The 99,039-nt window shown below is 44.7% G+C and carries 81 protein-coding genes, 1 other RNA gene and 2 pseudogenes; 43 read left to right on the top strand and 41 right to left on the bottom strand.

The genetic code is table 11. The features are described 5' to 3' along the window. Nucleotides 1–146: 146 nt before the first annotated feature. The gene (locus tag NDI42_RS10445; protein WP_190457077.1) at nt 147–1,328 is read right to left on the bottom strand and encodes an aldo/keto reductase; all 1,182 of its coding nucleotides are present in this window, start codon (nt 1,326–1,328) and stop codon (nt 147–149) included. 122 nt (nt 1,329–1,450) lie between these two features. Here NDI42_RS10445 and NDI42_RS10440 point away from each other — a divergent pair, with 122 nt between their 5' ends. After that, the gene (locus NDI42_RS10440; RefSeq protein WP_190457065.1) at nt 1,451–1,984 is read left to right on the top strand and encodes a DUF3421 domain-containing protein; all 534 of its coding nucleotides are present in this window, start codon (nt 1,451–1,453) and stop codon (nt 1,982–1,984) included. Here NDI42_RS10440 and rpiA read toward each other — a convergent pair. Continuing rightward, nucleotides 1,981–2,691 carry a ribose-5-phosphate isomerase RpiA gene (gene rpiA / locus NDI42_RS10435; RefSeq protein WP_190438793.1) on the bottom strand — a complete coding sequence of 237 codons (711 nt, stop codon included), beginning with the start codon at nt 2,689–2,691 and terminating at the stop codon, nt 1,981–1,983. The genes NDI42_RS10440 and rpiA overlap by 4 nt on opposite strands. A gap of 297 nt (nt 2,692–2,988) precedes the next feature. On the opposite strand from rpiA, the gene NDI42_RS10430 reads away from it, so the two are divergent. Beyond that, complete coding sequence (locus NDI42_RS10430; protein WP_190457063.1) at nt 2,989–4,092, top strand: EAL domain-containing protein; 1,104 nt, start codon at nt 2,989–2,991, stop codon at nt 4,090–4,092. 37 nt (nt 4,093–4,129) lie between these two features. Continuing rightward, nucleotides 4,130–4,522 carry a hypothetical protein gene (locus NDI42_RS10425; protein ID WP_190457075.1) on the top strand — a complete coding sequence of 131 codons (393 nt, stop codon included), beginning with the start codon at nt 4,130–4,132 and terminating at the stop codon, nt 4,520–4,522. 93 nt (nt 4,523–4,615) lie between these two features. Here NDI42_RS10425 and NDI42_RS10420 read toward each other — a convergent pair whose 3' ends face one another. Both NDI42_RS10420 and NDI42_RS10415 read right to left on the bottom strand, forming a co-directional pair. Next, entirely contained in the window at nt 4,616–5,158 is a 543-nt protein-coding gene (locus NDI42_RS10420) for an RNA recognition motif domain-containing protein (protein ID WP_190457061.1), read from the bottom strand. Nucleotides 5,159–5,184: 26 nt separating this feature from the next. Next, nucleotides 5,185–6,429 (bottom strand): helix-turn-helix domain-containing protein, encoded by a 1,245-nt coding sequence (locus NDI42_RS10415; protein ID WP_190457059.1) that lies wholly within the window; start codon nt 6,427–6,429, stop codon nt 5,185–5,187. Nucleotides 6,430–6,792: 363 nt separating this feature from the next. Here NDI42_RS10415 and NDI42_RS10410 point away from each other — a divergent pair, with 363 nt between their 5' ends. Both NDI42_RS10410 and NDI42_RS10405 read left to right on the top strand, forming a co-directional pair. Next, nucleotides 6,793–7,284, top strand: a complete 492-nt coding sequence (locus tag NDI42_RS10410; RefSeq protein WP_190457057.1) for an acyl-CoA thioesterase — start codon at nt 6,793–6,795, stop codon at nt 7,282–7,284. Between the two features lie 237 nt (nt 7,285–7,521). Continuing rightward, the gene (locus NDI42_RS10405; protein ID WP_190457056.1) at nt 7,522–8,247 is read left to right on the top strand and encodes a 2-phosphosulfolactate phosphatase family protein; all 726 of its coding nucleotides are present in this window, start codon (nt 7,522–7,524) and stop codon (nt 8,245–8,247) included. Between the two features lie 196 nt (nt 8,248–8,443). Here the strand turns inward: NDI42_RS10405 and NDI42_RS10400 are convergent, their stop codons facing one another. Together NDI42_RS10400 and NDI42_RS10395 are read right to left on the bottom strand one after the other, a co-directional pair. After that, complete coding sequence (locus NDI42_RS10400; protein ID WP_190457053.1) at nt 8,444–8,851, bottom strand: response regulator; 408 nt, start codon at nt 8,849–8,851, stop codon at nt 8,444–8,446. 223 nt (nt 8,852–9,074) lie between these two features. Continuing rightward, nucleotides 9,075–10,364: a lipid-A-disaccharide synthase-related protein gene (locus NDI42_RS10395; RefSeq protein ID WP_190457051.1), complete on the bottom strand. Its 1,290-nt coding sequence runs from the start codon at nt 10,362–10,364 to the stop codon at nt 9,075–9,077. A gap of 285 nt (nt 10,365–10,649) precedes the next feature. Between NDI42_RS10395 and NDI42_RS10390 the strand changes: the two genes are divergently transcribed. The 4 genes from NDI42_RS10390 (at nt 10,650) to NDI42_RS10375 (ending at nt 16,248) form a co-directional block, all read left to right on the top strand. Then, nucleotides 10,650–12,875 (top strand): BamA/TamA family outer membrane protein, encoded by a 2,226-nt coding sequence (locus NDI42_RS10390; RefSeq protein WP_190457049.1) that lies wholly within the window; start codon nt 10,650–10,652, stop codon nt 12,873–12,875. 119 nt (nt 12,876–12,994) lie between these two features. Beyond that, entirely contained in the window at nt 12,995–14,725 is a 1,731-nt protein-coding gene (locus NDI42_RS10385; protein WP_190457047.1) for a serine/threonine protein kinase, read from the top strand. Between the two features lie 117 nt (nt 14,726–14,842). Continuing rightward, nucleotides 14,843–15,235: a transfer-messenger RNA gene (ssrA, locus tag NDI42_RS10380) on the top strand. Between the two features lie 467 nt (nt 15,236–15,702). Then, entirely contained in the window at nt 15,703–16,248 is a 546-nt protein-coding gene (locus NDI42_RS10375) for a hypothetical protein (protein ID WP_190457046.1), read from the top strand. A 103-nt stretch (nt 16,249–16,351) separates the two neighbouring features. On the opposite strand, the gene NDI42_RS10370 is transcribed toward NDI42_RS10375, so the two are convergent. From NDI42_RS10370 to NDI42_RS10340, 7 genes are all read right to left on the bottom strand, one after another. Then, on the bottom strand, nt 16,352–18,169 hold the full coding sequence (locus NDI42_RS10370; protein ID WP_190457044.1) for a serine/threonine protein kinase: 1,818 nt from the start codon (nt 18,167–18,169) through the stop codon (nt 16,352–16,354). 89 nt (nt 18,170–18,258) lie between these two features. Continuing rightward, on the bottom strand, nt 18,259–19,452 hold the full coding sequence (gene cofH / locus NDI42_RS10365) for a 7,8-didemethyl-8-hydroxy-5-deazariboflavin synthase subunit CofH (RefSeq protein ID WP_190457042.1): 1,194 nt from the start codon (nt 19,450–19,452) through the stop codon (nt 18,259–18,261). Between the two features lie 117 nt (nt 19,453–19,569). Continuing rightward, complete coding sequence (locus NDI42_RS10360; protein ID WP_190457039.1) at nt 19,570–21,753, bottom strand: Tex family protein; 2,184 nt, start codon at nt 21,751–21,753, stop codon at nt 19,570–19,572. Nucleotides 21,754–21,798: 45 nt separating this feature from the next. Then, the gene (locus NDI42_RS10355) at nt 21,799–22,242 is read right to left on the bottom strand and encodes a DUF4079 family protein (RefSeq protein ID WP_190457038.1); all 444 of its coding nucleotides are present in this window, start codon (nt 22,240–22,242) and stop codon (nt 21,799–21,801) included. Between the two features lie 208 nt (nt 22,243–22,450). Next, nucleotides 22,451–22,774 carry a hypothetical protein gene (locus NDI42_RS10350; RefSeq protein WP_190457036.1) on the bottom strand — a complete coding sequence of 108 codons (324 nt, stop codon included), beginning with the start codon at nt 22,772–22,774 and terminating at the stop codon, nt 22,451–22,453. Nucleotides 22,775–22,963: 189 nt separating this feature from the next. Next, nucleotides 22,964–23,569: a hypothetical protein gene (locus NDI42_RS10345; protein ID WP_190422109.1), complete on the bottom strand. Its 606-nt coding sequence runs from the start codon at nt 23,567–23,569 to the stop codon at nt 22,964–22,966. 358 nt (nt 23,570–23,927) lie between these two features. After that, complete coding sequence (locus NDI42_RS10340; RefSeq protein ID WP_190457034.1) at nt 23,928–24,896, bottom strand: hypothetical protein; 969 nt, start codon at nt 24,894–24,896, stop codon at nt 23,928–23,930. A 286-nt stretch (nt 24,897–25,182) separates the two neighbouring features. On the opposite strand from NDI42_RS10340, the gene NDI42_RS10335 reads away from it, so the two are divergent. Beyond that, nucleotides 25,183–26,214: a hypothetical protein gene (locus tag NDI42_RS10335; RefSeq protein ID WP_190457032.1), complete on the top strand. Its 1,032-nt coding sequence runs from the start codon at nt 25,183–25,185 to the stop codon at nt 26,212–26,214. Nucleotides 26,215–26,942: 728 nt separating this feature from the next. Here NDI42_RS10335 and NDI42_RS10330 read toward each other — a convergent pair. Then, nucleotides 26,943–27,149 (bottom strand): hypothetical protein, encoded by a 207-nt coding sequence (locus NDI42_RS10330; protein WP_190457031.1) that lies wholly within the window; start codon nt 27,147–27,149, stop codon nt 26,943–26,945. 264 nt (nt 27,150–27,413) lie between these two features. Here NDI42_RS10330 and NDI42_RS10325 point away from each other — a divergent pair, with 264 nt between their 5' ends. Beyond that, nucleotides 27,414–28,673, top strand: coding sequence for a DICT sensory domain-containing protein (locus NDI42_RS10325; RefSeq protein ID WP_190457029.1), 1,260 nt, complete (start codon nt 27,414–27,416; stop codon nt 28,671–28,673). Nucleotides 28,674–28,835: 162 nt separating this feature from the next. On the opposite strand, the gene msrA is transcribed toward NDI42_RS10325, so the two are convergent. Beyond that, nucleotides 28,836–29,486 carry a peptide-methionine (S)-S-oxide reductase MsrA gene (gene msrA / locus NDI42_RS10320; RefSeq protein ID WP_190457027.1) on the bottom strand — a complete coding sequence of 217 codons (651 nt, stop codon included), beginning with the start codon at nt 29,484–29,486 and terminating at the stop codon, nt 28,836–28,838. A gap of 433 nt (nt 29,487–29,919) precedes the next feature. On the opposite strand from msrA, the gene NDI42_RS10315 reads away from it, so the two are divergent. The 6 genes and pseudogenes from NDI42_RS10315 (at nt 29,920) to NDI42_RS10290 (ending at nt 34,712) form a co-directional block, all read left to right on the top strand. Next, nucleotides 29,920–30,969: an aldo/keto reductase gene (locus NDI42_RS10315; RefSeq protein ID WP_190457025.1), complete on the top strand. Its 1,050-nt coding sequence runs from the start codon at nt 29,920–29,922 to the stop codon at nt 30,967–30,969. A gap of 224 nt (nt 30,970–31,193) precedes the next feature. Then, the gene (locus NDI42_RS10310; protein WP_190457023.1) at nt 31,194–31,832 is read left to right on the top strand and encodes an antibiotic biosynthesis monooxygenase family protein; all 639 of its coding nucleotides are present in this window, start codon (nt 31,194–31,196) and stop codon (nt 31,830–31,832) included. Nucleotides 31,833–31,851: 19 nt separating this feature from the next. Further along, entirely contained in the window at nt 31,852–32,598 is a 747-nt protein-coding gene (locus NDI42_RS10305) for an SDR family NAD(P)-dependent oxidoreductase (protein WP_190457021.1), read from the top strand. A gap of 165 nt (nt 32,599–32,763) precedes the next feature. Next, a pseudogene (locus NDI42_RS10300) lies at nt 32,764–32,940 on the top strand (SDR family oxidoreductase); the annotation flags it as partial. A gap of 129 nt (nt 32,941–33,069) precedes the next feature. Further along, nucleotides 33,070–34,263, top strand: a complete 1,194-nt coding sequence (locus tag NDI42_RS10295; RefSeq protein ID WP_190457017.1) for an MFS transporter — start codon at nt 33,070–33,072, stop codon at nt 34,261–34,263. A gap of 56 nt (nt 34,264–34,319) precedes the next feature. Further along, nucleotides 34,320–34,712 carry a VOC family protein gene (locus tag NDI42_RS10290; protein WP_190422130.1) on the top strand — a complete coding sequence of 131 codons (393 nt, stop codon included), beginning with the start codon at nt 34,320–34,322 and terminating at the stop codon, nt 34,710–34,712. A 163-nt stretch (nt 34,713–34,875) separates the two neighbouring features. Here the strand turns inward: NDI42_RS10290 and NDI42_RS10285 are convergent, their stop codons facing one another. Together NDI42_RS10285 and NDI42_RS10280 are read right to left on the bottom strand one after the other, a co-directional pair. Further along, complete coding sequence (locus tag NDI42_RS10285; protein ID WP_190457015.1) at nt 34,876–35,616, bottom strand: 4'-phosphopantetheinyl transferase family protein; 741 nt, start codon at nt 35,614–35,616, stop codon at nt 34,876–34,878. Between the two features lie 260 nt (nt 35,617–35,876). Next, entirely contained in the window at nt 35,877–36,272 is a 396-nt protein-coding gene (locus tag NDI42_RS10280; RefSeq protein WP_190422134.1) for an AbrB family transcriptional regulator, read from the bottom strand. Nucleotides 36,273–36,662: 390 nt separating this feature from the next. Here NDI42_RS10280 and NDI42_RS10275 point away from each other — a divergent pair, with 390 nt between their 5' ends. Beyond that, on the top strand, nt 36,663–37,637 hold the full coding sequence (locus NDI42_RS10275) for an alpha/beta hydrolase (protein WP_190457013.1): 975 nt from the start codon (nt 36,663–36,665) through the stop codon (nt 37,635–37,637). A 170-nt stretch (nt 37,638–37,807) separates the two neighbouring features. Then, nucleotides 37,808–38,692 carry a hypothetical protein gene (locus NDI42_RS10270; RefSeq protein WP_199311257.1) on the top strand — a complete coding sequence of 295 codons (885 nt, stop codon included), beginning with the start codon at nt 37,808–37,810 and terminating at the stop codon, nt 38,690–38,692. Between the two features lie 74 nt (nt 38,693–38,766). Here the strand turns inward: NDI42_RS10270 and NDI42_RS10265 are convergent, their stop codons facing one another. Next, nucleotides 38,767–40,323 (bottom strand): metallophosphoesterase family protein, encoded by a 1,557-nt coding sequence (locus tag NDI42_RS10265; protein WP_190457012.1) that lies wholly within the window; start codon nt 40,321–40,323, stop codon nt 38,767–38,769. A 116-nt stretch (nt 40,324–40,439) separates the two neighbouring features. On the opposite strand from NDI42_RS10265, the gene NDI42_RS10260 reads away from it, so the two are divergent. From NDI42_RS10260 to NDI42_RS10250, 3 genes are all read left to right on the top strand, one after another. Beyond that, nucleotides 40,440–40,976, top strand: a complete 537-nt coding sequence (locus NDI42_RS10260) for a DUF1349 domain-containing protein (RefSeq protein ID WP_190457010.1) — start codon at nt 40,440–40,442, stop codon at nt 40,974–40,976. A 78-nt stretch (nt 40,977–41,054) separates the two neighbouring features. After that, nucleotides 41,055–41,519, top strand: coding sequence for a cupin domain-containing protein (locus NDI42_RS10255; protein ID WP_190457008.1), 465 nt, complete (start codon nt 41,055–41,057; stop codon nt 41,517–41,519). 368 nt (nt 41,520–41,887) lie between these two features. Further along, nucleotides 41,888–42,241: a hypothetical protein gene (locus NDI42_RS10250; RefSeq protein ID WP_190457006.1), complete on the top strand. Its 354-nt coding sequence runs from the start codon at nt 41,888–41,890 to the stop codon at nt 42,239–42,241. 158 nt (nt 42,242–42,399) lie between these two features. Here the strand turns inward: NDI42_RS10250 and NDI42_RS10245 are convergent, their stop codons facing one another. Next, nucleotides 42,400–42,930 (bottom strand): universal stress protein, encoded by a 531-nt coding sequence (locus NDI42_RS10245; RefSeq protein ID WP_190457004.1) that lies wholly within the window; start codon nt 42,928–42,930, stop codon nt 42,400–42,402. Nucleotides 42,931–43,207: 277 nt separating this feature from the next. Between NDI42_RS10245 and NDI42_RS10240 the strand changes: the two genes are divergently transcribed. Continuing rightward, on the top strand, nt 43,208–43,513 hold the full coding sequence (locus NDI42_RS10240) for a winged helix-turn-helix transcriptional regulator (protein ID WP_190457002.1): 306 nt from the start codon (nt 43,208–43,210) through the stop codon (nt 43,511–43,513). 97 nt (nt 43,514–43,610) lie between these two features. Beyond that, complete coding sequence (locus tag NDI42_RS10235) at nt 43,611–44,519, top strand: ion channel (RefSeq protein WP_190457000.1); 909 nt, start codon at nt 43,611–43,613, stop codon at nt 44,517–44,519. Between the two features lie 119 nt (nt 44,520–44,638). On the opposite strand, the gene NDI42_RS10230 is transcribed toward NDI42_RS10235, so the two are convergent. The 8 genes from NDI42_RS10230 to NDI42_RS10195 all read right to left on the bottom strand — a co-directional run bounded on the left by NDI42_RS10230 (nt 44,639) and on the right by NDI42_RS10195 (nt 54,664). Continuing rightward, nucleotides 44,639–46,549, bottom strand: a complete 1,911-nt coding sequence (locus NDI42_RS10230; protein ID WP_190456998.1) for a TolC family protein — start codon at nt 46,547–46,549, stop codon at nt 44,639–44,641. 136 nt (nt 46,550–46,685) lie between these two features. After that, on the bottom strand, nt 46,686–47,846 hold the full coding sequence (locus NDI42_RS10225; RefSeq protein WP_190457074.1) for an ABC transporter permease: 1,161 nt from the start codon (nt 47,844–47,846) through the stop codon (nt 46,686–46,688). Nucleotides 47,847–48,075: 229 nt separating this feature from the next. Further along, nucleotides 48,076–49,560 (bottom strand): efflux RND transporter periplasmic adaptor subunit, encoded by a 1,485-nt coding sequence (locus NDI42_RS10220; RefSeq protein WP_190456995.1) that lies wholly within the window; start codon nt 49,558–49,560, stop codon nt 48,076–48,078. A gap of 193 nt (nt 49,561–49,753) precedes the next feature. Continuing rightward, the gene (locus NDI42_RS10215) at nt 49,754–52,402 is read right to left on the bottom strand and encodes an MGH1-like glycoside hydrolase domain-containing protein (protein WP_190456993.1); all 2,649 of its coding nucleotides are present in this window, start codon (nt 52,400–52,402) and stop codon (nt 49,754–49,756) included. 108 nt (nt 52,403–52,510) lie between these two features. Next, nucleotides 52,511–53,071, bottom strand: coding sequence for a sugar O-acetyltransferase (locus tag NDI42_RS10210; protein ID WP_190421418.1), 561 nt, complete (start codon nt 53,069–53,071; stop codon nt 52,511–52,513). A gap of 122 nt (nt 53,072–53,193) precedes the next feature. Then, nucleotides 53,194–53,553 carry a response regulator gene (locus NDI42_RS10205; RefSeq protein ID WP_190456991.1) on the bottom strand — a complete coding sequence of 120 codons (360 nt, stop codon included), beginning with the start codon at nt 53,551–53,553 and terminating at the stop codon, nt 53,194–53,196. Between the two features lie 115 nt (nt 53,554–53,668). After that, complete coding sequence (locus NDI42_RS10200; protein WP_190456989.1) at nt 53,669–53,932, bottom strand: DUF7219 family protein; 264 nt, start codon at nt 53,930–53,932, stop codon at nt 53,669–53,671. 228 nt (nt 53,933–54,160) lie between these two features. Beyond that, nucleotides 54,161–54,664, bottom strand: coding sequence for a DM13 domain-containing protein (locus tag NDI42_RS10195; RefSeq protein WP_199311255.1), 504 nt, complete (start codon nt 54,662–54,664; stop codon nt 54,161–54,163). Between the two features lie 695 nt (nt 54,665–55,359). Here NDI42_RS10195 and NDI42_RS10190 point away from each other — a divergent pair. From NDI42_RS10190 to NDI42_RS10180, 3 genes and pseudogenes are all read left to right on the top strand, one after another. Further along, entirely contained in the window at nt 55,360–55,500 is a 141-nt protein-coding gene (locus NDI42_RS10190) for a hypothetical protein (RefSeq protein WP_190456987.1), read from the top strand. A 69-nt stretch (nt 55,501–55,569) separates the two neighbouring features. After that, a pseudogene (locus NDI42_RS10185) lies at nt 55,570–55,905 on the top strand (DUF4440 domain-containing protein). A 45-nt stretch (nt 55,906–55,950) separates the two neighbouring features. Continuing rightward, nucleotides 55,951–56,667, top strand: coding sequence for a DUF2259 domain-containing protein (locus tag NDI42_RS10180; protein ID WP_190456985.1), 717 nt, complete (start codon nt 55,951–55,953; stop codon nt 56,665–56,667). 164 nt (nt 56,668–56,831) lie between these two features. Here NDI42_RS10180 and NDI42_RS10175 read toward each other — a convergent pair whose 3' ends face one another. Both NDI42_RS10175 and NDI42_RS10170 read right to left on the bottom strand, forming a co-directional pair. Further along, nucleotides 56,832–57,506: a response regulator transcription factor gene (locus NDI42_RS10175; protein ID WP_190421408.1), complete on the bottom strand. Its 675-nt coding sequence runs from the start codon at nt 57,504–57,506 to the stop codon at nt 56,832–56,834. Nucleotides 57,507–57,564: 58 nt separating this feature from the next. Continuing rightward, the gene (locus NDI42_RS10170) at nt 57,565–59,016 is read right to left on the bottom strand and encodes a sensor histidine kinase (RefSeq protein ID WP_190456983.1); all 1,452 of its coding nucleotides are present in this window, start codon (nt 59,014–59,016) and stop codon (nt 57,565–57,567) included. 260 nt (nt 59,017–59,276) lie between these two features. Between NDI42_RS10170 and purT the strand changes: the two genes are divergently transcribed. The 3 genes from purT to NDI42_RS10155 all read left to right on the top strand — a co-directional run bounded on the left by purT (nt 59,277) and on the right by NDI42_RS10155 (nt 63,335). Next, entirely contained in the window at nt 59,277–60,467 is a 1,191-nt protein-coding gene (gene purT, locus NDI42_RS10165) for a formate-dependent phosphoribosylglycinamide formyltransferase (RefSeq protein ID WP_190456981.1), read from the top strand. A 193-nt stretch (nt 60,468–60,660) separates the two neighbouring features. After that, the gene (locus tag NDI42_RS10160; RefSeq protein ID WP_199311254.1) at nt 60,661–61,440 is read left to right on the top strand and encodes an S-layer homology domain-containing protein; all 780 of its coding nucleotides are present in this window, start codon (nt 60,661–60,663) and stop codon (nt 61,438–61,440) included. Then, the gene (locus NDI42_RS10155; RefSeq protein ID WP_190456977.1) at nt 61,440–63,335 is read left to right on the top strand and encodes a WG repeat-containing protein; all 1,896 of its coding nucleotides are present in this window, start codon (nt 61,440–61,442) and stop codon (nt 63,333–63,335) included. Before NDI42_RS10160 ends, NDI42_RS10155 begins: the two co-directional genes overlap by 1 nt. 457 nt (nt 63,336–63,792) lie before the next feature. On the opposite strand, the gene NDI42_RS10150 is transcribed toward NDI42_RS10155, so the two are convergent. Both NDI42_RS10150 and NDI42_RS10145 read right to left on the bottom strand, forming a co-directional pair. Then, a complete protein-coding gene (locus NDI42_RS10150) occupies nt 63,793–64,149 on the bottom strand; it encodes a DUF7980 family protein (protein WP_190421398.1) in 357 nt (118 codons plus the stop codon). Between the two features lie 175 nt (nt 64,150–64,324). After that, on the bottom strand, nt 64,325–65,182 hold the full coding sequence (locus NDI42_RS10145) for a M48 family metallopeptidase (protein ID WP_313931281.1): 858 nt from the start codon (nt 65,180–65,182) through the stop codon (nt 64,325–64,327). A gap of 345 nt (nt 65,183–65,527) precedes the next feature. Here NDI42_RS10145 and NDI42_RS10140 point away from each other — a divergent pair, with 345 nt between their 5' ends. Further along, a complete protein-coding gene (locus NDI42_RS10140) occupies nt 65,528–65,797 on the top strand; it encodes a GlsB/YeaQ/YmgE family stress response membrane protein (RefSeq protein WP_190421396.1) in 270 nt (89 codons plus the stop codon). A 556-nt stretch (nt 65,798–66,353) separates the two neighbouring features. Here NDI42_RS10140 and NDI42_RS10135 read toward each other — a convergent pair. Continuing rightward, nucleotides 66,354–66,701 carry a DUF4864 domain-containing protein gene (locus tag NDI42_RS10135; RefSeq protein WP_190456975.1) on the bottom strand — a complete coding sequence of 116 codons (348 nt, stop codon included), beginning with the start codon at nt 66,699–66,701 and terminating at the stop codon, nt 66,354–66,356. Nucleotides 66,702–66,902: 201 nt separating this feature from the next. Continuing rightward, entirely contained in the window at nt 66,903–67,871 is a 969-nt protein-coding gene (locus tag NDI42_RS10130; protein ID WP_190421392.1) for a polyphosphate kinase 2 family protein, read from the bottom strand. A 786-nt stretch (nt 67,872–68,657) separates the two neighbouring features. Here NDI42_RS10130 and NDI42_RS10125 point away from each other — a divergent pair. From NDI42_RS10125 to NDI42_RS10085, 9 genes are all read left to right on the top strand, one after another. Beyond that, nucleotides 68,658–69,488, top strand: a complete 831-nt coding sequence (locus NDI42_RS10125; RefSeq protein WP_190421391.1) for a sulfatase-like hydrolase/transferase — start codon at nt 68,658–68,660, stop codon at nt 69,486–69,488. Between the two features lie 595 nt (nt 69,489–70,083). Beyond that, nucleotides 70,084–76,272 (top strand): type I polyketide synthase, encoded by a 6,189-nt coding sequence (locus NDI42_RS10120; RefSeq protein WP_190456974.1) that lies wholly within the window; start codon nt 70,084–70,086, stop codon nt 76,270–76,272. A gap of 20 nt (nt 76,273–76,292) precedes the next feature. Further along, nucleotides 76,293–78,749, top strand: a complete 2,457-nt coding sequence (locus tag NDI42_RS10115) for an SDR family NAD(P)-dependent oxidoreductase (RefSeq protein WP_190456972.1) — start codon at nt 76,293–76,295, stop codon at nt 78,747–78,749. Continuing rightward, a complete protein-coding gene (locus NDI42_RS10110) occupies nt 78,746–82,105 on the top strand; it encodes a type I polyketide synthase (protein WP_190456970.1) in 3,360 nt (1,119 codons plus the stop codon). The genes NDI42_RS10115 and NDI42_RS10110 overlap by 4 nt, the downstream gene beginning before the upstream one ends. A 98-nt stretch (nt 82,106–82,203) precedes the next feature. Continuing rightward, on the top strand, nt 82,204–82,944 hold the full coding sequence (locus tag NDI42_RS10105; protein ID WP_190456968.1) for a 4'-phosphopantetheinyl transferase family protein: 741 nt from the start codon (nt 82,204–82,206) through the stop codon (nt 82,942–82,944). Nucleotides 82,945–83,088: 144 nt separating this feature from the next. Continuing rightward, nucleotides 83,089–83,370, top strand: coding sequence for an acyl carrier protein (locus NDI42_RS10100; protein WP_190456966.1), 282 nt, complete (start codon nt 83,089–83,091; stop codon nt 83,368–83,370). Nucleotides 83,371–83,375: 5 nt separating this feature from the next. After that, a complete protein-coding gene (locus tag NDI42_RS10095) occupies nt 83,376–84,980 on the top strand; it encodes an alkaline phosphatase family protein (protein ID WP_190456964.1) in 1,605 nt (534 codons plus the stop codon). Between the two features lie 3 nt (nt 84,981–84,983). After that, nucleotides 84,984–85,940: an alpha/beta fold hydrolase gene (locus NDI42_RS10090; RefSeq protein WP_190456961.1), complete on the top strand. Its 957-nt coding sequence runs from the start codon at nt 84,984–84,986 to the stop codon at nt 85,938–85,940. Further along, nucleotides 85,930–87,408 carry a hypothetical protein gene (locus NDI42_RS10085; RefSeq protein ID WP_199311252.1) on the top strand — a complete coding sequence of 493 codons (1,479 nt, stop codon included), beginning with the start codon at nt 85,930–85,932 and terminating at the stop codon, nt 87,406–87,408. Before NDI42_RS10090 ends, NDI42_RS10085 begins: the two co-directional genes overlap by 11 nt. 184 nt (nt 87,409–87,592) lie before the next feature. Here the strand turns inward: NDI42_RS10085 and NDI42_RS10080 are convergent, their stop codons facing one another. The 4 genes from NDI42_RS10080 to NDI42_RS10065 form a co-directional block, all read right to left on the bottom strand. After that, entirely contained in the window at nt 87,593–88,486 is an 894-nt protein-coding gene (locus NDI42_RS10080) for a TauD/TfdA family dioxygenase (protein ID WP_190456959.1), read from the bottom strand. Between the two features lie 50 nt (nt 88,487–88,536). Next, nucleotides 88,537–89,754, bottom strand: coding sequence for a hypothetical protein (locus tag NDI42_RS10075; RefSeq protein ID WP_190456957.1), 1,218 nt, complete (start codon nt 89,752–89,754; stop codon nt 88,537–88,539). Nucleotides 89,755–89,782: 28 nt separating this feature from the next. Continuing rightward, nucleotides 89,783–90,685, bottom strand: a complete 903-nt coding sequence (locus NDI42_RS10070) for a sulfotransferase family protein (protein ID WP_190456955.1) — start codon at nt 90,683–90,685, stop codon at nt 89,783–89,785. A 235-nt stretch (nt 90,686–90,920) separates the two neighbouring features. Continuing rightward, nucleotides 90,921–91,661 (bottom strand): hypothetical protein, encoded by a 741-nt coding sequence (locus tag NDI42_RS10065; RefSeq protein WP_190456953.1) that lies wholly within the window; start codon nt 91,659–91,661, stop codon nt 90,921–90,923. Nucleotides 91,662–91,749: 88 nt separating this feature from the next. Between NDI42_RS10065 and NDI42_RS10060 the strand changes: the two genes are divergently transcribed. Then, nucleotides 91,750–92,757: a sulfotransferase family protein gene (locus NDI42_RS10060; protein ID WP_199311251.1), complete on the top strand. Its 1,008-nt coding sequence runs from the start codon at nt 91,750–91,752 to the stop codon at nt 92,755–92,757. An 11-nt stretch (nt 92,758–92,768) separates the two neighbouring features. After that, nucleotides 92,769–95,336 carry a right-handed parallel beta-helix repeat-containing protein gene (locus NDI42_RS10055; RefSeq protein ID WP_190456951.1) on the top strand — a complete coding sequence of 856 codons (2,568 nt, stop codon included), beginning with the start codon at nt 92,769–92,771 and terminating at the stop codon, nt 95,334–95,336. Between the two features lie 59 nt (nt 95,337–95,395). Here the strand turns inward: NDI42_RS10055 and NDI42_RS10050 are convergent, their stop codons facing one another. The 3 genes from NDI42_RS10050 to NDI42_RS10040 form a co-directional block, all read right to left on the bottom strand. Further along, entirely contained in the window at nt 95,396–96,553 is a 1,158-nt protein-coding gene (locus tag NDI42_RS10050) for an alpha/beta hydrolase family protein (RefSeq protein ID WP_206755943.1), read from the bottom strand. Between the two features lie 267 nt (nt 96,554–96,820). After that, nucleotides 96,821–96,991 carry a hypothetical protein gene (locus tag NDI42_RS10045; protein WP_190456947.1) on the bottom strand — a complete coding sequence of 57 codons (171 nt, stop codon included), beginning with the start codon at nt 96,989–96,991 and terminating at the stop codon, nt 96,821–96,823. 164 nt (nt 96,992–97,155) lie between these two features. Further along, nucleotides 97,156–97,395: an MSMEG_0570 family nitrogen starvation response protein gene (locus NDI42_RS10040; RefSeq protein ID WP_190456945.1), complete on the bottom strand. Its 240-nt coding sequence runs from the start codon at nt 97,393–97,395 to the stop codon at nt 97,156–97,158. Nucleotides 97,396–97,902: 507 nt separating this feature from the next. Between NDI42_RS10040 and NDI42_RS10035 the strand changes: the two genes are divergently transcribed. Continuing rightward, nucleotides 97,903–98,613 carry a cytochrome b/b6 domain-containing protein gene (locus NDI42_RS10035; protein WP_190457066.1) on the top strand — a complete coding sequence of 237 codons (711 nt, stop codon included), beginning with the start codon at nt 97,903–97,905 and terminating at the stop codon, nt 98,611–98,613. Nucleotides 98,614–98,730: 117 nt separating this feature from the next. Here NDI42_RS10035 and NDI42_RS10030 read toward each other — a convergent pair whose 3' ends face one another. Then, a complete protein-coding gene (locus NDI42_RS10030) occupies nt 98,731–98,865 on the bottom strand; it encodes a hypothetical protein (protein WP_277876856.1) in 135 nt (44 codons plus the stop codon). Nucleotides 98,866–99,039 lie beyond the last annotated feature (174 nt).

Below are 99,039 nucleotides of genomic sequence, written 5' to 3'. Positions count from 1 at the left end.
TAGGTGTCAACAATTTTTTGCCGCAGGTCAAGGGAGTAGGGTTTCATCTCTAATCAAGAAAATACTCATGCTCTATGCTTTGAGCGTACCTCACTAGACAGGAAAAGGCTATATTGAGGAGTTATAATTCAAAACTCCTCACTCTTTTATTGTTGCGAAAGCCTTTTAACAGTTTGACCGCCGAGTAGCCGATGCGCGTCTTCAAGTAAGGCGGGAATCTGGTCAGCGTGGGGGCTGTGTGCCAGATATTGCTGCAAATCTAGTTCTCTGACTCGGTCTGCCTTTGCGCCTGGAAACCAGTGACCGCCGTTACCTAGCAAGTTGTAGCGCATTTTGGCGTAGTCAATCATATCGTAGGCGATCGCTAGATTTCTCAACCACAGAATCACCTGGATATTCAACCCGCCGGGAGTTTCTTCAGGTGTGGGTAAGCCAACGTGCCAGGTTTTCACCCAGTCTTCGCCGAAAGTAGCGATCGCTTGCTTCTCCAAACGCTCTAAAATCGGCAACAGAACTGACTCTGCCTTCTCCAACAGCGGCAAAGTCTTCAAATGTTCCTCGAAATCCTGCGGTTTTGATGCCCCAATACTGAGAGTATGCACCTGCGGATGACTCAAACAAAACAAATCATTAAACACGATTGGGCTGAGGGGATAGCACAAATCCACCAATTTTTGCGGCGGTTTAAATAGCATTCCCCCTTTCTCCGAAGGACTGATAATAAAAACGCCCATATCGTGCCGAGAAGCTGCCTCAACTGCTGCCCAATTAAACTGATTAATGTAGTACCAATGCAGGTTGACATAATCAAACTGATTGGTTTCAATTGTCTTGACAATAACATCGGTCGGCCCGTGAGTCGAGAAGCCGATAAACCTAACCTTCCCCTGATCTTGTAGCTGCCGTGCCACAGAAAGACAGCCACCCGGTTTAATACTATCGTGCAGCAATTCGAGGGTATTAATACCATGCAGCCCCAATAAATCAACGTAATCTAACTTCAGGTAAGAAAGTGACTTTTCAAACTCCCGCCGAAATTCCTTAGCGTCTGACTTAGGGCTGATTTTTGTCTGCACAATTAACTTTTCTCTGGGGAAAGTTGGCAGAATGCGCCCCAACTGCATCTCGGAGGTGCCATATCCACGAGCAGTTTCAATATGATTAATTCCAACTTCTAATGAGCGGCAAATCGTTGCCTCTAGATTCTTTTGATGTTCGCCCGGAATTTGCCACGCCGGGACATCTTGCCACTTAAACTGGTAGCGCATTCCCCCACAGGAAAACACTGGCATCTGTAAATTTGTCCGCCCAAAGCGACGATATTGCATCATAAATACGAGCTAATCAGGAAGCGGCATGAGTACGCTTGTAGTTTAACAAAACTAAGAGTTTTCACACGATTCAAAAGACTTGTGCTTATCAGTCAACAAAATCATTTTTAAGGGAAACAATGACTACAAAAAGTATCCGTGTCGCCGCGCTCTCTGTTTTACCAATTACTTTAATTCTGACATCTAATTCTACTATTCTGGCTCAGAATCTATCCCAACTTCAAATTTCCTTTGCTTGGGTTGCTGCATCTAACGGACAAGTGCCACCAAAAGCAGTGGTAGGTGGCAAGGAAAATGGCAGTTCCCTGTACATCTGTCGAACAAAATACAAAAATGGGGTGCATCCAGGCAAAGTTGTTAGCAATAATTGTAATTTTGGCTGGGGAGGACAGGAAGTTCTGCAACCTAACTATGAAGTTCTCACCGCACCCCGGAGCGTCCAAATTAATTGGATAGCTGCATCTAATGGACAAATTCCAGCAGGGTTTATAGTGGCTGGTTACGAAGGCGGTCAATCCCTCATCCTCTGTCGGGCAGCATACAAAGGTGGGGTTCATCCCGGAAAAATTGTAGCCAATAATTGTAATTTTGGTTGGGGGGGAAAAGAAATCCTCAGCCCCAACTATGAAGTAGCTGTGCTACGCGATCGCTAAAGTTCGCGAATTACGGGTTTACCATCTACTACTTCACCAACCAGCACTAAATCTGTAACCCCTACGAACAAGCCATTTTCCAAAACGCCAGGGATGTTATTTAGGGTTTTTTCTAATTCGCCTGGGTTGTCGATGCTGTCAAATTTCACATCAATAACCATGTTGCCTTGATCTGTGATCACTGGCCCCGCTTTTTTTACACCCATTCGCAGTTCTGGTTTACCACCTAATTTTTCGATGGCACGCATGACTGGGGTCATCGCTAGGGGTATCACTTCCACTGGGACAGGGAAGGTGGACCCCAGTCTGTCAACTATCTTAGAGCTATCTACGACGACGATAAACTGCTCTGCCAGGGCATCTACTATTTTTTCGCGGGTGTGAGCAGCACCCCCACCTTTAATTAGGTTGTGCTGCGGATCGACTTCATCGGCTCCGTCAATAGCAATATCAATGTGGTCAACTTCATCAAGGGTGGTTAAGGGTATCCCGTACTGTTTTGCCAGCACTGAGGCTTGAAATGAGGTGGGGATGCCTTTGATGTCTTTTAATTCGCCTTTTTTGATGCGATCGCCCAAAAACTCGATCGCATACGCCGTGGTCGAGCCTGTACCCAGCCCCACAATCGTACCAGACTGGACGCGGGCGGCGGCTGCCCTACCTACTTCCTGTTTCATTAACTTAACCGGATCTTGTTCTGCGCTCATTGTGAAAACTCCCTAGAATTTATGCCCCCGGTCAATACCCAGGCTGTGGCTGCTTGCAGTCAGTCTACTATCTAGGTGCGCTTTTTATTACTTTGATACTGAGAAATTTGCCATAAGAGGCAACGCTGTCTCTCATAAGCTACTGCAATCTAACGATTTGGGCTGCACTCTTCCCATTTTTTAAAAATCAACTTATAGTACCTTTGGTAATACCTTTTACACCCTCAGGTAGAAGATATTCTGAGGTTTCGTAATGTATTTTTTAGTTTTGTATATCTTGTTACATAAGTTAAATAAATGGTTGTATCTGCTATAGTGCCAAAAATTAACCCGCTTTATTTAATTATTCAACCAGATGACGGGGAAACAAGTCGTTGTCTTTGTAAAGCTGGTTTTCAGGAGCTTCCTGTCCTTCCTCAACTTTTCTATCGAAGTATAGATAGTCGGAATGAGGTAGCCAGTATTTTCTTAAATATCAGTCAGGTACTTTCTGAAATTAGCCAAGCTGGATCGCGCTTTTTTATTGCGCGATCGCTCTGCGATTTGCCAAGTTTACTGGTAGATTTTTTAAAAGCTCAACCGATAGTGACAATTACCAAAGCTGTTAAATACAGTTGGTTTTTTCATGTTTTATCAAAGCAGCGTATATTTTTCAAATATCAGCCAATTTTTGACCTGGCATCCGGCGAAGCGATCGCTTATGAATGTCTAGCACGCGCCAAAGACGATGGGGAAGCAGACTTCAACGGTTATCAATTGATTGAAGCAGCTATGTCAACTCAGTTGGCTTGTGAGTTTGATGAATTAGCTCGAACAATTTGTTTAGACTCAATTGCTGCTACTAAAAGCAATCAAAAATTTTTTATTAATATATTACCTAATGCGATTATTCGCGATGCTAATTCTCTAGATCAAAACTTAAAGCAAATTTTAGATTTGGGGCTACAACCAGAACAAATTGTATTTGAATTAACCGAAGTGGAAGCTCTGCTGAGGTGTCCAAGACTGTTGCAGAATATCAACCGCTTGCGCGAGTGGGGATTTGGCATTGCGGTAGATGATTTGTGCGCTTGCGCCTCTACTGAGAACTACTTTATGGAATTTTGTCCAGATGTAATTAAAATCGACAAGCGACTCGTGCATGGTTGCAGCCAGCATGCTCTCAAGCAGGTTATGCTCACAAGTTTGGTGGATTCTGCTCACAATTTTGGCATTAAAGTGGTGACAGAGGGGCTTGAGGATATTGAAGATATTGAATTCTGCCGGGAACTGGGTGCAGATTATGGACAGGGATTTGGTTTGGCTATGCCTGAGATAACTTTACAGCAGCAACGCTTGGATTTAGTTAATTTACCGCTAAGTCTTTTGTCTTACACCGACTCTTATAATTACAACCATTAGTTGTAAGATGCAAACGGTTACAACCGATATTGTGTGTATGCAGCTTGAATTTGTTCCTGTTGAAGAATTTTATTTTGCTCTGACCTTAGCAGTAAAAACTCTCTTAGATTTAGAGAAACCAGACCTAACAGAGCAAGTGCGATCGCGTCTTGCTCTAAAATGCGGTCAGCCTTCCACGGTTGCAGCCGCCAGCCAAAATACCTTTAACTACGTGTTTCGGGTTCAAGGGATAGACAATAGCCCTGCCAGTGCGCTAATTGTCTCAGTTTCTGACTGGCAGGGCAAATTGCGCTTAAGCAGCGATTACGGCTGGACTCTGGATAGCGATCGCAAGCCGGTTCGCACCGAACATTTTAACCAGCGACCAGAATTTGCATTGAAGTTACAACACCACCTGCAAGACTGGTTGCAAGTTCCTATTACTCAGTAGTCTGTTGGCGTTTGCAGGTTTAAAAATTGTAAGGTGGGCAATTTGTTAAAACCTAACAAATTGCCCACCTTACAAGTTTTCGGTGACTAATGACTAATTGCTTTGTGCAGCCAAAAGCTCCTTCAGCTTTGCCAATTCCCCAGCCCAGCGGGGATCTGGTTGAAAAGCGTCTGAATCAGCATTAACATTAACGGTAGCATTATCAGAGCGTCGAGACTTCTTGGTGCCGCCACGACGACCGCCGCCGCCGCCGCTTGGGCGATCGCTGCTGCGCTCAGTACGCTCGCCACCACCGCTACGCTCGCCACCACCGCTGGCTTTGTTGCTGTCTTTAATGGGAGCTGGAGCTGGGGGACGGGGAGCCTCCTCTTCCCCTTCACCCTTAGCTCTCGGCAATGCCTTTTCTATTTTCAAAGGGCTTTCTTTGAACATCTGACCGTTGAACTTTTCAATAATTTCATCAGCCAATTCATCCGTTTTCACGGTTACAAAAGCAAACCCTCGGCATTTACCAGTTTTACGGTCTTTAATCACTTTGGTGGAAACGGAATCACTCATTTCCCCAAACATCGTTTGTAACTCTTGACGGTCTACTTCTTCTTTGGGCAGATTGCCTACATATAGACGAATTGACATGGAAAGATACCTCCAGACTCTGATTTTTAAACAAAATTGCTTAGCGGACGACTTAACCCGATTTTCGGTGACGTATCCCCCTGCTGAACCTTACGGGTTATTTTGGGGTTTTTCGCTGCAACAAGGGCTGCATCCCAATTTTGCATACATACCCACAGGCTTTTTTGCCTTGATGCTCTCGCGTCTAAGCCTGCTGACCCAGGCTTACCTAAAGCCCGCAAAAGCAGGCTTGGACGCGAGAGCCGCGACTTTAAGATACTGTTAGCGTCAGACAACCCCATCCCCCAGTCCCCTCTGTATAAGAGGGGGAAGAATTTTTGTTCTCGGAAGGGGGAGCCTGCAACCCCCTCCCTGTTTCGGGGAAGGGTCTGCCCTTTCGGGAATTGACCAACAGTATCCTTTAGTCGTCGGGCATTTTTCCAAAACAGGGATACTCCCTCAACAGGAGCTTTTTTTTCTCTCCCGATCCGGCCTCCAGACAAGATGCCCACCGCTTTTTTTTCCACCTTCCTAACTGCGCTTTCATCTCGTTCGAGATCCAGTCCGCAATTAGGACAGAAATACCATCTGTTAGCCTGCGGCTTGAAAACCGCATCGCCGCCAAAATCTTTTTGATTTATGGCCCATAGGCAATTCTCCCCTCGCGCATTCAAGCATCCGAATGGTAAGTTGCTCTCCACCGCAGTTGCGATCGCCACGATAGATAAGAATTGCTCCTCTACCGCACCAGTAACAAATGTCAATTTGCTTGGGGCGAGTTTTTTGGTATTCAAGTCTTTATCAACAACCATCAATTGCTTCAACAGCCACTTAGCAGTTTGGGAGCGAAAATTTTGACGTTGGGAAGCCAGCTTTACAGGTGCCAATTCAAGTTGTTTGATTTTAACTTGATGCTTACTACCCTGATGGCGATACAACTGAAGCTGTAATCGCTCAATTTGCTTCTGGGCTTTCCGATTGTATCGAGGGATTGCCACCTGCTCAACGCAGTTTTGTAACCAATGAAAAAAAATGTTTTTATAGAATGGGAATAACTCGTTGGTTTTTTTAAAGTGGCGCTTTTGGATGTAGTAGTTTCGACTGTTTTTTAGCGGTGCGATCGCACAACTGCTTGTGTCATCGCCGCCAATTTTACAACGGTTTTGCTTCCACCACTTAAAGCCTTCAGCTAACCGATAATTGCACTGCCATCTGAGCGCTCCTATCCACTCCTTCATTGTAACTAACTGGTGTTGAGTTGGGCGCACTCGATACTGGCGGACGATTCTCATTATAGGATTGTATCCTAAATATCTATAATCTTTACACTCGGCTTTTAGAAGATGTCGAGTTTCTGCCAGGGGTTTTCTTTTCGTCCTGTTGTTACAGGACGCTCGCACCATTTTTAAAGGTATCACGGCCTTCGGTATGGGGCTAGTTCAAAAAGCAGATTTCCGTCTTTAGCTGGATATTGCTATTGTGGGTTGTCAAATATTCCACTTTTGCTAAGGCATCAAGCTTACACATTTCTCACCCTCTCCCACCCCTTAGTAAAAAAGCCAACGAATCATCCCCACTTGTACTGCCAATTCTGCAAGTAGGAACTTCCCGACGATGTTAAAATCCAGATCGTGTATTGAGTGAAGATTGGCAACGTGTCACAAGAACCGCAAACACCATCACTCCCGCCCACTGGGGCTATCGAAAACCTGTCTCTGACAGCAACGACCGAGAACTGGTTTGAATATCCAGTAAGGGCGCAACCTCACCACACTGATTATGGTGGCATTGTCTGGCATGGTTCCTATATTGCTTGGTTGGAAGAAGCGCGGGTGGAATGCTTGCGTTCAATTGGCATCAACTTTTCCGAACTGGTAGCCTTAGGATGCGATATGCCAGTTGTCGATCTTTCTTTGCGCTACCACCGACCGATTCAGATGGGAATGACGGCTGTGGTCAGGGCGCGGATGGCAGAAATCGAGGGTGTGCGAATTAATTGGGATTACAAAATTCAATCTACCGATGGACAAACTCTATTTGCTACGGCGCGGGTTACTTTGGTAGTGGTTGACCGGGACAAGGGTAAGATTATGCGCCAGTTGCCACCAGCAATGAAGGAAGCTTTGGCGAGACTTTCGGCTACCTAAATTGAGAAAACAAAATATTTAAAGCTAGCTCGGCAAAATTAACAGGAATAGGGTTTAAGAATAATATTAAATAACGCAAATAGCCTGAAAACCAAGCATAAAAACCGAGGCTCAATAAATAATAGCTAGATGTTGCCAAGGGATACGTGCAACGCCTTAGGATGAGCGTTGCTATTGAGTGACACTGATAAAGGTAAGATGTTACTCGGCAGCTTTCGTTGTAGGTGTAGTTAGCTTGTGAGATTATTTGTTTACCATACCCCTGAACTCACGCCCCCAGATAGTGTTCCCGACTGCGCGATCGCTATCGATGTGCTGCGTGCCACCACTACCATTGCTACAGCGCTAAACGCTGGTGCCGAGGCTGTCCAAGTCTTTAGCGATATGGAAAAATTGATGCTCTTCAGCGAAGAATGGGAGCCGGATCTGCGGCTGCGTGCTGGGGAACGAGGTGGCGCTAAGGTGACTGGCTGCGATTTGGGCAACTCTCCGCTTGATTGCACTCCAGAACGGGTACAGGGACGGCGGTTATTTATCAGTACCACGAATGGCACCCGCGCCCTGCAACGAGTGCAAGAATCTCCTGTTGTTCTGGCGGCTGCGTTGATCAATCGTCAAGCAGCAGTGCAGTATCTTTTGGATCGGCAACCAGAGAATGTATGGTTGTTGGGTTCTGGTTGGGAAGGCAGTTTTTCCCTAGAGGATACGGTGTGTGCTGGCGCGATCGCTTCTGCCCTTGCAGACAAAGCAAATGTAGACATGGGAAATGATGAAGTGTTTGGCGCGATCGCTCTTTATCGCCAGTGGCAGGACAATTTACTAGAGTTATTCCACCACGCCAGCCACGGTCAAAGGCTTCTACGTTTGGACTGTCTCGAAGACCTTAAATATTGCGCTCAAACTGATATTTTAGATGTTCTCCCGATCCAGCGAGAAGCTGGGGTATTGGTCAAGAACACCTAAGCAGCGCTTTCACGTCTTTAAATTGCAATATCAATTGCTCGTTTTTTTGTCCGTTGTCCGCGAAGAGTTGTCAAGTTAGAAAGTTGGAAAGTTGAAACGTTGACTAGAGGTAATCTAATAACTTTCCAACCTTCAAACCTTCAAACGCTAACGGACAACAAGAATTATTTAGCCTCTACCCAAGCGGGCGGGTGGCTCATCCTGCTAGAGGGTTATTTTCTTTTTCTTTAGAAGCAAGGAGGCGTTTGATTTCTTTTAAAATTGCATCTATTCCGGCATCCTTAGCGATAAAAGCATCGGCTTCCGGACAAATTTCTTGACCCACTTCTAAGTTAGTAGTGCTTATAAATCCTGTTACTAAAACTAACAAAGGAGGGGTAGGAGAAGTTTTTTTTATGTGCATGATTATTTCCGAGCCATCCATGCCTTTTTCATATTGGGCAGGAGGGATAGAAAAATCCACGATTACTAAATCATATTGATTTACTTCTTGTAAAAAAGTAAAAACCCTTTTATAGGTAAAAACTTCAAATTCTTTACTTAAAAAGCGCTCGATTATCAAACACCAGGTTTCATCATCATCCAATACACCAATTTTATACATGGATTTTGATACCTCAATAATCAACTGCTTAGTTGAACCAAAACAATCTGTTTATTGGCAAAAGTGGGCAATTAATTCTAAAATTACCTCTTAGGAGATAAGTCCTATGCCTGAGAGAGGTTTCAGAGGATTTCCCACGGTTTGAAAGCGAAAACAAGTTGCCTCTATAAAGATGGTAATACCTACAGCTACTCTCTAGCATAATAAAATACAAAATGCCCGCTCATCTTCTTCCCAAACGCTCTAGCAGACAGGAGGCAATGCGACACGCGGCACCTGATTCTCCCATACGGCGAAGACCATTTTCAGCAATTAGTTGCAGTCGGTCGGGGTCGCGTAGTACCTGCTGTACGACATGGGCAACTTTAGCTGGCTGGTCAACTAGAATTAACGATGGCCCTAAAAGACGAGATTGAGCTTCGGCAAAGGCTGGGGTAAATTGTGGGCCATTACCGGGAAGGGCGATCGCAGGTTTCCCCAAACCGACAAACTGTTCTGTAGCTGTACCAGCCATAGTGATCGCTAAATCTCCCTGATGCAAGCAATCGTTATAAGCATCTTGGGTAAGAATTACAGTGCCATTTTCTTTTTTAAATACCACTTCCGAGGGATGAACAGTAAACGATGAAGTATCTAATTTACCGCCTTCATCATTTTGCTCGTGCCAGCCTTGTAATTCCAGACTTTGACGCAGCGGTTCTAAATTTAATCCTGGTGATATCGCGCCTAAAAACATCACCGGACGAGGTGAAAACGCCTTCATTAAGCTAAGGCAAGACTGAAGAATTTGCTGCCAATTCGCGTAAGCTTCTGGTGGTCTAGAACCTGGGAGAAGAGTAATAATAAGCGATCGCTTAGTTTCTTGCAGTTCAATATCTGAGGCATAAAATACCGATGGTCGTCTAGAAGGTTCCAAACCGTCCATCATCGGGTTCCCCAAATCCAAAGCAGGGATAGAGAACTTTTGTAAAGTCTCAGTTGTCAGTCCATCTCTGGGAAAAACCGCCTTGCAACGCCGACGACTCATTAGCCAACGCTCCCAAGGCAAGTATACAGAACCCGACCAACCTTCCCAACGCTCTTGCCGCGACCGACGCGGCAATATTCCAGCTTCATCTCGCAAATAGTATTCTGACTTAGCGGTGCCGACAAAAGCGTAAGGAACGCCACTCAACCAGGCAAAGAGCAGCGGTACAATATCCCCCACTGCCAAGATTGCTCCGCCGCGTTTGCAATATTGGCGGATCGATTGGTACTGGGCGAGAGTAAGTTGCAGCAAACCGCCTTTGACATCTCGCGCCAATTGCCGCCCATCCATGTATATAAAGCCACCGGAGGGCATCGTTTGCACCTTGCCAATGATCGGGATATCCAACTGGGCGTAAGCGCGTCCATCGCCCACTAATGGTAAAGCAGCTAATTCTAGAGAATCAGACTGTTGCTGGAGTTGTTGCAAAATCGCACAAGCGATCGCATCCTCTCCATGACCATTACTCAGGCATAATATCCTCATCAAATACCTCCTCCACGGATGTTATATTTTAAACTTTTGATATTTTTTAGCCCCCTCTCTCGATTGCGGGGAGGAAGTTGGGGAGCCAGCGACGGGCGTGGCGGGGTTCTAAAAACCTAGTGCAAGTCCCAAATCCCAAATCAGCACCTTGGAACCTGAGAGCAAAAGCAAGGGTCTTTCTTCAACAAAGCTACTTAAGCGATAAACCATTATCCTGTCTTAGCAGAAAATATTCCTTCTCAGGTATTTTCGGCAATGCCTCTACAAAATTCAATTTTTTAGAATATGCGCGTACCATCCCTTGCCATTTATACCTTAGCTGTCCTGGCTGCCGCAGATTTAGGTTCCCACGCTTTAGCCAGCACCACCCCATCACCAACTCAAACACCAGAAGCGGAAGCTACTAACCTTGTTGTCCCGGTTAATAGTGCCACACCAGTAGCAACAACTTCAACTCAAAAACTGGCAAATGCCAACCCAGTTGTCCCGGCTAATACTGCCACACCAGAACTAGCAGATGCCAAGGTAGTTGTCCCGGTTAATACTGCCACGCCAGTAGCAACAACTTCAACCCAAAAACTGGCAGATGCCAAGGTAGTTGTCCCGGTTAATACTGCCACGCCAGTAGCAACAACTTCAACTCCAAAACCAGCAGATGGTAACAGAGTGGTTGTCCCAGTTAATAGTGCCACGACACCACCAGTTAGGGCAATTGCGGCACCAGAAACTATAAACACGCCTCAGTTTACACCAACAGCTCAGACTCCAAGAGCTACCCCAACTCGCGCTGTCAATTCCTCAGATTTGGTAGTCACAGCAACTGATGTTCAAGTGGTGGGAGTCACGGGGGAATTGCAGCAAGTTGCCCAAAATGCGATTAGCACCCGTCCCGGCGGAGATACCAGTCAAAGTCAGCTGCAAAAAGATGTTGCAGCGATTTTGGAAACTGGACTATTTGCGGATGCTAATGTGACTACTTATGCTGAGAAAAATGGCTTGAGAGCAGTCTTCCAAGTTTCACCAGTGGTAGTGCGAAGCGTTCAACTTTCCGGGGCGCAAGTCCTCACGCCAGCAGTTGCCAACGACATCTTCAAATCCCAGATAGGGACACAAATCAGCCCAGCGGCAATAACCCAAGGTGTCCAACAAATCAAACAATGGTATGAGAAAAATGGTTACACACTAGCGCAGGTAATAGCTGTGCAACCGGGCCGCGATGGAGTGCTAGCAATTCAAGTTGCCGAGGGTATCGTTGGCGATGTCAAAATCCGCTTTGTAGACAAAGAAGGTAAGCCAACTCAAGGACGTACTAAAGAAGATTTCCTGCTGCGCGAGATCAAGCTAAAGTCAGGTCAACCGTTCCGCGTGGATGTGGCAAGAGGCGACTTGCAACAACTGTATCAGCTGGGACTATTTGAGAACGCCGATGTTTCTCTCAACGGCGACCCTCGAAAAGTGGATGTCACTTACGAACTAACCGAGGGTAAATCCCGTTCTGTCAACGTTGGCGGCGGCTACAGCGACAATAGCGGTCTTTACGGTACGCTTAGCTACAATGATCGCAATTTGGGCGGCACCAACCAACAACTAGGCGGGAATCTCCAGGTAAGCCCCAGAGACGTACAGTTTGACGGTAAGTTTAGCAGTCCCTATCGCGCCAGCAACCCCGACCGGCTGGGATATTCCGTCGATGCTTTTCGACAGCGGGAGCTTTCCGCCACCTTTAATGAAGATGTAAAGCTGCCAAACGGAGATCAAGTTAGGGAAGGACGCTTTGGCGGCGGCGTGACAGTGACGCGACCAGTGGGTGATTTTCAGGGTTCGGTGGGATTGAACTACACCCGCACCAGCATACGCGATCGCGATGGCAATCTCTCCCCAGTCGATGAATTAGGCAATCGTCTTTCCTACAGCGGAAATGGCATTGATGACAAAGTTGCGCTGAGTGCTGGAGTCGTTCAAGACCGCCGAGACAACCCAGTTAACCCCTCTAAAGGTTCGCTACTCAGTCTCAGTACGGAACAGTCAATTCCAGTCGGTAACGGCAATATTTTGATGAACCGTCTCCAAGCAAACTACAGCCAGTACGTCCCAGTCAATCTCATCGGCGACAAAAACGCAGAAGTGCTTGCCTTTAACGTACAGGGAGGCACAACAATTGGCAACCTGCCGCCTTACGAAGCATTTAATCTTGGCGGTATTAATTCTGTACGCGGTTACGGCAGTGGTGATGTCGCCAGCGGTCGCAGTTTTGTCTTAGCCTCTGCGGAGTATCGCTTCCCAATTTATCAGCCAGTCGGGGGAGTTTTATTCGCTGACTTTGGCTCAGACTTAGGTTCTGGCGATACAGTACCTGGAGAACCGGGAACTGTGCGCGATAAGCCAGGGGCTGGCTTTGGCTACGGAGCAGGTCTGCGTCTAAGTTCACCCATTGGCTTGATTCGGGCTGACTTCGGTATCAATAACCAAGGCGACAGTAGGCTGCAATTTGGTATCGGTCAACGATTCTAATCTAATTCTAGAGTTTTCTCCTTACCCAGCTTACGCCTGAGAACGCATTCCGTGAGGGCGTAAACTGGGTAACGAGCATTACCTTTAGAATTAATTAGTCCTTCATCCTTTGCGATCGCATGGATACGTTAGTAGGCAAAACTTTGCAGGGTGGCAAATACACGCTCTTAGAAGAACTGGGACGGGGTGGGTTTGGTGTCACCTTTAAAGCTACCCATCACTACTTGGGTCAGTTTGTGGTGATTAAAACCCTCAACGATTCTCTGCGTCAACATCCTGACTTTGCCCGGTTCCAGCGCCAGTTTCAGGATGAAGCAAGACGCTTGGCGTTGTGCGTCCATCCGAATATTGTTCGGGTGAATGATTTCTTCATGGATGGTGGGTTGCCTTACCTGGTGATGGACTACATCGCTGGTCAAACTCTGCAAGCTGTGGTGTTTTCAGACAATCCTCTACCAGAGACAACTGCTATCCACTTTATACGGCAGATTGCAGCAGCTGTTAAGGTGGTGCATCAAAATAATCTGCTCCATCGGGATATCAAGCCGCAAAACATCATTTTGCGTGGGGGAACTCAAGAGGTAGTGCTGATTGATTTTGGCATTGCGCGAGAGTTTACGCCTGACTTGACTCAGGCTCATACAAATATTGTTTCTGAAGGCTATGCTCCAATTGAGCAATACTTACCGCAAGCAAAGCGAACTCCAGCCACAGATGTTTATGGGTTAGCGGCGACGCTTTACGCTTTGTTAACGGCACGAGTCCCAACGCCGGCAACAATCCGAAACAGACAACCGATGCCAGCACCCCGCGATTTGCGATCGCATCTGAGTCCGGCTGTCAATCAGGCGGTGATGCGCGGGATGGCTGTTGATGTTCAATACCGACCTGGAAGTGTGGATGAGTGGCTGTCTCTATTGCCATCTCAATTTGAGAGTCCCAGCAGTATGTCAATTACGGCGATGCCAACAAACACAGCCCCTACAGTTGCTTTTGTGCCTCAGCTTGCACCAGAGGCAAAGAAAAATCAACCTCTCCCTAATCCTCCCCGCAAGGAGGAGGGAATTAATCAACCTCTCCTTAACCCTCCCCACAACCGGGAGGGAATTAAATTTTCCTCATTACTGAAATGGCGCGGTTTTTTGATTGCTTCAGGAATTGCGATCGCTTCGGGAATTGCGATCGCTTTTAGTTCTAACTGGTTCGCGCCTCCACAAACCAAATCGCCAAACGTTGAACAACCATCAATTGAAGAACCACCAACTCAGGATGCTAGCAACACTGCTGAACCTGTAGAAAAAGTTAATACCACTGCTACTCAACAGCAACCAGTCCAAAATCAAAGATCGTCCCGCAGAAGAAGATCCCAGCAACAGCGCGATCGCTCTGGCGTACAAACGCCGCCACCTGAAGTTACAATTCCCGCTACGGGTAATCCTGTGCCGAATACTTCCACTGCTGGAAGTGACTCGAATCAGGAAGCAACTTCAAAACAGGATGATAACGACTCGCGGATTGAGAAACTAAAAGAAGACATCCGCAAGCAAAGAGAACAGTATCGCCAACAGCAGGATGGCACGGCAAACTCACCTAACGTTCCTGATGTTAGCGTCGAAGTTGTTCCTGCTCCCGCACCTGTACCGCCGCCATTTTCTCGTAGCGATCGCAAGCCATCGGATTCTGCACCCGCTTCCTCATCTGGGGATAATACTGCACAACCACCTTCGATCACCGTCCCGGTTATCAAACCAGAACCTCCACCCGCACCCATAGCCGACAAGAAGCAAAAATTTGAGCGAGAAAAGCTAGAGAAGCCAGAGAAGCCAGAGAAGGATAAGGATAAAGAGTAGGCGATCGCATTCTCACCGATCTATGTAGTTCGGATATTACACCCTAAAAATTTATCTGGAAACCTCCCCAAACTCTCCCCACCCCTTCAACAAATATATATAATGGGAGTAAGACATGGGGCCTTAATGGTTTCGACAGGTTGGCGAACGCTGCCCCGTGATTCAGGTCGAGAGTGAGTCTTCTCTCGGAAATACCGGGCTCAAAAAAAAAGTAAATGCGAACAACATCGTTCCTATTGCTCGTCGTCAGGCAGTTGCTATTGCCTAATTTCCTCTAACGAGGCATCGAGCGTCTGTAGTCCGACTCCGTTAAAGACCGCAGACACCAACCCCAACGGATGCTCTAGTAAGCCTTCACTGGTAGACTTGCTAGCTAAGATAAACCAGTGCATCCTGTCATCCGGGATAATGGATGGTTCCCGCCTTGAGGGTCAGATAGGCTAAACCTGTGAATGAGCGGTAGGTTAATACCCAATTTGGACACGGGTTCGATCCCCGTAGGCTCCACTTAAATTAAAACTTTAAAAATCACCTTATCAACCATAAGGTGATTTTTATTTTGGCTGAGTTTTACAAGCAAAAAAATGCTCCCTCAACATATGTTGAGGGAGCATGGTCTTTACTGATGGGTGTGAGAAGCTTTTAGTTCACCTATGCTTCTAAACAAAAGTCTAACGAGCGAATGTGACGTGAATGTGACATTCAGATAGCGATGCTGTGACTATTTTTATGCGCTTTAAGTGAGATGCGAAAAGATGTAAAATCGCGGGTTGGCAAAAAACCGGGTTCTTAAATAAAACAAGTTTATAGTTGTTGGAACTATTTTAAAAATATTAAGTCAAAAACGGCGTGAAGCTTTCTTTAAAAGCGATCGCTTCTACCGAATCCCATCCTTATTAAAAAAATACTGCTAAATTAGGCGCTGGCAATTCGGTATCATTAGTAAGGATTTTTACCTCTTAACTTGGCCTTTCTCTATGCAAAAAACCAAGTTGATCCATCAAGTCATCGTTGGTTCAATGTTTTCTTTTGCCCTAGCGACTCTGGGAACCCAGATGGTACAGGCACGGCGGATTATTTCCCTACCGGAAACTAGATGTGTAAGTAGCGGCCCTGGCCGCTGGCGACCGGATAAGTCTGAGGTGGCTATAGGCAGAGCAGTCTATAAAAATGTTTTGCACATGGGGCCTGGTAATACCTATGTGGCAATGACCTGTAAAATCATGCCGGATGGCTATGAAACTTACTTTCAGACACTAAATCTGGAGTATGGAATGCAGGACAATGACAGAGGTAGCCCTGGTAACACGATCAATATTTACTTAGATGGACAGCGGAAAGATTCTCGCACTGTTACGCCCGGACAGAAAGAGTCGGTGTCACTTGATGTTACCAATGTCAAGAATGTGGCGATAGAAACCATCTGTTCCGACCAACCGAAGCGAGGGCAATATTGCGGTCGAGTTTATTTCTTTAAAGCTGCACTGGTGCCTTATCCGCCACCTCCAGAACCGAAAAAATAGCAAAAGTGCGCTCACCCTAAAACGTGGCGCAACGCAAACTAAGCCTGCCTCCGCAGGCTTTATACTATAAAGTCCGCGCACCAGGGACTTTAGTCGTGGGGCATCACAAAGATGGTTCAGTTGCTGGGCTTTGTGTAGGGCTAGGACTCTCGGTAGGACTGGGACTTTCAGTGGGAATTGGAGTGGGACTAGGACTCTCGGTGGGGCTGGGACTTTCGGTGGGGGGCGGTTGTTCGTTCAGCTTTTGTTTGGCTGCGGCAACTACTTCCTGTAACTTGTCTTGCCAGTAGCGAATTTGGGGGAAATTAGGGTCTTGGGCGATCGCGATCGCATCTTCCCATCTACCCTCATTAAACGCTTTTTGCACCTCATTAAATTTAGCTTGGGCAGTTGCCCAATTATTCGGCCACTCTTGCAGCACCTCCTTAACTTGCGAGTAAGCAGCACTGCTGGCGGGAATGGATCTTACCAATGCGATCGCGCCCGCCAAATCCCCTGACTGGAATTTTTCCGTTGCTTGTGCTATAGTATCGCCTCCTTTATCCACAGGTGGCGGCGTTTCTGGAGGTTTTGTCGGAGTTGGCTTGGGAGTAGGTGTTGAACCTGCCGAGGCAGTAGAAGCACAGTTTATATATTCACTAAACACCCACCCTTTTATCGGTGAACTAATCTCCACCCAGCCGTTCTGCTTGCTGCCAGTCACAGATAAACTTGTACCTTGTCGAACACTGTCTAGAATCCTACCCTTAGGGTTAGTGCGGACATTTAATGCTGGAATTGTAACTTTGCAAGTTTCTTGTGATTTCTCTACCCCGCGATTATCAGAATTATTCGCAGTTTCACCCCCACCCTGTCTTGATTGTTGAGAATAAGCCAAAAACATACCTCCCAACATCAAAGCCGTCACCCCAGCCCCGATAATCAGGGGAAACTTATTAGAAGAGGGAGCAACCGCGGGACGACTTGACTGTTGACTAATCGGTGGTGGCGATGGTTGAGGTCGTTGGGGCGGAACAGCCGCAACCGTGTACTGTTCAGATAACGACGGTGGGGGTTGTGAGATAGGTTTCTGCGGCGTTATTCTTACGGGTAATTGCTGTCCGCTTAGAAGATACTGCAAGTCTTGTAGCCCTTCCGTTGCCGACTCGTAGCGGTCTTTGAAGTGGTAGCGGGTCATCTTAGTGAGGACAGCCGCCAACCCTGGACTGACTGATACCAAATGCAGCCAGATAATTTCGCCCGTTTGGGGATCTTCGTGCAATTGCAGGGGCATTAACCCAGTCAACGCCTGGATAGCAATGATGCCCAGCGCATAAATATCGCTGTTGAAACGGGGTCTACCTTGCGCTTGTTCGGTGGGCATATAGCCGGGAGTGCCGATGGCAACAGTAGCGCTTGCTTGTGCTGGATTTAATGCCTGAGTTCGGAGTTGCTTAACTGCGCCAAAGTCAACCAAGACTAACTTATTATCTGACGAGCGGCGGATTATGTTGTCTGGCTTGATGTCGCGATGAATTACACCGTAGTTGTGGACAAATGCCAGAATACTCAAGAGTTCTTGCAGCATCTGAATTACTTGACTTTCTTGCCAGCAATAACCGGGAGAAAGTTCCGCACTCAAGGGATGTCCATCGATGAACTCTTGCACCAAGTAAAATTCTTGGTTTTCTTCAAAGTAAGCTAACAGCCTGGGAATTTGGTCGTGATTTCCCAGTTGTTCGAGAGTTTCGGCTTCGCTGGTAAATAATCGTCTAGCCGTTTCTAAGAAGTAGGCGTCGCTACTAGCGGGTTTGAGGTGCTTGACAACGCAAGTTGGCGCACCGGGACGACGAGTGTCTTTAGCAATATATGTTTTTCCGAATCCCCCGGCACCCAAGGCTTGGACAACTTGGTAACGCCCGTCTAGTAACTTGCCCAACATGGTTTTTTGCTCAATTATTCTTAAGCATTAGAATCTGTTTAATGCCTTTTTTAGCTTGACATACGCCTGGTTTGTTTGTGTAGAGGCAACTATAGCTCTCTTGTTTCCTTCCCAGCCAGGGCCTGGGAACGAGGGAAGCGATCGCTCATTGGCAAATATCGATAAAGTGTATCCCGTTGTTGATACGGACGACCCAAGTCGCTGATAGTTTCCTGCAAGGTTTCTACGGACATACAAGTACCGCCTTGTGCGCCTGCCATACTGGTAATATGCTCCTCCATTAACGTGCCACCGATGTCATTACAGCCCCATCTGAGAGCTTCTTTGGCACCCGCCAGACCAAGCTTAACCCAACTGGGTTGATGATTAGAAATCCAATTTCCTAAGAAAATTCGCGCTACAGCGGTGAGTAGCAGTGCATCTTCTAAAATTGGTTGGTCGCGTCCTACACGACGGCGCAAAGGTTTGGGGGCTTCTTGACCGACGAAGGGCAGCAGGATAAACTCTGTGATCCGGGCGGGATATCCTTTTTCTAAGGCGGTTTGTTGGAGACTTCGCAACTTATCTAAATGGTCTATTTGCTGTTCTGGTGTCTCTATGTGACCGGAAAGCATGGTGCTAGTGGTAGGCATTCCCAACTTATGCGCCGTTCCCACAATTTCCAGCCAAGTTGCCGTATCCAGCTTTTCTGGACAAAGGACGCGCCGCACCTCATCATCCAAAACTTCCGCCGCCGTTCCAGGCATCGAGTCAACGCCAGCATCCAAGAACGCCGCAATTACATCAGCATAACTAAGCTTGTCTTCCCTAGCAATAAATTGCACTTCTTGAGGCGAAAAGGCGTGCATATGTAGTTGAGGAAATTCCTGTTTAATTGTCTTTACCACTCGCAGATAATAAGGCAAAGACGCACCGTTGAGTTTTGCCTGAAGATTGAGTCCCCCCTGCATACAAATTTCCGTCGCATTCCGCCGGACTGCATCTGTGGCTTTTTCCAGAATTTGAGCGCTATCTAACCAAAATGCGCCGTCTTCCCCATCATCGCGGCGAAACGCGCAGAAACTACAGTGCTGTTCGCAGATATTGGTAAAGTTAATATTGCGATTTATAACGTAGGTGACGATATCGCCAGCTTGGTTTAGTCGCAGTTGGTCAGATGTTTCCTGAATCGCCGTCTTAATCGCTGGGTCAGTTTGCTTTAATAGTACAACCCCCTCTTCTTTCGACAAATCACAACCCGCGAAAGCCCGGTTAAGAATGGCATCAACAGTTTTAGTAGTCACAGCAATTCCGATAAAAGTAGGAACACCTTTTAATTTTGGCAGGAAATCTTATTAACGTGAAGCTCCTGCCTTACTAATAGCATTCCCAGGCTGAGCCTGGGAACAAGAAATAAACGGCTATCTCCCACCACGTCCGCTATTTGCGGAACCTGCTGATTTCATTGACAGGCTAATTCGCTTCAATTTCTCATTGACTTCTAGCACTCGCACTTTCACAACTTGTCCAACTTTGACAATTTTCTTAGGATCGTCAACAAATCGATCTGCTAATTGTGAAATATGCACTAAACCGTCTTGATGAACGCCAATATCAACAAAGGCACCGAAATTAGCTACATTCGTCACAATTCCTTCTAATTCCATACCTACAGTGAGATCCTTGATTTCTTTGACACCTTCTTTGAAAGTTGCATACTTAAATTGTTCTCTCGGATCTCTTCCGGGCTTTTCCAATTCGCTAATAATATCGCGTAGAGTTGGTTCGCCAACTGTTTCTGTGACGTATTTTTTCAGGTTCATCGACTTAAGCTTTGCTGCAATCTGCGTTATCTGATCTAAAGGAGTATTTAAATCTTTAGCGATCGCTTCCACCAGTTTATAGCTTTCCGGATGCACTGCTGTATTGTCTAACGGGTTGTCGCCAGCACGAATTCGCAAAAACCCAGCCGCTTGTTCAAATGCTTTTGGCCCCAATTTTGGCACTTTCAAAAGTTGTCGCCGATTTTTAAATGCACCATTTTCGTTGCGATAGTTGACGATATTTTTCGCCACTACTGGTGTCATCCCAGAAACAAAAGTTAGAAGTTCCTTCGAGGCAGTATTCAAATCTACGCCGACGTAGTTAACGCAACTTTCCACCGTTTCATCTAACTTTTTCTTCAGCAATTTTTGGTCTACATCGTGCTGATACTGTCCCACACCAATCGATTTAGGATCAATTTTAACAAGTTCAGCTAAAGGATCTTGCAAGCGACGACCGATACTGATGGCACCGCGCACGGTAAGATCAAGTTCGGGAAACTCTGCGATCGCTACCTCAGAAGCCGAGTAAATCGACGCTCCCGACTCATTCACCATCACTTTAACTGGTTTGCTATCCATCGTTTTGAGAACTTCCGAAACAAACTCGTCTGTCTCCCTTCCAGCTGTACCGTTGCCAATAGCTATCAACTGAATATTGTGCTTTTCAATCATTCTTTTGATAGCTTGTGCAGCTTGAGTGCGCTGTGCGGCGGCTTGGTGTGGAAAAATAGTTTGATACTCCAAAAATTTTCCCGTTTCTGAAAGTACAGAAACTTTACACCCAGTCCGAAAGCCTGGATCTATGGCTAATGTCGGTTTCATTCCTGCTGGAGGAGATAGCAGCAACTCGCGCAGATTACTTTCAAATGTTGTGATAGATTCAACATCAGCGTAAGCTTTAATTTCCGAACGCACTTCGCTAATTAGGGAAGTTTTCATCAAGCGATTGAACGCATCTTTGAGCATGGCTCGGTAAAAGTCTCGAATTGCAGGAATTTTCGTTTTAATTTCCTGCGATTCCAGATAGGACATGACAACGGTTTCATCGAAGGAAAGTTCTAAATTTAAAACTCCTTCAGTTTCTCCGCGTAGCAGTGCCAACATATTATGTGGCGCGATATTTGTCACCCGAATTTGATAGTTTCGGTACATCTCAAATTTGGTCGAACCTTCGGGATGTTCATCTTTGATGCGCGAGACAAAAACGCCTTCCTCCAGCAAATATTCTCGCAGATGCGATCGCAAGTTTGCCCGTTCTGACACTTCTTCTGCCAAAATGTCAGCAGCACCCTTAAGAGCATCTTCAGGAGTTTTAACTCCTTTTTCTTCAGAAACATACTCTGCCGCCGCTTCCACCAGCGAGACAGGCTTTGCATTGGGAAGGTTCAACGACTTGATAAACTCGGAAAATGGCTCTAAACCCTTTTCCCTAGCAATCGTGGCGCGTGTTCGTCGCTTCGCTCGGTAAGGTAGGTAAAGGTCTTCAAGTTCGGTTTTCTGCAAACAAGATTCGATTTGAGCTTTCAGCTCATCGGTAAGTTTACCTTGGGATGCGATCGCTTCCAAAATTGCTGCTTTCCGTTCCTCCAGTTCAGTCAAATAAGCATATCTATCAAATAAATCGCGCAGCTGAACTTCATTCATCTCGCCAGTGCGCTCTTTACGGTAACGTGCAATAAAAGGAATTGTTGACCCCTCACCCAAGAGTTCCAGAGCGTTTTGCACCTGAGAAGGCTTGAGGGAAAGTTCTTGAGCCAGTAGTTGAGGAATATTCAGCATTGGGGTGTCAGCGGTTACGAATCAAACACTTTTGTAGCGATCATTCTACGGTAACAACTGATTTACCAGTCCTAATCCAGATAGCAGTTGCACCGTTAGCAACAATAGCACTAAACCATTCAGAGTTAAATGCACAGAGCTAGCCCAAGAAGTGCGGCGAAACCGCAATATTACCGTTGCGCTAGTAATTACTAAAATAACAACTGCCAATCCAACCAAATTGTGAGGGGAACCAGTAAGCAAGTCATCAAGTGTGAATTCCGCAGTCGTCACCCAACCCAAAAGCCACACACCTATACTGATCGCCAAAAACCCAATCCCTACTTTTTTGTGAATTTTTTGGAGATTGAACGTTTCCATCACATCTAAACCGCTTTTACCCAGCCGTGCATTGCGGTAACGCCAACCATAAGTTGCAGCAGTAGCCGCTAGCGCGATCGCAGCCACTCCGCCTACAGGATGCACCAAGGAAAGCCAATTGAAAGTCACTATATTTGATACAAACGTTTACACTTCCAATTCCACTATAAGCCCTGGTTACGGAAGCCATTCTCCTCACCTCAGCTCAACTAGCGAATAAAATACTATAGCGGTTCTTATACGAGTGAGGTACACCAAAATCCAGTATTATCAAGCTTTCCAGTCTTGAGACTGTACCTCACACAACCGAAAACCGCTATATCGAAGGCAAAGGCTTTTAAACAATTTCCCCAAGAGACGATCTCTTTTGTGAAGTTCGCGCTCTTTCACCAGCAACCATGACTACAAAAATCTTAGACAAATCAACCCCACAGCCAGAACATTGAGCGATAAAGTAATGCTCACTCTCCGGCTCAATGACAATGAACCGGTTGTAGCGGTCTTTAATCAATTCAGTCCGGAGCCGCTTAAAGATTGGACGACAACGCTGGCAAAACGCTTTGATATCGGCTTCTTTTTTGGTTCTTTCTTCTGGAGATATAGTGAGTGCTGGGAATATTCTGCCGCGTCGTGTTTGGCGCTTCGATTGTTGTTGTGTCATATATTCAAAGTTATTTGATAATGACAACAGGAAAACTTATATTGAAAAATATATAAAAGCGATCGCTTCTTTTTTCTAGAAAGCGATCGCTACTAATTCAATTTTGTTCTAACAACAAAACTTTGTACTAGTTCAAACACAATAATGCCACGGATTTGTTCCTAAACGTCCCTTTCATAGAAGTTTGCTTTATCCAGCATTACCTTCACTTTCGACTGGCACTAAAATGTATTTTATCTGCTTATCAGATCCCTTAACAATCTGACTACTAGATGGTGTGACATCCTCAGATGAACCCTTCAATGCTTCTCCCGTGGTTCTTACATTCTCGTTAACATTCTCAGCTGCATCTTTAAGTACATCCACTGTACCTTTTACAGTTTCGTTAACATTCTCTGCGGTACCCTTAACTGTGTTAAGCGTATCTTTTACAGTGTAATTAACATCCTGGGTTACACCCTTAACTTTGTCCCCTACATCTATTACTGTGTCATTAACGTTGACAGCTACGTTCTTTACCCCGTCACCTACGCTTCTTACAGTTTGGTTAACACCTTCAGCGGCATTTTTGACTGCGTTTCCTGCACTTTTTACAGTCTGATTAACCCTATCAACAGAACCCTTATTAGCCAAAGCGCCAGCTATTGCACCCACCGTAGCACCAATGAATGCTCCAATCGCTATTTTAGTGAACGCATTATTCATGCCTGTGCCTGCTGAAGGAGCATCATATTCATGCGGAATTTGCTCAACAAATATTTCATCTTCATCCAAAAATTCGTTGCTCTCAATCATAAAAATCGTCTCCTTCCTACTAAATAAAACTGATGAATAGCCGTTTGCTTATACCGTTCAACTTTTTTGCCACTACACTAATCGCTTTTGTTAGCCCACCTTTAAAAGGGGGTTAGGGGTATCAAATGTGTAGCCTTCCAAAAGTAAATTGGTATTAGATAAGCAAAAAGCAATATCTAGTTACCAAACAAATCCAAAAGAATAGTTAGGGAACGGTTAGGCTCAACCCAAGAAATTGCGGTTTTTCGGCTTTACATGGGTAAGAGTAAATAGAGAAAAGTTAGGAGTTATGAATTTATGAGTTATTAACTCCTAACTCCTAATCCCATTATCCATTCCCAGTCATCAAAAATTGCTTCTAAATGTCAGCAGTATCTTCATAAGGCTGTATTGCCGGAACTTCTCCTTCTTGGAGATAGGTTGCAACATCTTCCTCCTGGGGGCCGGAAATGTATGCCGTTTGCATATCAATTTCCCTTTCCATGCCGATGTTACCAGTCATCGCAACCTGCGATGTATTTGCAACCGGGCGTTCTATCGCTACCTTAAGGTTCTGATCGTAAGATGGCTTGATATCCTCAGCTGTATCCTGAACTGAGTCCAATGCACCTATTACAGATTGCTTGGCATCCTCAGTTGTATCCTTTACCTGATCCGCTGCACCTGCTACAGCTTGCTTGGCATCTGAAGATGCACCTTTTACTGCATCCAATGCACCTACGACAGCGTGGTTAACACCTTCAGCAGTATCTTGTAATGTGCCTACTACAGCGTAGTTAACACCCTCAGCTACACTCTTGACTGCCTCGCCAACACCTTTGGCTGTCTGACCAACACCGCCAGCTACAGTCTTTGCTGCATCGCCAACACCGCCAGCTACAGTCTTTGCTGTCTGACCAACACCATCAGCTACAGTCTTTGCTGCGTAGCCTACACCTTTGGCTGTCTGACCAACACCATCAGCTACAGTCTTTGTCGCGTCGCCTACACCTTTAGCAGCGTGTTTAACACCTTCAGATGTTCTCCTACCAGCCAAAAGACCAGCTAATGTGCCTAATGTAGCACCGATGAGTCCTCCCATCAGCGCTCTAGATAAGCCTGGATTCATACTGCTGGATTGTTGCCCAACATTCATACTGCTGGATTGTTGCCCAACATTCATGCTGCTGGATTGTTGCCGAGCAACGGGTTGAGGCGTAATGGTAGGACTATTGTCTTCTCTAGCTATCCCAGTACTTATGGTTGTCTCTTCTGTACGAACGTAGGGTTGAGCAGTGGCGCTAGCAACTTGGTCGTCACGTTTATCGAATTGTATGTTATTAGTCATTATTGTCTCCTTTGTTCCCAAGCAGCTAAATTTTGTTTTGGCGTAGCTTGTCATCACTTGCAACTTTAACGAGCCTCAATAAAGACTTAACTGAGCTAAAGGCAGACATATAGTACATCTGTAGTTGTAGATTTTTAGTCCCAATCATCGTATATGGGTATACCTGGGTAGATGTTTAGTAATGTCTCTCTTGAGGTCGGTGTAAGTGTATACGTGCGTCGCTAAATTGGCGATAGCGGCGACATTTAGATCGCTAAGCCGTTTTGGTAGGCAGGAGACGGGCATTATGACACAGAGCAACCAGCCTTTTGATCGGCATGACGAAAATACTGGACGGATTCCGGCACAGTCCAGCATTCCTCCAGCAGAAACTGGCATCGATGGCGCTGATACTACCTTAGATGGAGCGAACGAAGATACTGACGCGGCTCCCGAAGAGTCCGGCATTCAGCCAACAGGCACTCGTAGGCGTGTCGCCAATGCTGCTTTAGCTGGAGCAACCTTTGGTGCTGTTGTCAGCGCGGCAGCTGCGGCGTTTACTGGTAAAGGCGTAGGTGAGGGTCTTAAAGCAATTGTTGAAGGTGTAACGGATTTAGTAATAAAAGGTGCTACTGCGAGTGTTTCACCTACTATTGAAGGTGCAATGGACACACTTAAAGGTGCTGCTGTGGGTGTTCAACCTACTATTGAATATCCCTGGGATACGCTTCAAAGTGCTACGGGTGTTCAACCTGCTATTGAAGATGCCAGCAACACATTTAAAGGTGCTGCTGCGGGTGTTCAACCTACTATTGAAGATGCCAACAACACACTTAAAGCTGCTGCTGCGGGTGTTCAACCTACTATTGAAGATCCTTGGGATACGCTTAAAGGTTCTGCGGGTGTTCAACCTACTATTGAAGATGCCAGCAACACACTTAAAGCTGCTGCTGAGCCTGTTGTTAAACCCCCTGTATCTCCCGTTGATTCTATCCCCCAATCTTTAGATCCGCCCCCTGCGACTGGTGCAACTGGTAGTGTTACTAATGATGTAATGAACAGCTCTGCTTTAGTGCAACTGTTGCTGAGTCAGGTAGGTAGTGAACTGGCGATGAGTTTCTACGAGCAGCTACCAGCAGTTGTCCTTGCTGAAATTCAACGGTTAAGCACTAACCCCACCCCGGAAGAGCAGCAGCGAATAAGAAATAGCTGGACAAAAGCTCTAGAACCTATAGCTATTGCGATTATCCAATCGGGACAACTATTCAAGCCCAGCACTGTGTATCCAACAAACAACGGGCATCGTAAGCATACTGAAGTAACTGGAGGCAATAGTTAATACATTTTTAAAGCCAAGAATGGATACAATTATTGTAAGAATTCACGTCTAAAATTGAGGAACTAGAGACGAAGATAGATCGCTCTATCGACGTTTTGAGGGTTTCTTGCTTTGTGAATCTTTACTTACTTTGAGGCGCTCGATATGTTATCTGAGGCCATCGAGCATTTTGTGTAGCTGACACAGCGCCCCGGCTTGCTCCACGATCATGCTGACTGGTTCTTGTTTGGAAAACTGGCTAAGGCTTTTCGGGGCTGGTTGTTGCGCCTGGTCTTTGATCATAGCCAGTGCATCTGTTCAGTTAGGGCTATGGTGCTTGCTAAACTTACTGATGAAATGCTCACCTGGTGTACTTAAGCCTAAGTTTTTTGTCATGAAACCGCCTCACTGTTCGAGGTAGATTGCATTTCTATATCATAATATTTACACTTTAATTTAGATGCTCTTAGCTTGGTTTAAATAATGTTAATTAGCATACATTGATATGTATTTTTTATAAGAATAAATATTAATTTATCCAAAACTATACTAATTAGCTAAAAATGTTTTTATGTAAAAATTTGACTTTTTTATATAAGTCGTCGAGGAGATAGATAAACTGAAATCGCAAGCAGAAGCTGTCTGGAGCCTGCCAACAAGATTAAGACTGGTTTTGATTTATGGCTTTTATTTAATCCTAAAAAGCGATCGCTTCCACTTTTGTTGATTCAGGACACAGAACGCTAGTTTTAAACAGGTAATGATGCGCGTAGGCGATCGCTCAATTCTTGGAGTCTACAGTTGCGTAACGCAGCGATCGCGTTCTGTTGCCCTCCTGTCAGCTGCAAACTTTCAAGCAACCCTACCTTACCTGCCACTTCCGGCGCTTTTAGCGGGGGTAACGCCGAAGACATTTCCTCAAAAGTAGCAAGCACCTGAAAAACTGAATTTATCAAAATTCCATTTTACTATAAAATTAGCATTTTTTACTTAAAAATAATTTGGCATTCCTATATCAGTAATTATTAATAAACTATATAATAATAAAAATCCTCTCCTGTAATTGTGGTGCTAACGCATCATGGGAATGAGCCAAATCATGGCTTTTAAACTGCTGTTAACTTGTGAATCGTATTATAAATTACTTTTTTAAAGAAAGAAAAATCAGGAGAGCAAGCAAAAATTAGGGTGTTCTTACTACTGAACACAATGCCTGTGTAATGGATATTTCACTCTTCCGCTCGGTTGCTAGTCAGTATCAGCATATACGCCGTGTAAACACAGTCTCAATGATGAATGTCATAAGTCATCAGATAGAAGACCAAGTTATCCAGCATAAACTTTCAGTAGACTTTTACGCGGGCTTTCAAAAATTTTCTAATTTTCCAGATCAACTGCGTCGCTATAGTCGCTTAGGGGCAATATGTAGGCGAGTTTATGTGTTTGGTATTGCCGACTCGGAACCACCTTCTATTCCAGGGGTAGAGTTTATTGAAATTTCACCCAGCTCTGTTCTGTCTCGCGAGTGGTTTTTGTTGGTCAATACTTCGAGTTTTTGGACTACATTGGTTGCCCAAGAAGTAGATGGACGGGACATAACAACGGGCGGACGACGCTTTGATGGGTTGTGGTCTTTTGACGAGCAAGTAGTTGACCGAATCTCGCTCTTGATATCACAAGTTATGGAGTCATCTTACCAGCCGATTAGAAAGCGCAATTACGAACAGCAAAACATCCATATATCCGACATCAGCAGCCGCATGCTCAGTATGCTGGAACAAGTTGTACTAAATAATCAGCGTCGCCGAGTACACCTCCGCACCTTGCAACAATTTGCGGAAACCTCCTCAAACAATCCAGACAATCTTCTAGAAGATACAGCAGAGATTTTACACAGTATTTTTGGTGCTACGGGTGTTGTCATTGCTGGACTCAACCCGTCTAAGGAAGATTATTCAGTCTGTGCTGTAGCAGGTGATGCGAATGGCAAAGGTTGGAAAATGCCTGTGAGTGAGGGATTGATCGGACGAGCAATTCACCAGGCGCGATTGATCCAGGTGGCAAGTGTGCGCCAGAGACACGAGAGCGATCCGCTATTGCCCACTGCCAAAGCGTTGATTGCTGCGCCAATTATAGAAGGTCAGGTTTATGGTGCGATCGCTATTGGCAACACAGAGTCTAATCAATGGGATGAAGATGATGGTCAGACACTGATGGCGATCGCCAGGATGCTAGCAATCCATCTCCGACAGATAGATAATTCTGTGTCTGACCCAACAGAGCAACTATCCACCCATGAGCTGCAACAAGCCGTTGTTGAGCAGCAAGAGGCTGTAGTGCATCTTTTGACACTTCAGAAAAAACTCCGCAGCTTGGGCAACCTTACCCCCATTCAACTTGAAGTTTTACGTCACATGAATAAACACTTTGCTAAGTTAGTCGCGCAGATTAAGATAGCCAGAAACCTGATGCGGAAGTGACTTTTTAAGGGAGGGCTTCTTCCTCGTTCTCAGGCGGAGTCTGAGAACGAGAAATTTATATACACTAACTAAGCATTTCAGTCCGTTTCAACGGACTTGAGCTTTGAGCCTTGAACTAAAGTTCAGGGCTTGAGCGCAGGGCAAAAGTGAAGTGCTGCTATCTTAAGCCTGTACTCCTACAGGACAAGCAACTTTCGTCCCACCTAAACCACAATATCCACCAGGATTTTTGGCAAGATACTGCTGATGGTAGCTCTCTGCATAGTAGAACTCAGGAGCCTCGATAATCTCAGTAGTGATATCGCCATAGCCAGCCGCATTCAAAGCTTTCTGATAAGCGTCTCGTGATGCTTCAGCCAGATGCCTTTGACCTGAATAGAGGTAAATTCCTGAACGATACTGAGTGCCAGTGTCATTGCCTTGACGCATACCTTGGGTGGGATTATGGCTTTCCCAGAAGACTTTTAGAAGTGTTTCGTAACTAATAATTTTTGGGTCAAAAACGACCAGAACCACTTCATTATGCCCAGTCATGCCCGTGCAGACCTCTTCGTAGGTGGGGTTTGGTGTTGTGCCAGCTGCATAACCCACTGCGGTGCTGAAAACGCCCTCTTGCTGCCAAAATTTCCGTTCTGCACCCCAGAAACATCCCATGCCAAACATCGCCATTTCCATTCCAGCTGGAAAAGGGGGCTTGAGAGGATGACCGTTGACGTAGTGACCAGAGGGTACTGGCATTGACTCTGCCCGTCCTGGCAATGCTTGCTCAGGAGTAGGTATAGTTTGCTTTTTGCCAAATCCGAATAGCGCCATGAATTTTGATGTATGAATAGGTCGTTACGTTACTTAATACTATTTTAGCGCTTTGGCTTGTGACTCAGATCCAGCAATTTTTCTAGCAACAACATTTTTTCAGTAAGCTAAAACTCAGTAGGGTTCACTTAGAAGCTCAAAATCCAAAACCTGCGATTTGTTGGGTAACATTCGCGTAAGAGGATGTCCCAGAAGTGTCAAAACTTAGTTTGATCCCCCCCAGCCCCCCTTGAAAAAGGGGGGAGAATCAAGCCTTAGTCCCCCTTTTTAAGGGGGATGCAAGGGGGATCTCCACGCTCTAAGCGTCTCGATTATGACTTTTCAGACATCCTCTAAGGCTACGCTGAAAGCAAGCTACAACCATTCCCGACAACTATTCTTAAGTAAACGGTCTCGCGCTAAAACGACATTCGTTCAACAAGGGGAAAAAACAATGAGATACAAACTCTTGGGTAAAAGCGGATTGAGGGTTTCTGAACTTTGCTTGGGAACAATGACCTTCGGTGAAGATTGGGGTTGGGGTGCTTCCAAAGACGAAAGCCGTCAGGTTTTCGATGCTTTTGTGGAAGCAGGAGGCAACTTTATTGACACCGCCAACGGCTACACCGATGGCAGCAGCGAGAAAATCGTTGGTGAGTTAATTGCCGCAGAACGCGATCTCTTTGTCGTTGCAACCAAATACTCATTCCCCTTGCATATGAGCGACAAGGCAGGCAACCCCAATGGCAGCGGCAACCATCGCAAGAGCATGATGCAGTCGCTAGAAGGCAGCCTAAAACGCCTCAATACCGACTACATCGACGTATTCTGGCTGCACGCTTGGGACTTTATGACACCTATTGAAGAAGTGATGCGTGCCTTTGATGATCTGGTACGCTCTGGCAAGGTGTTATATATCGGCATTTCGGACGCGCCTGCTTGGATTGTTTCTCAAGCAAACACCTTGGCGCAATGTTACGGCTGGACTCCGTTCGTCGCTTTGCAAGTTGAGTACAGTTTGGTTGAAAGGACACCGGAACGCGACTTGTTACCGATGGCGAAGGCATTTGACTTAGCGGTTACGCCGTGGTCGCCTCTTGGCTCTGGTGTGCTGACGGGTAAATACAATAAAGGCAGTGGCAATAACGAACAAGGACGACTGGCAACTACTTCCGGGGGAAATATTTCCAAACGCCATCTAGCGATCGCAGAAGTTGTGAGTCAAGTTGCCGAAGAAATCGGACACACGCCTCCACAAGTTGCATTAGCTTGGTTGCTTGCTCAAAGTGGCGTTGTCATCCCAATTATCGGCTCTCGCAAAGTATCGCAGATTAAAGATAACTTAGCTTGTCTGGATGTGAAGCTATCACCAGAGCATTTGCAACGCCTCAATGAAGTTAGCAAAGTTGAGCTTGGCTTCCCCCATGACTTTTTAAGCAATGACATGATCCGCGATCGCCTTTTTGGTGGCACGTTCGACTTAATCGACAATCACCGCAGCTGAAATTAAATAAGAAAGCGATCGCATTTGGTAATACGTTTGGTAGGGGCATAATATTCTCATGCCCCTACCAAACGTCACAACGGCCATATATTCTACCGAACGGAGAAAAGCTATATTTTTACTGACTACCTAGAAAAATGGCTAGTAGCGTTCCTACAGCATTAGCGCTAGTATGCTGGCAATTTAAAGATTTTGGTTCACCAACAATCCCAGGAGAGATCAAAATGCCGACTATTGCAAAAAATAACAATGTAATTACGGTGATAATTATCTTCGAGGTAGAGCCGGAACGACAGCAGGAATTAATAGATACTATTGGGGGATTTCTCGAAACAGCGGTGAAACATCAACCAGGTTTCGTCTCATCCAGCCTCCACAAAAGTATAGACGGCGTAAGAGTGATGAACTATGCCCAGTGGGAAACCTTAGAAGATTACCAAGCTTTTGTCAACAACTCTGAAGTACAGGCAGTTGGTAAAAAGCTTTCCCAGTTTAAAATTCATGAGTCACACGTCTACGAAGTCGTAGTTTCTCTGCCAGATGACGCTGAACTCAAAATTACTAAAGGTGGTTTGATTCACCTTGCAGAATTTAGAGTAAAACCAGAAAATCAGATGCGCCTAGTGGAATTGGAGAGGGAATACCTACCACTCGGGTTGCAAAATCCCGGACTTTTATCTGGGAATTTTCATCGCTCTCTTGACGGTGTACATAATGTTAACTACGGACAGTGGCGCAGTTTTGAGTATTTTGAGGAACTGCTAAAAGATCCAAAATACAAACCTTTGAGTGAGTATTGGCAAGGGTTAGCTGAAAACGAGTTTCATTTGTACGAGGTTGTTTTCACCGAACCTGCTGATTAATTATAAAGAGATAGTCGAAATGGGCAGAAGTCTGAAAGGGAAAGTTGCTGTTGTTACAGGCGGATCGAAAGGGTTAGGACAAGCTTTTGCCAAAAGACTTGCTGAAGATGGGGCAGATATTGCGATCGCTGCCACATCTTTAGCACAAGAAACTGAAAAAATGGTCAAAAATGCTGGGCGTAAAGCTGAAATTAGCGTTTGTGACGTATGCTCACCAGAGGATGTCAGCAAATTTGCTGCTGTTGTGATGGAGAAATTTGGGCGTTGCGACATCCTGGTTAATAATGCAGGAATCTATCCCTATCAGTCTTTTGACCAAATGAGTTTTGACGACTGGCGCAAGATGATGGCGGTTAATTTAGACTCGCTATTTTTAATGTGCAAAGCTTTTTTACCAAGCATGAAGCAGAACGGCTACGGACGCATTATTAACTTGTCCTCAACTGTAAGCTGGCTAGTAATTCCCGACTATACTCACTACACAACGGCAAAGATGGGTGTTATTGGGTTTACACGAGCTTTGGCATCGGAAGTGGGAGAATTTGGAATTACAGTGAATGCGATCGCTCCCGGTTTGGTTCGCACTGGCACCACAGAAACAAATTCGCCACCAGAAGTTTTTGACATGGTGGCAGCAAGGCAAGCAATCAAACGCACGCCAACACCGGATGATGTTGTTGGTGCAGTGTCTTTTCTTGCCTCAGATGATGCTGCTTTTATAACTGGACAAACTTTAATTGTTGATGGCGGACTGGCGCGGGCATAAGTAAGTTCTGGGCAATTTGATTCAACTTAGTCAACCTCGGCTAAATCTTAACTAACTCTTAAGTAAAGGCAGATAACTGTAATGGTGTCTTTAAGTGGAAAGGTAGCAATTGTAACTGGCGGAAGCTCTGGTATCGGACGGGCGTGTGCGATCGCATTTACCTTTGAGCGTTTTGCCAAAGAAAACCCGCAAGGAATTGAACAAATTAATCAAATGCACCCCATTGGGCGTGTTGGCAAGGCGGAAGAAATTGCCAACGCTGCGATTTGGCTTTGTTCAGATAAAGCTTCGTTTGTCACGGGGCAATCGCTGGGAGTCGATGGAGGATATACAGCACACTAAGGCAAGCAAGAACAATGCGATCGCTCTCTTATATTGCCCAATTGAAGTAAGATTTTTTTGGGCTAATGGTAGGCGCTATCCACCGTTTTATTTCGTCCATATTTATCGACTCAAAAACCGAGTAACTTCATGCAATCAACAGAAGCCGATGGTCAGCAACACAACCCCAAAAACTTGCTTAAAGACAAAAATCTTCTGATTATTTTTGCGATTTCTCTAATCGCTGTTCTCGGTGTTTCCAGTGTAACTCCGGCTTTCCCGAATCTAGCTAAAGCCTTAAATGTAGCTCCGGAAAATATTGGATTATTGGTTACAGCCTTCACGCTTCCCACTCTGTTGCTAGGCCCTATTATTGGTGTTCTTGCCGATAGAATTGGCAGAAAGAAGATTATTGTTCCTTCACTGCTTTTATTTGGAATTGCTGGCACAGCCTGCGCCTTTGTGCGTGATTTTAACCTTTTACTGTTGTTCCGCTTATTGCAAGGAATTGGTGCAGCTTCTTTACTTTCTCTCAGCGTCACCTTAATCGGCGATTTGTATGCCGGAGAAAGACGCACTGCGGCAATGGGTTATAGTGCCAGCGTCAGCAGTATCGGCACCGCAAGTTATCCAACAATTGGCGGCGCACTAGCAACAATTGGCTGGTATTATCCTTTTATGTTACCCGTGGTAGCTATTCCTATCGCGTTAGTGGTATTGTTTGCCTTGAAAAATCCTGAACCGAAAGGCGAACGTAATCTACGGGAATATTTGATAAATGCTCGCGGAATTCTGAAAAATCGTCAGTTGGCGGGATTGTTTATTGCAAGTGCTGCTAACTTCGTGCTTCTTTATGGTGCTTATGTAACTTATTTGCCACAATTGATTAACGATACATTTAAAGCGCAGCCCTCTACAATTGGAGTGATACTCTCTAGTATTTCGGTAGCGATCGCATTCACTTCTTCACAGCTAGGTAGACTCGCCAGACGTTTTAGAGAAACAACTTTAATTAGAGCATCTTTTGTTTTCTACGCCATCGCTCTATTTATTGTTCCCTTCGTAACGAATATGTGGTTACTATTAATACCAACCACGATTTTTGGGATTGGGCTTGGCATTGGATTTCCCAGCATTCAAACTCTCTTAGCAGCTCTGGCACCCAGAGAATATCTAGCTACCGTCATAGCTGTAAACGGCACATTTTTTGGATTAGGGCAAACTTTAGGGCCGCTACTGATGGGAATTGCCTTTGGCATTGGTGGGATTCATAGCGTATTTTTTGCGGGTGTTGGGTTTGCAATTATTACCCTAATTGTGTTCAGATATTGCACCTGTATGTAACAATATAAGTTTACAAGCACCTTCTTGAAGTATCACTATCATCAGGTAAAGTAGTTATGATTGGTTTTGCCTATACAAGACTGCTGGTAAAGGACTTAAAAGCTTGTTTTGACTTTTACAAAGATGTCATGGAATTTGACGTTACCGTAGAAGATGAAAAAAGCGGATATGCTGAGTTTAAAGCTGGAGATATGAGACTTAGTTTATTCAGACGGCAAGAAATGGCGCAAATGATTGGCAATGCTGACAAGCCAGAAAATGCCGAATGTCAAGACAAGGTAGCGTTAGTTTTTACTGTGCATGATGTAGATCAGGTATATCATAAATTAAGGCATAAGGGAGTCAACTTTACAACAGAACCAATGAGCAATCCCTACTACGGAATTAAGACGGCTTATCTTCGCGACCCCGACGGAAATCTTATAGGTTTATATCAGTCTTTAGACTAATACGCTTTAATAAACGTAGGGGCATGGCACTGCAATGCCCCTACAAAACGTAAGTTTTACCAGTTATATAATCCATATTCCTAAAAATTAGATAAGACTTTTACCCAATTTTTAATTACGAGAAGCTATGTTTAATTACCCCTACCTGCTTAATAACTAATGACTATAGAAATTGCCAACTCCTGAGATGCCAACCTTGTCCAGCAACAACAAGAGCAGCCACATAGTTTGCAGTAGGTGCTAACTCTTGGAGAACCCAGTCTTGAGAAGCTAAACTGCTGGGGAGACGAAGTTCACTAGCTGGTTTTTCGGGAGCAAGCAAAATTTCAATTTGGTCTAACTGAGCCAGTCCGTCTCCAGTTGCTTTTAGATAAGCTTCCTTGCAAGTCCAGTAACGAAAGAATGTTTCCTGCTTCTGCGAGGGAGGAAGCGCACGAATTACAGCATATTCTTGAGCGGAAAAAAAGCGTTTGGCGAGTTGTTCGGCATCGGAGATAGGACGGATATATTCCAAGTCAATGCCAAGAGAGCGATCGCGTCCAACAGCATACAAAGCGAGTCCCTGAGAGTGAGACAAGTTAAAACAGAGCCTACTGTCACCGGATGTTTCAGCCAAAATTGGTTTACCACGCGGTTCATACCCAAATTGCACCTCAGACGGATCGATACCCAAATAGCGAGCCAAAATGGTTCTGAGAATACCGCGACCAGCAATGAAACGATTTCGATGTTGCTCAAAATAAAACCGCTCAGCCCGATTTCGTTCGTCGGCCGAGAGGGTTTTTGCCAACAATTGAAGATGCGATGTCGGTGGGTCAAGGTCAGCCCGCCAAACATGAATTTCATCCCTCGACAAGATTAAATCTGCCGATGGATTGAGCCATTCATTATCATAAATAGTCATTCGATTTTGGATTTCTGCTTTCTTACTCCTCAGCAGTCCTCCTGTCTCAACCCAGGATAACCCAACTGGGCCTTCGAGCAGTTAAAATACCCCAATCAAAATATCTTAATATCAACCAAGAAGCCTTAAGCTTTGTAGTTGCTCAAGGCTTCTTGGAAGTGGATGGCTCTCTAGATTTCTACCTTGGTTGTGGTTGGAGCGATCGCGCTACCAAGCCTGAAGAATCCTTCTAGCCTGCTATTGCGGACAAAGCCACATGTTTAAGCAGACGTTGGCAGTTCTTCTGCATCAACTTGTTGCAGCTTGATATGCTTGCGTCCTAGAGAGATTTCAAACTCATCCCCGGCTTGAAGTCCCATTTGCTTAGTATAAGCCGAGCCTATTAGCAAATTGCCGTTGGACTGCACCGATATCCGGTAGCTGGCGCTACGTCCGCCGCGTCCTGTACCTTCTTGTTTACCATCTAATTCAATTCCCTCAGCATCTATGAGAGCGTTTAGGAATTTCATCATGTTCACGCGCTCCACACCACCTTTTGTGACAGTGTAGTATCCGCAGGCTCTAGCCTTTTCTTCTTTGCTCAAAGAGCCTATTTCTTTGACTTTTTTGATCAGCGCCTCTCCTGTTAAAGGCTCTGGTTTTTTCTTTTTGTCCATATTAGCTCTAATGGTTTCCTTGTTAATTACAATAACATCTTGCACAAAAAACTTCTATAAACAAGTAAATTTATTCTTATGGTAAAAACGCGATCGCATGATTACCCCTCTGGCGATGACTAAGTATTCGGGCGGCAATTAATCAGGATCAACTCTAATTTTTGTCTTTGAATGCAACGCCACCTGCTACATCGGGGAAGGGTGAAGCTTTCCCCATCAAATTTGTAGTTCCCAGGGAAGATACTTACGGCAGACTAAAAGCCTGCCATACACTAATTGCAGGCTTCTAGTCTGCCCCACAAGAAGTATATTCGCAAAAACAGGATTAAGTAATATGACAATAAAGATGTGTAACAGCTTAGTTATCTCGTAGCGGGAAACAACCTCTATATGCCCAACTATTTCAGCCTAACATCAGCAATCATTCGAGAAACAAAAGCGCATGAAGATGCACTGCCCCTAATGGATGAAGGCTGTCGCTCTCGGTTTCTTCTTCACCAAAAACCTACCGAGAAGGTATGTCTCTTCTTTCATGGGTTTACTGCCTCCCCAGAGCAGTTTGTACCTATAGGAGAAGCTTTTTTTAAAGCTGGCTACAACGTTTTAATTCCTTTGTTGCCAGGGCATGGTATTGCCGGGGAATGGGATGCAGACAACCCCCCTCCGCTGCCAGAAAATCAACAAGTTTATCAAGAGTTTGGTCTTCGCTGGCTAGACATTGTACAACCTTTGGGGACGAAAGTGATTGTGGGGGGACTATCTGGGGGCAGCACATTGGCGGCTTGGCTAGCACTAGAACGTAATGCACAAATTAATCGGGCTTTGCTATTTGCGCCTTATTTGAGCGGCAGCAATAAAGTGGTAGATTTATTTGTGGAAATCTTTAATATCTACTTTAAGTGGCGAACTGAACCAGGATTAGCCAGTTTTGGCTATCCTGGCTTTCTGATGCCATGTTTGCGCGTTTTTTTAGACATGGGACAAGACATTCTGGCACGTGCTGAAGAAAGTTTGGCTGCGCCGATGTTTATTATATCGAGTGAAAGCGATCGCGCTGTCGGTAAAGAGGAGCATGAAGCTTTATTTGAAGCCGCACTCAAGTATCAACCCTTTACTTGGTATCACTCCTTTGACCGAGTTCTGGATGTTCCCCACAATATGATGACAAAAGCTGAGGGAAACGACCATCTAGACTTGCTCATTGCGATAGCGAAAGCCTATGTAGAAAGCGGTTTAACCTGGGCTGAAGTTCAAGAAATTAGTTCACGCATGAAGCAAGGCTACTCTTTTGACACCGTGGTTGATGAACTCCATCTGCGTCAGTTAGTTCCTCCCAATTTTGCCCCCATAATAGCAGGGCTCTAGGTGGTTTTTTAGCATAGAAAGGTGACTAATTTAAGCTAAAACGCCAATTTATTCCTATTAAAGGAGGATGCAATGCTCACCAGATTGAGCATTAAGTTAAATTGACTGCCCGGTAATTAACCTAAAATTTGGGGAAGTGCATCTACTAATTTCTTGGAGGTTCAACAGAAATGCCATCTACTCGCCTTAGCGATTTAAAAGATGAGTATCAGAAACTTTGGGATAGCTGTGAAATAAAACCGGAGTTTTTGAAGAGTGTTAAAGAGGTAGCGGAAAAAATCCGGGCTACACGCGATCGCTATGAAGCTGTGCAGCAACAAATTGGAGTGCCGTGGTATTTTGTTGCAGTCATCCACAATATGGAATGTTCCCTCAATTTTAAGGGACATTTGCATAACGGTGACTCTCTCCAAAAGCGCACCGTGAAAGTCCCCCCTGGTAGACCGATTAATCCGCCTAAATTAGGATGGAATGTTGGATACAGTTGGGAAGAAAGCGCTATTGATGCTCTAAAATTCAAGGAATTCGACCAAGCCAAAGATTGGAGTCTGGCAGCACAACTTTGGAGATTAGAATCATACAACGGTTTTGGCTATAGATTGTATCATCCAGAAGTTCTCACCCCTTACCTATGGTCAACAACTAATCACTACAAAAAAGGGAAGTACACCGCAGATGGGAAATGGGATAGCCGAGCCGTTTCTGCTCAGATAGGTGCCGCAGCTTTGTTGAAACTTTTAATATCAGAAAATCCGGAAATTGACGCTACAAAAGCTGATAAGAAGCCAGAAGAAAACAAGTCAGAGGAAAAGGGCGACAAATCCACTTTATTGATCGTCAATGAGCCGGGGGCTTTTCTAAAGCTGAAACCCGAAAAAGTAGTGGCCTTATCAGACGAGGAAAAGGTATGGCTAAAAGTAGGTAAGGAGCTACCAGTTTTAGTTTGGCTAAAAGAGAATGATCATTTCTTTATCAAACTTGATGGCGTGATGTTTAAAGAGCGTGAAAGCTGGTATGTCTTTTGCAATCATTGCCAGCTAAAACCTCGCGAATAGTTTTTCCATCGGCTGAAAAAGCAAAAGGCAAAAACTCCTTTTTGCCTTTTACCCGTACTACTGGCTTCAAAACTTCAAATCGCAAAAGGTTCCAAGCCGCTATTGTTCCACTGTCGCTTAAATCGCTCAGCGATAAACGGTCGGACGACAAACTTAGGTGGGCAACCGTCTAGGACATCGATCCGCAAAAATGAGTATGGTCGTCGCTTTTGCGAACCTTGACCATTGCGACCGACAAAAAGATGCGATCGCGCAACTTGGCGAGTCTCCCCAAAAGTCTCCATCAATTCCGGCCCCTCAATCCTCTGGCGGCGGAGACTGTAACCGCTACCACCACAGACAATCCAATTGCTGTTAGAGTCAGCGTGTCCCGTCTCGCCCGTGCGAAGATATTCCAAACAGTGAGCGTGACCATTCAAAACCAGATCCACAATCGGACGACCCTCCGCCTGCTTTCCCACTGCATCAAACACCCCATCAAGTACCAAGCGGATTCGATGGCGAATCGCCAAAGTTTGCGCTTGATACCACTTCGTCGCCTCCGTAACATAGGGGGGATGGTGGAAATAAATCACACGTCCGCGCACCTCGGCTGTATTCCAAGATTCAATCAATCTTTGCTTAAGCCAATCCAATTGTTCGGAGTCAGTAACCGTTGTTTGGTTGGATGCTAATTGTTTGTCAATGTCTATTTTTACCTCGTCAACTTGCTCCAACTTGGCGTGCAAGTCATCAAGCTGTTCGGCATCGTCCGGTTGCTCAGGGTTTAAATTAGCTACGGTATCGAGGATTTGCTGTTTTTCTTGTTCCAACTCATCCCGCCGCTTTTCCAACTGGCGGCGATACTCGTTCCCCTCTTTTGTCGCTGGAAGCGGCGCAGGATCGTTAAAAGTATTCGAGTCAAGGGCGAAGAAATCAATCCCGCCACTACGGAACGTGTAATAACGATTAGGTAAGCGGGTAAAACTTCCGGGTTGATAACGCAGACAGCGCCCCGTGTCAGTTTGGGCAGTGTAATGGCAATCCAAATGACGGCGCAACTCTTGCGGATTATTGAACGCTTTCAAGTAGTCAAGGAACGCCTGTGCATAGGCATTACCTTGATACGAACCGTGCCACCTAACGTCCAAATCCAATTTTGACTTCAGTAGCTGGCGCAGGGGTAGTGTCGTCTGTGCAATCAATCCATAGACAAGAGGCAGATCGTAGTAATCGTGGTTCCCAGGCACGGGCAAAAATGGCATATTAAAAACCATCTGGTCATAAGCAATCTTTTCTGGCTTCTCCCCGCCCACCAGAAAATCTCGGTAAGGCTCAATAAAGTTTTTCGGGTAAAATTCGCTTGAGCCAACCAGATAAATTACGTCGCCCGTATGCAATACGAAACGGCTCTCAGGGCAATGTTCCGCCATCAATTCTGCGATCTGTCGTTGGGGGTTATGACCCCGATGAGATCCAGAACCGCTATCACCCACGACCAAAAATGAGAACTCTGGAGAGTCCGCACCATCGTCTAAAACCATCCGGGTTTGATCGATTCCCCGCTCAACAATACTTGAATCTCGCCACCGCACCCTTTCCTTCATCTTGCGGATTTTGACGGCGATGGGCGGATCTGACACAAATTTCATAACTAATACTCGTAGATTCCTTTTTAAAATTGCCTATTCCCAAGACTAGCCAATTTTACCCGCCTACTCTCTATATTCAGCATCTGGCAAAATGAAACAAAACAAAGATTGAAACTATGAAATGGTACAACGAACCGCCATCATGGAATGAACAAGAAGGTATTGTCACCGTTACTTCAGGAGCCGAAACAGATTTTTGGCGCAAGACTCATTACGGCTTTATCCGCGACAATGGAAACTTTTATTACCAACAAGTCACGGGAGATTTCACCGCCCAAGTCAAAGTTACCGGACAGTATCAAGTCCTGTACGACCAAGCCGGGCTAATGGTTCGCTTGGATGAAACCACTTGGTTAAAATGTGGCGTTGAATTTGTGGACGGCTTACAGTACGTTAGTGCTGTTGTCACGCGAGATTTTTCCGACTGGTCTGTAGTACCTTTGCCCCATAACCCAGCCTCCATATGGCTGCGGTTGAAGCGAAAAGCTGGAACAGTAGAGGTGCAATATTCGCTTGATGGCGAGCAGTACACTATGCTCAGGATGGCGTACCTAACTGAAATAGAAACAGTGAGTGTGGGGCTGATGTGCGCGTCGCCGGAAAGCGAAGGTTTCACAACGACATTTGAGGGTTTTAAACTAGGCAAATTGTAGAATTTTAAGCAAATTAAATCTTAGTTTTTTACCCGATTATGCTGATGATAGCGACGATTCATGGATGAGGAAAATCAGATGTCTTTACCTATCAAAGAGGTTGTGCTAGGGGCCGGAGAAGGTAGTCACCTCACAATTGGCAACAGTCAAGTGACATTCAAAGCTGTTGGTACAAATACTGACGGACATTTGGGGCTGTTTGAACAGACACTACCACCTGGAGGAACGTCACCCGAACCACATCTTCATCGGCACATGGAGGAGATGTTTTATGTTTTAGAAGGCGAAGTAGAAATTCTGGTTGGGGAGCAGACAGTGCAAGGTCAGGCGGGGGCGTTTGTGCTAGTCCCTCGCGGTACGCCTCACGCCTTTGCCAATCGGGGAACGCAAGCTGCGAAGCTGCTGATTATGTTTTGTCCGGCGGGATCTCGCGAGAAATACTTCGAGGGTTTGGCGGAACTTCTCAAAGATGGACAGCCGCCAGATAAAAAAGCTCTTGTTGAGTTAATGCGGAGATTCGACCAAGAACCTGTGAATATCTAATACAGGTGGGCATATCGCTAGTCTGCAAGGTGTTAGCTTGAATTAGCATTAAATTAAGCTAAAAAACTTCGCTTCTTTACAATTTTTCGCTAGAAGAAGTTGATGCTTTGTAACAGTTTACATAACTTTTGTGAAGTTTTGGGATCTTTTTGATGATTGTGTCAAAACTGGAGGTTAAGGGAGTCGATGCCTATCCATTAGACGCAACATCAATAAAGGCAATTACGGTTTGTCTAGGATAAGCGATCGCACTTAAGCTTCTGCTAGGTAATCTAGCCAGAACACATCTTGCATGTTTGTTCTGGAAAATACCCGTTTTAATTTGCTTGAGAACAAAACCCGTTTATTCATTTGTAGGAGTTTAGAGAATGAGTAAAACCATTGCCAATCTAACCTTACCAGCGGTAGTTAAAGAAATTGAAAAAGTTTTAGGGACTTATACCGATCATCCCTATCAAAAAGCTTTCTCTATTCCTGAATTGCGTCAAAAATTAATTGTCTATGTTCTCAGCCGAACCTCTAATAACTACGCAGTCATTGAGGAGGGTGAATCAGCAATAGACCAAAAATTTGTCAACTGTTGCTTGGAGCAACACTCAGAAATAGAATGTTTGATTCACCAAGGTATTCACCATATCCTTGAACAAAATTCAGATACGGTTAGTCACCAGATTCCTGAAGAAGTTGATTCAAGATATTTACCTTCTCACTGGTTTGGCTAATGTTATTGAAAAGAGGTAATTTTGTAACGCCAAGGTAAGCGCCAAGCAACGCAAAGTCAAAATTATATTTTCTTGGCGATACGACAGCGCTTACCTTGGCGTTTCTTGACATTCATTTATAGTTGTGTGCCTGAAAAAGCAACTAGGTTTATCTACTTTCAAGAAACTGACAATTCTTGATTTTCCTGAGCAACTTCTGTGCAGGAATTAGCTTTTCCTTGCACCGTCAGGACTGAGCAGTGAGCGTGATGAGTAACGTAGTTACTGACGCTACCCAGGATTAATTCACTTAAGCCAGAGCGTCCTCGCCGTCCCATCACAATGAGGTCTGCATCCCAATTCTGTGCCAGTTCACAAATAGTGCGACCAGGACTACCTGGGGTTTGGGTGAATTCAGTTTTTACCCCCACGGAAGCCGCTTCATCTGTGCGCGATCGCAATAAATCTAAACCTCGGTTTTCAAAGGTTTCCCACTGCTTTTTGTAAATCTGGATGATGTCGTCGTTTACAGGTGTGTAGTAGTCTAAGCTGGAGAGTAATGGGCTTATTGGCGTACCCTCTTCTTCTTGGGAAAGAACGTGCAGTAGCATGAGTTCAGCCTCGGTAGCTTTCGCTAAAACCAAAGCTGACTCAAAGATAGTTTGGCTGCTGGCAGAATTATCCATTGCAACTAAAATTTTGGAAAACATATATAACTCTTTGGTAATTGAAAAAAGTTAAAAATGGAGTATTTAGAGTTCTTAATTCCCAACTCTAAACTCTTAACTCTATCTTACTTCTCCTCCTTTGAATAAACACTCAGTTACTGGAAGTACGTTATACTTACCAAAAGTAAAAATCGACCCTAATCAAGCTATTCAGCTCTTTATTAAGAAAAATCAAGAATAGTGTAGGACGGCTAACTCTAACATCCCTCTCTTATTGGAATTGCCGAAAACAAGTACACAGATATATTAGGATCCTCAGATGTTGGACATCAGCCAGTGCAAAGAGGGTAGTCCGATTCAGTTCACTCTTGACCTGATCGGCAGTAAATGGGCTATTGTGATTCTGCGAGAGTTGTTTGCAGTCCGCCGTAGCCGCCAGTTGCTAGAAGTGTCTGGAATTAGCACCAAAACGCTGTTGATGCGGCTAAGAGAACTAGAAGAGTTTGGCTTAGTCCAAGGCCGAGTTTACGCAGAAGTTCCTCCCCATGTAGAATATTCTCTAATCGAAAGAGGGCGCGAAAATCAATCTGTGATGACGGCTCTAAATCAGCTAGAATCTCGATGATTAGAGAGTAAAAGTTGTGCTTGTCCTCTCGATTAAAAAGTGGAAGTAAAACTGTAGTTTGGCGTACTTTATAATTAGCTTTCTTCTACAATAATGTATGGCAAAAAGGCAACGTCCATCTTCGTCTAAGCGCTTTTTAAGCACGAATAGACAGTTTAACGTCGTGGGGCGAGGTGACTCGCTATTTCGCTGGGGCGACCTGTATTATTTAATACTCACAATCTCCTGGCCTTGGTTTTTCGTGCTGTTGGCTTTGGGGTATGCGATCGCCAACTCCCTGTTTGCGATCGCATATCTCGCGGGAGGCGACGGCATAGAAAATGCACAGCCTGGTTCCTTTAAAGATGCCTTCTTTTTCAGCGTTCAAACAATGGCTTCCATCGGGTACGGTGCAATGTATCCGCGCACGCTATACGCAAATTTCTTAGTCACAATTGAATCACTGGTCGGACTTTTGGGCATTGCTATGGGTAGCGGTCTGATGTTCGCCCGGTTCTCCCGTCCGACAGCTAGAGTCCTTTTCAGTCGTGTAGCAGTTATTAGTCGCTATGATGGCGTACCAACTTTGATGTTTCGGGCTGCCAACCAGCGTCGTAACTTTATTGTAGAAGCCCAGATAAACGTGACTATGGTGCGGAACGAAATCAACCGCGAGGGCGAATTTATGCGCCGATTCTACGACTTGAAACTGGTTCGCAGCCACACGCCTATCTTCGCGCTGTCGTGGACGGTGATGCACCCGATTGATGAGACAAGTCCCCTCTATGGGGCTACGCTGGAAACTCTTGCCCAGACGGAAACTGACATTGTGATTACACTAATCGGGCTAGATGAAACAGTTTCGCAAAATATCCATACCCGCCACTCTTTTTCGGATAAAGAAATTTTGTGGAATATGCGTTTTGTGGATATCTTTACTTCGGATAGGAGACAGGATGGGCGACGCTTGATTGACTATACCCGTTTTCACGATGTGGTTCCAGAGGGGTTGGGGACTGGGGATTAGGGGCTGGGGACTGTGGGAATCCAGATATAGAGGCTATGCAATGCCTTTAGTGAAACCCAACAACTTAATATTAGCGTTGGGTTTCGTTACCTCAACCCAACCTACTTGCTTCTGGTTAATTACCTATTTGTTTCTATCGTCACATTCCATGTATCTAAAGTCGTACCAACAGTTTGATCCAAACCTGTCAAAGCATTGAGATAGGAAATAATTCCAGTAAGCTCTCTGTTTCTTGCTTCTACTAAGTTATTTTGAAAAGTCACCACTTGGAAAATTTCCCCTCTTCCCAATTTCAACCTTTCTTGTTCTATCTGTAATTGTCTTTCCGACAACTCCCTTGCTTGTTGGGCAAGTCTCACCTCCGAAAGTCTGAGATTCACATCTCTAACCCTGTCGGTTACTTGAATTTCTATACTTTGACGCAGATTTTCTAATGAATTCTTTGCTTGGAGGAAGTTTACCCGACTTCGCTGAAAATCTCGTTCTGCTGTGCGATCGCCAAAAGTATGAGAAAAGACTAAGCCAGCAGCCAATTGTGAGCTGCTACTTACAGAATTGTCGTATCTTGCATCAAAATCTAAGTTCAAGCGCCTGTTATTATCTGCTACCAACTGGTCTAATTTAGCTATTTCTAAGCGGAGTTGTGCTTGCAAATAATCAGGTCTATTTTGAAAAGCTACTGTTTTTAGTTTATTTAACTCTGGAGATATTGATGATAATATAATTCTTTCTACTGCTACAATATCCAGATTTTGTCCGATGTCTAAGATATCAAGTAAAGCTAACTTGGCAGAGGCAAGAGTATTTTGAGCAGCTAATAAGCTAAGTTCTCGATTAGCAACTTCTGTCTGACTTTGAACAATTTCAACTGGCGCTATTCTACCAGCATCAATTAAGGCTTGGTTAATCTGCAATATTTGGCGGGCGCTTTCCAAGGAAAGCCGCTCGATTTCAAGTTGTTCTTGCGCCTGGAGCAAATCCCGGTAGCCTAGAATTGCTGAGGTAATTGTATTGATTAGGGTAGATTTTAAAGCTTGAATATTGGCTCTTTCATCGAGCCGAGCAATGTCAATTGACGCTCTATTAACAGCAGTTCCAGCGCCTCTTAATAGGGGTTGGGTAAAACGGAGTTGGACATTTTGCCCAAGGATGTCGTTATTAATATTATCAATAAAATTATTTCTATTTGAGGTCTGAGTGTGAGTGTCCCAGCCAAAACTCAGCCTAGCTCCGGTAGGAATATTTACAGAAACACTTGCCCCAAGGCCGAGATCAGCACTGGTTGATGTAGTTGCGCCAGAACCGAAACGCTCAATGTTAAAAGATACATTAGGTGTAAGGTTAGGGATAAATTTATCTTCAGCTATTGCCAAGTTTTGTCTTTGGGCTATTCTTTCAAGATAGGCGTTTTTGATATCTGTGTTGTTCTGCACGGCTAAAACGACAACATCAGCGAGGGTTAATTGAATTCCTGGCTGAGGTGTTATTGGTTCCGGCTGGGTCGGTTTTTGTGTAGTTTGAGCGAATAAATTTGCTAGTTTTGTTGTTTTAGATGCAAGTAAATCTGAGGATTGGACGTTAATATTGGTTGCCGATGGGAAGTCAACAAATTGCCTCGAAAGAGCGGGAAGTGGGCTAGAGGGATGCTGTAACTGGATATCAAGAGACGTTAGGCTATTTTTGGTTGGGAGTTGGGGATCAGGAGGAGTAAGGAACAGCCTTTGGGATATACGCAAAGCGATCGCATCTGGCTTTCCTCTTTGCTGTGGTGATTGGGCGCCGCTATTGTGAGCTTTAGCCCCAATCCTTAGGGGCGCGCGCCTAAAGGCGATAGCAACGCTAGACGCACCCTTAACCTTAGCAGTATGTACTGTTGTCTGATCCGGCTTAAAAGCCGCAGCCAGCGTCATAGCCGTGCCAAAAATTGTCACCAGAAGCAGACAAGCACTACCGAGCCAGGAACTAACTGGGGGCAAAAAATTGTCGAGAGAATCTGGATGTTGAGAAATTTGGCGATCGCGCTTATACATAATAACTGATAGCTTTTAGCCAGTTGATTTTAGATTTTAGATGGAACAATTGGATGTTTAATTCAAAATCCTTTTATCCAGCTTGTAGCCCAAATAAATCTACTAGCAGGATCTAGGCGATAACGTGCGGTTCGCCCTACGAGTTACGCAACGCTTTAACTGGATCAAGCTTACTTGCTCTTAAAGCAGGCCCAAACCCAGCACCCACTCCCACCAGCAGAGCAGATCCTAAAGATAAAATTGCGATGCGTTTCTCAAATTGGTAAGGCAACTTAAAAGTCTCAGCGACAACAGTTGTCAACCCATGTACCGAGACAATGGCAGCAGTTCCCCCGAATAAACTCAAGATTGCTGCTTCTAAAATGAATTGCAGCATGATATCTCGTCTAGTTGCGCCAATTGCCCGCCTTAAACCAATTTCTGGGGTACGCTCCATTACAGCAGCGATCGTAATATTAGCAATCCCAACACCACCAATTAGCAGCGAAATTATCCCGACTGCTGTCAGTCCGCGTGAAGCAAGTTCCAGAGTTTGCTTTTGCTCAAGGATCTTCTCCACATTGTTATAAGCATAAAATCGTTTGTCCGGGAAGCGCTGCTCTAACAGCAGCTTTGCTTGCTGTTGCAAATCTTTCAATTTTTCCAGCTTATAAGGGCGCAGCTGGAGAGAGCCAAGATCGCGGCTACCAGAGAGCGCGTGGTAAAACGACATTGGAACCAGTAGCTGCCCTTCCGGTTCCTCATCGCGGGGATTAGTCGGTACCACCCCCACAACTACATAAGGTCTTCCTCCGACATAAATAGTCTCTCCCACCGCCTCTTGACCCTGAAAAAGTTTGTCTAGTAAAAATTGATCGATCACCACCACAGGGCGATAGTTTTCAAAGTCGGCAGGGGTGAAGAAGCGTCCCGCTAACAATTTCTTCCCAGAGGTGAGAAAAAAGTCTTCCGAAACAGGTGTCATGGAAGGTTGAGCTTCTTGATCCTGAAATATGGTTGGTGAAGGAGGATAGACCCAAGTCGAGGCACTGATTGCCCGCACGCCGACTAGACGCTGGCGCAAAAATTCCATGTCTTCCAACTTCAGCTCCCCTTCCACAAAGATTCTGACTTGAGGCGCGTCTCCCTCTGCTAGTTGCTCGGCAATTACAGCTCTACTGATATTGCCAACTTCAAGAGTGGCACTAACCGCCGCTACACCCATGAAAACGCCCAAGCTAGTGAGAACAGAACGTAAGGGGTTGCTGCGTAGGGAGTTAAGGGTGAGAGCGAGTAGGTCGAAGGGGGCGAGGCTCATGCCAATTGTGGATTTTAGATGCTCTTGATTGTGATTTTTTCCTTGTTCCAGAAACTGGGAACGAGGAAAGGGAGGCGATCGCCTCTTTACTTTATTCAGATAGTGAGGCACACTAGCGATCGCATCCAGTGATCGCTCTCACACCCAGCAGAGTCGTTCAGAGACGAGAAATGGGGCAAAGCCAAGAGCTTAGGCATTTCCAGCCTTTATTTATTAAGGAAATAATTTCTCAATCTCCCTCTTTTGATTCTTGTTCGGCAGTGATGGGCATTCCTGGTTCTAGCTCAGAATCAGGACTTGGAAGCACAATTTTGTCGCCTGGGCGCAAACCAGAAGTCACTTCCACCTTAGTTACATCCTCTAGCCCCAAAGTCAAGTTTCGTTTTTCCGCTTTGCCAAGGCGATCGCGTACCCAGACAAACGGTTTAGCTTTAGAACGCTGAATGGCTTCCGTATCTAACACCACCACGTTTTGCCGCTGATCCAAAATGATTTCGACACTGACCTGAGAGCCTGGAATCAACTTGCGAGTCGGCTGATCCAGCTTGACTATTGCAGGTACGGTGACTTGCCCCGATTGGCTTTCTTGCTGCTCATTGCTGTTAGCGTTAGAAGCGATCGCCTGCGGATACAAGCTCAACACTCGCCCTTTAAATATCTGCGAATCGGGGCCAATCACGCTAATTCGGGCAACTTGGTTTACCTTCACCTTGGCAGCATTCAGGGTGGAAAGATTCAGTTCCACCAGTTCTTGCGAAGGGTCGCCCAGAGTCAGCAAGTTATCGCCCAAGTTCACCCCATTCCCATTTTTGACCATGATGTTGAGAACTTTACCCGCAATTGGCGCACTCACAATGTTGTTTTGCAGTTGCTGCACCAGGCGTTCTAGATCCAGCTTCTGGCTCTGAATTTCGCTGGTAGCGGTGTTAACATCTGACTGAGCCTGACGCAGTTCTGATTGAGCAGCTGCAACCTTGTCTAAAAATTCCTGCTGGGAAGTTTGACCCTCCTGCTTCAGACGCTGAAGTTCCAAGGTACTCGTACTCAGCGCTAATTGAGCATCCCGCAGGGCTGATTCAGCGGCGCGGACTTGTTGTTTTTGATCCTGAAGTTCTTTTCCCGGAATAAAACCTTTTTCAGCCAAAGCTTGCAACTGCTGGAGTTCTCCAGCTGCTGCTGTTAGCTTTTCCTGTTCTTCAGCAATTTTTTCGCGGTTGCGGACTATTATCAGTTCCTGTGTCCGCATCTCTGCTTGCTTGTTGGGACGATTCTGGAGTTCCCGTTGGGCAGCATTTAGCTTTTCGGTCGCTTCCAGAACTTTCTGGCGGTTTCTCTCTAAGGCGAGTTCCTGTTTCTGAATCTCCAGTTGCTGGGCGGCGAGGCTAGTTTGTTGATCTCGGTTACGCAGAACAATCAGTTTTTGACCAGATTTCACGCGATCGCCAAGCTCTACTAACACCTGCTCCACAGCGCTTTCTGCTGGAGACTTCAGGGTTTGTTGACCGCCTAGTTTCACTGTGCCGCTCTCATTGATTTTATTCTCAACGTTGCCTCGCTTGACGGTAAGTAGGCGCACCTTTACCGGATCTGGTGAGCGATTCAGCAGCTTTGCATAGTCTACCCATCTTCCAGCGCTCAAGAGCGCCAAAACTCCAACACTTGACCAGACAAGCCATTGAACACCCTTCTTAAATTCTTTTTTACCTTGTTCCATGCTCAATCTTTTGCCTGGTCAGCTTGCAGATGTCTCACCCACAGAAATACAAAGCCGCATAACCCCTTCTCTAGTTAGGGAGAAGGGGTTAAGTAAGGGATAAGGAGTTTAAAAATTTGGATGCACCCGAATTTCAATGTCACTGATGATTTATCTACCGCTACTATATTTCACTGTAACAGCCTTGTAAAACTTACTTTTCGCCGCATTGCTGAATTAGTTTGGCAACTACACCAGTCCATCCAGTTTGATGACTTGCGCCGAGTCCTGCACCGTTATCGCCATGAAAATATTCATGGAAAAGAATTAAATCACGCCAATGCGGATCGGTTTGGAATATTTCCAAATCCCCATAAACAGGGCGCTGACCAGATTCATTTTTCAGAAAAATTTGGATCATCCTTTGGGATAATTCTGTGGCAACTTCCCAGAGGTTCATCATTTGCCCCGAACCAGTCGGACACTCGATTTTGAAGTCATCGCCAAGGTAATGATGGAATTTTTGCAGTGCTTCAATAAGCAGATAATTGATGGGAAACCAAATAGGGCCGCGCCAGTTGGAATTGCCCCCAAATAAGCCGCTGCTAGATTCTGCTGGTTCGTAATTCACACAGTAAGAATCTCCATTTACATTGAAAATGTAAGGATGTTCTGCATGAAATTTAGAAACCGAACGAATGCCATAGTCGCTAAAAAATTCTTTTTCATCAAGCATTTTTTCTAAGATGCAGCGGAGTTTATCACTATAAGCGATCGCAAGTAATCTTCGAGCACCAACTCCGGGCGTTTCCATGCAAGCCACATTTTTTTTCAGGTTGGGGCGATTGTGGATAAACCACTCCATTCGTTGTCTAAAACCAGGCAACTGCTTTAAAGTTTCTTCTTCTATGATTTCAACTGCCAAAAGTGGTATTAATCCCACCATCGAACGGACTTTCAAGGGTATATAACTGCCATTAGGACAATGCAGCATATCGTAGTAAAAACCATCAGTTTCATCCCACAGCGATTCCTCTCCTTCGCCCATCTGGTTCATCGCATCGGCAATATAGAGAAAATGTTCAAAAAACTTGCTGGCGATGTCTTCATACGAGGGATTTTCTATTGCTAATTCTAGCGCGATCGCTAACATATTTAGACAGTACATTCCCATCCAGCTAGTACCATCCGACTGCGATAGATATCCCCCCGTGGGCAGCTTCATATTTCTATCGAAGACACCAATATTGTCCATCCCTAGAAATCCGCCCTGAAAAACATTCTTTCCTTCAATATCCTTGCGGTTCACCCACCAGGTAAAATTAAGTAGTAACTTTTGAAAAACGCGCTCTAAAAACTTTTTATCAGCGCGACCATACATTTTTTTCTCAATATTATAAACCCGCAACGCCGCCCAAGCATGAACAGGTGGATTTCCATCGCTAAAATCCCATTCATAAGCTGGTAATTGACCGTTGGGGTGCATATACCATTCTCGCGTCAACCGCTGTAGTTGTCGCTTGGCAAAGTCTGGGTCAATTATCGCCAGGGGTATGACGTGAAATGCTAAATCCCAAATTGCAAACCAAGGATATTCCCATTTATCAGGCATGGAAATAATATCATCGCTGAAAAAATGAATCCAATCATGGTTTCTGATACCTTGTCGCGGTTCTGGTGGCGGTAATTCACCAGGATCTCCTTTCAGCCATTCCTCGACAACGTAGTAATAAAATTGCTTGTTCCACAACATCCCCGCAAATGCCTGGCGTTGCACATTGCGCCTATCTTCTGTCAGCGAACAGGAAGAAGCGACACGCTGGTAAAATTCATCAGCTTCCCGTTTTCGAGTTTGAAAAATACTCTCAAACTGGGCGTCAAATGGTGCGGCTAAATCTGCGCGATCGCTTAACCGCAATTTAACTACTTTAGTTTTTCCCGCACCAATATTTAATAAATATTTTGCTGCTACCTTAGTCCCTATTTGATTAGGATTAACAGCATCTTTCTTACCTTCCACAATATAGTTGTTAATCCCATCTTTCACGTAGGGCGAGGAATTATTAACTCCAAACAATCTCTCCTTATTAGTTTCGTTCTCTGTAAACAACAGTTCTGGTTCTCCCTCAGAATATAGCCAGCGATCTCCCAGCGTTGCTTCCGAGGCTTCTACAATACTTAAACCTTGATCACTTTTGAGCTTTTTTATCCGGGGCTTTTCATCAGTCTGATTCCAAGACCAAGTATTACGAAACCATAGAGTAGGCAAAAGATGCAGACTCTTGGCTTCTTTTCCCCGGTTAACTACACTAATTTGAATTAAGATATCTTCTGAGTCAGCTTTAGCATATTCGACAAAAATATCAAAATAGCGGTTTTCGGCAAACACCCCTGTATCAAGTAATTCAAATTCTCGATCTTGATAACCTCTACATTTATTTTCTTCAACCAGTTGGGAATAAGGAAATGCTTGATGCGGATATTTGTAAAGACATTTCATGTAAGAATGGGTAGGAGTATTGTCAAGATAAAAATAATATTCCTTGACATCTTCCCCATGATTGCCTTCCTTTCCTGTTAACCCAAAAATCCTTTCTTTAAGAATGGGATCTTCACCATTCCACAGCGCGATCGCAAAACAAAGTCGCTGATGGTTATCTGAAATCCCCGCAATACCATCTTCCCCCCACCGATAAGCACGGGAACGCGCATGATCGTGAGGAAAATACTGCCAAGCTGCGCCATCAGGACTGTAATCTTCGCGCACAGTTCCCCATTGACGTTCGCTTAAATAAGGCCCCCAACGCCGCCAATAAGCCTGGCGCTCGCGATCTTCTTCTAACCTCTTTTCTTCTTCAGTCATATTGTTTACTAGCAATGAAAACTAAGACTTTAAATTTGAAACCCGCCTGCGCGGGTTTAGTATGTATAGCCGCGAATTAGATTCGCCACTTATATTATTACTAATTTTTCAAGTTAGATGCCGAATAATCCGACAAGGATTTCCCACAGCAACGACATTCGGCGGAATATCTTTTACAACCACACTACCAGCACCGATAGTAGTATTATCACCAATAGTCACCCCAGGACAAATAATAACACCGCCTCCAATCCAAACATTATTACCAATTTTAATCGGTGCAGCGAGTTCCAAACCACTTTGACGAATTTCCGGGTCTGTTGGGTGATATGCGGTGTAAATTTGCACATAAGGGGCGCATAAAACATTTTCACCGATATGAACCGTATTGCAGTCTAAAATTACACATCCATAATTCATGTACAAGCCGTTGGCAGCGTAAATATTGCTACCATAGTCGCAATGAAAGGGAGGGACAATTTCCACTTTTGCTCCCACCTTACCGAATAAGTCGTTAAGGATTTGCGATCGCAAATCTGGCTGTTCCTCAGTCGTCGCACTGTACATTCTTAACAGACGACGCGCCCGCTTGCTATCAGCAGCCAGTTCCGGGTCAGAAGGCAGATATAACTCCCCTGCTAGCATCTTCTGTTTTTCCGTTTTTTCCACGGTGTCACTCCCTGCACTATATTTCAAGAGTAAGAAGTAAGAAGGCAAACGTCAAAAGAAGGATGAAGAAGGAATACAACAATCTGTTTCCTCCTTCATCCTTCTTTTGACTTTTATTTTGTCTACAAATAGGTAGCGATCGCTTCCAGAAGTTCAGCACTTGTAAACGGTTTTGCAAGATAACCGTTAGCCCCCAAAATTTCTCCTTGCTGACGGACATTTTTGTTACTGTCAGCAGTGAGAAAAATGAAGGTAATTGTGCCTGTAATAGGGTCAGAACGCAACACTCTCAAAACCTCGTACCCATCAAGTTTTGGCATTCTTACATCACAGAAAATCAAATCGGGGACGAACTCTTTTGCCAATTGCACTCCCTTCTCGCCATTATCAGCGCCAATCGCCGTAAACCCGCTTTCATCAAGAAGGTTCAGAATACTCTCGCGAATTAGTTCTTCGTCCTCAATTACCAACACTTTTGTCATCAGTTGCTATTTCTATTTTTTATTGCCATAGACGACAAAAGCTACGGTTAGCAATTCCCTTGCCAAAACTACTTATATCGGTTGTTTAATTTAAGATGCCAATATGCAAGAAACCTTATCTTGTTTCTGATGATAAATCTGAGCCAATGCCCATTGATTTCTTACTCTGCTTTAGCTGCTTCCAGAGACACTTTATCTGGTCATAAGCTTCCTCTGGAGAAAGTTTGCCTCCAGTCTCTAGCGCCGAGATGTAAGAGACTTTCTGAGCAAATTCTTGCAGATTAGCATTAAAAGCTAGAAAATCCGGGGAAAAAGAGCCGTAGTAGCGGCTTTGAGGGTAGAGAAAACTGTTTTTGCTCGCCCGCTCAGGATTTGTCATGGCTACCTTCTTATCAAATTGGGTTTATTGAGAAAATCTCTAATTATGTAACCTTAACCTAAGCTTAACCAAATGTTCCCTACCCTAAGAGATAATTTTTACAAAAAGCAATACACAGCAGGGCTGCTTTGCCTTGCTGTGTAACGCCTGTGCTAATATTTTCGTTTTTTCGCTGATGGAAGCAATACCCACCGACTCCGGTGATGGCGGGCATAACTGTATAAAATACTACTGAGCGCTGGCGTTGCTAGTACCGCCGAGCGTGGCATACCCAAAGGTGGCGTTAGCCATACGGCACCAAATAACAACAGATTTGAAGTTTGCCAGATTAATAGCGGCAGGAATTGGGTAGCGTTGAGTGCCGTTGAATTTATGTAATTTACCCAGGTTCACGTAGCCGTTTGAGTTTTGATAAGACTGCGGCGGCTTCTGGGATGTGTCTAAAATCACATGAAGATCAGGCCCTTGCTCGCTAGTCTTAAAAGACGAATCAAACTCTATATATCGTTGCCCATTGACGTTGATAATTCGAGCAGTTCCAGAAGTAGGTTTTTCCCCTGCAACAAAGACTCCAGGGCGAGTTGCAGGGCGAGTTTGGGCTACAGCAATTCCATTTAAGTTTGTTGAGGGATTAACTGCATTTAATAGTGTATTTCCTACAACTCCTGTCGCTACTTCAGAACTTACGACAAGAGTCATGCCTAGTATTACGAAGTGGTTCAGTTTCATCATTTTTAATCCTTCAGGCAAAATTACGATGGCTGAGTCGATGTTTCCGGGTTAAATAAATTGTTGCTCAATAGATTGGGGTATAGATTATTTTAGAGTGATATTTTACTTATGAGATTTATAGATATTTTCAGTGAGAATTAATGTTTCTCTCAGGAAAAACTCATTAGCTACCGCTCATCAGAAAAAAGACATAAAAATTTTTACTACAGAAAGAAGACAATAAACAATTATCTTCACCAAGAATAGGTGTTTAGCACCTGATACTTCGGATAAAAATATTCCAAGTAGCTGGCAACAAGTTCCGCGAAGAGTCGTCACCGTTATATTCAGGTAATTACGGGATTTTATGGGCTAGTTAAATTACAGCTTTATTGCTCATTTCTACTAGCTATTAATACTTTAAATTTGCTTTGACATAATAAATTCATATTATCGTGATGTTTACACCTATTTCTGATAATTTGGCTAAATTTATCCCTTAAAACCCTTATTATATCTACTAATTCCTTAGTTTTTTAATTACGTGATAATGCTTTAAAAAAATTGGCAGTAAGCGTTTCGCATTTACAGATAAATCTATTAGTAATTGCATATCCTCACAAAGATGCGATCGCCTTCTGGGGGTAACGCTAGGGAAAGTGTCATAAACGGCTTGTGTAGCAGAATTAACGATAGTGCAGAGGGGTTTTGATTTAATGAGCTATAAGGTAGCGACAGCAACGTTTCTAGCTACCTTGGGGTTCATAACAGCTTTCCTATCAATGCCCCAGATAGAAGAGGCATATATGCGATCGCCTTCTCTGCGTTCGTTTGGTCAGAGGGAGATAGAATGTTAACCCAAAAGGGTTGATTTAACGGCGAATCAAGCTTTCTATCAAGTCTTCGAGAGAAAAGATATCGAAGCTATGAGTGCTGTCTAGTCGCAGGGAACTGGTAGTCTTGGCATTCACCCTGGACGGAGAGTCTTGTGCGGCTGGAAGGAGATTCCCTATTCCTGAAAGCAAATATTTAAAAATACAAGCTACATTGACATAGAAACAAAGATTATTGTCACAGAAGTTCGGAATGCGTAAAACTCCGTCCGAGGCGAAGCCATCGCTTACGTCGTTCTTGTAGCAAATGTGTTACAAGTGGAGCGTAGCAGGCGAGTCCAAGTTCAGTCGATGGCAACGAATATCTTTGAACACATGGCACAGAAGCGGTATTTAGTTGATCACCGCCGCAGTCCTCTGATGCGTTAAGCTGTCCGCGATATAAAATTGAATTAGTGAACATTCAAAATTAATATGAGACGTTTTTCCGTAATTTCCCTAATGGCAGCTAGCGCCGCACTCATTTCCTCTCAAGTATTAGCAGATGTCTACAAAACAAGTCATCAACTGTCTGGTTTTTCGACGGATAGCCGTTACTATATATATCTCGAAAGTTATCGAAACGCGGCGACAGACGTTCCTAAAGCCAAACTACAAATTATAAATTTGCCGAGAAACACCTGCATTGAGAATGGCTGTTTAGAAACTGAATATACTGACGAAGCTAGGGAAACAGCCCCAAGTTTAACTACTAAATCGGCGGAAAATCAATTACTTAAGAAAACATCGATTATTCGCTACAATTTGAAGCTAAATCGTCCCGCACCTGGAAGAAAATTGCCAGTCCTTTCTCGCAAAACTAACGCCGATGGGAGCGAAACTTATACTTTCATTTTGAATGATAAGAAAGAGAAATTAGAGGTTTTGATGCAGCAAAAGTATATCCCTTCAGTGGCATATGGAGGTAATGCTGAAGTGGATCGTGCTGCTTTGCGTCTTGAGGTGACTGCTAATTATCGCAAACGTACTCTTAGTACGCTGAACAATTACCGCGAAAATGCTATGAAATATACGCTTAGGGAAGTGCGTCTAGCTCCCGATGGACGCACCGTGGCGATTATTATGAATATGATGCAACCAAATGAACAAGGAGCGTTACAGACTACTTTGGTGCAGAGTTCTCCACTTTAAGCCACGCTCTTCTCGTTCCTCCTGTTCTTGTTCCCAGGCTCCAGCCTGGGAACGACAGTAACCTAATCCTCTTTTGCTTGGGTTAGTTGAGCATTAGTAAAGGATAAGCTGAGTGAGAAAAAGTAGCGATCGCTCCTTCATTCCAGGCTGCGCTACTCAAAAAATTAATTTCGCAGCACATAACCAACGCCGCGCACGGTTTGAACTAGGCGCTTTTCGTTGTTTTCTTCGAGTTTCAGGCGCAGGTAGCGAATATAAACTTCGATGATGTTGGAATCGCCCATAAAGTCGTAGCCCCAAACTTGTTCGAGAATGCGATCGCGTGTAATCACTTGTCGGGGATGAGCGAGTAAGTGTTGCAGTAAATCGAATTCTTTTGCTGTTAATTCAATAGCGCGATCGCCTCGGAAAACTTCTCGCGTGGTACGATTTAAACTTAAATCTTCAAATTGCAAAATATCCGGATTTTCTTCTTGCGTTCTCCGCAAGTGAGCACGGACTCTGGCTAACAATTCTTCGATACTAAAGGGTTTAACTACATAGTCATCAGCTCCCGCATCTAAACCAGCTACGCGATCGCTTACTTCATCTTTTGCTGTTAATAAAATAATCGGGACTTTATTCCCAGTTGTTCGCAAGCGGCGACAAATTTCTAATCCCGATAAACCAGGAAGCATCCAATCTAAAATAAGTAAATCGGGATTAGATTCTCGCGCTGCTGTGATTCCTGATAAACCGTCGTTAGCTACGCTGACTTGATATCCTTCATAACCCAGTTCTAACTCTATAAATCGAGCCAGTTTGACTTCATCTTCTACTAGCAAGATATGTGCTGTCATAGTTAATGAACCCCAAAGGTAAAAGAAAAAGAAAGAGAAATTGGAAGTAAGGTTTTAATTATGGTGTGGGTAAAGTGACTGTAAAAACACTACCTTCACCTAGTTTGGATAGTACCGTAACACTTCCATCCATTCCCTCAACGAGAGTTTTAACGATGGATAAACCCAACCCTGCGCCGCCAGTAGAACGCGCTCTAGCTTCATCCACGCGATAAAACCGCTCAAAGATGCGGGTTTGTTGTTGTAGGGGAATCCCACAACCCTTGTCACAAACTTGGATAGTTACATTGTCGCTTGTTTTGTCTAATTTTATACTTATAGATTCATCGATTTCCGAGTATTTCAAAGCATTATCAATCAGGTTGATCAGCACTTGTTTGAGACGGTTGCGATCGGCTTTTACCTTGATAGGGTATGAGGTTGTAGAGATAGCGATCGCTCTACTGCTAAATTGTTGCGCCATTACCACCACCTCTGCAACCAAATCATTTAGCACCATATTTTCTACATGGAAATGTATATAACCGCTATCCGCCCGCGCCAAATCGAGTAAATCTTGTAATAAACGGATAGTGCTATCTGTTTCAGAAGCTGCAATGGAAAGAGCTTCTTGTTGTGCTTCTGTTAAGTTATTACTTCGTCGTAGCGTACTTTGTAAATAGCCATGAACAATAGTTAAAGGTGTCCGCAACTCATGAGAAACATTGCTAACAAATTGACGCTGCTGCTCCCACGATTCTGATATTCGATATAACATCATATTAAAGGTATCGGCTAATTCCTTAACTTCGCTAGGAGCATTAACAAGATGCAATTTTGCTTCCCCTAAATCTTCAACCGAAATTACTTTAGTCATTTGGCTCATTTGTCGCAAGGGTTCAAGCGATCGCTTCACATAAATAGCAATTGCCACCGTCACTATAAGAACTGCTAAAATATAAGAAATCCTCATGCTGCGAACCACTGCAATAAACATAGTTTGTTCGCTAGTAATGTCCTGTACTACGTAAAAGTTGCCAACTATGGCGCTTTTCACAATCAAAGGCTTACCAAAAATTACAAAGTAGTGTTTGTTTATTTTATAAATTTGGGGTTTAATCGGCATCCTTGAAAGGGACAGTAGTACCTCAGAAGTGCTGTTTGCCTGCCAATGTGGAGTAAATAAAGATTGAGACTGAGCAACAATTCTACCATTCGGATTGCTCACCCATATCAGTAAATTGGAAGTTGTGCGGTTATCAATTGCTTTTTGCATCCCAGTTTGTACAGACATCATTTCACTGTACAATTCAACATCTCGCTCAAAGTGTTTGGCAATATGCTGAATATTCTGTTTGGGAGCATTGATAAGAATCTGCTGCATTTTCCAAGTCGTCCAAACAGCAACGCTACTGACTCCAAAAATTGAAACAGCCGAGATACCTACTGTGAGACGAAACCGAAGTGAAAACGGATCAATGCGTTCCCTTATGTAGCTAATTCCCTTTTGATAGGCATTTATCAAACTCATTTATTAAAATATTTATTGCCACTCCACCTCTACTGATTACTAGCTTAGCCATAAATTATGAGAAAAGCCTGGTATTACTATAAATTAATCATAAAATAGTAGCAATTTGATTTGTGAAAATTAACGAACTACTCCTGGCGCAGTTAAGGCAACTCAACCTACACTCACTTTATAATTTTTAGTTTTAAAAGCAACCGTAGAAGATAAAAATTGCTCTATTTAGTTTTACAATGAGTTGACGAAGCAAAATAAAGTAATCAATGAAAAAATCTCTGAAACTTCCTCAAAAACTAATGCTGCTTGGTTCAGGAGAACTTGGTAAAGAATTTACCATTGCTGCTCAACGTCTGGGTAACTATGTGATTGCCGTGGATCGATATCATAATGCTCCAGCCATGCAAGTAGCTGATGAGTCAGAAGTTATTTCCATGCTGAGTCCAGACCAACTGGAAAGCATCGTGCAGAAACACAAACCTAATTTTATTATTCCTGAAATTGAAGCCATCAGAACCGAAAAACTGATTGAATTTGAGCAGCGAGGTATGATAGTTATTCCCACTGCAACTGCTACCCATTACACGATGAATCGAGACAGAATCAGGGAACTCGCGCATCAAAAGTTGGGAATCAGAACGGCTAAATATGGTTATGCAACAACCCTGGAAGAACTGATTGAGGTTTCGGGAAAAATTGGGTTTCCTAATGTAGTGAAACCTGTTATGTCATCATCTGGAAAAGGTCAGTCGGTTGTTGAGTCTCCAGAGAAGATTCAGACGGCGTGGAAATATGCAATTGAAGGTTCCAGAGGGGACAGTCAAAAACTTATTGTCGAGGAGTTTATTCCGTTTGAGTTAGAAATTACCTTGCTAACAATTAAACAGTGGAATGCGCCGACAATTTTTTGTCCTCCCATTGGGCATCTCCAAGAAAGGGGAGATTATCGAGAGTCGTGGCAACCAGCAGTTCTTTCTGAAGAATTGCTTCAGGAAGCGCAAGCGATCGCGCAAAAAATTACTGATGCTTTGGGAGGCGCAGGTATCTTCGGGGTTGAGTTCTTTATCACCAAAGATTCAGTAATTTTTTCTGAGCTTTCTCCCCGTCCTCACGATACTGGAATGGTGACATTAATTTCGCAGAACATAAATGAATTTGAACTACATTTGAGAGCTGTTTTAGACTTGCCAATTCCAAAAATTGAACAGCTAGGAGCTTCAGCAAGTGCAGTAATATTGGCAAAGAGAAATTCTAATTCCATAGCTTTTGTGGGAGTGCAAGATGCTTTATCAGAACCAGATGTAGACGTGAGGTTATTTGGCAAGCCTAATTCACGTCCGGGGCGCAGAATGGGCGTAACTTTGGCAAAAGGGAGAAATGTTCAAGAAGCGCGGGACAAAGCAACTACCGCCGTCAGTAAAATCAAAATAGTCGATCAAGAGGATTTTGATGCTTAATTAGAGAAAAAATACACCAAACAGAAAGAGTAAACTCCAAGGCGAACCAGCGAAGCCTCAGAAGAGCAGGCTTTTTCTGGTTCCCAGGCTGAGCCTGTGAATGTTTATTACTGAGCCTCACCCTCAATTAAGATGGGTTTCCAGGTTGATACTGGGAACGAGGATATATGTAAAAAATTGGGAGTTATTAAAGTTGAATAATCCAATATTTTCTGATATTCAAAATCATTGGGCGCAAGATTGTATTAAGCAGCTCTCCCAGCGCAATTTAATTAGTGGGTACCCGGATGGAAGTTTTCGCCCTAATGCACCAGTGACGAGAGCGGAATTTGCGGCACTGCTGCGGAAAGCATTTCCCAACGCCGCACCAATACGTAATGCTATTACCTTTGTTGATGTGCCATCAAATCATTGGGCAAATCAAGCGATTCAAGCTGTATATCGGGCGGGTTTTTTGTCTGGTTATCCGGATCGAACTTTTAAACCAAACCAACAAATTCCGCGAGTGCAAACTTTTGTTGCTATGGTGTCGGGATTAAAGTATAGCCCTACGAAAACACCCAGTGAAACAATAAAAAAGTATTTTGATGATGGTTTAGAAATTCCTAGTTATGCGATAAATGCGATCGCATCCGCAACCGAAAGATATCTTGTGGTTAATTATCCTAATGTTAGGCGCTTCAACCCCAATCAAAACGCCACCAGAGGCGAGGTAGCAGCATTGATTTGTCGTGCTTTAAAAATCTCTGGAGTGCCGTTGCAGTACATTCCGGGAATGGAATTTATTGTCATTGGGGCGCAATTTGAAGAAGCTGATGCCTTTTCCGAAGGGATGGCAAGAGTCAAAATCGGGGAAAAATGGGGCTATATTGACAAAACAGGTAAACTCGTAATCGCGCCACAATTTGATGAGGCTGATGCTTTCTCGGATGGAGTGGCACTGGTCAGGCAATATAAGGCAAAGAGAGAGTAATGGAAACTCGTGGCGTTTGGATTACTAGCACAGATAGCAAAGTTTTGAATTCCCGGCAAAACATTGCCGAGGCGATGGATTTTCTCGCGCAAACGGGATTTAATGTCGTATTTCCTGTTGTTTGGAACAATGCTTATACTTTCTATCCCAGTAAAGTTATGCGGGAAAATTTTGGTGTAGAAATCGACTCGCGATTTGTTGGACGCGACCCCTTAGCCGAAATTATTATCGAAGCACGTCGGGTAGGAATGGGGGTTATCCCTTGGTTTGAATATGGATTCGCCTCTTCTTACAATCAAAATGGTGGACACATCCTCGCAAAAAAACCTCATTGGGCTGGCCGCGACTTCAACGGCAATATTCTGAAAAAGAACAGTTTTGAGTGGATGAATGCGTTCGATTCTGAGGTGCAAGATTTCCTGCTGAACCTGTTACTAGAAGTTGCTAAAAATTATGATATTGATGGTATCCAAGGCGATGACCGACTTCCGGCGCTTCCTAGCGAAGGTGGTTATGACCGGGGAACAAGCGATCGCTACTTTCGGCAATTTAATCAAAACCCGCCGCAAAACTCCAGAGATCCGCAGTGGCTTCAGTGGCGTGCAGATATTCTCACTGATTTCTTAACTCGTCTGTATCAGGAACTCATTAATGTTAAACCAGGCTTGATAATTTCGATGGCACCCAGTCTCCCCGGTTGGGCGCTTCAAGAATATCTGCAAGATGCCATAGCTTGGCTTGACCGGGGGCTGATCGATATGCTGCACCCGCAACTTTATCGCCGCGACTTCTTGAGCTACAAACAGCTGATTGATAGTATCGTCACCCAGCAATTTACAACTTGGCAACTGCCTTTTTTGATGCCTGGTATCCTGTTAAAGGTGGGGTCGTATCGCATCAGTCCCGACTACCTTTTACAAGCGATCGCTTACAATCGTTCTCGTGGTATTCCAGGCGAGGTGTTGTTCTTCTACGAAGGTCTGCGAGAAGACAACGACGCTTTAGCTAAAGCCTTGCGTTCAGGCCCCTACGCTCAACCTGCACCATTTAAGCCCTCAGACTTAAAAAAGCTTGGCTTTACTGAGCGGAGAACTAGCGGCAAATACAGCTATATAGATAGTAGAGGAACAATCGTAACTCAGCCCCAATTTGATTGGGCTGATTCTTATAATAACGGGTTAGCGCCTGCAAAAATCGGCTACAAGTGGGGTTATATTGACAAAACAGGTAAACTTGTCAGCCGATTACAGTTTGACCGCGCTGAACCTTTAAAAGAAGGGCTAGGATTAGTAAAAGTTGGCAACAAATATGGCTATATCGACAATACAGGGAAACTTTTAATTCTGCTGCAAGTTGATGATGCTGAATCTTTTTCACAAGGGCTGGCAGCAGTCAAAATTAATAACAAGTGGGGCTACATTAATAAACTTTGGAATACTGTCATCCCTTTGCAATTTGATAGCGCTGATAGCTTTTCTGAGGGGTTAGCATTGATAAGTGTTGGCGGCAAATACGGCTATATTGATATGACCGGAAGGGTTATATTACCGCCGCAATTTGATGATGCTAAGTCTTTTTCCGAAGGGCTGGCGGCAGCAAAAATGGCTGGAAAATGGGAATATATTAATAAAACTGCTCAGGTGATAATACCACCGCAATTTGAGGAGGCTGAATCCTTTTCTGAAGGACTCGCGGCGGTAAAGATTGCTGGGAAATGGGGCTATATTGACAAAAATGGGAAACTGGTAATTCCCACAGAATTTGATGTAGCTAAGCCCTTTTCGCAAGGACTGGCGCTGTTTAATATTGGTGGAGAATGGAAAGTGGACAGCAATAATGGCGAACTATTTTTCAGCGGCGGTAAGTGGGGTTATATGCGCAATGTTATTTCTTAAAAATCGAGGCTAAAAATTTAAAAAGCAAAGGTACGCAGAGATATTAGTTTTACCTTGCGTTTTTTTGCGTCAAAAAGATAATTATGTCTATGCTGTCAGAGTGGGTGAAGCGAAGCTATCGCCTTGAGGCGAGCTCTCAACCTGAATGCTTGAGGCGGTTTTGTTCGCTCCTATCTTTGCCGCCAAGAAAGGCAAAGTGATGCAAATCCCACTTGAAACCAGCGTCATTAGTAAACAATCAACTAAACCCATATTCTTATGTGCTTTTTTCAAAATCAGGCTCAGGAAAACTTATCGCTTTCCATGTATTTATTTTGAAGGTAAATTTAGGAAATGGAGCAACTGCAAGGGTTTGAATAAATTGTAGTACCAATAAGATTTACTTATATGTGCTGAGCGATCGCTGCCTTGCATTTTTGTAAGTGGCTAAGCAAAATTAATTTTTGAAAATTCAAAATCAGGGTGTCAGGAAACTAGGCAATTCCAGCAGATGAAAGTAAGCAAGAGCTGCAACTACCAGAGTGTAAAGCGTTGAGCCACCCAGCCCAATCAACAAATCCCGTTTTGGGTTTTGCTGCTCTTTTGCTACAAACATATCCATCGCTCCCATCTGCATCATCACAATCCCTAATACATTGGAGAGCCAATAGCCAACAATCGTAAACGGCAAAAACCAGTCTGGGTTCATCCAACTGACGAGATAGCCAAACAGTAGCGCAATCGGCAGATTAAAGAACAAGTCGTTCCACCACGAGAGGGGAGAGAGCATATAGCCAATTCCTAACAGAAAGCCACCTCGCAGTTTCTTGAACATGACCATTACTCCCGCTCTCGAATTGTTTAAATACGTTAAGCATCATTAATCAGTATTGCATCGCACGCGAACGAATCATTATGGTAAAGATTCCTTAACCCTGTTCTGGTGCGGTCGATGCTACACAAAGGAAGCTTGACGAGAGCAGGCTTGTTTATTTTTTTTTGTCTTTTCTCTAGTTAGCTGGCTGTAAACGCGGACGCACAACCTGAGCAAAATCTTCGCGTCCAGTTTCCAACTGCGGCGGAACGCCATTAGGATAAGTTTGAGAAATTAAATTTTGTAAGCGTTCAATGCGGTTGCCGGGGTTGGGGTGAGTGCTGAAAAACTCCGGCGATTGTCCACCCGGTCTGGCATTAGCAAGTATCTGCATTACTTCTACAATACCTTTAGGGTTATAGCCAGCTTCAGTCATAAATCGGAAACCAAGGCGATCGCTTTCTAACTCATCCTCACGCCCGTACCGCAGACTGACCATCTGGTTAACCGCTTGGGCAAGCACTGCTGCTTGCCGACCCCCGCCTTGGTCGTCGCTTGCTGCTACCCCCACCGCACTCACCAGAGCTTGACCGAGTTGCTGCTTTGCCAAACGTTCCGCACCGTGTCTTCCGATGACGTGTCCTACCTCGTGTCCCAGCACAGATGCCAATTGAGCTTCCGATGAGAGACGACGCAGTAAACCAGCAGTGATGAAAATCTGTCCTCCCGGTAGCGCGAAAGCATTGACAGTTTGTGGGTCGCGCAATAGATGGAATTCAAAGGGATAGGGAGCATTCCTCGCCTCAGACCGCTGCACCACCGTAGCTCCCACTTGGTCAATATACCGCTGTAGCGCCTGGTCTGGGTACAAACCGCCGTGCTGAGCAGCCATACGCGATCGCGCTTGCAGTCCTAATATTACCTCCTCCTTTGGTGTCAGCTGTACGCGCTGGTTTTCCCCAGTTATCGGGTTTTGGGAAGTGGAACTACAGTAACTAACCAGTCCAAATAACGTCAGTAAAAGCGCAATCCCCAGCCTTATCAATGCTCTCACTGCTTGTCTCCAAATTTACTGGTCTGAAGGGTATCATAATACCTGCCAATCCAGCATCAGTCTCAAGGTTACATTAATAGTTCTTCTTAATGATGATGATGATTCTAAAGCTTGGACACTAGACTATGTTTTCATAAGAGCAAAGTGTTAATTTTAATTAATTTTAAACAACATATATTGCCCTACACAATTTGCCAGCAATTCATCTAAAGGCTTATAGAAAAAACCTTGTTAGCTATTCCTTTGAGGTATATCAACTTATATCGTCTGGCAGATGGGATGCTCCCTTCTAAACTGATATTCTGTAGTTAACTCGAAAAGAAAGACATTAAAGGAAACGGGACTATGAATATTATTGCTTGGATTGTTTTAGGACTGATTGCTGGTGCTATCGCTAAAGCCATCTATCCTGGTCATCAGGGCGGTGGGATTCTAGGAACAATCCTGTTGGGAATTATTGGATCTTTTATTGGCGGTACTTTGGGGCTTTGGTTAACAACAGGGACTTTAGCGCTAGGAACTGCACCTTTTAGTATAGGCGGAATCATTGCTTCTATTATCGGCGCACTTATTGCAGTATTTCTGTGGAACTTGGTTACCCGCAGAGCCGCTTAATCAGCTTGGCTTAGCTGCTAACATTTCGGCGGCACTAAGATGAGGAATATGTGATCGCACTTCCAAGGTGAGTATCCCATTCTCCCAGTAGTGGAATTGCCACTTAATAAGCAATTTGCTTTACCTAACGCCCCTGCGGGAGAATACTCACCTTGCCCCCAGCCAATTAAAGGTTGATGATTTCTGACGTAGTTTACTGACTGCTAGAATCAGTAGTAAGACATTCCAGAATTCATTAACCTGGTAAAATATTCGGGCAAAATTTATTTTTCATAGATGCTTATCGAGGCATCTATAAACAGTTAAAAAAGTTGCCAATAGCCGTATCCTACCTATAGCAATTCAAGGGTTAGGTGCCATACATCTGTAGGGACATGGCATTGCCATGTCCCTACCAAGACCACGGGAAGGTCAGAATTGCGATATATTCCACCCAACTGAACTTCCTACTTAAAGTTTTTCACTGGGCTAAAAACTTTAGTTGCGATCGCTTGACTAGGTGACACTCGCCACTGAAATATTTTTACCAAAAATATAATAACTCCTAACTCCCTCCTTATATTGCTATCAGTTGACACCCAGCAATTTTCCAATTGCCGTTAGGTTGTCTTTGCATCAGATAAATTGCCTTTATCAGCCTCCCTTCCCGGTCGAGTAGCACCACCTGTGCAGAAGGAAATCCTTCAATATAGGCGATTTTTTCAAACATCACCGAACGAGGACGATACACCGGATCGTAGGCAGTTTTTACCATCCTCATAAAGTTTTCGGGAGTGCCGAATTGAGCTTTAATTTCTCGGCTGGCAAAAGAGAAAGCGCCAACAGCATCATCCTTTTGAAACGCTTCTATTTGGTGAGAAATTACAAAGCGGATGGCAGTGCGGTCATTATCAGTTACTTCCATATTTTGAGCTTAAAAAAGTGATAGATATGCAAGTAATTTGGGAACCAGAGTGGACAAGTTTAGGATTTGGGAACCTTAATCAAAGTAGCAATAACATCAAGGAAAGCACCTTGATTAAGGCTATTTTAGACCTGAAAAGGCAATTGTCAGCTTGTGTTTGCTAAATCCTTGCGGCGCAATAAAACACAAGTGCTTTAGGCTTCATGGAATCACAATATTTTCTAAACCAGTTTCTGCCCTTGGATATTGAGGATTCATTGCTTCCAAAGTGTCCACAATGGTTCGAGCAATTACCAAGTTGCGATACCACTTATTATTTGCAGGTACAACGTACCACGGGGCATAGGCAGTAGAGCAATTATTAATTGCTTCCTCAAACGCCATTTGGTAATCGTCCCAAAATAGGCGCTCTTTGATGTCATTACTAGAAAATTTCCAGTGCTTCTCCGGGTTATCCAACCGACTCTGCAAACGCCGTTTTTGTTCGTCTTTGGAAATATGGAGAAAAAACTTAATTACCCCAATGTTGTTAAAAGTGAGCATTTGCTCAAAGTCATTAATCGCGTGATAGCGCTTTCGCCAAATATCCTCCGGAACCAACTGCTTGACTCGCACAACTAGCACATCTTCGTAATGCGAACGGTTGAAAATCGTAATCATGCCGCGTCGAGGCGATCGCTGGTGATAACGCCACAAGAAATCGTGGCTCGCTTCCTCATCACTGGGCTTTTTAAACGACCAAACTTGGCAGCCTTGGGGGTTAATGCCTTGAAAGACGTGTTTAATCGTGCCATCCTTACCGCCAGTGTCCATCGCTTGCAGTACAATTAGCAGACTGCGCTGGTTTTCAGCATACAAGCGTTCTTGTAAATCTCCCAGGCGATCGCGCAGATGCTCAAGTTCCTCTTCGACGTGTTGCTTTTTTGTATAGTGTTCTGAGGCGTTTGGATCGATATCGGCTAAACTAATTCGCTCTCCCGGTTTAACCCGATATTGGGGATAATTCGGTTTCGGTGGTGGCTCATCGACTACGATTGTTTCCGGTGACATGACATCAGCAATTTGTGCCGCCGCCAAAGCTGCTGCCTTTTTGGTTTTGGGAGCTTCAGCTTGAGCTATATCGTTGGCAGCACTATCTGTATTATTTTCGGAATTACTGCGATCGCTCATAGGGCTTTTCTGGTTGTCCAGCTGAGGGGAACCTATTTTTGATATTAGTTCAGGTACATTGGAAAGCATCCCTGCCGCAAGGCAGACGAGAGGCATAACTCGCAGTGTCGGACGCTACAGCAGCGTCAATTAGCAACCCGATCCGTCTGGTGCTTTAACTGAACGCGATCGCCTTCCCAGTACGAATTAATAGTGCAACTGCAACTACCAAATCAGGTATCCACAAGAAGTGAACAGGAGATTTCTTCAACAATCAGAAAATTTTCCTATCTCCTTTAGGACTCGTTAGCCGCGTTGCATAATAGAAGAGTGAATTGTACCAGATGTGCATCTATTAAAATAAGTTGAATCACCTAGAGGTTAACTGAAATTGCTCAACTTAACGATTGACACTACTACAACTACAGAACCGCTGGGATTTTTGAGCGAGTTTGGGTAAGATTGATTCTTTCCATACCCTACGTGGTTCAACAAGCAGGAGCGTATTTTACAAAGCAATCGGATTTCCTGCGTTACCCTAAAGATGTCAAAGGTCTTTCTCTCCTCTCTGGGATTGAGGAGACTCCTATGCTGTTGTGCTTACATTACCGGATCTTCAATGCCATTATAAAATTTTGCATCTATCCTGAATTTACAACACTTTTACCTTGTATCAGGTATACTCACTTATTCTGCCTTGAATTACATAATGGCAATGAATTTGTGTGTAATTTAACTACAGTATTCAGAGTTGCCAATAGGCAAATAACTTGCTAAATAAAGTCTCTTAGATTGAGGTTTATCCTTATGCCAAACCATCTTGTATACATTATTATGGATAGTTGCCGATATGACAGCTATGAGGCAGCATCAACACCGAATATGGATCGCTTAGGGCTGGCGGAGCCTCGCTACAGCTATGCTTCTTGGACATCTCCTTCCCACTACACAATGCTCATGGGGATGATTCCCCATACTAGCCCTCGCGGTGTGTTTGCCTCGGAAGTTTATAAGCAAGAATTTTTGAAATGGGTAGATCGGCTGGGAATTCCCGACTTGTCTTTCAAAACTTTTGTCCCTCAATTGTCTTTGCCTAAAGTTTTAAAAGACTTTGGATACAAAACAATTGCACGAGTTTCCATGCCTGTGCTGAATCAATTTACCAGCATAAATCAATTTTTTGATGACTATGTTTTGATGTCGAATCATAACGACTTCGCCACAATGGTGCATCAAATTGATTTTTCAGGTTCTGAACCTTGTTTTTACTTTCTAAACCTGGGGGAAACCCACTATCCATATATGCTTAAAGGCGATGATATGCCGCGTATATCTGGAGTTCATGGGGTGTTTAAGAATATGGATCAATTCGCACTTGCTAAAAATGAACCTGGAGAAAGCAAGTTTTTTGAGCAGGAGGAAATGCAGCGCTTACACAAGCAGCAAATATCCTGTGTTGAATATATAGATGGGCTTTTAGGAGAACTATATCGCAAGTGTCCTGAGAATACTCACATTATCCTGACAGCAGATCATGGAGAGTTGTTTGGAGAAGATGGCTATTTTGGTCATGGCCCTGTAATGCACCACAAATGCTTTGAAGTGCCTTTTGTCGAGGGTCTGCGTCCGACCATCTAAGAGCTATATGTTTCTGTGGTGACTACTTACAATAGATCAATAGATGGCAAAAAGCTGGAAAATTTCAACATCTTGCAGATAAATAATTTTAGCTTATACCCTGCCTCAACAAGCACCAAATCAGAGATGTTTTCCAGCTAATTTCTGGAAAATTTGGCAATCGCATTGTAGACACTTTTACAAACACGGTAGAGAAAAACTATAATTCAGGCTTTGCGAGAATGCCAAGCCCGTTAGCAAAACTCTTGTAAAGGAGGCACAGAGATTTGATGACTAGCGAGATATTATTAAAGAATGTAAGCTGTAGTTATATGTATTTGAAAAAGTACTTTTAGCTATGATGAGTAGATTTATTACATTAATTTGCTAACAAGAAAGATTCCGTAAAATTACGGATGAAAGTGAAGCTGAAATAGAAATAGGCTGAAATTATTCAATATATTTTATAGTTAACAGAAAACCCACAAATCAATTGTCCAAAATGTTAACTACAAAAAAGATATAAAACCAGAAACTTTTTTATTGCCAAACTCATCTGGTTATTTTATTTTTCCTTTACTTGACTGATCCCTGTCGTGATAATAAGGCAAGACTCATGAATACCTTCACCTGTTTTTCCCTAAGCCCTATTGGATTAGAACATCCTGGTCTAGCGATCGCAACCTCTAGAGCAGGCGGTGTGGGTGTGCTGGATTTAGAATTTTGTCGGGATTCCGAACAAGCGACGAGGAATCTGGATAAGCTTTTAGAGCTAGTCAATCCTAGCAGTCAGATAGGGTTAAGGTTAAAAGTTGACCAAGTTGCTGATAGCCAAAAATTGCTGCAACGGCTGCTGCATCGCTCCCATTGGATAATTCTAGCTGGATGGGAAGCACGATCCTTAGGGGAGGTTATCGCGTGTCTGCCCCAGTGCCAATCGCGCCGCCTATTGCTGGAAGTCACAGATGTTGAACAGGCACAAGGCATCAATTACCATGCAGAAATCTTTGGGTTAGTGGCGAAGGGACAGGAAAGCGGCGGTTGGGTAGGTGAAGACCCGGCATTTATCCTGACGCAAAAACTCTTAAATGTCCGTAATCAGGAGTTAGTAGACGTTGGAACTACTGACAACAAACAAATTCTTCCAATCTACGTGCAAGGTGGGATTGGGATTCATACAGCAGCAGGAGTCTTGGCGGCTGGTGCAGCAGGTGTGGTACTTGACGATCAATTGTGGTTGATGCCAGAATCGCCCCTCCCCGGTGCATGGCAACGCTACCTCAACAACCTGAACGGACAAGAAGCGATCGCAATTGGCGATCGTCTCAACCGCAGTTGTCGCGTCTTGTCTCGTCCCGGTTTCCAGGCAATTACCGCTTTGCAACAACTGGCAGAAAAAATAGAAATTCAGGAACTGGGGACTAGGGACTGGGGACAAGGAAGCAACCCCTCAATCTCTAGTTGGCAACAGGCGGCTACATCCTTAATCGGTTGGGATTCGCCTGGCACTTTAGCATGGCCTATGGGACAGGCTGTAGGATTAGCCGCTCATTTTCGACTTCGCTACCAGACGACAGGCAAACTAATCCAAGCCATTCTCAAGCAAAGCCTCGCTAATGTAAAAAAGGCTGAACAACTACAGCCACTAGCACCAAATTCACCCTTAGCCGCTTCTCATGGCACCCGCTATCCGATTATGCAGGGGCCGATGACCAGAGTCAGCGACAAAGCAGAATTTGCGATCGCAGTTAATAAAGCGGGCGCTTTGCCGATGCTGGCGTTGGCGTTAATGCGAGGCCAGCAGGTAGAAGAATTATTGCAGGAAACGAAGCAAAAAATTGGCTCTAGCGCTTGGGGAGTCGGCATTCTGGGTTTCGTCCCCCAAGCACTACGGGAAGAACAACTGCAAATTGTCAAAGCTGTTAAGCCCCCATTTGCCTTAATTGCAGGCGGTCGTCCAGATCAGGCGGCTGACTTAGAAGCCGAAGGAATCGCCACCTACCTTCACGTTCCGACACCGGGATTGCTGCAAATGTTCCTCGAACAAGGGGCGCGGCGGTTTGTCTTTGAAGGAAGGGAATGCGGCGGACACGTTGGCCCATTGAGCAGCTTTATGCTTTGGGAAAGCGCCATTGAGACACTTTTAAAAGACGTTCCGGCGGGCAAAGAAAGCGAAATCCACGTTTTCTTTGCTGGGGGGATTCACGATGCTCGTTCTGCTGCCACAATCAGCGCGATCGCTGCGCCTTTGGTAGAACGCGGGATGAAGATTGGCGTGCTGATGGGAACAGCTTATTTATTCACCCAAGAAGCTGTCAAGTGCGGTGCAATTGTGGACGGATTCCAGCGCACAGCACTAACTTGCACTCATACTATCAATTTGGAAACCGGGCCAGGTCACGCCAGCCGTTGTGCAATTACTCCCTTTGCTCAAGAATTTTACGCAACTCGACGGGAAATGTTGGCGGCGGGTCATTCTCCTGAAGAAATTAAGAATGTTTTAGAAGATTTGACGCTGGGACGCTTGCGCGTTGCTTCTAAAGGTTTGGTGCGCGATGAGCAAGGTATTGTTCCCGTGGAAACTCAAAAACAACTGACTGATGGAATGTACATGATTGGTCAAGTTGCCACTCTGCGTAACTCTGTTTGCACCTTAGAGGAGTTACATCAGGATGTTTCACAAAAGAGTTCAGAGTTGTTAGTTCATAGCAATGAACCATCAACCGTAAAAAATGAAGCGTCTCCCTCAGATGTAGCAATTGTCGGTCTTAGCACACTGCTACCGAAAGCTGAATATCCAGATACCTTCTGGGAAAATATTCTGCATAAAGTAAGCGCCATTACAGAAATTCCGGCGCACCGTTGGGACTGGCGACTTTATTACAATCCAGACCGTACCGCACGAGACAAAATCTATTCCAAATGGGGTGGTTTTATCGATGATGTGCAATTCGATCCGGTGCGGTATGGAATTCCGCCCAAGTCGGTGAAATCGATCGATCCAATTCAACTGCTGGCGCTAGAGGGAGTGCGAAGGGCATTAGCAGATGCGGGGTATGAGTCGGGAGACTTTGACCGGGAGAATACTTCCGTTATTTTTGGCGCAGCAACAGGTGCGGGGGATTTAGCGCATCAATACGCCACGCGATCGCATCTTTCTCTCTATGTAGACGAACCCTCAGAGCAAACTTTGGATCGTTTACCAGAGTGGACAGAAGAATCATTCCCAGGCATCCTATTAAATGTTGCCGCAGGTCGCGCTGCTAACCGCTTTGATTTTGGTGGGGTAAACTTTGCCGTTGATGCTGCTTGTGCTTCTTCCCTAGCAGCAATTAGCCTAGCCGTTCGAGAATTGGAAAGCGGTCGCAGCAATGTGGTAATTGCCGGCGGAGTAGACACCGGACAAAGCCCCTTTGCCTACTTGACATTTAGCAAAACTCAGGCTCTCTCCCCACAACAGCAACCCCGCGCCTTTGACAAAGCAGCCGACGGGATTGTGATCAGCGAAGGGATTGTGATTCTGGTACTGAAACGTCTAGCTGATGCCGAACGAGATGGCGATCGCATCTACGCTGTAATTAAATCTGTTGCAGGTTCCAGCGATGGCAAAGCCTTGGGATTGACCGCACCCCGTCCAGCAGGACAAATGCGAGCCTTAGACCGTGCCTACAGCCAAGCTGGTTTCTCACCCAACACACTAGGATTATACGAAGCTCACGGCACCGGAACTGTTGCCGGAGATAGAGCAGAAGCGGAGACAGTTACCGAAACCTTAAAAGCAGCCAATACACCGCCCAAGTCCTGCGTCATCGGTTCTGTGAAAACTGTAATCGGTCATACTAAGAGTTCTGCTGGCGTAGCGGGACTCGCCAAAGCAACATTAGCTTTGCACAACGCAGTTTTGCCACCCCACTTAGGCGTAGAAAATCCCCTAGATACTCTTGCCGATCCGCAAAGCCCAGTGTACTTGCTCAAAGAAGCAAAGCCTTGGCTGATGCACCCGAACTATCCCCGCCGCGCTGGTGTTAGTGCATTCGGCTTTGGCGGCACTAATTTCCATGTAGTGCTGGAAGAATATCGAGGTAACTTGCGCGATCGCACACTTGGTGCTGATACTTGGCCGTGCGAACTGTTTGTTTTCAAAGCTGCCAACTCGGAAGCTTTAACAAAAGAGATCGGCACTTTGTTAGAAGCTTTACGCGCTGGTGCAACCCCTCGCCTACGAGACTTAGCTTACAGCTACTCTCTCAAAGCCCAAACAACCTCACAGAATGTTTGTCTAAGCATTGTTGCCGAAAGCCTGCAACAGTTGCAAGCAGCTTTGGAATTAGTCATTAATCAAGACACACAGCAACCCCTACCACCACACATTCAACTCTCGTCTGTCAATAACAACGGACAAAAAATTGCCTTCCTCTTCCCCGGACAAGGATCGCAATATCCAGATATGGCTCGTTCCGTGGCGCTGTATCGCCAGGAAATGCGAGAAGCATTGGAATTTGCCGACCATGAGTTACAGCAGTGCTTCCCCAAATTGTTGAGTCAATTTATCTATCCACCCAGTGCCTATTCTGAAGAACAAGAAGCACTCAACCAAAAACAACTGACTGATACGCAGATCGCGCAACCTGCAATTGGTGCTGTGGAAACCGGATTTATCGACTTGGCGGCAAATCTGGGTTTAAAGCCGGATATGGTTTGCGGTCACAGTTACGGAGAATATACTGCCCTTTACGCGGCGGGAGTTTTGTCTCGCCAAGACTTTCTGCACCTTTCCCAAACCAGAGGCAAAATCATGGCAGCTGCCTGTAAAGGTGCCGATGGTGCAATGGCAGCAGTGCAGATGCAACGCCCAGAATTGCAGGCGCGGTTAACCAGTGTTGAGGGGGTGGTAATTGCCAATCATAACGCTCCTTTGCAAACAGTAATTTCTGGAAACAAAGACGCGATCGCCCAAATTGTAGACCAGCTGAACGCCGAAGGAATAATGGCACGGATGCTGCCAGTCAAGGGTGCTTTCCACTCTCCCTTAGTAGCTTCTGCCCTTAACCCACTAATCGAAGCTATCGACAAAGTGACATTGCGATCGCCCACGATTCCTGTTTATGCTAACTCCACGGCTCGTCCCTATGATGCCGATTCCGAGGCAATTTCCACTCAGTTATCTAAACACCTGATCCACAGCGTCGAGTTTGTCAGCCAAATTAACGCCATGTATGCCGCTGGCGCTCGAATTTTTGTGGAAGTTGGCCCCAAGAGCATCCTGACTAAATTAGTTGGACAAATTCTGGAAGGAAAAGAGCATACAGTTGTCTCCTTGGACGGACAAGGCGGGGGGATGCGAGGTTTTCTGATCGCTCTGGGTACACTATGTACGCAGGGCATCAATATCCAGTTACCAACTCTATTTGAAGGGCGGAACGTGCGTCAGCTAGATTTATCCTTGGCAGCTTTGACGAAAAAACCAGATATTTCGCCCACAACTTGGCTGTTAACTGGTGCTAGTTCCAGACCTATCAAGGATGCGGTGGGTCACATGGGTAAAACACCCTTGATAAACCAGGATAGCGCCGCCCAAAGCAAAGCGCTAAATGCAAAACAGCCAGAACAAGAAACAGCCTTACCAGTGGTGGGAACTTCTGGAAGTTCTACAAAGTCAGCAGTGAAGTTTAGCGGACAGCATCAGGAAGAAGAAAACAAGAAACCCACTACTAATCCCGCCCCCACTTCGTGCAGCGCTAACAGTCCTCAGCCCTCAGCACTATCACCAGGAGTTGCTCCCAAATTGACAATGACCCCCTACCCAGAACAACAACCCGCACCATCACCCAGCGCCTCAGCTCTTACTGGCGAGACTGCCCTAGCAGCTTACCAAGCTTATCAAGAAACCATGCGGCAATTCCTGGGGTTACAGGAACAGGTGATGAAGCAGTTTCTCGGAGGGGTGAATTATCAATCGCCCCAACAGCCGCAACAAATACCATCAAAGAAGGCGATCACACCTACTCCCCGAATCGTTACCAACTTCAGCCAGCCTTCGGGAAATGGTAGCAACAATGGTGCAAAAACGCCTGAGGTGTTAATCCAAAATACCAATGGTACAGCGATCGCTCCTGTCGTACCGGCACCACAACCTGACATTCAATTGCCAGTCGTCACTCGTCAGCCCTCAGTCGTCCAAACCACGACAAACAACGCACAGCTTCCAGATCGTGCTGCTTTGACGGAAAAATTGTTGCAGTTAGTCAGCGATCGCACTGGCTACCCAACAGAAATGTTAGGGTTAAACGCTGACATGGAAGCTGAACTCGGTATCGACTCGATTAAACGGGTGGAAATTTTGGGTGCTTTGCAAAAAAGCTTGCCAGAACCTTTCAGCAGCTTGATGCGATCGCGCATGGAAAATTTCACCCGCGCCAAAACCCTCAACAGTGTTGTTGAACTACTAAATAGTCAATTAACAACCAACAGCCAACAACCAACAACTAACAACCAGCAGCTTCGAGATCGAACTGCTTTGACAGAAAAATTGTTGCAGTTAGTCAGCGATCGCACTGGCTATCCAACAGAAATGTTAGGGTTAAACGCTGACATGGAAGCGGAACTCGGTATTGACTCGATTAAACGGGTGGAAATTCTGGGTGCTTTGCAAAAAAGCTTATCGGAACCCTTAGCCAGCAACGTGCGATCGCGCATGGAAAACTTCACCCGTGCCAAAACCCTCAACAGCGTTGTGGAACAATTACTAAAAGCTGGTAACGTTCCGGAGGAAAATAATAGCCTGGGAAAGTCATTGCCCCGGTAGAAGCCCTGCCGCGCTACATAATGAAAGCGCGGGCAGAACTTTTACCTGACACGGAAGTAGTCTCCCTTAACGGGCTATTTCTGATTACCCAAGATCAGATGTCCGTTGCGCCTTACGTCTCGGAAGGCTTGCGGCGCATGGGAGCCACACCAGTTACCATCTCCACTGATATTCTGCTCGATCCGGAAAAACTGGCGGCTGAAATTAACGAAGCGCGATCGCTCAATGGGGAAGTCAGAGGAATTATCCATCTGACCGCACTTTCTCCCATCCCCATGCCGGAAACTCTCTCAGAGTGGCGGCAGTACACACAAATTGACTGCAAAAGCTTATTGACAGTTCTCCAAATTTGTGCGTCTGACCTAAGCCCCCCAGCCCCCCTTCCCTCTGAGGGAAGCGGGGTGTCTAGCTCCCCTCTCCTTTTAGGAGGGCAGGGGGAGAGGTTCCCCTATACGCAAGTCCTAGCAGCCTCGCTACTAGGAGGGCAGTTTGGGCGCGATGGTAGCTGTAGTTCTGGTCTTCCCACAGGTGGCGGAAGTAAAGGACTACTCAAAACAATGGTGCAGGAATGGTCTGGAGTGGAAGCGAAAGCCATTGATTTCGACGATAGTTTATCAGCCGCCGAAATTGCTAGAACAATCATCAAAGAATTGCTGGTATCGGGAGGTCACTCAGAAATCGGCTATCAACAAGGAAAGCGGATGGTATTTGAGCCAGTTTTGGCACCCTTATCTTCCCTTCCTGCTTCCTCCTTGCCGATTCATCCTGCCAAAGATTGGGTAGTTCTAATTACTGGTGGTGCCAGAGGTATTACAGCCGAAATTGCCAGTACCTTCCTGATTCCAGGGATTACCCTGATACTGGTTGGTCGTTCTCCGGAACCTGCGGAGGAATCTCCCGACACAACGGGAATCGAGGATATTTCTCAACTGCGGAAAATATTGCTGGCAGCGCAAAAAAAGCCAGTAACGCCCGTACAGATTGAGAATCAACTACGGGGAATATTACGTGATCGCGTCATCCGTCGCAACCTCAGCCATTGTCGGCAAGCTGGTGTCAACGTTGAGTATCAAGCAGTTGATGTTAGAAACGCTGAAGAATTTGGCTGTTTCATCGAGGAAATTTACTCTCGCTACGGTCGTCTGGATGCCGTCGTTCACGGTGCTGGTGTCATCGAAGACAAGCTAATAGTTGATAAAACCCTAGAATCCTTCGACTTTGTGTTTGATACGAAAGTCGATAGTGCCTTTATTCTCAGCCGACACCTGCGACCCGACTCTTTAAAATTACTTGTTTTCTTCACCTCCGTTGCCGGAAGCTTTGGCAATCGCGGACAATCAGACTACGCTGCTGCTAACGAAGTTGTCAACCGTCTAGCATGGCAACTAGACCAGCGTTGGCAAAATACTCGCATTGTCGCCCTCAACTGGGGGCCTTGGGACATCACGGGTATGGCTTCTGAGTCAGTGAACCGTCAGTTTCGAGAACGAGGCGTTATCCCCATTCCCCCTGATGCAGGTCGTCAGTTCTTTATTGAGGAACTGGGTTATGGAAATAAGGGTGACACAGAGTTAATTATTGGGACTTTTGAGGGACTGGGGGCTGGGAAAGAAGGGACTGGGGATTGGGGACTGGGGACTGGGCATCCAATCACGTCTCAACTACAAATTCAACCCGATAGCACCGTCACCTTAGAACATACTTTCTCGCTTCTGTTGCATCCCTACTTGCAAGATCATTGCCTGGATGGTAAACCAGTTTTGCCTGCTGCGGGTGCCTTAGAGTGGATAGCGCAATTTGTCCAAGCTGCTTGGTCAGAATGGACAGTCACAGAGGTTCGGGATTTGCGAGTTTTGCGGGGAATTGTACTCGAAGAAGCCAGAAAAGTCCTTTTTATCGCTCGTGCTTCTACTCAGGCTGATTTTGAATCTTTGGAAGTGGCAGCCCAAATTGTAGACCCTGAGAGTAAAATTCCTTTCTACAAAGCTACTGTGATTCTGCGTCCGCAGATGCTGGAATCGCCTAAGGTGCAAATAGACGCTTTAAGTTCCGGCAATAGTTTGGATGTTGCTGTTGCTTATCGTGATTATTTATTCCACGGCTCTAGTTTCCAGTTATTGACAGCTATTGACCGATTAAATGAGCAAGGAATTGATGCTGAGGTGATGCCATCGCAGCAATCATCTTGGTTATTTGACTTGGCTTTAATTGATACAGCACCGCAGTTAGCGATCGCTTGGTCGCGTGTCCAAAAAGCTACAACTGCCTTACCTTCAAGATTTGGCTCAGTTATCCGCTACGGCAAATCAGCGCTCAATAGTGTGCTAAAAGTTGCTTTTCGGGTTACTCAAGCTGACGACCATATGCTTGTGTACGATGCCATTTTTATTGATGAAAACGGTAACGTCCGCTTCCATCTCAAAGACATAGAAAGTACCTGCAATACCGCCCTTAATCGTTTGGCAAGCAAATTATGAATAAAATAGGTTCATCTACCAATATTGCGATTATCGGGATGTCTGCCTTGTTTCCGGGAGCCAAAAATTTGTGTGCTTACTGGGAAAATATTCTGAACAAGGTAGATGCGGTTGAGGATGCACCCGATGAATGGGCTGGTGCTTATTTTGATCCAAATTCTACCGAAAGCGGTCGCATATACACCCGTAAAGGTGGCTTTTTGGGTAAATTAGCTGAATTTAACCCGGTTGAATTTGGGATTATGCCAAATTCAGTGGATGGGGGAGATCCAGACCACTTTCTATCCCTGAAATTAGCACGGGATGCGATCGCTGATGCGGGCTACACAGATAAACCTTTCAATCGGGAAAAAACCGGGATTATTCTAGGGCGAGGCACCTATATTAACCGGGGTTTTGTCACGGCACTTCAGCAGAGTATGATTGTAGACCAAACGCTGAATTTGCTGTGTCAACTGCATCCAACGCTCGACCAAGACACATTAAATAGTATTCGTCAAGAGTTAAAGAGTAGCGTACCGCCTCTAGCTGCGGAAATCATCCCCACTTTGGTTCCCAACGTAGTTACAGGGCGCATCGCTAACCGCCTAGACTTGATGGGGCCAAATTACGTAGCTGATGCTGCTTGTAGTTCTTCCCTGATTGCGGTTGAACTAGCGATGAACGAATTAATCAGCGGTCGTTGTGACATGATGCTGGCTGGAGGTGTACAAGCTGCCACACCTGCACCGATTCATATGCTGTTCTGTCTGTTGGGGGCTTTATCTCATGGCAAAATTCGCCCGTTTGACACGTCAGGGGCAGGGACTCTGCTAGGCGAAGGTGTGGGTTTCTTGATTTTAAAACGGCTAGAGGATGCAGAACGAGATGGCGATCGCATCTATGCTGTTCTCAAGGGAGTCGGCACCTCCAGCGATGGCAAAGCACTAGGCTTGCTAGCACCTCGCCTCGAAGGTGAAGTTCTGGCGTTACAGCGTGCTTACGAAAATAGTGGCATCGATCCAGACACTATCGGGCTAATTGAAGCGCACGGTACTGGCATCCCCTTGGGAGAACAGACCGAGATGCAGACGCTAAATCATGTCTTTGGTCAGCGTCAAGGAAACTTCCCACGCTGTGCCTTGGGTTCTGTGAAATCGATGATCGGTCACTGCATCCCAGCAGCGGGTGTTGCCAGTCTAATCAAAACTGCGCTGGCCTTATACCATAAAGTATTGCCGCCGATGCTGTGCGACGAGGTGAATCCAGCCTTAGAAATTGAGAAAACGCCATTTTACATCAATACCGAAGCTAGACCTTGGATTCATGGAGAACAAACTCCACGCCGCGCCGGAATCAACGCCTTTGGATTTGGTGGAATTAATGCTCATGCAATCTTAGAAGAATATAGAGGCTGGGGACTGGGGACTGGGGATTGGGGACTGGGAGAAAACTCCCAATCCGAAATCGAACAACCAATTACTAATTGGTCTACAGAACTACTAATTTTCTCTGGTGATAGTAAGCAAGACCTGATTGCTTCCATTAACAATATTCAGCAAATTTTGCAAATCGATGAAAGTATATCCCTTGCCAACCTTGCCTATACTTTATCGGAGGCAAACACTCAGCACTCTCATCGCCTAGCAGTCATTGCCAAAAACGTTCCAGAATTACAAACAAAGCTAAAACAAGCCCTAGAAAAATTAGCCGATCCCAAATGTACTAAACTGCAAACGCGCAGCGGAATTTACTACACAGCAAATATAAAAAAATCGGGTAAAACAGCCTTTTTGTTTCCCGGAGAAGGGTCGCAATATCCTAATATGTTGGCTGACCTCTGCTTGTACTTCCCTAAAGTTCGGGCGTGGTTCGACTTTTCAGACGAAACCTTTGCGGGAATCTGGGAAAATCCACCTAGTCGCTTTATTTTCCCATTCCCAACAGGCTTAACACAAGAAGAACAAAAGCTAGGGGAAAATCAGTTATATGCAATGGATGTTGCTACCGAAGCTGTGTTTACTGCTGGCATGGCTTTGGACGAACTGCTGCACGATTTTGGCATCAAATGTGATGTTATGGTTGGTCACAGCACCGGGGAACATACGGCTTTACTCGCTTCAGGTGTCTCCCGCGTCAAAGGGAAAAAGCAACTGATAGAAATGAAACGTCTTCTAAACCAAAGTTATAAGGATTTAGAGGCAACAAATAGCGTTCCTAAAGGAGCATTATTAAGCGTTGGTGCTATTGAGCCTGATTTCATCAAAACACTGCTCAATGCTTACTCAGGGCGCTTGCATTTGGCGATGGACAACTGCCCAAATCAGGTAGTTTTGTTTGGCAGTATGGGTGATATTGATGAAGCTGCAAATCAAATAAAAGAGGCGGGCGGAATTTGTATGCACTTGCCCTTCGACCGCGCCACTCATACGCCTCTATTTGAAGAGATGGCATCGGCTTTACGCAGCTACTATGAAAAGTTGGATATGAGTGCTGGTCATACTAGCCTTTATAGTTGTGCGACTTGTTCCGAATTTCCATCTGACCCAGAAACTATCCGCGATGTAGCTATTAAACAGTGGTCTAGTCGAGTACGTTTTCGGGAAACAATTGAAAACCTTTATGATGAGGGCGTGAGAACCTTTATCGAAGTTGGACCCAGCAGCAATCTAACTGGATTTGTCGATGATATTCTCCGTAACCGTAATTATGTTGCTATACCCAGTAATACTCAGCGAAAATCTGGTTTAGAACAAATCCAACTTTTGCTGGCAAGACTGTTTGTAATGGGCAAAGAAATTGATCTGGCTCCTTTGTATAAAAATCGCCAAGTAACGTCAGTCAATTTGGATGTAACAACTGTACAAAATGGCATTAAAAAACCTAGCCCTATTTTGGATCTTACCTTGCCAATAATGCAGTTGCGTCCAGAGTTTGCCCAATCAATACAGGAGAAGTTTCACTCCCACCAACCTGCTGACTCACATTTTGCACCGGAAAAACCTAACTCCCTAACCGTTTTACCCTCCGTTGAAAGAGAAGAAATTCTCTCCTCTCCAAGGGAAGCAAAAGAAATTCTCCCCTTCCCTAGCAGGGGAGAGGTCGAACCTGCGGAAATTCAAACAATGGCGTTAAACCAACCCTTACAAACTTTTGAAAATAGTAGAGTATCTAGTGAAGTCAGTTTGGAGGAAGTCAGGAAAATAGACGCACAAGAGTCCTTTGCTACTTCTTCCGAAACTCCTGTTTTCTCCGATGACATCCGCTTAGCTGTTGTATCGGCGCATTTTGATTTGATGCAAGAGTTTCTCGCGAGTCAGGGAAGGGTGATGACATCTCTGTTTCCTAACCCTACTGACAACAACGGTTCGGAGTGATAAAGCCAAAAAACTCGGTTTTCTTAGAAGTTACTCTTACGTGTCTAACACCGAGTTTTTAGTAAAAACTGGTTTTTATCTACTTACCGACAACAAAAATGCTTCCTTCTCCCCCTCTCCCTCTCTCCCCCTCTGCCCCTGTCCTCTCCGAACCTTGGATGCAAGTAGAAACGGGTCTAGTTTGTAGGCGTATTTATGTAAATCCAAAACCAGAAATTTCTCTAAATCCTTGGCATCAGGAACTGGCTGATTTGATGTTAAATGACAAAGAGCGGGAAATTTGGGATAAACTACCAGAAAAAGGGCCAAGACGACGCGATCGCTTATTCGGTCGGATCGCTGCTAAAGACGCTGTACGCCAGTGGGCAAAACAAGCTTTCAACTTGGAAATTGCACCTGTAGATATTGAAATTTTAGCTACAGAATTGGGTAAACCGTTTTTGCATTGTCCTAGCTTAGAGGTGATGGTGCCATTACCGGATATTTCTATCAGTCACAGTCGGGGTTATATAGTTGCAGCTTTAGGACGATCGCGTCTTGGTATCGACTTAGAAAGACTGGGAAATATTCGCTTTGAAGATTGGATTGATGCTGCCTTCAGCCCATCAGAATTGGAATTGCTACCTTCGGCAAATTTCCTGATTGCACTCGGTTTTTGGTGTGCCAAGGAAGCTGCCAGCAAAGCAGTCGGGACAGGATTGCAAGGAGTACCGGGAAAGTGGGCGATCGCTTCCTGTTCTCCTGATGGTAAACAAGTAAAAGTAACTCACAATAATGATTGTTTTTCTGTCAATATATGGTATGGCAATAATGAAGTCTTAGCTATTTGTCAGTGTTAAATAGATGGGCATAAATAAACGCCACAAAAACCTAACCCTCGACTCCCTTCCCTCATAGGGGAGAGGAGGCCAGATTCTCCTCCTCTCGTAGGGTAGGGGCGACATTAAAAAAGCAACAATCCGGGTTTTAAAGAGGCAAAAATCATGCAAGTCACCGAAACAAACATTCACTCAACAATCATCAACATTCTGCAAGATATGACCCAAGAATGGGAACTGGAATTAGATGGAATTACTGGTAATACAAAGTTAGTAGAAGACCTGAGTTTTGCTTCTGTTGACATCATTCATTTAGTTGTGACTTTGGAAGAGCATTTTAAGCAAAAGTTAGGGTTCGATCAGTTGCTAATGCGCGGCGGTCGCTATGTAGATGACCTCAGCGTAGGCGAAATAGTAACCTTTGTAACACAAAAATTAAACGGGTAAAAATAATGACTCGCACTCTCTTTATCGGACTCGATGGTGCTACCTTCACAGTTCTGGATAATATCACCTCTGATTTGCCAGAAATTGGCGTAACGATGCCTTTTCTGAAACAGTTTATGGAAACAGGAGTACGGGCAAAATTGCGCTCAACTCCCAATCCTTTGACCCCGCCAGCTTGGGTTTCCATTATGACAGGAAGAACTCCAGGAAGTCATGGGGTTTATGACTTTGTGCGCTACGAAGATAAAGGTCAGGATGTTTATTTCACCTTGTATGATTCACGGGATATTCGTACAGAAACAATCTGGTCAATGGCAAGTCGTCAAAATCGCACCGCTGTAGCTTTAAACTTTCCATTTACAGCACCACCGCGACCGATTTCCGGTTCTCTCGTTCCTGGTTTTGTCCCCTGGAAACATCTGCGTCGCAACACAACACCACCTGAATTGTACGACCGACTCAAAGAAATTCCAGATTTCGATCCCAAAGAGTTGGCGTGGGACTTTGAAAAAGAAAATCAAACTCTAACCTACATGAGTACAGATGACCTGGAAAATTGGGTTAAATATCATATTATTCGGGAGGAACAGTGGTTCCGGGTGGCGGAGAAACTGCTAACCGAAGATAGTCCCGATTTGATGGCAGTTTTGTTTGATGGTACCGACAAACTTCAGCATCAAGTTTGGGAATTCCTCGATCCTGGGATATACCCCACACACAACACGCCTTGGCAGCAACAAATGCGGAAGTCTTGCTTGGAATATTTCCGCCGCTTAGATGGTTATATTCAGCGACTTGTAGAAATTGCGGGGCCAGATGCTCAAGTTTTCATGGCATCGGATCATGGCTTTACAGCAACTACAGAAGTTGTTCGCATCAATGCCTTTTTGCATGAAAAAGGTTATCTGACTTGGAGAAAAGTGGATAACTCTGAGGCGGAAAAGAGACGGGAAGCCAGCAATTTTGCTAACTTAGATTGGGAAGAAACCTTAGCTTACTGTCCAACTCCTTCTAGCAATGGGATTGCAATTCGCGTTGCTAAAAAGCCGGGAGAACCTGGAATAAAACCGGAAGAGTATGAAAGTTTCCGGGAAAAACTAATTCAAGACTTGGAAAATTTCAAAGACGAGAACACAGGAGAACGGATTATCCAAGCCATTTATAAGCGCGAAGATGTATATTCGGGGGATGCTCTTTTAGAAGCACCGGATTTAACTTTAGTTTTGCGTGATTACGGCTTTGTTTCTATTAACAATGTCTTACCTCCCGTGGAACCCCGGAAATCACCCCAAGGAACTCATCATCCTGATGGCATTTTCCTGGCGGGAGGGAAAGGTATCAAAAGTGGGTTTGAAGCTGAGCGACATAATGTTGCAGATGTTCCTGCCACTTTGTTGTATAGTTTAGGCTTAGAGATTCCCTCGAATCTGGAGGGATTGGTTGCCAAGAGCTTCTTTACTGATGAGTGTTTGGAGTCAAAACCAGTAGTTACAGGTGCTACAACGGCAAGCGATCGCGCTCCAGAAGTCGATAATCAGTCTGGGAATATTACCGAGGATGAAAAAGATAAAATCCTCGCTCAACTACAAATGCTTGGCTACCTGGAGTAGAAATTGCCTGTCGCTCACCTAAAAGCAGTCGATTTAAACTATCTTCAACTCCCTCAAAAGTTGTCCCTCGATTCTCCTTTAAACCCCCTTTATCAAGGGGAGCAGGGAATAGAGGGGGAGCAAGATAGTCAAAACGACATCCCAAGCAACCTAGTTATGGTGCATGGGTTGGCGACAAATTTGGCTTTTTGGTATCATCTGGCACTAGAGCTGAGTGTTACCCATCCGGTAACACTCTTCGATCTGCGCGGACACGGACGAAGTTCCATGCCTGAAAATGGCTATACTCCCCCACAAATGGCTGAGGATTTAAGGGAATTATTAGATTATTTGGGAATAGAAACCGCTCATTTAATGGCGCACAGCTTTGGCGGTTCTGTCATCTTAGATTTTGCTTGTGCCTATCCAGAGCGTGTAGAAAGTTTAATTCTGGTAGATGTACGCTTGAGAGTGTTGCAGCCGAGGCAGAGGTTGCGCGACTGGCCCCGTTGGAAAAGGACACAACGAATTTTAAACCGGATTGGTGTTGAACTGGATGAAGACGATCCAGAATCTGGGTATCAAATACTCGAAGCGATCGCGCGATTGCAGATGAGATTACCAAAAGGGAAACATCGCCTCCGCAGATTATTATCAAAATTGGTGCCAGAAAATAGTCAACGCACTGCATCACGCTGGCTAAAGTTATTGGAAACAACTTCGGCACGGCGCGATTTAAAAAATATCGAAGGTATTAGTTTAGAGCAATTGCAGCAAATAAACAAACCTACATTAGCGATTTATGGTGAATCTTCGCCCACACTTCCAACTGCTAATGCTTTAAAAGAAGTATGGACTCACGCACATTTCGAGTTTGTTCCTCTTGCTGGACATTTTTTTCCAGTATCTCAACCGCAAGCATTAATAGCATCAGTAAAAAGCTTTTTAAAGCAACTTAATTATTTAGACAATGCCTGTTAGTACCGAAATGAGAATTTTTAATCCAGAACCAAAACCAGGGCTGAAAGAATCCAACTTTCGCAAGATTTGTCAGAACGGTTTTGGAGACTTAAATAATTGCTACGCTCATGCGATTGCGTGGTTTAAAGACCATCTCTATGTTGGGACTTCCCGCGCCAATCTCTGTCTCATCAAAGCCGGAATGCCTCATGTAAAAATTGGCGTTTGGCCTGTTGAGTGTCCCTATCCAGTTTATTCCCCAGAGTTTGAGCAAAATCAGGCACGAGGGGAAATCTGGCGCTATAGTCCAGTTTTAGAACAGTGGGAGCGCGTTCATCAAGCTCCGATGGTTATCGGCAGTGAGGGAGATGAAATTAGCCGCGAACTTGGCTATCGGGCGATGGTGGTGTTCCAGGGAGAATCGGACACTGAGCCTGTACTTTATCTGGCGAATTGGTCGCGATCGCGCGGGGAAGGGGCTTTAATTTTACGCAGTGAAGATGGCAAAAACTTTCTCCCCGTATCCCAGCCTGGTTTAATAGGTTTAAAATTTACAAGTACACGCTTGCTCGTACCTTTTAAAGGCAAATTATTTACAGCGCCAACAGGTTCTGCTGGAGGTAAACATAATATTTCTGGTGTCCCATTTATTTGTGAAAGCCGCGATCCTGCTAAAGGTCAATGGCAAATAGTAAATGAACCCGGATTTGGAGATCCAAGTAATCAAGCTATTTTCGAGTTAGTCGGATTTGGCGATTATCTATATGCTGGAACCGCCAACAACAATGGTTTTCAAATATGGCGTACTTTGGCAGAAGGGGAACCACCCTATGAATGGACAAAGGTAATCTCAGATGGTGCTGGTCGTGGTAGTTTAAATCAAATCACGGTCAGCATGGTAGTTTTTAATGATGCTTTATATGTAGGCACTGGTATTCAAGGCGGCGGCTACGATCAGCAGAATAAAATAGGGCCAGCCGCCGCTGAAATTATCAGGCTGCATCACGATGGCTCCTGGGAACTAATTGTAGGAAATCCCCGTGAAGGAAAACAGCATCTAAGCGGCTTTTATCCGGGATTTAATAATTATTTCGGCGGCTACATCTGGAAGATGAGTATCCATGATGGCTGGCTTTATGCAGGCACTATGGATTGGACTATCTTCCTCCGCTACACCAATTTTGAGGGTAAAACTCAGAGGCTATTTAGTTTCCTAAAGCGGGTAGGAGTAGAAAATATTATTGAGCATCAAGGCGGCTTTGACCTGTGGCGAACCTACGATGGAGAAAATTGGCTACCAGTCACCCGCCAAGGATTCCAAAATCCATATAACTATGGAGTTCGCAACATCGTTTCTACGCCTCATGGCGTTTTTATCGGCACAGCTAATCCCTTCGGCCCAAAAGTAGCTACGAAGGTAAGCGATGAGTGGGAATGGACTTACACAGATAACCCAAATAGTGGTCTTGAGGTGTGGCAAGGAAAATAAGATTAGACATATCAAATCTGGTTAATTACCCACAATTACGAGGAAACCGAGATTCCACCCCCAACTCTTAGGAAGCAAGTCAACCAGAGAGCCGGAGGCGCAGGCGAAGACCGGGGCGGGATTCTTTTATTATGGGCAATCAACCGATTTTGATATTATTAGTCATGAATTATTAGTTCTATGCTTAATTAGCTAAATGGCCCATCCTGACATAAATCTCTCTTTGATTATCAGAAAACGACTTTCTGCCATGAAGTAATCTTGTGTTATCTATCATCAAGATATCTCCCTTTTGCCATGCAATCGGGAGAGTCAATTTATCAGTAACGTCCTTGAGTTCAAAAATTACGTCATCAGGAATTTTTAAACCGTCTTCAAACCTAACAATACTCGATTGCAAACCCTGGACGTATTCCTGGGCAATTACTGGCAAGATGTTATTGATGAAAGCTTTATGTGTCCCGCTTTCAGTAATCGCATAAGTAACAAATTCAGTAGTAATTGAGTGGTCTTTTTCATCTACCTTTAGGGATGTATCGTTTTCTTGGCAGATTCTTTTAACTATATTCAAATCATCAGTTTTATATATTTCTTGCCACATGAATTTCGGATAGCTGCGAATATATTTCAACCGTTTTGTGTGAAATAATTCTTTTGTGGAATCACTCAATTTCTGATAAACCTGGATTCCATCACATACTGTTGTTTCACCACCAGTCAAGGGGGGAGTAGCACAATAAAACCACAGCAGACTTGGTTTATTTTTGGTATAGTACATTTCCCCATGCAGCGGCACTGCATATCTCAGATTTGCCCCGGTTACTGATAAAACAGTTTTGTCGCCGTTAATTGCCTCTCTTTGGTTATAAGCGCCACCGATATAGGGCATGAATTCTGTGCTGAGTGAGGCGGTGAATTTTTTAAATTGTTCAGTGTCTGTATCGAATCCTCTGATCAGTAAAAATCCAGAAGATTTGAATAATTTAATAATTTGCTCTTTATCTAAATTACATACATTAGTCTCGCTTTCATGGTAGACCATCGAGCCAAAGCTTTCAGAAATAGCCACTGTTTTCATATCCATAACCTCTTATGGTTTATCAGTACAGCCAACAACAGGCTTTGTATTTACTTTCCTAACCAAACTTCCAAATCGTGGGTTTTAGGCTTCGATGGATTGTCGGTATTCTGGAGATTTGTTTTACCTAAAACAGTAACTAATCCCAACGGAGTAGTTACTACAGTATAGATTTCTATATCACGGCGATCGCTTAATGGTTCTAGACGGATTGGTTCCCATATTTCACCATCTTCTGTAGCCCAAAGCTGAAAACCACCTTTTCCTTGAGTTCCCACATACAAACACTCATTATGAACAGTCATAAACTGGAGCGTACAATTGTGAGAATCATCGAATCCCGCACCCATAACTGATAAGGGAACTTTCAAACCATCGGGAGTAAACTTAGGTGCGCCAACAATCAAATCCCAGCTATCATCGGGATAAATACGAATGATTTCCGGCGCACTAATGGGAATATCATTACCTCTGTCGTAACCATCCGCAGGCATTCCGGTGGCAAAATACAAATTGCCTTGGAAAACAACCATAGAAGATACAAAGGAGTTAAAGGTATACCCACGCGCACCATCAGAAATAATTTTTTTCCAAGTATAGGGTGTTTGCTCGGTATCCTGAATTTTCCAGATTTGGCAACCTGTTTCGGGATTTACAGTTCCGGCGTACAGGCAATTGTTGAACGCCACTATTTGAGAAATAGCTTGATTGTCTAAACTATCGAACCCTGGAAGATTGACTGCTTGCCATTTGCCTGTTGCAGAGTCATCACAGGCGCAGATGACGTTTTTTGCCTTATCGTCTGCGGGAATGGCGTACAGCCGATTCTGGAATGGCAGGAGGCAACGAAATGACAGGAGATGCTTGTCTAGCTGGGGTTCTGGGAGGGTATGAAAAGTCTTGCCATCCTCTGAACGTAGAAGTTGCGAACCAGAGGGAGAAAGGAAGCTAACGATTAGCGAAGGTGTTTCTTCTAAGAATGCGATCGCCAACGGTATGCCCGAAGGGCTATTACCACTCCCAACACCTTTATAATTATTTTCTCCTTCTAATGCTGCTGCATATACTTCTTCCCAACTATCATTTTCTGAGTCGTAGCGCAATATTTTTCCATTGTATGATTTTTTACCAGTCTCGCATATTGCCGCTAAGTACAGGCGATCTTGGAACGTAGCCATCGAAGAGGTAGCTATGCTCCCTAGTCCGTTTATATTAACTGGACTAATATCTTTCAATCCTTGGGCGGTCATTAAAGACAGCTTAGACATTTCTATTCCTTTCTGGGTTAATAACACGCTACCGATAGCCTAGTTGCTTGGCAAACTTGACAACTTTTTCAACAAATTCTTCATCCAAATTTTCTTTCAATTCACCCTTCTCCAATTCATCTTTAAGAGATGGTTCCCGGACTTTACCTTGACGCAGGCGAGGACTACGCATGAACTTTGTATCATTACCTCCACGCGCTGGAAATGGGCCAATACAAGCATAGGGTGAATCTTCTGGATGCTTCATCGCTTCAATAGCTTCCACGTCAGTCCGTATGCCAAGCCATTCAGATATTTGTGGTAAGTACAAATCAGGGTCAGATAATACATCCTCGCCCTTTATCCGCATACACTGTCCCAGAGGGAGTGTATTAGTCAAATTCATAATATTGTTATGCATATTAAACCAATCTTTGAGCGGATCTATTGGCAACCCTGTAGTAGGATCTCTTTTCACTCTTCGTTTTTTATCAAAAAATTCGAGCATTGATGCTCTTGTGGGAATCGGATGGCGAGTTAGGTGCAGATAATTAGCTTTTGGGAAAAAAGCATAGATACGCTCAAGAAATTGAGGTTTCATTGCTGTGATTGGACTTTTTTCCACAGCAATTTTAGGACTGACTTTATCGAGCAGATAGTCGAATAGTTTTTTAGTAGACCAATTTCGTCGTTCATCCAACCATGCTCGTGCTTTAAAAACATTCTGTGTCGTTTGGACTCCATAGTTTAGTTGTGCTAAGGTTCGGAGTAATCCGGGCGGACTTTCCAGGCTTCTTCTATATTCGTGATGACGGATGACCTCGTCCACTGTATCACCCACAGTAAGATGAAGTTCTGGAAAACCATACAGTTCTGGATGCTGACCGATGATAGTGGACACAACTGACGAGAAAGAACGTGGAGGAGAGAGGATAATCAGGGGTTCAGTCATTGCTTGCCGCTTGTAGATTGAGATTTATTACAGCTTGGTTTAAACCTATTCTGATGAACAAAAGTGGTGCAGTAGTTACAGTATTTTTGTACTATCGCCTACAGAAGGTATTCGCACAGAAAGTAGGAGATTCACAGGATAAACTAACAGCTAGATTGGTCTGAAGTAGATGTTGCTTATTGGTAAGCGCAGATATAGAATTTGACACGTACCTCCAGTATGCGATCGCAAAAATTCAATCCTGCTTGGAATCTTCCTGACTTTGTGTACTTGCTTGTAGCCTGCCAATCATATGCTCCTGAAGTTTATCTAATTCTTCTCGCATTTCTTCAAGTATGGCTCGCATCCAATCATAGCGATACTTGATATCTTTTCGGCGCTGTTCTATTTCTTCCAGGGGCAGCAAGTTTAGATCGGTTTCTGCACTACCTAACAGCTGCCGCATAGTGCCAACAAAATCATCTGACGAAATGTTTTCTGATTCTATATTGCGCCTGCGTCCTTTCAGGACAGCCTGTAATAGCAGATCGTTTTGTTCTGGTTCCGGTTGGGGCTGCTGTCTACCCGCCCGTTTGGCTCGCCTAGCTTGCCGTAAACGTAGAAAATTCTCTATCAGTTTCTCTTCTTGCCCAAGTTTTGATGTTTGTGAAGCGTTTTGTTCTAGCTGTATTTTTGCCTGTTTTTTGTCCGCCCGTCTGGCTCGTCTAGCTTGTCGTAAAAGCCGAAGATTCTCTATTTCCTCTATTTGTTTATCGTCTTGCGCCAGTTCCGATTTTTGTAGACTGACATCGGCCCCTTCAACTACATCTGCTTGCAGTTCTTGTGAACTCTGGAAGGGTTGCATGACCGAAGCGTCTGGCTCAAGGTTCATTTCTGTCTGCCCTAAGTCAGTGCGTCTTGCTTCTCCACGACGAGTTCGTAGACGTTGTAAAACTTCTTGGCGCTTTTCGTCTGATGTGTTGCGATTTTGATTCATAAAATGAAATATTGTACATATCTGAGCTAGCCGGTTCGCTTCTCAAACATGAGTTTAACCCAGCCTTCAAACTCTAACCCGATTGCCGATGAATTTGGCTCCGCAATTGCTCCTAGAGGATAAATATTTTATCTTACCAGCAGACTTCACCCTAATAGTTTTCGCCCTCACAGCAGAGGTCATCATTATGCCAGTCCCCCAGCCTGTATTTATTCTTGCATCTCCACGTTCCTTCACCTCTCTGAGCTGTGCCATGATAGGACAGCATCCCGAAGCCTATGGGGTGCCGGAACTAAATTTGTTTGTTACTGAAACTCTAGAACAGTTTGTACACCGCATGAGTGGTTTTCGTCGATTTCAGCTGCATGGCTTATTGCGAACTGTCGCTCAACTCTACGCTGGCGAACAAACACTCAATTCGATAGACATGGCTCATCGCTGGATAAGAAGACGTCGCGATTGTAATGTAGGAGAAGTTTACATTGAACTGTGTAGCAAAGTTTCGCCACTACGAATTATCGATAAAAGCCCTGTGTACGCCGCAAAACTGGAAACTCTAAATCGCATCCGCAAAACTTTTCCAGATGCTTACTACCTTCACCTTACGCGCCATCCTAGAACCCAAGGCCAGTCGCTGATGGATGTTCGTGCTGGTAAACTTATGGCTGTCCTATCTAATTCTGTTGATTATGCAACTAATCCACCCACCGTCGATCCTCAAATCGCTTGGTACAAGATGCAATGCACCATCTTAGATTTTTTGAATGAAATTCCCAACCATCGGAAAATGCACTTACATGGAGAAAGCATTTTAAACGAACCTCGATTATATTTGGAAAAAATATGTCGGTGGTTAGAATTTTCCTGGGATGAATCGATCTTTGAAGCTATGTTACGCCCTCAGGATTCTCCCTATGCTTCTTTAGGCCCCTATGGAGCGCACTTGGGCAACGATCCTAACTTTTTGAAGTCTCCAGCTTTTCGCGCTCAAACTATAGCACCCAGTCAACTCGAAGGTTCGTTAGCGTGGCGCAAAGACCGCAAAGGATTTATGCCTGAAGTTGTGGAGTTAGCTCAAGAAATGGGTTACGAGTAGTTAACATCCCTATGAGTAAACTATCACCATTAGTGTACATAAGTTGGCTATTGCTAGTAACACTCACTCTAGCAACAAGTAAGACAGTTAACGCTCAAACTGAGCCGTCAACAGAAACCGCAAAAGATAATCCCCCCTTTTTTACTCCGCGACTGGGAATTAACTACACCACATCAGGTGCAGGCTTCGATGACTTTGCCAGCTTTGAGGGTTTTATTCCCCTGTTGCAAAATCCGGGAAATAGCCTCACCTTTTTAGAAGGACAGCTACTCTGGTCAATAAATGATTCCACACTCGGCGGGAACCTATTGCTGGGACATCGGTTTTACAGTTCTTCTGACGACAGAATCATCGGCGGCTACATCGCCTACGACAACCGCAACACAGGATTAGCTAATTTCAACCAACTAGGTGCGGGGTTTGAAAGTTTAGGTCAAAACTGGGATGTTCGCGCCAACGTCTACATCCCAGTGGGAGATACCCGCCAACAGGTAAAAGAAGACATTTTCGACACAGGAGTGGTACTACAAGACACCTTCTTCGCCGGAAATTATTTAAACTTCCATTCCCTGCGATCGCGTCAAATACTGCGCCAATATCAAGTCGCAATGGCAGGATTCGATATCGAGGCGGGTGCCAAAATTGCCCAGTTGGGGGCAACCGGTGACATCCGGGGCTATGCTGGGCTGTACTATTACGATGCACCCGGTAGCGCCGAAATTCTCGGTTGGCGTACTCGCTTAGCTGTTCGTCCGAGTGATACTTTAAGCTTGGGTTTGTCAGTTCAAAATGACGCCACTTTTGGTACCAATCTAGTTTTGAGCCTAGCAGCTTCTTTCCCCGCACGTCGCCTGAAAGATAGCAGTTCCCATCAGGTACTGGCACGGATGAACCAGTCGGTAGCACGTCAAGCCAATATTTTGGTTGATCGACAATCGGAATCTGAGTGGTTAACCGAAAGCTTTACAGTCCAAGCCACAAATCCCAAAACGAACAATCCGTATTTTTTCGAGCATGTCAACTTGGGTGCTGGTGGGGGAGATGGCACGTTTGAGCGTCCTTATGGCACACTGCAAGATGCTTTGAATGTGGCTGGGGCTGAGAATATTGTTTATGTGCAACCGGGTACCAATTCGGGAATTGGCTCATTTACTGTTCCAGATGGTGTCCAGTTGCTGTCAACAGGGCCAGTGCAGCAACTCGATACCATTCAGCAAGCAAGCGTCCTGCTTCCTCTTTCCGGTGCTTCTGTGCTGCCGCAAGTCAGGGGAACAGTGACGCTGGGTGATAACACCACTATCTCCGGATTCTATGTAGATTCTCCTGGCACTCAAGCTATTAGTGGCAGGAACCTTAGTAATGTGACGATTCGCGACAATCTGGTCACGAATGCGCTGGGTGAAGGCATTTTTCTGGAAAATGCTATCGGCAGAGTTAGAATCATTAATAATACAGTCAAAGGGACAACAAACGGTACTACTGTTCCTATTAGATTTACTGGCAACGTTGAAAGCGGCATCTTTATCCGCAACAATATTGGTCCAGTTGACCTGACAATTTCAGGCAACACAGTGGAAGATAATCCGTCGCCATCCGCCATTGATGGAATCGAAGTCAGCATTTGTCTAAATTTTGAGCCGTGTTCCAGCCCAGTTCAGGGAACAGTTCAGATTTTGAACAACACTATTCGCAACCTGGGCAACTTTAGTGATAGTAGTGGTGGCGTTAGTACTTCTAGTAGTGGTGTTCGTACTGATGGGATTGACATTAACATTGGGAACAATGCTCAAATAGTGCCTCTCACCATCAGCGGCAACACCCTTGATAACATCTCGGATAGTGGCATTACCTTGGCCTTTAATGGTGATAGCCAAGCAATAGCTACTGTTTCCAATAATGTACTTCGTAAAGTTGCAGATCATGGTGTGAGTATCGTTATACAGGGAGCAACGCTAGGTCTCGGCACTATTCCTAGTGTGGACAGTTCTATTCAGGGGACTCCGAAGGTACAAATCACGGTTTCAGCAAACACGATCGATACCACTGGGACTGAAGGTATTAGGTTCAAAACTCATGAAAATTCAGTTTCGACGACAACCATCACCAACAACACAATTTCCAACACCGCAATCGGCATCAACGCTGAATTCAAAGACAGGACGCTTTCGACGACAACCATCACCAACAACACGATTTCTAACAGTGTCGATAAAGGTATTAATATAGAAACGAAAGACAGTAGCCAGCTGCGAGCTCTAATTGAGTCGAATATGGTTATTAATGTCGGTTCAGATGGAATTCGCATTCTGGATAGAAATAAAGATGCGAGTAATTCTCAAGTATTTGCTGGTGTCCGGCTCAACGCTTTGACGAGCAACGATTTTAAGGCAATAGTGAGCAATAACGCCAAGCTCTGCTTGCAACTTCTTAGTAACACAAGCAACTCAGACTTTAAACTGACGCAGACCGATTATTCGACGTTTCAGGTCGAGAACGCTTTGCTAGGAACAAATACTGGAACTATGAATCCGAAAGGCACCTTCACTAATGTGCCACAAGGCGCTTGTGGCTTCCCGTGACAATCCTGTGGCTCAAAGCCTTAGGATTGTCAACTTAGTACCATTCTCCTAAGAGTCAATCACTTCTTAAAAAGTGTGACTTGACTATCACTGCTACTTGGTACTCTACCCCCACCAGGAAAAACATCTCTATTGCTAGGAGGGAAAGGATCTCTACTACTTGGAGACTGATCTATATTGCTACTTGGCAACACATCAGACTGGAGAAACTGTTTAGCAGTATTGTCCTGTTTGAGGTAAGCATCCCAGAAAGCAATACTCGTACTCTGGAGATAAGTGTGAATATTTTCAATAGTCTCTTGATCTTGAAAGCGCCCACGTCTACCACCCGGCTTATAGTCGTTATAGGATGAGTGGGAGGCACCATCGAACAAGAGGTAATACTTATTACCTGGAGGCATATTATAAAAAGGCTCCATTCTCCAATCGTCGCCTCTTTCATTACGACCACTAACTAACATCACAGGAACGTTTATTTTATCCCAAGAACGCTCATCTAACCCGCCTCTACCAGTTCCCGACGGAGATATTGCTAAAAACGCACGGACACGATTATCTCGGAAACTAACATCCTGTTTCTGAGCCGTGTCTACCAATGCTCCTGCAAGCAACATACTTGTATAGGCGCCAAATGAGTGGCCAGCGACACCAATGCGAGCGCGATCTATTTTCCCTCGCAACTGGGGAATTTTCCCTTCTAATGCTTGCAGAGAGTCTATGACAAACGATACGTCTTGAGGGCGATACTCTAAAGGTTGGGCATTATCTTCGGTTTCCCGCAAAAAAGATGAATCACTGTGAGACGGATGGATGGAGATGTATCCCTGACTAGCCCAGAATTCGCCTAAGTATGAGAAGCCCTCCTTGGAGCCACCTCCCCCATGAGAAAAGATAATTACAGGGAATGGTCCTTGCCCTTGAGGATAGTAAACCTTAACAGGAAGTTGTCGCTTGCGCCGACTGTCGAAGAGAGAGAGGTCGTCTGCGACTCCAACGGTATAGGAACCAAGATTAGGTTTGTACAGAGACTGAGTAGGTATACTCTGATTGCTTGGAGTTAACGTTGGCTGATCAAAAACAGGTCGCTGACGAGGGAAAGGTCGCGAACAAGCAGGTAGGGCAAAGCCTATAGGTAAAACTATCATCGCAGCTATAACTAAAGTGGAAGTTTTACGCAGTAGCAAGAAGCCGACGATTTTCCTAGTTACTCTGTCCATCACAAAAGCGAATCTCCTGTAATTATGGTAATAAGTTTTGCCAATTACAAAAACCAAGCTAAGAGGGAACTAAAAACTCTTAAAGTTGGTGAAGCCGAGTAGTAATAAGAGGCACTGTAATGCCTGCGGGATAACACTGAGTTAGATAGATGATGCTTGGCATACATCTTTACATCAAGACTTATGCCATTATAAGTATGTTCCAACGGAAGCGGTATCGTTTTTTTGTGGGTTAAAAACCAATACGGTTCACTTAAAGCTAAAAATCTAAACTCTATGTAGCTTGGCTCTTTGGATGCGAAACCCAACAAAACTCCAGATTTCATCCAACACCGCTTCGTTTGAGTGAATCTTAGCTGTAACTTCCACTTTACGGATTTCAACCGGCCCTGATTCTGGCTTCAGATATTTCAGGACTGCCAAATTTACGTTTGGCACCTTTTTCGGGAAATATAGAACGTCTCTAGAAATGAAATTTTACGATGTCTTTAGGACTGCTATACATGGTTTGAATATCACAATTGTGAGGGGAGAGAATTTAGTTGCAGTTGTATCTATTCAATAAACTGAATGAACCGCACTTTTGGTTGAGATAGATAGCTTTAGTGAGCAAATTTAACTTCAATGTCTTGCAGATGTCTCCAAGCTAAACCACAAGGTATGCCATACTTTTCCTGGACGCGATCGCTTGCAATTTTCAGGGCTGAACGCGATCGCTCAACAAAGTCATCCAGCTCAGACTCATTATTAGGTGTAAAATAGTCTTTGACGACTAAAGAAAGGGAATAGCAGGTTTCCTGAGAACTATCAGGACATTGAATTTGAAAGTAGATTTCGGGCATAGGATGTTAGAAGTTGCTGATAGTGGTGCAGGTGCATTTTTGCAGATTTTTTCCAAGCAAGACTCTTTCCATCAAGCAGTAGTTTATAGACATGGCTTAGCTACCTCCTATAACAACAACGAAATAAGGCGTTTCATTGGCTCATTTATCGCTTAATTGCTCGAATGTATTGCCAAATTAGGTGTTAGATAAGGAGGCGTTTTCTATCTCAGAAGACGGAAGGTTTAAGTCTAAGGATAGGACTAGCGGCGGCGATCGCGCTGTCGGAAACTCTGCCAAGCAGCCATCAAATCCCTATCTAAATCGATAGGTTATGAATTTTTTAATAGGGCGATATTCTATTTTAGGGCAAGTTGAGGTAGGAAACCACCTCCAACTCTTTGAGAAGACTTGAAGAGGTTGTGAGTGAAGGGTTTAGAGGTTAAGGTATTGTCAGTAGGGCGATCGCAGGGTGAGACAATTGAATTAAGTCAAAGACGTAGGGAAGATTTCGATAACTTTCTGAATATGCCTGCAAAACTCTCTGGGCCATACCAACCTTTTCTTCTTCGTATTCTGCATGGCTTTACTGGCCTTTTCGTAATTGCCGCGATTTTGACCGCATATTGGACATACGATGTCTACGATGGACGATGGGGAAGAATTCCCTTGCCTGAGTTAAAGGAAATAGAAGGAATTCATGGCACCTTTGGGCTATATGCCTTACTTGTATTTCCTCTATTTGCTCTATACGCTTTCCATCGTGGACACAAAAGGCTTATCCAGCAGGATTTTGTGGCAAAACTTGGGCAATTAGGTACACCTATATGGTGGTATACGCTGCATCGAGTAATTAACACGCTTGCTATATTAGCACTGACTTTTGCAGTTTTCTCCGGGAAGATGATGGATGAAAAGTGGCTACCTAAGGGAGAGCTTAATCATAGTTGGTATTATGCTCACCTCATTTCATGGGTGGTGATGGTTGTCTGCATCGCCTTGCATCTGTTAATGAGTGCCAAGGTAGGAGGAATTCCCCTTCTCGTGTCAATATTAAGCTACCAGTTCCGCCCTAAAGATAGTCCCGCTTTGTGGCGCGAAAATATTTTTCAATGGTGGAATGGTTTGCAACCTACTTTAGCTAAAGAGTGGTTGAAGCTGTCCTTTCCTCTGAAAGTTTTGGAGATTATTGTGTTGATGAGCATAACGGGTGCTTGGATTGTTTCACTTTTTAAGTAGTCTGGTTAGCCTGCTGAATCCAGCCGTTTATGAGCGCTTGATGGAGTTCCTGATAACAAGTTTGAGCTTTTAAATTTGCACCTCTGCTCCGATAGAGAAAGGTGTTTAAATCTATGGTTACGAGTTGAAGACTGCCAAATCTGCTTTTCTTCCTGGTACTGCCAAGCTGTATCTAACGCGATAAATTGTACAAAGCGTCTGTACAGCCTCTAAAAATTCTGGCTCTATACCATAGTGGCTAAAAGTTGCCATAAGTCCAATTGCTCTATCTTTAATCGCTAGGGGATACCCAGCAAATCCAGAAATATTATTAGGCTCTACCGAACATGGTATGTAAAAAAAACTGAAACTAGCTGGCGAAATGCCAAGTTAGAAAACTTCTTAATTTAAAATTGTTGAAGTTTCTAAATCCATAACCTCTTCGTT

It is taken from the genome of Funiculus sociatus GB2-C1 (assembly GCF_039962115.1).
Classification (GTDB): Bacteria; Cyanobacteriota; Cyanobacteriia; order Cyanobacteriales; family FACHB-T130; genus Funiculus; species Funiculus sociatus.
Note: the sequence above shows the minus strand (reverse complement) of the source record. Positions and strands in the feature narration are given on the sequence as shown.

Coding starts and splice junctions, on each gene's coding strand:
- NDI42_RS10445 (WP_190457077.1), bottom strand. CDS start 1,328: ATGCAATATCGTCGCTTTGGGCGGACAAATTTACAGATGCCAGTGTTT.
- NDI42_RS10440 (WP_190457065.1), top strand. CDS start 1,451: ATGACTACAAAAAGTATCCGTGTCGCCGCGCTCTCTGTTTTACCAATT.
- rpiA (WP_190438793.1), bottom strand. CDS start 2,691: ATGAGCGCAGAACAAGATCCGGTTAAGTTAATGAAACAGGAAGTAGGT.
- NDI42_RS10430 (WP_190457063.1), top strand. CDS start 2,989: ATGGTTGTATCTGCTATAGTGCCAAAAATTAACCCGCTTTATTTAATT.
- NDI42_RS10425 (WP_190457075.1), top strand. CDS start 4,130: ATGCAGCTTGAATTTGTTCCTGTTGAAGAATTTTATTTTGCTCTGACC.
- NDI42_RS10420 (WP_190457061.1), bottom strand. CDS start 5,158: ATGTCAATTCGTCTATATGTAGGCAATCTGCCCAAAGAAGAAGTAGAC.
- NDI42_RS10415 (WP_190457059.1), bottom strand. CDS start 6,429: ATGAGAATCGTCCGCCAGTATCGAGTGCGCCCAACTCAACACCAGTTA.
- NDI42_RS10400 (WP_190457053.1), bottom strand. CDS start 8,851: ATGTATAAAATTGGTGTATTGGATGATGATGAAACCTGGTGTTTGATA.
- NDI42_RS10395 (WP_190457051.1), bottom strand. CDS start 10,364: ATGAGGATATTATGCCTGAGTAATGGTCATGGAGAGGATGCGATCGCT.
- NDI42_RS10390 (WP_190457049.1), top strand. CDS start 10,650: ATGCGCGTACCATCCCTTGCCATTTATACCTTAGCTGTCCTGGCTGCC.
- NDI42_RS10385 (WP_190457047.1), top strand. CDS start 12,995: ATGGATACGTTAGTAGGCAAAACTTTGCAGGGTGGCAAATACACGCTC.
- NDI42_RS10375 (WP_190457046.1), top strand. CDS start 15,703: ATGCAAAAAACCAAGTTGATCCATCAAGTCATCGTTGGTTCAATGTTT.
- NDI42_RS10370 (WP_190457044.1), bottom strand. CDS start 18,169: ATGTTGGGCAAGTTACTAGACGGGCGTTACCAAGTTGTCCAAGCCTTG.
- NDI42_RS10360 (WP_190457039.1), bottom strand. CDS start 21,753: ATGCTGAATATTCCTCAACTACTGGCTCAAGAACTTTCCCTCAAGCCT.
- NDI42_RS10350 (WP_190457036.1), bottom strand. CDS start 22,774: ATGACACAACAACAATCGAAGCGCCAAACACGACGCGGCAGAATATTC.
- NDI42_RS10345 (WP_190422109.1), bottom strand. CDS start 23,569: ATGATTGAGAGCAACGAATTTTTGGATGAAGATGAAATATTTGTTGAG.
- NDI42_RS10340 (WP_190457034.1), bottom strand. CDS start 24,896: ATGACTAATAACATACAATTCGATAAACGTGACGACCAAGTTGCTAGC.
- NDI42_RS10335 (WP_190457032.1), top strand. CDS start 25,183: ATGACACAGAGCAACCAGCCTTTTGATCGGCATGACGAAAATACTGGA.
- NDI42_RS10325 (WP_190457029.1), top strand. CDS start 27,414: ATGGATATTTCACTCTTCCGCTCGGTTGCTAGTCAGTATCAGCATATA.
- msrA (WP_190457027.1), bottom strand. CDS start 29,486: ATGGCGCTATTCGGATTTGGCAAAAAGCAAACTATACCTACTCCTGAG.
- NDI42_RS10315 (WP_190457025.1), top strand. CDS start 29,920: ATGAGATACAAACTCTTGGGTAAAAGCGGATTGAGGGTTTCTGAACTT.
- NDI42_RS10310 (WP_190457023.1), top strand. CDS start 31,194: ATGCCGACTATTGCAAAAAATAACAATGTAATTACGGTGATAATTATC.
- NDI42_RS10305 (WP_190457021.1), top strand. CDS start 31,852: ATGGGCAGAAGTCTGAAAGGGAAAGTTGCTGTTGTTACAGGCGGATCG.
- NDI42_RS10295 (WP_190457017.1), top strand. CDS start 33,070: ATGCAATCAACAGAAGCCGATGGTCAGCAACACAACCCCAAAAACTTG.
- NDI42_RS10290 (WP_190422130.1), top strand. CDS start 34,320: ATGATTGGTTTTGCCTATACAAGACTGCTGGTAAAGGACTTAAAAGCT.
- NDI42_RS10285 (WP_190457015.1), bottom strand. CDS start 35,616: ATGACTATTTATGATAATGAATGGCTCAATCCATCGGCAGATTTAATC.
- NDI42_RS10280 (WP_190422134.1), bottom strand. CDS start 36,272: ATGGACAAAAAGAAAAAACCAGAGCCTTTAACAGGAGAGGCGCTGATC.
- NDI42_RS10275 (WP_190457013.1), top strand. CDS start 36,663: ATGCCCAACTATTTCAGCCTAACATCAGCAATCATTCGAGAAACAAAA.
- NDI42_RS10270 (WP_199311257.1), top strand. CDS start 37,808: ATGCCATCTACTCGCCTTAGCGATTTAAAAGATGAGTATCAGAAACTT.
- NDI42_RS10265 (WP_190457012.1), bottom strand. CDS start 40,323: ATGAAATTTGTGTCAGATCCGCCCATCGCCGTCAAAATCCGCAAGATG.
- NDI42_RS10260 (WP_190457010.1), top strand. CDS start 40,440: ATGAAATGGTACAACGAACCGCCATCATGGAATGAACAAGAAGGTATT.
- NDI42_RS10255 (WP_190457008.1), top strand. CDS start 41,055: ATGTCTTTACCTATCAAAGAGGTTGTGCTAGGGGCCGGAGAAGGTAGT.
- NDI42_RS10250 (WP_190457006.1), top strand. CDS start 41,888: ATGAGTAAAACCATTGCCAATCTAACCTTACCAGCGGTAGTTAAAGAA.
- NDI42_RS10245 (WP_190457004.1), bottom strand. CDS start 42,930: ATGTTTTCCAAAATTTTAGTTGCAATGGATAATTCTGCCAGCAGCCAA.
- NDI42_RS10240 (WP_190457002.1), top strand. CDS start 43,208: ATGTTGGACATCAGCCAGTGCAAAGAGGGTAGTCCGATTCAGTTCACT.
- NDI42_RS10235 (WP_190457000.1), top strand. CDS start 43,611: ATGGCAAAAAGGCAACGTCCATCTTCGTCTAAGCGCTTTTTAAGCACG.
- NDI42_RS10230 (WP_190456998.1), bottom strand. CDS start 46,549: ATGTATAAGCGCGATCGCCAAATTTCTCAACATCCAGATTCTCTCGAC.
- NDI42_RS10225 (WP_190457074.1), bottom strand. CDS start 47,846: ATGAGCCTCGCCCCCTTCGACCTACTCGCTCTCACCCTTAACTCCCTA.
- NDI42_RS10220 (WP_190456995.1), bottom strand. CDS start 49,560: ATGGAACAAGGTAAAAAAGAATTTAAGAAGGGTGTTCAATGGCTTGTC.
- NDI42_RS10215 (WP_190456993.1), bottom strand. CDS start 52,402: ATGACTGAAGAAGAAAAGAGGTTAGAAGAAGATCGCGAGCGCCAGGCT.
- NDI42_RS10205 (WP_190456991.1), bottom strand. CDS start 53,553: ATGACAAAAGTGTTGGTAATTGAGGACGAAGAACTAATTCGCGAGAGT.
- NDI42_RS10200 (WP_190456989.1), bottom strand. CDS start 53,932: ATGACAAATCCTGAGCGGGCGAGCAAAAACAGTTTTCTCTACCCTCAA.
- NDI42_RS10195 (WP_199311255.1), bottom strand. CDS start 54,664: ATGATGAAACTGAACCACTTCGTAATACTAGGCATGACTCTTGTCGTA.
- NDI42_RS10190 (WP_190456987.1), top strand. CDS start 55,360: ATGAGCTATAAGGTAGCGACAGCAACGTTTCTAGCTACCTTGGGGTTC.
- NDI42_RS10180 (WP_190456985.1), top strand. CDS start 55,951: ATGAGACGTTTTTCCGTAATTTCCCTAATGGCAGCTAGCGCCGCACTC.
- NDI42_RS10175 (WP_190421408.1), bottom strand. CDS start 57,506: ATGACAGCACATATCTTGCTAGTAGAAGATGAAGTCAAACTGGCTCGA.
- NDI42_RS10170 (WP_190456983.1), bottom strand. CDS start 59,016: ATGAGTTTGATAAATGCCTATCAAAAGGGAATTAGCTACATAAGGGAA.
- purT (WP_190456981.1), top strand. CDS start 59,277: ATGAAAAAATCTCTGAAACTTCCTCAAAAACTAATGCTGCTTGGTTCA.
- NDI42_RS10155 (WP_190456977.1), top strand. CDS start 61,440: ATGGAAACTCGTGGCGTTTGGATTACTAGCACAGATAGCAAAGTTTTG.
- NDI42_RS10150 (WP_190421398.1), bottom strand. CDS start 64,149: ATGTTCAAGAAACTGCGAGGTGGCTTTCTGTTAGGAATTGGCTATATG.
- NDI42_RS10140 (WP_190421396.1), top strand. CDS start 65,528: ATGAATATTATTGCTTGGATTGTTTTAGGACTGATTGCTGGTGCTATC.
- NDI42_RS10135 (WP_190456975.1), bottom strand. CDS start 66,701: ATGGAAGTAACTGATAATGACCGCACTGCCATCCGCTTTGTAATTTCT.
- NDI42_RS10130 (WP_190421392.1), bottom strand. CDS start 67,871: ATGAGCGATCGCAGTAATTCCGAAAATAATACAGATAGTGCTGCCAAC.
- NDI42_RS10125 (WP_190421391.1), top strand. CDS start 68,658: ATGCCAAACCATCTTGTATACATTATTATGGATAGTTGCCGATATGAC.
- NDI42_RS10120 (WP_190456974.1), top strand. CDS start 70,084: ATGAATACCTTCACCTGTTTTTCCCTAAGCCCTATTGGATTAGAACAT.
- NDI42_RS10115 (WP_190456972.1), top strand. CDS start 76,293: ATGAAAGCGCGGGCAGAACTTTTACCTGACACGGAAGTAGTCTCCCTT.
- NDI42_RS10110 (WP_190456970.1), top strand. CDS start 78,746: ATGAATAAAATAGGTTCATCTACCAATATTGCGATTATCGGGATGTCT.
- NDI42_RS10105 (WP_190456968.1), top strand. CDS start 82,204: ATGCTTCCTTCTCCCCCTCTCCCTCTCTCCCCCTCTGCCCCTGTCCTC.
- NDI42_RS10100 (WP_190456966.1), top strand. CDS start 83,089: ATGCAAGTCACCGAAACAAACATTCACTCAACAATCATCAACATTCTG.
- NDI42_RS10095 (WP_190456964.1), top strand. CDS start 83,376: ATGACTCGCACTCTCTTTATCGGACTCGATGGTGCTACCTTCACAGTT.
- NDI42_RS10085 (WP_199311252.1), top strand. CDS start 85,930: ATGCCTGTTAGTACCGAAATGAGAATTTTTAATCCAGAACCAAAACCA.
- NDI42_RS10080 (WP_190456959.1), bottom strand. CDS start 88,486: ATGAAAACAGTGGCTATTTCTGAAAGCTTTGGCTCGATGGTCTACCAT.
- NDI42_RS10075 (WP_190456957.1), bottom strand. CDS start 89,754: ATGTCTAAGCTGTCTTTAATGACCGCCCAAGGATTGAAAGATATTAGT.
- NDI42_RS10070 (WP_190456955.1), bottom strand. CDS start 90,685: ATGACTGAACCCCTGATTATCCTCTCTCCTCCACGTTCTTTCTCGTCA.
- NDI42_RS10065 (WP_190456953.1), bottom strand. CDS start 91,661: ATGAATCAAAATCGCAACACATCAGACGAAAAGCGCCAAGAAGTTTTA.
- NDI42_RS10060 (WP_199311251.1), top strand. CDS start 91,750: ATGAATTTGGCTCCGCAATTGCTCCTAGAGGATAAATATTTTATCTTA.
- NDI42_RS10055 (WP_190456951.1), top strand. CDS start 92,769: ATGAGTAAACTATCACCATTAGTGTACATAAGTTGGCTATTGCTAGTA.
- NDI42_RS10050 (WP_206755943.1), bottom strand. CDS start 96,553: ATGGACAGAGTAACTAGGAAAATCGTCGGCTTCTTGCTACTGCGTAAA.
- NDI42_RS10040 (WP_190456945.1), bottom strand. CDS start 97,395: ATGCCCGAAATCTACTTTCAAATTCAATGTCCTGATAGTTCTCAGGAA.
- NDI42_RS10035 (WP_190457066.1), top strand. CDS start 97,903: ATGCCTGCAAAACTCTCTGGGCCATACCAACCTTTTCTTCTTCGTATT.
- NDI42_RS10030 (WP_277876856.1), bottom strand. CDS start 98,865: ATGGCAACTTTTAGCCACTATGGTATAGAGCCAGAATTTTTAGAGGCT.